This is a genomic window from Streptomyces sp. NPDC090127, from assembly GCF_044746945.1.
GTDB lineage: Bacteria > Actinomycetota > Actinomycetes > Streptomycetales > Streptomycetaceae > Streptomyces.
Genome location: NZ_JBIVDE010000012.1, coordinates 1 through 85,199 on the forward strand (window position 1 = coordinate 1; position 85,199 = coordinate 85,199).

Genomic DNA, 85,199 nt, shown 5'->3' on the forward strand with positions numbered 1-85,199 from the left:
ACCATCACCGCCCTCGACACCACCGACCGAACCGCCCTCACCACCACCCTCAACACCATCCCCACCGACCACCCCCTCACCACCGTCATCCACGCGGCGGGCGTCCTGGACGACGGGCTCGTCTCCTCGCTCACGCCCGAGCGGCTGGCAGCGGTCCTGCGGCCCAAGGTGGACGCGGCCTGGTACCTGCACGAGCTGACCCGGACCATCCCCACCGTCTCCGCGTTCGTCCTGTTCTCCTCCCTCGCCGGAGTCATCGGCGGTCCCGGCCAGTCCAACTACGCGGCGGCCAACGTCTTCCTCGACGCCCTCGCCGAGCACCGCGCCGCCCAGGGCCTGCCCGCGACCTCCGTCGCCTGGGGCCTGTGGGCGCAGGCCACCGGCATGACGGGGCAGCTGGGGGAGGCGGATCTCCAGCGCATGGCCAAGGCCGGTTTCCGGCCCGTCGAGTCCGACCAGGGGCCCGCCCTGCTCGACACCGTGATGCGGCTGGGCCGGGCCACGACGGTGGCGACGCCCCTGGACATCGCCGCCCTGCGTGCCCAGCCGGGCAGGCCGCCCGCGGTGCTCGGTGCCCTGGTGCGTACTCCGTACCGCCGCAAGGCCCGCAACACGAATACCGGTACGGGTTCGGCCTCGGCCGCCGAGTACGTGGCGGGCCTGCCGGCCGACGAACAGCTTCCGTTCGTCCGCGAACGGCTGTTGGCGGAGATGGCGGAGGTGCTCGGCCATCCCGACACCAGCCGTATCGATGCCGACCAGCCGTTCGGCTCCCTCGGATTCGACTCGCTGACCTCGGTGGAACTGCGTAATCAGCTGAGCGAGTTCACCGGGAGCAGGCTCCCGGCGACCCTGGTCTTCGACCACCCGGATCCGGTCTCCCTGGCGGCGTATCTCCACGCGGAGCTACTGGCGCAGCTGACCCCCGGGACGGGGCAGGACGAGCCGGCGACACCCGAGACGCGGAAGGTGGACTTCTCGGCGGAGGTCCGTCTCGACGAGAGCATCCGGCCCTCGGAAGGGTTCAGCCCCGCAGCCGCCGCCCGCACGTCCGAGGATCCTCGGCACGTCCTGTTGACGGGCGCGAGCGGTTTCCTGGGGGCCTTCCTCCTGCGTGACCTGCTGCGTACGACGCGGGCCACGGTCCACTGCCTCGTCCGCGGCGCCGACGGGGCGGAGGCGTGGCAGCGGCTGCGCGACAGCCTCGCCTGGTACCGGGTGTGGGACGAGATGGAGGGCGAGTCCGAGCGGATCAAGGTCCACGTCGGTGACCTGTCGTTGCCGCGTCTCGGCCTCGCCGAGGAGGTGTTCGACGACCTGGCGCGTACCGTCGACGTCGTCTACCACAACGGCGCGACCGTCCACTGGCTGCGACCGTACGCGGACCTGAAGCCGGCCAACGTTGGGGGGACGCAGGAGGTGCTGCGGCTCGCGGCGCTCCACCGCACGGTGCCGGTCCACTATGTGTCGACGGTCGGCGTCTTCGCCGGCGGCGCGGCGCACGGTGGGGCGGCGAAGGTCACCGACCCGACGGGCCCCGGTGAGGCGCTGCCCAGTGGGTACACGCAGAGCAAGTGGGTGGCCGAGCAGGTCATCGGCCTGGCGAGGGACCGGGGTCTGCCCGTGTCCGTCTACCGCGTCGACGTCGTGTCCGGGGACCAGCGCAACGGTGCCTGCCAGACGCGGGACTTCGTCTGGCTGAGCCTCAAGGGGCTGCTCCAGGCCGGGGCTGTTCCCGACGTGGACGGCGGGCGGTTCCACATGCTGCCGGTGGACTACGTCAGTGCGGCCGTCGTCGCGCTGTCCCGGCGCACCGGGTCGGCCGGCCGTACCTTCCACCTCTACAACAGGAGTTCGCTGAGTCTGCGTACGTGCGCGACGTATCTGCGCTCTCTCGGGTACGAGTTGGCGGAGAGCGATCACGCGTCGTGGAGCGCGGCGGTGCGGGCGGACCGGGAGAACGTGATGACGCCGCTGCTCCACGCCTTCGACATCATGGTCTCGGACACGGACGCCTTCTATCCGCCGTTCGACACGAGTGAGACGGACGCGGCGCTCGAGGGAACCGGCATCGAGTGCCCGGAGCTGACGGAGGAACTCTTCAGGAAGTACGTCGCGTTCTTCGTCGAGGTCGGCCACTTCGCGCCCGCGCCCCAGTTGGTCGAGGCGTGACCGTGGGGAGGGGCACAGGCCTGAGTACGAGCGAGGCGCGACGCCTGATGTCCCGTATGGAGGGCGAGGTCGCGCGCGCCATGGCCGAGGGCGACGCGGCCGCCCTGGCAGCGGGCTTCGCGCCCGACGCCCTGCTCTTCGTCGATCGGCACAGCGGGCCGATCGTGGGACGGGAGGCCATCGCCGCCCATCTCGGCGCTCTCCTCGACGAGGTACGGGCCGCGGGCGGCGCGCTCACGTGGCGGGCGCTCGGGGAGCCGCGGGTGGCCGTCCACCACGACCTCATCCTCGACTCCGGGGTCGCGGTCACGACGGTGACGCTGCCCGACGGCTCGGTGCACGAGGAGCGCACGAACGAGCTCGTGGTGTGGCAACTCATCGGGAACGAATGGCTGATCGTCCGGCAGATGAGCAACAGAGCGGACCGGGAGCCCGCTCACTGACCAGAAATTCTCCCTGGGGCACCTGATTACCTCGTGGTGAGCGGCCGCGGGTGCCCTCCCCTTATGTTCGTCTCATGAATCTCCGGAAGGGTTCGGCATGAGCTCTGTGTCCACCGAGGAAACGACCGACCGAATCCCCCTGGGTGAGCCGTCGTCGCTGCGCGAGACGATGTCGCGCTTCGCCACCGGTGTGATCGTCCTGAGCGCCGGCGGCGACCACATCCACGGCATGACGGCCAACGCGTTCAGCTCGGTGTCCCTGGATCCGCCGACGGTCCTGTGCTGTGTGTCGCACAGCGCCGTGATGCACAAGGCGATCCTGGCCGAGCGCCGCTTCGGCGTCTCCGTGCTCGGCGCCGAACAGGAGAAGCTGGCGCGCTACTTCGCCGACAAGAAGCGGCCGCTGGGTCCCGAGCAGTTCGAAGGGGTCGACTGGGAGCCGGGCCGGTACACCCGGGCTCCCCTGTTGCGGGGTGCGCTGGGCTGGCTGGAGTGCGAGCTCACCGAGGTGCACGACTCGGGCGACCATTCCATATTCCTCGGGAATGTGGTCGCCGCCGGAATCGGTTCGGACACGTCCGGTCTGCTCTTCTTCAACGGGGCGTTCCGGCACGTACGTGGTGTATCCGAATAGTGGGAGCAGGGGATGTGGTCGCGCTGTGCGCAAGGGAATCGGCGAGGATGCGCAACGACGATCCGAGGACGGGGTCTGGCCGCAGTTCATCGGCCACAGCTTCGTGGCGGCCCTGAACGAAGGGCTGAGCAGATCGTCCACGCCGCTCGCGCAGTCGACGGCAGGTGGTGGCAGCCCACCGCGCCTCACGCCCGCGCCGGACGGCCGGCCGGCCCGACCCGCCCTGGTTCGACGGGCTGAGCCGGCCACCCGCCCGCCGCTCCCAACAGGCCGTTTCTGCACGGGAGATGACCGAGGGAGACCGGTCACCGGTCAGCCGTACGTGCGTTCTAGACTGCGACCCATGAACAGTGGTCTCCTCCCCGGCAAGGTCGTCCTCGTCACAGGTGCGAGCAGCGGCATCGGCGCGGCAGCAGCGAAGGTGTTCACCCAGGAGGGGGCGACGGTCGTGCTGGCCGCCCGCCGGGAGGAGCGACTGGCGGAGCTGGTCGACACCCTGCGGGACAAGGGGGCCGAGGCCTCCTACGTCGTGACCGACGTGACGGACGCCCAGAGCGTCTCCCGGGCGGTGGAGTTCGCGGTCTCCACGTACGGTCGTCTGGACTCGGCCTTCAACAACGCGGGCATCGGCGGCGACCGCACGCCGCTGCACCTGATGTCGGACGACGTGTACGACACGATCATGGACGCGAATGTCCGCGGGCTGTGGAACTGCCTCCGCCACGAGATCGCCGCGATGCTCGAGAACGGCGGCGGAAGCATCGTGAACAACAGCAGTGTGGGCGGCCTGGTGGCGATCCCCACCGCCGCTCCCTACATCGCCTCCAAGCACGCGGTCGTGGGCTTCACCCGGGCCGCCGCGGACGAGTACGCCCAGCAGGGCATCAGGGTGAACGCGGTGGCTCCCGGTACGACGCGCAGCGAGATCACCGCCGACTGGTTCGGCCGCAACCCCGGCCTCGAGGATCTGGTCAACTCGCTGACCCCGCAGGGCCGGACCGCGGACCCGGAGGAGATCGCGGCCGCGGCGGCGTGGCTGCTGAGCGACCGCTGCCCGTTCCTCACGGGCACGGTGCTGCCGGTGGACGGCGGATTCGTCAACCAGTGACACGCGGGATGCGCACCCCCGGGGTGCGCATCCGGCGTGGTCGCCGTGGGTCGCGCGTCCTGCACGGTCCCTGGGGCGGGCGCGCCCTGCGTGCCTGCCTGGAGTGCGCGGGGCGTCCTCGTGCGAGCGCCCGCCGTCTCCGCTCTAACGGGTGGTGACACCGCTCAGGTCGACCCTGAAGACCCTCCGACCCCCTTGTATCCCGTTGACCCGGACGGTGAGGCGGCCCGAGGCGGGGAAGGGGATCAGTTCGGTCTCGAGCCAGCAGGGCTCGTCGAACTCGACGTACCGCTCGTAGGTGGTGGCGAGATCGACGGGCACGAAGTGCGCGGGTGCGGCCGCGGCATGGGCGGCCTGGTGGGCTGCCTCGATCAGGACGAGGCCGGGGACGTGGTCGACCGCGTGGTCGAAGAGCAGTCTGTTGCCGATGTCGTTGCGCAGCTGCCAGCGACCGGGCCGGTCACCGACCGCGAGGAGGACGTCCGCCGGGTCGGTGCGCCCGACCGTGTGCGGCTCGACGGGCGCCGGCACGGGCCAGCTGCCCCAGTCCACGGTGTGGTGCTCGCCGCGCAGCCGGCGGTAGGCGGCCGGGGAGACCCAGCCGAACTCGCAGTCGGCCCGGGCGACGGTGGCGCCCTCGCGGAGAATGTGGATGTCCATGCGCAGCGCACTGATGACGCGGCCGCTCCGCCGGGTCTCGGTGGTGCGGATCTCGATGTCCAAGTCGGTCGGCTCGGCGGGCGAGACCCGGAAATCCGGGTGGACGGTGTAGTTGAAGTCGTAGAGCAGAGTCTGATGAGAAAGCGGAATGCTGTATTCGGCGTGGGTTATCAAGAGCCCGCTCTGCCGGACGGTCTGAGCGAGAACGCGCGGATCGCAGGGGCCTTCGACCGCCGTCGCCGGCCATTGGGCGGTCAGTGTGAAGAAGGCGTCGTCACAACGGTCCCACCCGGTGATCACGACAGACGACTCGTCGTGAAGGTGGACGAATTCCTTTGGCACCCCCCGTGTGCCTCGCTGCGCATGTGCGTACGTGGTTGCCTCAGGCACGGTTTCCCCCATGGACGTGGCGACAACGGGACAGCTGATCGTCCGCAACTCCTGTTAAGATACCGGCTCTCCGGTCTTTTTCAAGAGATGACAAAATTACTTGACGCGGGTGATGAATTGGCCAGACAGGAACCGAAGCAGGAGCGGGCGATCCGGACGCGCAGGAGCTTCCTGGAGGCCGCCGCGCACGTCTTCAACGAACACGGGTACGACGCCGCGTCCATCGCCGCCATCGTGGAGCGGGCCAACCTGACGCGCGGCGCCCTGTACTTCCACTTCACGTCGAAGGAGGAGCTGGCGCGCGGAGTGCTCGCCGAGGCGGTCACCGCCGACGGCGTCCTGCCGCAGACCTTCAAGCTCCAGGAGTGGGTGGACCTGGGTCTCGTACTCGCCTACCGGCTGCCCAGGGAGCCGCTGCTCAGCGCCTCGGTGCGGCTGTCCGTCGACCCCAAGGCGCGCGGCCTGTTCGGCACCCGCTGGCCGGACTGGATCGAACTCGGCACCTCCATCCTGAGCGAGGCCAAGGAGCGGGGCGAGATGCTGGCCCATGTCGATCCCGGGACGACGGCGCGGCTGGCCGTCGGCGCGTGGACCGGCGTCCAGCTGCTGACGGAATCGGTGCCCGACGGGCTCGACCTGTCGAAGGAGATCGCGAACCTCTTCGACCATCTGCTGCCGAGCATCGCGGTACCGGGCGTCCTGGGCAGACTGGACACCTCTCCCGACCGGGCGGAGCGGCTGCTGAAGCAGGCGAGGGAACAGGCGGGCGAGCAGGCGGGCGAGCAGGCCTGCGAGCCGCTGAAGGAGCCGGTGGAGTCCCGCTGAAACGGGGTCGCGCGCAGGGTCGGCCGCCCGCCCCTGCCCGCTCCCGCTGCTCCCGCGTCGACGAAAACTGGACTGCCGGTATGTTTATGCCCGCCCGTCAGGGCGGGGCCGGCGGGCGATCCGGCGTGGAAATCATCTGCCTGACCTGCGAAATTGGCGATCCATTCGCCATCCGTGGCGCGACCGGGAGAAGCCGGGGCTCCCCCAAAAACCCCTATACAAAGAACCGGATGAATGGTTTCTTTGTATCGAGATACTTGTTCGGTGCCGGGATCGTACGGAGTACGTCCCCGGTCGCCGCTCGTCCGCGCATACAAGGGGGAGCCATGGAATCCGACTCCGGTCAGCAACCTCAGGTCTCGACCGAGGTGACCCGGCCTCCGTCCCGGTGCGCCCCTACCGGAACGTGAGCCTCGCGGGGTCAGCCGTCACGTCGCACGACGCAGCAACCCACTGGCAGTTGGACACCTCCCGGCGGCCCGGGCATGCCGGGGACGGGGATGTCCTCCGATCGAGTCGCGCGCGGACGCGCGGAACAGGAGTGTGTGCAGTGCAGTTCAACCTCATCGGTCCCTTCGGGATCATCACCGATGACGGCAGGGAATACGCACCGAATGCACCGAAGATCTGCCAGATGCTGGCACTGCTGGCGCTCCAGCCCGGCGAGGCGGCCGCCACGGACTCGCTCATCCTGGAGCTGTGGGGCGGAAACCCTCCGCGCAGCGCCCTGCGCACCCTGCAGACCCACGTCTACCACGCGCGCAAGATGCTGGTGGACGCGAACGCCGTCGCCCCGGGCCGCAACCTCCTGGTCACCAAGGCACCGGGGTACGCGATCCAGCTGCGCGAGGACGAGGTCGACGTCAGCGTCTTCGAACGCCATATCCGGGAAGCCCAGGCCGACTTCAGCGAGGGCGCCTTCGAGAGCGCCTCGGTGAAGCTGCAGCGGGCGCTCGCCCTCTGGCGCGGACCGGTGCTCAGCAACGTACCGGTCGGCTGTGTGCTCGCCGGCCGCATCGCGCGCGTGGAGGAGCTCCGCATACGCGCCCTGGAGCTGCGCGTCGAGACCGAGAGCCGTCTCGGCAGACAGCGCGAACTCCTCCCGGACCTGCGGACCCTGGTCAACGAATACCCGCTCCACGAGTGGTTCCACGGCCAGCTCATCGTCACGCTCCACCGGGCGGGCCGCCGGGGCGAAGCCCTCCAGGCCTACCGGAACCTCCATCGCATCCTCCACGACGAACTGGGCCTGGAGCCCTCGGAGGACCTGCAGCGCCTCCAGTCCGAGATCCTCCACGCGCCCGCCGAGGAGGACCCCCTCCCCCTGCGCCGCCGTGACGACAGAATGACGCGCTCCGCCCTCGCCCCCCTCTGGGCCACCGCCGTCGCCAGCTGACGAGCCGGGGCCGAGGCCCCCTCGCGGGGGCGGGCGAGGGCGGAAGCAGGGGCCGGCCGGCTGGGTCCGGAGCCAGGCCTAGGTCCGTTGGCTACTTCTGAGTCACCTCGGTGATCGGGTAGCGTCCGGAGCTGCCGAATCCGCTTCCGTGCTCCCGCCCCGCCCGAGGACCCATGCCTGCCAGTCACGTCACCACCCGTAGCGCCCGTCGGGGCCGCCGCGTCGACACCCCTGCGGCTGCCCTTCGCCCCCTCCCGGACCGGCCGTCTCGAATACCGGGCAGCGGAGCTCTGGTCCCTTGAGATTCCGCATAAGACGCGCGGGCGGCGCGCCCGAGACCCCACAGCCGGAAGAGCAGACCCCCGCCGCGCCCGCCGGGTACACCGTCGAGCCGGAGACCGTCGAAGCGCCGTTGTCGGACCACGAGACAGCGCTCATCCGCGCCTCCGTCGCGGTCGTCGAGCCCCTCGCCGCGGACATGACGGTCTATTTCTACGCGATCCTCTTCGCCCGCTACCCCGAGGTGCGGTCGATGTTCCCGCCGGGGCTGGACGCCCAACGCGACCGCCTGCTGCGCGCGCTGCTGCGCATCGTCGACCTGGTCGACGATCCGGAGAAGCTCGTCCGCTTCTGCGGACACCTCGGGCGTGACCACCGTAAGTTCGGAACTCTCCCGGCACACTTCCCCGCCGTCGGCGAATGCCTCCTCGCCTCACTGGCCCGCTACGCCGGCCCCGCCTGGACCCAGGAGATCGCCGCCGCGTGGACCAAGGCGTACGGAGCGGTCGCCGACGTCATGATCAGCGCCGCGGAGGAGGACGCGACCGTACGGCCCGCGCTCTGGCCCGCCACCATCGTGCACCTCGCCCACCGCGGGCCCGGCATCGCCGAGGTCACCGTGCAGCCCCACATGCCCTACGCGTACGCCGCCGGTCAGTACGCCAGCATCGTCACGCCCTGGCACCCCCGGCAGTGGCGCTACTACTCGCCCGCCAACGCGCCCCGCGAGGACGGCACCCTCACCTTCCACGTACGGGCGGTCCCCGGTGGCACGGTCAGCCAGGCGCTGGTGCACCGGGCCGCGGTGGGCGATGTCGTCCAACTGGGCGCCCCGATGGGCGACATGGTGCTGGACGCGGCCGTCCACGGCGACCTGCTCTGTGTGGCCGGCGGCACCGGCCTCGCCCCCATCCGCGCGCTGGTCGAAGAGGTCGCGCGCCGCGGCGGCCGGCACCAGGTGAGCCTCTTCCTCGGCGCCCGCACCGGTGCCGAGCTGTACGGGGTGGACGACATGCTGCGTATGGCGCAGCGTCATCACTGGCTGACGGTCAGGGCCGCCGTCTCCGACGAGTACATCCCCGGGATCCGGGGGTCGCTGCCCGAGGTCCTGACCGAGTACGGACCCTGGTACCAGCACGACGTCTTCCTCAGCGGTCCGGCCGCGATGGTCACGTCGGCCAGGGAGACGCTCGCGCTCGGCGGTACGTCGGCGGACCGTATCCACTACGACCCGTTCGACACCCCCGTCCTGGCCACCCCCTGAGGGACCACCGGCCGCTCCACCCCCGTTGTCGTACCTCCCCTCCCCTCCCCTTTCCTCCCTGCCAGGAGAAGACCACGTGACTTCGCGCCCGACGCCCTTCGGATCAGCCGGTGAACACCTCCTGCAGCAGCAGCTGGGCACCTCCGAACGCGCCCACCGGTTCTACGACCAGCAGGTACGTCCCTGCCTCACACCGCAGATGCGGGAGTTCATCGGCCGCCAGTCCATGGTCTTCCTGGCCACCTCCGACTCGCGGGGAGAGTGCGACGCGAGTTTCCGGGCGGGGCCGCCGGGGTTCGTCCACGTGATCGACGAACACACCGTGGCCTACCCGGAGTTCCGGGGCAACGGCGTGCTCGCGAGCACCGGCAACATCACGGAGAACCCGCACCTCGGCATGTTGTTCGTGGACTTCACCCACGACCGTGTCGGCCTGCACGTCAACGGCGTGGCGGTCCTGTACACCGACACCGACCTGCGCGCGCTCCACCCGGGCCTGCCGACCGACGTCGCGCCGGGGCGCGGCCCTGAGCTGTGGGTGCGTCTGAGCGTCGAGGAGGCCTACATCCACTGCTCCAAGTACATCCCCCACCTGACGGAGACCCCCGCCCCCGCCGCCCACGACCCGGCCCGCCCCAAGGACGCGCACTACTTCACCGGCCCCCGGCACGCCGCCCACCCCGGCTCCCCCGCGCCCGACGCCGCCCCGGTCTGAGCGCGCCCCGGAGACTCCGTGGGACAGAGAGCCGACCCGAGGAGCGCCACGGTGGCCTCCGCGGTGAGACGGTGCCACCGGCGCGCGTCGCGGATCATGGTGTGGCCGCCTGCGGGCATGGCGATCCCCGACGTGCGGGCGCCCGCTTGCCGGGCGCGGCCGAGGTACGACCAGGTGTCCGCGGCGGAGGTGACGCGGTCGTCCTCGTCGTGGAGGGCGACGACCGTGCGGCCGTCCAGATGGCCGGTGGGTTCGCCGGGCGGGCACCAGGGGGCGAGCGCGACCACCCCGGTGACCTGGGGGTCCGCCGCGGCGCGGAGCGCGGCCCGGCCGCCGAGGGAGTGGCCGACGAGCACGACGGGGACCGGGCCGGTGAGCGCGCGCAGCTCGTCCAGGGCGCGTCGGGCGTCGGCGACCGGATGGGCGTGGGGCCCGTTCCAGCCGCGGTGGAGGTAGCGGACGCGGGCGACCAGGACGGGCTCGTCCCTGACGGCACGGACGACAGCGGCCTCGAAGGGCCGCATGCGCCGCCCCGGCAGGTTCAGCCGGGGCGGCGGCTCCACGCCGTCCGCGCGGCCGCCGTGCAGGAGCAGGACGGCGGCCCGCGCCCCGTGCGGTGGCCGGCCGCCGGGCACGCGGATCAAGGCCGGGGCGCCGGCCGCCGCGCCCTGCTCGTCCGGCGTCGCCGGCATCACGGCCGCCGCCGCGCGGCGCGGTCACGGCCGGGCGGGAGCGGCAGGAAGCCGCTGGTGCGCGCGGCGTACGCGGCGTAGCCGGGTCGGTCGGCCATGTGCTTCTCCAGGAGGCGTTTTCCGCTGCCGACCGTCAGCAGCAGGGTCATGAGGACCGGGGAGACCAGGACGGCGAGGGCCGACTGCCGGCTGGTGCAGGCGAGCAGGTAGAGGCCCCACCAGACGAGGCTGTCCCCGAAGTAGTTGGGATGCCGGGTCCAGGCCCACAGGCCCCGGTCCATGATCCGCCCCCGGTTGGCCGGATCCGCCTTGAAGCGGGCCAGCTGGTGGTCGCCCACGGCCTCGAAGCCGAGCCCGAGCGCCCAGACCGCGATCCCGCAGAAGGCGAGGACGCCGAGGGGTTCGGCGCTGTGGGCTGCGCTCTGGACGGGCAGGGAGATCAGCCAGACCAGGGCGGCCTGGCCGAGGTAGACCGTGCGCAGGGCGTACCAGGTGCGGTTGCCGGGGGCCTTGTCGAGGAGGGCGGTGTAGCGCGGGTCCTCGCCGTGGCCGCGGGAACGGCGGGCGATGTGCGCGGAGAGCCGCAGGCCCCAGACGACGGTCGCGGCGACGACGAGCAGGCGCCGGCCGTCGTCGCCGTCGCCGGCGGACAGCAGCCAGGTGACGAAGGCGACGGCGCTGAAGGCGATGCCCCAGGCGATGTCGACGATGCGGTGCAGCCCGCGGCGTACGGCGACGGCGAAGGTGACGAGCAGGACCGCCGCCGCGGTGGCCGCGGTGACGGCGAGGTGGAGGGCGAGGGTTCCCCCGTCGGTGCCGTTCATGACGGGCGTCCCGGGGCGTACCAGTCGGCGGGGGTGGCCGGCATGGCCGACCCGCCGTCGCGGGTGGCCCGTACGGCGAGGATCTGGTCGACGCCCATGCGGCGTTCGGCGAAGGCGTTCGAGGCTCCCGCGAGGTACAGGCGCCACACCCGGCCGGTGGTCTCTCCGACGAGCTTCTCGACGTCGCCCCACCGGTCTTCGAGGTTGGCGCGCCAGGCGTCGATGGTCGCCGTGTAGTGCTCGCGGAGGGACTCGGTGGAGCGGACCTCGAGACCGGCGTCCTCCAGCAGGTCCACGGTCCGGCCGATGGGACGCATGTGCATGTCGGGGGCGATGTACGTCTCGATGAAGGCGCCTCCGCCGGGCGCGTGGGCGCCCCGGGACATCTGCTGGATCAGGAGCCGGCCCTCGGGGCGCAGCGCGTCGTGCAGCTTCGCGGCGAAGGCGGGGTACTCGGCGTCGCCGACGTGTTCGCCCATCTCGACCGCGGCCGCCGCGTCGTGGCCCCCGCCGTCGATGTGGCGCCAGTGGCACAGCCGGACGTCGACGAGGTCGGCCACTCCCTCGCGTGCGGCGCGCTCGACGACGACGTCGTGCTGGGCGCGGGACAGGGTGACCGCGGTGACGCGCGCCTTGTGTTCCCTGGCGGCGTGCAGAGTGAGGGAGCCCCAGCCGCAGCCGACGTCGAGCAGCCGGTCTCCTGGGCGCAGCCCGAGTTTGCGGCAGATCAGTTCGAGTTTGTCCTGCTGGGCGTCGGCCAGCGTGTACGCGGGGTCGTCGGGCCGCTGCCAGTAGCCGCAGGAGTACGCCATCGTAGGGTCGAGCAGGAGCCGGTAGAACGCGTTGGACAGGTCGTAGTGATGGCTGATCGCGAGCCGGTCCCGCGAGGCGCTGTGCAGGGGCCCGGTCAGGCGCGCGCGCCCGTGGGGGCGCCGGGGAGGCGGTCCGGCCGCGCCCAGCCGTACGGCGAGGGCGGCGGCCGCGGCCAGGGAGGCCGGCCGGGGCCGTCCCGCCGGCCGGTCGCGGACGGCGCGGCCGGCCCGGGACAGGGCGTGGGCGAGGTCGCCGTCGACGTCGAGGTCGCCGGTGACGTACGCCTCGGCGAGGCCGAGCTCGTTCGGCTGCCACAGCACGCGGCGCAGGGCGTCGGGGGCGCGGAGCACGACGAGGGGGGCGTCCGGCGGGCCGGCCTGGCTGCCGTCCCAGGCGCGGACGCGTACGGGCAGGGGGCCGGGGAGGACGTGGCCGAGGAGTTCGGCGAGACGGTCGGCGGCGGACCTCATCGGCGGGTCCCTTCGGTGAGGAGCAGCTGGCGTACGTCGAGGTAGCGGGAGCGGAATCCGGCCTCCGAGTAGGCGAGGTAGAACTCCCACATGCGCTGGAAGACGGTGTCGAAGCCGAGGCCGGTGACGCTCTGCCCCTGGGCGGTGAACCTCTCCCGCCACAGCCGGAGGGTTTCCGCGTAGTGCTCGCCGTAGCCGTGGTCGGCGACGGTCGTGAGCCCTGCGGCGGTGGCGTGCTCGGCGATGGCCCGGCGAGACGGGATGAGGCCGCCGGGGAAGACGTACTTGCTGATCCAGGTGTGGGTGGCGGCCGTGTGGAGCATCTGACGGTGGCCCATGGTGATGGCCTGGAGGGCGATCCTGCCGCCGGGGGCGAGGGCGCGGCGCAGCGCGGCGAAGTACGAGGTCCAGTACGCGGCGCCCACCGCCTCGATCATCTCGACGCTGATCACGGCGTCGTGGCGGCCTTCGGCGTCGCGGTAGTCGCGCAGCTGGACCTCGACCCGGTCGGCCATTCCGGCCGCCGCGATGCGGTCGCGGGCGAGGGCGGCCTGTTCGGCGGAGAGGGTCAGGGTGGTCACCCGGGCGCCGCGGGCGGCGGCGCGCAGGGCGAGTTCGCCCCAGCCGGTGCCGATCTCCAGCAGCCGTGTGCCGTCACCGACCCGGGCGAGGTCGAGGAGCCGGTCGATCTTGCGGTGCTGGGCGGAGGCCAGGGAGTCGAACCGGGCGGGAAAGGCGGCGAACTCGGCGGAGGAGTAGGTGAGGGTGGGGTCGAGGAACGCCGCGAACAGGTCGTTGGACAGGTCGTAGTGGCGCTGGATGTTGGCGCGGGCTCCGGCGCGGGTGTTGCGGTCGCCGACGGGGCGGGCGGACACCCAGAGGCGGCGGAGTCCGCGCAGCGGGGCGGGGACCAGGTCGTCGACGTGCTCGGCGAGGACGGTCAGCACGCCGGGCAAGTCGTCGCTGTCCCATTCCCCGGCCATGTACGACTCGCCGAATCCGATCAGGCCGTGCCGCCCGATGCGCCGGTGGAACGCGTCGGGGTCGTGGACGGTCAGCGCGGGGCCGGGGGTGGCGGGGGTGGCGGAGGCGGGGGTCCCGACGGCTGGGGTTCCGATGGCGGCGGGGGTTGTCGGACCCGTCAGGTCCAGCCGGGTCAGGGCGCGGCCGACCAGGTGCCTGGCCACGGCGGTGCGGACGGGCCCTCCGGACGGTGGTCGGGCCACGTCGGGCCAGCGGTCGGTGTCGACGTCCGTACGACGGACGGTGGGTGTGGCGGGTGCGGCGGGTGCGGAGGGGCCGGGGACGAGGGCCGGCCGCGGCTGCGGGGGGATCCCGACGGCGCGGCCGGTGGGCCGGACACGGCCCTGGGACGTGGTGGCGGGACGGGTCACGGCAGCATGCCTTCCTGCGGGGTGGATCGGGGGCGGGGGTGTACGGGCAGGCCGCGCAGCAGCAGGTGGATGCCGTGGCGGCGGATGCCGGCCCAGACGGCGGCGGTGGACCAGGGCCTGCGGACGGCGGCGGACAGCAGGGCGGCCACGGTGGCGGGCCTGCGGCGGCCGCGGACGACGGCGGTGAACGCCCGGCCCTCCTCGTTCTGGAGGTGGACGGTCAGGTGCAGGCGTTCGCCGGGCAGCGGCAGCCGCATCCGGTAGCGACCCTCGACCGCGAAGAACGGCGAGACGTAGAACTCCTTGTCCACCTCCGCCTCGCCGGAGTCGTCCGTCCGCAGCAGATAGCAGTGGCGCTGCCCGTAGGTGTTGTGCACCTCGGCCACCACGCACACCGGGGCGCCGGAGGAGTCGTGGCACCAGTACACGCTGAGCGGGTTGAAGACGAACCCGAACACCCGGGCGTTGGCCAGCATCACCACGCGCCCGCCGCCCAGGTCGATGCCGTGGTCGGCGAGGAAGGCGTCGAGGCCGGCACGGATGGATCCGGCGCCGCCGGTGAAGTGGTCGCGGGCGTCGAAGCGGGCCAGCGGACGGACCGGCCGGGGCAGCACCGGCAGCCGGTCGAGGTCCACGAACCACAGGTAGGTGCGGTGTCGGAAGGCGTGGCGCAGCGGCGTACGACGGGCATGGGCGACCACGCACTCGTACAGCGCGGCGGGGGGCGCGGCGGGCGTACCGGACAGGGCGGACGGCGCAGCGGATGTGGTCGGCGTACCGGACGGGGCGGGTGTCACGGGTGCGGTGGTCGGTGTACCGGACGCGGTGGTCGGCGTACCGGACGCCCCGGCTGTAACGGACGCGGTGGAGAGGGCGGTTCGTTCGGCGCGGGTCACCAGCGCACCCCCAGGGACCGGGCGGCATCGGCGCCGGAGCGGCAGCCGTCCTCGTGGAAGCCCCAGCCGTGCCAGGCCCCGGCGTAGGCGGTCACGCCGGTGTTGAGACGGGGCAGCTCCCGCTGCGCCGCGACCGAGGCGGGGGTGTACACCGGGTGCGCGTAGACCATCCGCTCGACCACGCGGTCCGCGGCGATGCCGTCCTCGCCGCCCAGGGTGACGACGTAACCGGCGTCGGCGGGCAGGCGCTGGAGGCGCTGCATGTCGTAGCTGACGCGGACGGGTTCGGCCGAGGGGTCGCAGCCGGTCATGCGGTAGTTCCAGGAGGCGCGGGCGCGCGGTGAGCGGGGCAGGATCCGGGCGTCGGTGTGGAGCACGGTGGGGTTGTGCGCGTACGTGAAGGCTCCCAGGAGCCGTCTCTCGTCGTCGGTGGGGTCCGCGAGCAGGCGCAGCGCCTGGTCGGGGTGCGTGGCGATCACGACGGCCCCGTACGCCTCGGTGGCGCCGTCGGGGGTCGTGATCGACGCGCCGCGGTCGGTGCGCCGTACGGCGGCTACCGGGCTGGAGGTACGGACTCGCTGGATGTTCTTGGCGACGGCGCCGACGTAGGCGGCCGAGCCGCCGGTGACGGTCTTCCACTGCGGGGAGCCCGTGACGGAGAGCAGGCCGTGGTGGTCAAGGAAGGTGAACAGGTAGGCGGCCGGATAGGACAGGGCGGTGCGGGCGGGACAGGACCACACCGCCGAGACCAGAGGGAGGGCGAAGTGGCTGACGAAGTAGGGGGAGAACCCGCCCTCGCGCAGGAAGTCGCCGAACGTGACGCCGGTGTGCGCGCCTCGGGCGAGGAGGCGCCGGGCGCCGCGGTGGAAGGCCGGGACCTCGGCCAGCAGCCGCAGGTAGCGGCCGCGCAGGGCGGCTCGGGAGGCGAAGAGCCCCGTCGGGCCGCGGGCGCCCGCGTACTCCAGACCGCAGCCGTCGCACCGCACCGACATGCTCATCTCGGCGTCCTGCGTGCCGATTCCCAGCTCCCGGAACAGCCGGAGCAGGGTGGGGTAGGTGCGGTCGTTGTGCACGATGAACCCCGAGTCCACGGCGACCGACCGACCGTCGGGGCCGGCCAGTTCACGGGTGTGGGCGTGGCCACCGAGCCGGTCGTCCGCCTCGTAGAGGGTGACCTCGTACGAGGCGGACAGGATGTGGGCGGAGGTCAGCCCCGCCACGCCCGAGCCGACCACGGCCACTTTCCGCTGTTCCACCACGGCACTCCCGCCACTCGACACGCCGTCGGTCGGCGGCGCTTCACCCGTACTTCGCAGCCGATACGCGGGCGGATTGGGCGACGTTCGATTTTCGGGGTGCAGGCCGTGGGGCTCGATGTCCGGCCTGGGTGCCTGGTCCTCGAAGCCTGATGGTCGGGGTGGCCGGGGTGGTCCGGGTAATCGGGGTGGTCGGCGTAGCCAGGTGGTCGAGGTGGTCGGGGCGGTCGGGGTGGTCAGGCGGACAGGGTCATCAGAAGGAGGGGGTCGGTGGTGGGCTGGGGCGACCCTCCGGCGGGCTCGAGGGTGAGTCCGACCGCGCCGGCGTCGGCGGGGCTGCCGGTGAGGGCGACGGTGCCGTCGCCGTCGATGAAGCCGGCGGGACGCATGGCGCCGTCGTGCTCGAGCCACAACTGGTAGGTCTTGCCCGCCGCGGGAGCGGGCAGGTCGCTGGCGGTGAAGACCGCCTTGTTCTGCCGCTGGGAGGTGACGACGGTGGTCAGGGCTCCGTTGGCGGACCGTCCGTGGACGGCGCGGGCGTCCGGCGCGGCCAGGACGGTGCTGACGGCGTCCAGTTGCTGCTGGGCCTGGCCGGCCTGCTGTCGCAGCTCCTGTCCGTTCTGCGTCTGCCACACGGCGACCCCGGCGAGTGCGACAGCGGCGACGCTGGCGGCCAGTGCCAGGGACACGGCTCTGCGGCGGAGCAGGCTGCCGGGCGCGTGGGTGGGGGCCAGGACGGGGATGCGCGGCGGCAGTTGGCGTACGCCTTCGATGGCGGCCAGGACCTGTGCCTTGGCTGCCGCGGGCGGCGGCTGGGAGACGGCGGCCGCGAGCCGTGCCGCGGTCGCCTCGAACTCGGCGGCTTCCTGCCGACAGGCCTCGCAGGCCTGCAAGTGGGCGTCGAAGTCCTGGCGTTCGCCGGGTTCGAGTGCGCCCAGGGCGTAGGCTGCGGCAAGGGTGTGGGCGTCGGATGCGTGGTGTTTCATGTGGTCACCCCCATGCAGTCGCGGAGCCGGATCAGCCCGTCGCGCATGCGTGTCTTGATGGTGGGAAGCGGCGTGCGCAGGGCTTCGGCGACTTCACGGTAGGTCAGCCCCTGGTAGTAGGCCAGGGTCACGGCCTGGTGCTGGAGTTCGGTCAGACCGCGCAGGCAGCGGCGGACCTGCTCGGACTCCAGACGGGTCTCGACCTGCTCGGAGACCTCGTCGAACGCGGTCGTGTGCTCGCGGGCGGCCTGGGCCTGCTCGCGGTCGGCGGCCGCCTGGGCCGAGCGCACCCGGTCCACGGCCCGCCGGTGGGCGATCGTGGCCGCCCAGGTCGTGACGGAGCCGGCGTCGGGGCGGTAGCGGGCGGCCTGCCGCCACAGGTCGATCATGACCTCCTGGGCCACCTCCTCGGACTGGGCCCGGTCGCGTACGACCTTGACGACGATCCCGAAGATCATCGGCGCGAGGGCGTCGTAGAGGGCGGAGAAGGCCTGTTTGTCGCCGTGGGCGACGTGCCGCATGACCTCGGCGAGGTCGTCGCGGCCGGGGTCGTCGGAGCGGCCGGTGCCGAAGGGGATCGGTTGGTTCACCGGCGCCGCCCCGGCCGTGGCGAGAAGGCGGAGAGGCGGCCGGAAACGGCCGTCGGGGGGCGGGGCGTCCATCGCATGCCGATCCTTTGTCGTCGCTGACGGGGGCCGGAACGCCCCTGAGGACGGGGCCGGCCACCGAGACCTGTACGTGTGTCGTCTGTTCTTCGTAGCGGGCGGGCCTGCGGATGGGAGGACACTTCGTCAACCGCGCCGCCTGCCGCTACCCCGTTCGAGGGAAACGGGGGACGGCGGCCAAGCCTGCGGAGAGGCGGCGGCGAAGCCAGCACGTGAGGGAGCTGCGCAGGCGTTCCACGGCGGCTGCCTCACCGGCCGCGCGGGCCCTCCGCGCGGGCGCGGCACTCTCGTAGGAGGTAGTTCACATGATTCACGTGCGACGAGGTCTGGCAGTGGCCCTGACGGCGGGCGCGGTGGTGGTCGGCGGAGCTTCGATGGCCGCCGCCGACACGGGCGCGCAGGGCGTGGCCGCGTACTCGCCGGGCGTGGGCTCGGGCAACCTGATCCAGGTGCCGATCCACGTCCCCGTCAACGCCTGCGGCAACACCGTCAGCGTCATCGGGCTGCTGAACCCGGCCTTCGGCAACACCTGCGTCAACGCCTGATCCGGCGCCGCCGCGAAGGCCCCGGTCCGCCGCCGACAAGACGGGGTGGCGCGGACCGGTGACCCGCCGGCCGGAGGACGGGGACGCGCCTTCGGCGCGACCGCGCCGCGGCCGGTGGGCCGGCTGTGGGTGGCTGTCGGCACAGCCACCCACAGCACCTCGCAGGGACCAACCGGCGCACGGACGGAGCGAGGTACTGACGGGCTGACGGACGCCGGGACGACGCGATGGACGGCCAGGAGACCCTCCAGGCAGGGCACTTGACGACCGGGCCGCTCGCCGAGCAGACCCCTCCCGAGTCAGCACTCGCCGGCAGGCCCTTCGCCGAGCAGACCCCTCCCGAGTCAGCCCACGCGCCAGCAGGCCCTTCGCCGAGCGGACCCCTCCCGAGTCAGCACTCGCCGGCAGGCCCTTCGCCGAGCAGACCCCTGCCAAGTCAGCCCACGCGCCAGCAGGCCCTTCGCCGAGCGGACCCCTGCCAAGTCAGCCCACGCGCCAGCAGGCCACTCGCAGCGCAGGGCGCCCGCCGGGTAGGGCAGTCGCCCGAGGCGCCGGGCAGACCACTCGCCCGTCTTCGCCGCGCAGACCCCTCCCGGCCGGCTCACCCACCGACCGGTTCACTCTTTCGGGTGTCCGACCAATCCGCCGGACGGGTGCCGCCGAATCCGGGGTTGTGAGCAGCTTCCGCAGCACCCTCTCCCGCGCCGCTCTGGGCGCGCTGGCCGGACTCCTGGCCGCCTTCACGGCGCTGGCCGTGGCCGAGCTGGTCGCCGGTCTGGTGCGGCCGGCCGCAGGGCCGGTGACCGTGGTGGGCGGCGCGGTGATCGACCGAACTCCCGCGGGGGTGAAGGACTTCGCGATCCGCACGTTCGGGGAGAACGACAAGACGGTCCTGCAACTCGGGATCCTCGCGATCCTCGCGGTCATCGCCGTCGCCCTGGGCATGCTCAGCCTGCGCTACCGGCGTACCGGCTCGGCGGGAGTCCTGCTGTTCGGGATCGTCGGCTCCGCCGCGGCCCTGAGCCGTCCCGACTCCTCCGGTGTCGGTGACGCGCTCCCCTCGATCGCGGGAGCGGTCGCGGGAGGCGTCGTCCTCTACGTCCTGGCCTCCAGGGCGGCCCCCTCGCCCGCCCCGGCCGACGCCGGCGAGAGCCGCGAGGCCGCGGACTGGAACAGGCGGGGTTTCCTCACCGCGGCGGGCGCGACGGCCGTGGTGGCCGCATCGGCCGGCGTGCTGGGGCGGTTCCTGTCCGGCCGGCAGGGACAGGGGGCGGTGGCGTCCCGCGAAGGTCTCGTCCTGCCCCGGCCGGCCTCCCCGGCGCCCGCTGTCCCGGCAGGAGCCCGGCTGAAGGTGGCCGGCATCAGCCCGTTCATCACACCCAACCGCGACTTCTACCGCGTGGACACCGCCCTGAACGTCCCCAAGGTCGATGCCGGGACCTGGCGGCTGCGCATCCACGGCAAGGGCGTCACCCGCCCTCGTACGTACACCCTCGACCAGCTCCTCGCGCGCCCGCTCATCGCCCGGGACATCACCCTGACCTGTGTCTCGAACGAGGTCGGCGGCCCCTACCTCGGCACCGCACGCTGGCTGGGCGTGCCCCTCGCCGAGCTTCTGCGCGAAGCCGGGATCAAGCCCCCGTCAGAGGGCGGGAAGGCCGATCAGCTGGTGGCCCGCTCGGTCGACGGCATGACCCTCGGATCCCCGGTCGAGGACGTCATGGACGGCCGCGACGCGATGCTCGCGGTGGGGATGAACGGCGAACCCCTGCCCTTCGACCACGGTTTCCCCGTCCGCATGCTCGTCCCCGGCCTGTACGGCTACGTGTCGGCCTGCAAGTGGATCACGGACATCGAACTGACCACCTTCGACACCTACGACCCGTACTGGGTGAAGCGGAAGTGGGCGCGTAGGGCGCCGATCAAGACGCAGTCGCGGATCGACACGCCGAAGCCCTTCGCGCGCCCGGCGGCCGGCACGGTCCCCATCGCGGGCGTCGCCTGGGCCCAGCGCCGCGGTATCACGCGCGTCGAGGTCCGTATCGACGACGGCCCCTGGCAGGACGCCGACCTCGCCCGTCAGGCCACCGTCGACACCTGGCGCCCGTGGTCCTACCTCTGGCGAGCCACTCCGGGCGGACACACCATCACCGTCCGCGCCACGGACGGCACCGGCGAGGTCCAGACGGAACAGCGCACCCGCACGGTCCCGGACGGAGCGAGCGGCTGGCACAGCGTCTTCGTCACGGTCCCCTAGACCACCGACCGAACGGAAAGCAGCCCTACCGCCCCCGAACCACAAAACACATATACACACATACACACATACATGCATACACACCCACACGCACGCACACCCCACACAAACCCCACCTGAGGAGCAACTCCCATGAACAGCATGAAGATTCGCCGCACGACGATCGCCGTGGCCGCAGCGGCGCTGCTGCCCTTCTCGCTGGCCGCGTGCTCGGACTCGGGCGGCGACACCAAGGCGGCGCCCAGCGCGGCTGCGGGAGACGAGGGGAAGACCAGCACCGGCACCCCGTCGGAGGACTCGATGGCGGGCGACAAGCCGTTCGGCCCGGCCTGTGCCGGCGTGCCGGCGGAAGGCGCGGGCTCCTTCGACGGCATGGCCAAGGACCCCGTCGCCACCGCCGCCTCCAACAACCCGGCGCTCTCCACCCTGGTCGCCGCGGTCAAGCAGGCCGGCCTGGTCGACACCCTGAACAACGCGGAGGACATCACGGTCTTCGCGCCCACCAACGACGCCTTCGCGAAGATCCCGAAGGCGGACCTCGACAAGGTCCTCGCCGACAAGGCCACCCTGACCAAGATCCTCACGTACCACGTGGTCGGCCAGAAGCTCACCCCGAAGCAGCTGGAGAACGGCAGCTTCGAGACCCTGGAGAAGGGGATGGTGACCACCAAGGGCTCGGGCGAGTCCTACAAGGTCAACGACACGTCCAACGTGGTCTGCGGCAACGTCAAGACGGCCAACGCCAACGTGTACATCGTCGACACGGTGCTCATGCCGAAGTAGCAACGGCTGGTGGCCCTGCTCCCGTTGAGGGGGGCAGGGCCACCGTCGCGACCGTGAGAGGGCAGGAGCGCCCGGGGCGCTACTTCTGGTTGACGGGCAGGGCCAGGTCGGTGACCTGGTACCTGGCGGGGAAGGCGCCCTTGGCGGTGGCCTTGCCGGTCAGTACGTCGACGGCGTACAGCCGGTAGGCGCCGCCGTCGCGGATGGCGGCGAAGCCGTGGTTCATGCCGGTGGCGGGGTGGTGGTAGACGTCGAAGCCGGCGTCGAGGGCGGCGTCGACGCCGAGGCTGCCGGTGGGGGCGAGGGTCCCGGCGTTGGCGGGGGACTGCGGGGAGACCCGGTCGGCCATCGTGTCGAGGTCGAAGAGGGTCGTCGCGGTGGCGGCGTTGAGGTCGTTGTTGGTGTAGGCGGCGCCGGTGACGCCCAGGGCGGTCGACGGCGGCGTGGTCGGGTTGGTGAGGGTTCCGTCGACGGTGGTGGTCCGCGGGGCGGCGGGGTCGTCGATGTTGTGGCGCAGGTTCTGGCCGGTGTTGGAGATGACACGTAGCCGGTTGGCGGCGGGGTTGAAGTCCACGCCGAACGCGGTCCCGGCCAGCGCCACGGTCAGCTGGGACACCTTGACGGCGCGGGCGTTCTCGGTGCTCAGGGCGTAGACGCCACCCTTGTCGCCGACGCCGTACAGCTTCTCGTCCTGGACGCGGAAGTCGATGCCGACGAGCTTGGTGTCTCCCGACAGACCGGAGACCCTGCCCAGCGACCAGGCCCTGGAAGGCTTACGGACGTCGAACTCGACCAGCCGCTGATCCCCGGTCAGCCCCACGGCGCTCAGGCCCTTGTGGGCGTGGGCGGGCAGCGGCTGCGACGGGGCACCGGACGCGGCCAGCGCGGGCGCGGCGCACAGAGCGGCGAGCACGACAGCGGACACGGCGGTCATGGAACGGTGACGCATGAACCCTCCTCGATCACACGCCTCGGCCAGGCCGGCCAAGGCTCAAGCAGGTTTCGAAGCCCCACCCCCACCGGACGGCCCCCACCCCCCAACACCACCCACCCGGCCCAGCCCCAGCCCCCAACTACTCCAACCGACCCCCTACCGCCCCACCGGACCGCCACCCCCAGCTCAAGCGTCCTTCTTCACCGGCTCCAGGATCGCCACGCACTCCACATGATGCGTCATCGGAAAGATGTCACGCGAAACGGCAGTCGGCATAGTCGCAGGTCAGCACCGGTATACGGCTCCTCTGAGCGCCCCTTCGGTCGCTTGGAGCGTCAAATGGGCGTCACGGACAGCCAGTGGGGTGCTCCTGGCGAGCCGCAGCAGCGAGATCTTCCAACAGCACATCGGCTACCAGCTCCTCGACCACGGCGATGTCGTGCTCCGCCATGGCTTCGGCCAACTCGGGATCCCACGGTGCTCCGGTGATGCGCCCCGGTCGAGGACCGTGCGCGTTGCGGACGATCGCGGATCTGTAGTCTGCCGCCGTCATGCGCCAGGGGTGCGCCCCTGTTTTCTCCATGACGTATGCGGCAATGCGGATGCCTTCGCCATCGAAGTCACCGTGGTAACGGAGAGCAGCGCCTTGGCCCGCGAGTAGGCGCAGGAGCTGGATAGCTGCGCTGTTGGGCCAGCCGGACGTGCAGACAAGCGGTGGGCAGTTGGAACCGAAGCGACGGAGGGTTAGAGCCAAGATGCTGGGGTTCTCCACGACGTGGACGATGGGTGGGGCAAGGGCGGCGGGCAGGGTCACCTCGCCCGGGTTCCTGACGTGGGCGAGGGTCAGGCTGGCGGCCTGGCCGGCCTCCGTGCACAGGCGGGCCACACGGGCGAGAAGGCCGTCGCCGCCAGGGCGCAGTCCGCCGGCGATGACGGTGGCGGACAGCTCGTCGTCGGCGACGCCAGCGCGGGACCACAGGGCGCGCCGTTCCGCTGCGGACTGCGGCGGAGCAATGTCGTACAGAGTCGCCAGGGCACGCAGGACGAGGGTGGAGACGGGTGCGCCGTCGTCGAGAGCGTGGGCGTGGCCGTTCAGGACTCGGGCGGCGAAGACGGGCAGGGGTTCGGCCTGGCCCGGTAGGTCGGCGAGCACCTTGAGCGTGTCTGTGAGGAGCGTACGGGTACGTTCCGCCGAGCCGCCGACCAGTCCCGCGGCTCGACAGGACGCAGCCCAGTCGGCGAGCACCGGCTGCGCCCGTACCGTGTCGTGACCAGCCAGCCAGGCCCACAGACCGGCGCGTTCGTCCTCCTGGCGGCGGCGTTCACCGGCTCTGTCACCGAGTGGGCCGATGAGTTCGGCGACGACTTCTCGTATGGTGCGGCCGGAGAGTTCGGTGACGGCCTCCTCCAGGCGGGCCAGGGCGACGGAGGGCCGGGGGTCCGGCAGGCGGTCCAGGCCGAGGAGGTCTGCGAGGGCTTCGCGCTGGGTCTCGTCCAGCAGTCCGAGGCGTACGCGTGTGACGGAGCGGCCGGAGGAGAGACGGTCGTGGACCGTCTGCCAGACGGAATGGAGTTCGGGGCGGCGAAGGGTCGCGTCGCCCGGGGCGAGATGCTCCTGAGAGGTCGTCCCGCCGGACACGGGGTGGTCTCGCAAGGTCATCCTTCCTCCATTCCGGTGCCGTTCCAGACGAAGCGCGCGCTGGTGACGGCGTCGTCTCCGTCGGTCAGGAGTTGGTGGACGGCGATGCCGGGCAGTTCCCTGTAGTTTCCCCACTCGTGGTCGGAGGTGATCATGAGGTCCAGGTCGAGTGCGGTGAGCAGGGCGAAGACCTGTCCGCGGTTGACGGTGTCGACGCCGACGAAGACCTCGTCGAGGAGGATCGGGCGGGGGGCCAGGGGCACGTCCTCGTAGTGGGCGGCGACGGCGGCGAACAGGGGCAGGTGCAGTGCGATGGCTTTCTCCCCGCCGGAGAGCGCGCCGTGCAGCCGCTTGGTCAGGGGCTGCCAGCCGCTCCCGTCCGCCCGGTCGAGGCGGACGGTGAAGGTGTGCCAGGCGGTGTAGTCGAGCACCTCGCCGAGGTGCTCCTCCCAGCTCGCGGCCGTGTCGCTGCCCTTGGCCTCCTCGATGCGGGCACGGAAGAAGGCGTGAAGGGCCTCCCGGTCGGACTCGGTGACCCGACCGGGGTCCTTCAGGAGCAGCTGGCGGGCGGTGCGGGTGCTGTCGGGGAGGTCCGGGCGGACGTCCCAGACGAGCTGGACGGCGACGTTGGAGGCGGTGCGGACCCGTTCCAGGTGCCCGTTCATGTGCGCGACGAGTTCGCCGGCCCGGCGGATACGGGCGGCGAGGTGGCGGCGGATGTCACCGGTGAGGATCTGGTCGAAGAGGCGCCGTTCGGCGGTGCTGATGTCGTCGCGGCTGCGGTCGCGCTCCTGGGTGAGCGCGGCGAGCAGACCGGTCGCCCCGACGCGGACGCCCTCCAGGGTGGCGGTGAAGAGCTGGACGTCGTCGTCGGGCTCCAGCTCCAGGTCGGCGCGGACGCCGAGGTGGCGGCGGGCCTCGTGGACGGCTTCGGAGAGGCGGGTGGCGGCGTCGCCGAGGTGGCGCGGGGCGTGCAAGACCTGGGGCCACCGTGCTGCCATGGCGCGCGCGGCCTCCAGAGTGGCCTTGGTACCGTCCCCGGCGTCGAGTTCGGGTACGACGCCCGCGTCCTCGGCCAGACCCACCAGGCACAGGTGCCGGAACCGCTGCGCCGCGCCGTCGCGTGCCTCGACTGCCTTCTCCTGCCGGTCGGCGTCCTGGCCACTGGTGGCCCTCAGCTCTCCGATGCGGCCTTCCAGGCCCAGGAGGAGCTCGGCTGCCTGGCGGGCTTCCTTGCCGCAGCGGACCCGTTCGGCACGGGTCTCCGCAACGCGCGCGACGATCTGCCGGTAATCCGCGCCGACCGTCTCCTCCACCGCCTTCATACGTGCCGTCATACCAGCCGCCTTCGCTTCCGCAGCGGCCGCGTCGGCGGCCTGCTTCTCGGCGAGAAGGCGTGACCGGTCCGCCCGTGCGGCCGTCTCCCTAGCCCTTTCAGCGGCCGCGATCGCGTCGATGCGGGCGTCCGTCCAGGTATCGGCGAGGTCGCGGAACCTCTCCACGTCGCGGCCGAGTTCGCGCAGCCGGTCGCGGTCCGTGGGCAGTCCGTGTTCGGCGGCCCTGCGGCTCAGCGTGCGCAGGGCGCCGGCCACGTCACCCTCGCGTGCGGCCAGATGCTCGGTCGCGTCGCGCACGGCGTCGTCCCGGGCGGCCACCTTCTCCTCGGCCCGGTCCCAGTCCCGCCGGCAGGCGTCGAGTTCCCGGTGGTCGGGCCGGGCGGTGCGGTCGTCCGCCAGCCGGGCGGCGCGGACGCCGAGTTCCCGCAGCCGGTCGGCGAGGGTGGCCAGGGAGGCGTCCTTCTCGGCGATCAGCTCGGTCAGTTCGGCGATCTCACGCTGCTTGGCCCGCTGCCGGGCGAGGGCGCCGATATGGGCGGGCTCCGGCTTGCTCCAGGAACCCGTGGCCGGCGCGAGGCGCCAGGCGCCGTCGGAGGAGACTGCCGCAGGGTGCCCGCCGGGCAGGGTGGTGCCATACGCGATGCCGGCGAGGATGCGGGTCACGGTGCCGGCCGGTACGGGGATGTCCTCCTCGGGCCTCAGCACGTCCAGCAGGCTGGAGCCGGGGGCGGTCGTGGCGAGGCCAACCTCGACACGGGTGTCGTGCCCAGGGAGGGGGAGCCCTTCGGATGCGCTCACCCATGCGTCCAGGAGACCCGACGCCTCCAGTGCCGCTTCCACCGCAGCCTGTACGGGGAGCGGGACGTCCTCGTGGAAGGCGATCAGCCGCCACAGCGGCGCGCCCGCCGCAGCCGTACGGACGGTGGTGCGAGTGGGTGGGGCGACGGGCTGGAGATCGGTCTCGCCGCTGAGCTTGCGCCTCCGCGCGTCGAGCAGGTCCCGTTCCTGCTCCAACCCCTGTTGTGCGGTGCGGACTCCGGCCCGCTCCGTGGTGATCTCCTGGTCCAGCGGTCGTGCGACCGTTTCGACCAGCTCGCGCACGTCTGCCTCGACGGCCGCCCTGGCGGCCAGTTCATCGAGGTCGGGGATGCGCAGCTCCGTGCAGTCCCGGGCCCAGGCGAGCAGCCGCTCCGCCTGGGCTGCCAGGGCTTCGTCCCAGGCGGCGGCGGTCGCGTCGCGGTGGGTGATCGCGTCCGCGAGCCGGGTTCGGGCCTCGTCCAGCAGGCCCTCGGCGGTACCCCGGTCGCGTACCGCCCGGTCGTGGGCGTCGATCGCGTCGGTGATGTCGGCGACCCGCTCCCGTCGGGCGGTGACCGCGCCCCGGAGCAGTCGGCGGGCGGCGGTGCCAGGAGCATCGGACCGCCTGCTCCCCGTCCTGACCGGGGTGTTCGCCGTCCCGTTGCCGAGGGGCTTCACCTCCCCTTCCGCGTCCAGCATCGTCTTCACCTCGTGGTGAATGGACTCCATGCCTGCGGCCCGGGCCGAGCGGTGTGCCTCGTCCGCGGTCGCGCGGGCGTGCTCGTCGCGCGAGCGGGCGTGTCCCGCGACCTCGTCGGCGTGCTTCCGGTCCTCCTCTGCCTCAGCCTCGGCGGACCGGGCGGCGGTACGCAGCCCCGCGGCCGCCGCGACCTGTTCCTCGGTGCCGCGGCGGAGCCGGTCGAGCTCCTCCCCCTTCTGGTAGGCGTCGCTCTCCCGAAGCCCTTCGACGATCTCGTCCAAGGCGTGCGCCCGCAGTTCCAGCTCCTCTCGCAGGGCCAGGGTGGAGGCGCGCTCCTCGCACGCCTTCTCGTACTCCTCGGCGCTGACGCGGGCGTCCCGGGTGAGGTCGTCCATCTCGGTGGTCGCAGAGATCAGCGCTGCCGCGCCGGCCCGCAGGACCCGACGGGCGTAGGCGCGCTGCCGGGAGGCGACGTTCTCGGCGGCCGTCACCTCGGCGTCGAGGCGGTCGAGGTGGTCCCGCTGCCGGTCCAGGCGCTCGAAGCCCTCGGCGAGCTCGGTGATCTCTCCTTCGCCGAGCGGGGGCAGTGCCCGGGACAGCAGGGTGGACAGGAGGGAGGGGTCGAGCCGTTCGGACAGCTTGGGCTGGCGAAGCTGGAGCAAGGCGGAGAGCAGGGACTCGTACCGCTGCTCACCCATGCCCGCGAAGAGTTCGCGCCGCACAGTGGTGCGGTAGTCGGTGGCTGACGGATGCACCTCGCCGCGGTCACGCAGGGCTTCGGTGAGGGCCGCCTTGGTCAGGGGCTGTCCGGTGTCGTTGACGAGGTGGACCCCGTCGGGGTGGGCGATCCGGGCGGTGGTGGTGAAGTAGTCGGCGTGCGCCGTGGTGGTGTGCACGCTCGCGTGCAGGCGGGCTCCGCAGCCGAACCAGTGCTCAGTGCCGTCGTCTCCGACGCGGCGGAACTCCATCCACACGTACCCCACACGGGTCTTGCCGGACGCTCCCTGGCCGAGCAGGTTCCAGTGCATCGTGCGCTCCGAACCGCCGAACGTGGAGAGGCGGTTGGGGCGGAGGCTGGCATCGAAGAGGAAGGGGAGCAGCAGTTCCAGGGCCTTGGACTTGCCAGTGCCGTTCTGACCGCGCAGCAGCAGGCGACCCTGGTGGAAGGTGAAGGTCTCGTCGTAGTAGCGCCAGACGTTGAGGATGCCCGCGCGATGGGGCTGCCAGCGTCCGCGGCCGGTGTCCGCCTCGTGAACGGGCGACGGCTCGATGGTCTCCTCGGGCCGTCGCTGGAGGGGGAGTTCCGTCACGCTCACTGCTTGTCTCCTTCTCCGGCGCTGCCGGCGGCGGTCACGGCTAGCGGATCGTTCTTCGGGGCTGGGCCGGTGGTCTCCGTCAGGCGGTAGCGGTACGCGGCCGGTCGCGCGACGACGCGGTCTCGGGCCCTGCCTGCCAGGCCGACGTCGAGCAGGATCCGTACGGCGTCGTCGGCAAGGCGGGCCGGGCCTTCCTCCGACTGGTACGCCTTGGCCCAGCCCGGAAAGCGGCGCAGCAGCTCTGCTCCGGCCTCGGCCAGCTGCTCGGGCAGCAGGCCCGCGGGCGTGGCGCAGAGCGGTGAGAGGAGGAGTAGCGCGGCGACTCGGGCTGTGGAGGTGTCGTCGGGGAAGCGGACGTCGGTGGCGATGGCGTCCGGGTCGACGAGTAGGAAGCCCTCCGCCCGTTCCTCCAGGAGGAAGCCGGCCTGTTCGACTGAGCGGCGCAGGATCTGGCGTCCGGTCAAAGAGGTGACGTAAGCGAGCTCGTCATCGGCGAGGTCGGCTCGGTAGAGCACGGGGTCGTCGAAGAGGCGGCGCAGCACCGAATGGCGCAGCCTCAGGTTGCGCTGGGCGTCCGTGGTCGCGGCGGTCTCGGCGTGCGTATCGTCGGCCGTCCCTTCGGCAGAAGCGCCTCCGTAGCGGCGCTCCCTGACCAGACCGGCAAGGAGGTCCTCAAACCGCGCGGGCACCTCCTCCGGGGGCACGGCGAGCCGGGAGGCGCCGACCGGCGCAGCGGCCAGCCGCATGAGCAGCGTGTTGTCCACGCGGTAGAGGACCTTCGCCTCCGCGGAGTCGACGTACGTCTCGGTCGTGCCGTCCACCACACGCAGTACGTCGTACGACTCCAGCAGCTTCAAGACGTCGACGAACGCCATGCGCTCCGGCCGGTGGACCGGATCGAACCCCGCCAGCGCGCGGTCGGCCGCCATGGCCTGGACGACACGGTCGGCGAGCATGCCGATGGTCGCCATCGGCATCGACAGCAGCTCTGCGGCGGTCACGCACAACAGGACGTACCGACGGCGGTCGAACGGGGCCCGGCCGGAGCGCGCCCGGCGAGCGGGACGGGAGCCGTCGGGGTTGGCGCGGACCTTGGTGAGGCGGGCGTAACCCCGGCGGGGCTCCACGACCAAATTCCAGCCGCAGGTGTAGTCGAACCAACGAGCCAGCGGGTCACGGCGGCGGCGCACCAGATCGAAACCGGTCGGGTCGGCTGCCTCGGTGAGCAGCGGGCGAGCCAGAAGGAGGCGGATGGCTCGGGCGACTTCCTCCCGTTCGGCGGAGGCCAGTTGGTTGGCGAGGGTGCTCATCCTGCGGCCTCCTGACCCGTGGCGGCGCGGACTGCCGGGAAGGCGATCGCCCCGCCCACGGCCGTGACGTGGATGACGTAGTCCGGACCTGCCATCGTCCCCTGCACGGTACGCAGTACGGCTGCGCGCCCGTCGGGAGGCGGCGACAGCGCCACCTCCACCCGGCCGTCGCCGGTCGTGGCCCGTCGCCGGCCACCCGCGTCCGGCCGGGCAGCCAGCGCCCGGCCCAGCAGGTCGAGGAGACGGTCGAAGGCCGCGGGGTCGAGGGTGCTGAAGGAGGAGAGCCGTACGGGGCCGTCCGTCTCCAGCGCCTGCCAGGCGCGCGCCAGCTCCGCTCGTTCCGCCCGGGCCCGCTCGGCGCGTTCCGCCCTGACCGCCGCAACGTCCCGCACGGTGGCCGTACGAGTGAAGCGTTCGGTCCGTCCGCTGGTCCTCAGCAGGGCCGACACCTGTACCGGCGGCGCCTCGGACCAGGAGTGGGACGAGGGGATCAGTTCCGGGTCCGGGTGGGCGAGGTGGGCATGGCGGGCCGGGCCGAGGCCGAAGGCGGCCGACCACAGCCGGTGCAGGTCCTCCTCGTCGGGAGCCGCCGCGAACCAACGCGCGAGCTCCCGAAAGTCCTGCACGGCGCTGGAGGGGCGGCGCCGGGACTCGTTGATCCGCTCCAGCACCTGCAGGAGGGAGACGATGGCGCGCCGGGCGATGTCGTGCAGCTGCTCGATCCGGGGGCGCGCCCCGTCATCCGGCAGGAACCAGGCCCTCAGCCCCGCCCAGCGCGCCCGCCGGCTCTCCAGCCAGCCGGCTGCCGGGTCCTCTCCCGGGGCCGGAGGCAGCTCGGCACCGCGCAGGGCCCGCTCACGCAGCACCGCGATGCCCCGCTCCTCCACGCGGGCCACGGCGGCGGCCACCGTCTCGCCGCGCCGGTCGAGATTGACCAGGAACTCCTGGAGATACGCGACGGTGGCGGCCTTCACCTCACGGAACACGTCCAGATCCACTCCTTCGGCGCGAAGGAGCCTCTGCAACTGGCCGTTGAAGGCCTTGGTGTTCTCCACCAGGCCCTCCAGATGGCCCTCCAGCTCCCGCAGGGTGCTGAAGATCCGCCGGTCGGCCGCGGCAGGTTCACCGGACAGCACGGTCAGCTCGTCGAGACGGTCGGCGATCGCCTCCAGCACCGCGGTCTGCAGCGCCCCTGTGGAGGCCAGCACCTCCAGGGCGTGTCGCACCCCGGCGAGCGCGGCCTCGCCCCGACGGGTCAGCGAGTAGTGCAGGTTGCGCCGCTCGTACTCCTCGGCCGTGCGGTAGTTCTGGGCGTGGTTGTGGACCACGTCAAGGAGTTCCCACTTCACCAGCCGTTTCAGCGTCTCGTGCAGTTCCTCGTCCTCGAGGTCCGAGACCCAGCCGACCGCACGCAGCCGCTCCCGTACGCCGTCGAGCCCGAGCGCGGTCTCCAGGTGCTCGCCGGCCACCCCGAAAGCCTCGAGCACGGCCCCGTTCAAGTCGGCCGTCTCCCCCGTAGTGAACCGGAACATCTCCGGCGGAACCCTGCGCATGCTGGTACATCCCCTCCGCCGCCACCCCTGCGGCACTTCGATCTCCACGGTAGGGGGCGGCCCCGGGTCCCGGCCTCGGTTTGCTGTCAACGTTGTGATAGCTGTCATGACGAGGCCTGCTCCGTGCTTTCGAACGGGTAGGCAAGGCTCTGCGCACTTCGGATGCCGGAGGCCAGCACGTTGCCACTTGTCCGGTAGGGCAGGTGCTTCAGTGGCTCCAGGATGATCCGCACGGTGCCCGGCACCGTTCCGGCGAGGAGATCCCTCTCCCTGGTGAGCAGGCGTACTCCGGAATCTCCGAGGTCCTCAGCGTTCTGCACGATCTCAGAGAGGCCTTGGAGCGGATCGCTGGACAGATTGCCGTCGCAGTCCCGGGTCCGGTCGAAGGCGTGACGGATCATCCTGGGCAGGCCCTCGAACAGCCCGCCCAGATGTGCGACGGCCACTGCCGTCGCCGCGCCTCCCTTCGATTCCGGTACGTCGACCGCGTCCCGCATCTCCTCCTGAGCGAGGAGCAGTTCGGCGGTCTGAACGGCCTGTTCCACCGCCTCCGTACTACACGTCGCCATGTGCCTGGTCCTCACTGTCCTCGTCCGTGTCGAAGTCAAAGGTGAGCTGCCCGGACCCGTCTCCGGGGACGGGCACCGCGACCGGCCCCGCCGTCGGGTCCACCGCCTCCTCCTCGTCGTGCGGCAGCGCGTACTCGTCCGCGAGCCGTGCGAGGTGAAGAGCGAGCGGCAGGCCGAGCACGTCCCGGTAGTCGTCCTTGCAGATGCGCTGTTGGTGGACGAACGCGGCCCATGCCTCGGGGTCGTCGCCGGGCTGAAGGCAGGCCAGGGTGAGCTCCAGTAGCTCGGGGTTCCACGCGTTCACCGTCGGCCGGTGGGCGCTCCGGCCGGCAGGGTTGACGTGAGGGGTCAGCTTCGCGTCGTCGTTCGTCAACTTCGTCTGCGTGCTCGCCTTGTCCGCCGTGCTGTAGAAGACACGGCCGGGGGCTCCGGGCTCGTCGGGCACCCACAGTCCCATGCCGAAGCCGCCCCGCTGTTGCCCGGCCAACTCTTCCTCGCGCTCCTCCCGTTCCGCCCACCACTGGGGCGTCTCGTCACGGCCGCTGTCAGCGACCCTGACGACCCGGAGGTGCTTGCCGTAGAGACCGATCCGCTGCGCGGGGCCCCCGTCGAGGCCGATCCGATCCACCTCGAGCCCGCCGTTGGTGAGCCACGGCCAGCGCTTGCGCACGTCTTGTGCGTGGGCCAGGACCAGGGTCGGCGTGCCGCGCAGACTCGCCAGGGTCCTCCTGATGAAGGCCGCCGTGACTGCCGACTGCTGCGCCGAGGTCCTCAGGTCGTTCCCCCGCACTCGTCCGGTCAGGATCCGGAGCAGGTCCGGGTAGGGCATCCACTCGGAGGTGTCCGCGGTCCGTCCGAGAACACACGGTGCATCCGGTCGGAGCAGCACGGCGATCGGGGTGAACTGTGCCCTGCCCGTGGGACCGTCGACCCGGCGCTCGACCAGATGGAAGGCCACCTGGTTCAGTCCGGAAGGGATGCGATCGCCGAGAGTGTGCTGGGGCACCAGGCGCATCCCGGTCTGACGAAGGCCGTCCGCCCAGGCCGCTTCGGCCCGCAGGGCGGCGTCCTTCTCGGCGTCAGCCGTGTCCATCGCGGTGTCCAGGGGGCGGATGAACTGGGTGACCAAGCCTGCGTCCGCGCACCCGAGCCGGATCGCGTACTTGGGGTCGGTACGCCTCGCGGGACCTTGGAACGCTTCGCTTCCTTCCAGCTCGACAAGGGCGATTCGAGCCCCGGGCACCTGCTCCCTCAGGCGGGTCATCGCTTCGGCGACCCGTCCGCGCCGCTCACGGATGGCCTGGTCGTGTTCCTGCCCCGCGCGCGGCGGCCGGTCCTCCGCTCCGAGAGGGGATCCCAGCTCACCCAGCGGGTGGGCGTGGAGCCGCACGGTGAGCTCCTCGGCCTCCCAAACCCACGTCTCCGGTCCTCGTTCACGCCGAAACTGTGTGAGCCCGAGCGCGCTCTCGGCGGTGGCGACGAGCCGGTCTCGCTGGTCGTCGGTCTGGTGAACCAGGAAGCCGACGAGATCGGTGCCGTCCAGCGTCGCGGCGAGCGCCGCACGTCGCACCCGCGCGTTGTCCGCCGCGGTCCGTTCCGTCCGTTCCAGGAGGGCGGCGAGCTCTTCGGTGGTGGCGTTCTTGGGCATGGAGGGCCGCTTCGTGAGCTGCCTGACAGGCGGGCGACCGTACCGGCTGCGCTGGAGCTTCGGGGCGGGGACGAACTCGGGGGCCAGCGCCTGCTCGGCCCACTCGATGAGACGGCGGCGTTCGCTGGGCATCAGTCCGGTCCCGATGGGGTGCCTGCCCATGGCGGCCTGGTGACCGACCGCCAGCCTGATGCCGTCCTTTCCGTCCCCGATCCAGTGGTCGGCCTCCTTGACCAGTCGATCCACCGACGGGAGACCGTCGAGCGCGGCGACGGCGGCGAGCATGCCGCTGGGGCCGCCCTGCCTCCAATCCGTGGTGCCGTTGCGCCACTGCAGCATGGCAACCGAGAGTCGCCGGGACACCGGTGCGTCCGGCACGAGCGAGGTCTCCGGCAGTAGGTAGACCGAGACACCCTTGCGGAAGGGCATCCAGACCTTTCCGGTGACGAACCGGCGGATTCCCGCGCTGAGGTGAATCCGAGGAACCGGTGAGAACGGAACGGTGCGCACGCCGACGCGGAGGGTGGCCGCGTAGTACGACGGCTTGCGCTCGCCGCTCCTACCCGTGGGCCGGTATTCGATCGGCGGCCACGACATCAGTTCCGCGCTGCTGCTCCCGGCGTCGTACCCGCCGCCGGCGCCGGCGACCTGGTGGAAGGTGAGTTGCCGGCCTCCGTGCTCGTAGGCACCCTGACGTGCGATGCGTGCGGCCAGTTCGTCGGGGAGCAGTCGGTACACCAGACGGGTGGGCTTGGCGGTGCCACCGGGAGAAGGCTGTTGTTCGAGCAGGTCGACGGTGTCTGCGCGCCAGGTCAGGCTTTCGGTGTGCAGCTCGCGGAAGCACTCCGCGAGCAGACGCCGTGCGTCCGGATCATCGGGATGGCGGGGGAGATTCCTGAGCCAGGTGGCGGCGTAGAGGTTGGTCACCGGGGTGGGAAACGGCTCGGTGCAGTAGAGCCAGGGGGAGTCCGTTCCGAAGGTGGCGTTGGACGCTACGGTGACGACGTCCGGGGCGGTGGTGCGGATCAGCTGGTTGATCTCCCGGGTGGGGATGCGGCGTGGGCCGTGCCATCGGCCTTCCGGCCGGCCATGGTCACGCAGCTGGCCGAGCGGCTCCTCCCAGTGAGCGGGCAGCGAGAGGGTGTGCCGGAGGACGGGGAAAGGCCCCTGTGCCGGGTCAGGCATGTACGAGGCGGTCCGTACGTGCTGGTACGCCATCTTGTGAGTCTCCTCAGATCGGAGGCAGGTGCGGGGTGCGGGCGGGCAGCCGCGGTCTCAGCCCATGTCGACGAGGGCGCGGTAGAGCGGCTCGTACAGTTCACGGACGAGCGACTTGTCGATCGGAGAGGGTTCCGACGGAGCTTCGGCACCTTGAGCGACGATGTCGGGCTCGTCGAAGTAGGGGGCCAGCACGGCGCGCATGCTCGCCAGCAGGCTGGTGTCCGGGGTGTCGACAGCCTCGAATCCCGCCTCGCGGGGTGAGAAGGCGGCGTCCACGAAGGCCACCCTGGCAGGCACACCACCTCGTACGAGGCGGCCGATCACCTGCCACATCACGACCAGCTGGTCCCAGGTGAAGGCGACCTTCTCGTCGTCCCGGAGGCTGGACCAGGCCATTCGGCGGGTGAGGTACCGGTTCCACTGGCGGCGGGCGCGACTACGGAACCCGATAGCGGCCTGGTGCGGCGTGGCAGCCGCGAGCGTCGCCTGTGTGAAGACCCTCCCGGTGTCCCGGAGCTGGCGTACCGCCCAATCGTTGATCGACTGGATGGCGAGGGCGATGTCATCGGGCCGCGGGTGGGGCCGGGCGAGGAAGTAGACGCTGCCGATCGCCGCCTTGCCCGTGCTCAGCACGATGTTGTGCCCTCGTTCCACCGCGAGCAGCGGCGCGACCAGGAGTTCGCCGCCGATCTTCGCGAAGGAATGCACGTCGCCCCGGGTGAGGGTGCGTACTGCGGGATCCTCCGGCAGCCGGGCCCAGGCGGTGTCGGCGTCCGCGTCGTCCGAGACGAGCTGGACGACACGGCCGTTCCACTCGGGGATCCCGTTGAGGTACTCGGCCGCGCGCCGCGCCTCGTCGTAGCTGCCGACGAGGAGCAGGATGCGGCGCCGATCCTGGTCGGGGATCTCGTTCAGCTCGGTGTCGAGCATGCTCGATGCGCCGGGCAGGCTGCGGTCAGGGACCGCGAGCTGCCGGAGCATCTCGACGAGCGCCTGGGGCCGCTCCTTCGGGGGGCAGCCCGACAGCCGCAGGGGCCGCGGCCCTTCGCTGCCCGGCCAGTGGAGGAACTCCTTGCGGAACTCGGTGCTGAGGACGGCCTCGACCTCCTCGTCCCGCGGGCGAAGCACGGCTCCCACATCGGCGTGCAGGTGGTACCGGCTGGAGGTGCCGGCCCAGCTGGTCGCGGACATGAGCAGAACGTGGGGGGCGGGTCGGCTGTCCACCCGACACAGGTCGCCCATTCGCATGAGGAGTTCGCGCCCCACACCGTTGCAGTGGAAGAAGCGCAGCTCACCGCTGCGGTCGCCGTCGCGCTCCGAGTCCGTGAGACGAAACTGGAAGCCGAGGACGTTGCCCATCGGTGATTCGGGGATGACCGCCTCGTAGTCCTTCGGAGGTCTGCGGGAGAGGACGTTCGACGCGTTCTCCAGGTGGAGTGCGGCCTCGACGCGCGGCCACAGGATGGTCATGAAGTCGAGTCTGCTGTGGAGCGCGGCGAGGAGCAGGGTGAACTCGAAGCGTCGGGCCTGTACGTCGATCCGGTCGAGGACTCCGGAGTCGTGGCCCACGACAGCAGTGAGGGTGGAGCGGAGCCGTTCCCGGGTGCGGGCGCCCTGGGGGGCGTGGAGCAGCTCAAGGGCCAGGTGGACGAAGGCGTTGACCAGGGGGGTCACCTGGTCGCCGTCACCAGTGCTCTCGTGCTCGTGCAGGGGGTCGTCCCGGAAACGCAGCAACGCCTCGTCCAGCAGCCGTGCCGCGGGCGGTGGTTGGTCGCCCGCGTCCCGCCCGGGGAACCAGCTGTCGATCAGCAGGTTGTGCAGGGTGAACGCGCTGAAGTAGTCGACGCTGATCCACTGCCGCAGCTCCCCGTCCTTGACCAGGAGCGAATAGAGCCGGTCGGTGGCGGCACTCACGGTGTTGACGGCGTTCGTCCAGTCGTCGACGTCGCGTTCGGACAGCCGGAGTCGCCCGTCTCGGGCCATCTGCTGGAACTTGTGGACGGCGACCTCGTCGAACCATGAGTTCGGGTAGGTGCCGACGAGGGTGCTGGCCGGGGCGAACACGGTGTCGAGCTGCATCTGCACGCGGTCCGCCTCATCGACGATGATCAGGTCGCTAAGTCGGCAGGCGAGTTCCAGGTAACGGATCTGCTCGTCGTGCTGGTGCTGTGGCACGGAGCTGTGAACCAGCCCGGCGGGGGTCGCAACCCAGACGCGGGCATCGACGAGGTCCCGGGCGCCGCGATGTCTCGGACAGCGGTTCCACAACGGGCACAGCTTCCGCTGAGGCTTGGGGCGCGGTCTTCGGCCGGCCGGGTTCTCCGCTTCGACCAGTGGATCGTCTGGGGTCTCTTCCTGGTCCACAGCCGGGTACAGCCCGAGGCACGGGGCTTCCCTGATGCCGAGGGGCCTGCGTGCCTCCATGCCGCGCAGCACGTCCACGGGGCAGGCACTGCTCAGGTACGCGAAGCCGGGGTGGTCGTGTCCCAGCATGGTGTCGGCGCCCGCCACCGCGGTGCGGCGGTGCAGACGTCCGATGTTCCGCTCTCGCGTGGAGTGGCCGAGGATGGGTGCCGCCGCTACCCCGAGCCGCTTGAACAGCTCGACGACGGCCAGGGTTTCGGCGACGTCGCCGACGACCAGGGTGACACGGCGCGACGTCCGGGTGACCAGGTGGTAGGTAAGGATGTCGCGGAGGGTCGACTTGCCCGCACCGACCATGCCGACCATGTGGAGCAGCTGGTCGATCCTGAGGCGCTCGCCACGCGTGAACCGGCCGAGGGCCTCGTCCCGGACGAGTAACCGGACACGGCTCAGTCGACCGCGCCATCCGCTTCGGGAGCCGCCGATGACCTCCTCCTTCGCGTCCATGGCTGCGGCCGCCGACTCGAGTTCTTCCCAGGTCACGTCTACGGGTTCCCCGCGCCCGGCGGGTGCCGCGTCGAGGGCGTGCGACCTGGGGAGGGCGCCGAGCAGCAGGTCGTCGGTGATCTCGACCGAGTGGAGCCGGTCCTGGGCCCGGAAGGTGTGCTCGCCCGATCCAGCGAGCGGAACACGGCGGGTCGCGAACTCGGGTCCTGTGGTGAGCAGCTCTTCGAACACCTCGAAACGACGCGCTGCCCGGGCGGGTACGCGTCGACGCGGGACCGCGTCGACGCTTTCGAGGTCGTATCCGCGCAGCTGCTGCGGCACGCGTAGGTACGCCTCCAGCGCCTCAGACCAAGCGTGTCCGCGTCTGAGGACCCACAGGTGGTGGCGGGCGCGCAGGATGCGCAGCCGCTGTTCGTCGGAGCGGACGTCTCCGAGCGCTTCGCTGTGGGGGTATCCGCCGAGGAGGGGCCACACGTCGAGCGCGGCGCGCGTGGGCGCCACGCTCTGCAGCAGGTAGAGGCCCAGTTCGACGTCGAGGAGATCGGCGACCCGGAACGCACCGAGGTCATCCGGCCATACATCGGTGAGCTGGCGGGAGCAACGACGGTGCCAGCTGCTGCGATCACGCATGGTGGTCTCCTTGGCGGCGAGGGGATCCGGCGGCTTCCGTCCGGTCGGCGATCTGTTCGGCCACGAGACGCAGGAAGGTCCGGTCGTCGAGCAGGGTGATGTTCCCTGCCAGATCTTCGGGAAGATTTCGGCGGAACTGTCGTCCGTACGCCTCGTTCTCGCGGAATCGATAGCGGGGCACGACCAGGAAGGCCCGGTCGAAGGGCGGATCGGCCCGGAAGCGGGTGAGTGTGCGTGCGAGCAAAACCGGGTTCACCCGGTCCTTGACGTCCACGGCCCAGTACCGGCCTCCGGGCAGCGGGACGCGCAAGTCGTACGCGTCGAACTGGGGCCACATCTCGGCGTCGATGCCGAAGCGTCTCTTGAGGGTTACCCCGATGTCGTTCTCTGCCAGGCCCGGACTGGTGACGAACATCCGCAGGGGGCGGCTGAGCTGGTGGAGCCCGCTACGGTCGGGACGTACCGGAACGGGGACAGCGGCAGTGGCGTCACGGCGGCACCGGTCCAGCTCGCAGCGGTGACCTCCGCCGGGCAGTGGCACCATCAGGCAGCGGCAGCGTCCGCACTGCTGGTACCCGCCGTCACGTCGATAGGTCGCAGGGACGGGTTCGTAGCACTGTCTGATGACGTGGTGGAGCAGGAGTCCGCACTCCGGGTCCCCACCGAGCAGGGCGAGCTCCGCGCCAGTGAGTACGGGCCGGGTGGTCAGCAGGGACCGGAAGGCGGTGTACGCCGCAGGATCGCCTGCTGCCCGGCATACGGTGAGTGCCTCCAGCATGCGCTGGTTCTCGAAGATCTCTGCGGCGGGGTCCGCCGCATCCACCTCCCACTCGAGGCAGAGCTGGTGCGGCAGTCTCGTCTGGGGATCCACGAGCGTGCCGGCGGCCCCACGGGCTTCGGGAGGCAGGTCCAGCGGCCAGCACGTCAGCGGTCGTTCGCAGGCCCAGCGCACCATCTCGGGAATGCTGCCCGGCGGTTCGACTCCGCGTCGCAGGCAGTGCAGGACGAGTCGGTTGTAGGCGTTCTGGACCTGGGCCGGATAGATCGGGTGGGGCACGCCGCGCTGCCGGGACAGACGGACCAGCGCACTGGCGATCTCCCGGAGCAGGGGTTCGTCCGAGCCCGCGGACGGTCGGGAGACCAGGCCGGATCGGGCTGCCCCGGAGTTCGGTGGGGTCTGGGTGATCATGCCTTCTCCTCCGCGTCGGCAGGGGCTTGGGCGCTCGGGCACCACCGCGAGACCGGGCACTGGTGGCAGTGCCCGCCCGGCCGTGCCTCCCACGCACGGTCCTCGCGCCAGGGGCCGGCGTACCGTCGGAGCACCGCTCGCGCCTTGGCCAGGCGCTCCGCGTCCATCGGGTCGATAACGTGGGGGTCGGATCCATCGGGACGGAGGACCTCCAGTTCCACCCTCGATCCGGAGGGGTCACCGCCCAGCTCCCCCTGGGCAAGCAGGACGACGGCCAGGGCGAGCTGCGGATACGCGTCCAACGGATCCTTGCCGATGCGGGCAGGAGTGCGGGTGGTCTTGAGCTCCCGCCATACCCAGGAACCGTCCTCCCTGTAGAGCAGGTCGGGTTTGGCCACGACCAGCGCCTGGGCCGCCGTGTCGTGAAACACCCGGGTCGGTTCGCACTCGACCCGCTCGATGGCCTCGGGAAGCTGGAAGGGGCACGAGTCCACATGCTGCAGGAGCATGGCGCGGCCCGTCTCCGCCTCCTCGTCCGGGACCCTCCACCGGCCGGCGGTCCAGTTCTCCCCCGGCGGGGGCATGTCGCCGCGCGTGCAGGGAATGGGGCCGGTGCGGCGGTGGAGCGCCTCGATCCAACCGTGCACGGCCTGGCCAAGCTTGGCCGCGTCGCTGTACTCGCCGGTTTTCGGCAGGTGCAGAGAGCGCAGCAGGGACTGCGCCGGGCAGGCGGCGTGGTACCTGAGGTCACTGATGGACACCTTCCGCAGCGGTAACCGGCGGGAGGGCAGTGCCAGTACCCCCGGAGACCGGGACACCGCCTCACACCCGGTGAACTGCTTGCAGTCGAAGCAGGCCGCCCCGGGGCGCTCCGGACCGCCCCTGACCACATTCCTCACGTGGGGGCCGCCGTGCGCCTCGTAGTACGCCTTGGCCTCCTCCGCAGTTCCGTCGAACTGAACGGTCCGCGATCCGTCGCCCAGGCCGATCTCGATGATCCTGACCCTCGCGACGGGCACGGGAGAGCCGTGGATCGCGAACTCCTGGTTCCAGCGGCGCGGCCACACCGCGTCGGCTCCGAACGCCGCGGTGTACGCGGCGACCGCGATCTCACCCCGGCTCGACGCACGGGCGTCCCCGTGTCTCAGCCGCCGGTACTCGCGCACCTTGCCGTCGGCCGACTGGTAGCGGCGCCACCATGCGTAGAGCTCCCAGCGCCGGCCATTGTCCTTGCGCACCGCCCAGTACGGCTGGACGGGCACGAAGGCGTCCGGCCCCTGGCTCGTGTACTGCCGCACCGCGTGCTCCACGTAGGTCCGGTGCCCCTCGTGCAGAGCAGGCCGGTGGCCGGACAGGGCTCCGAGCGCCTCGTCCACCGTGGCGCCGCCGAACTCGATCTGGTCCAGCGCTGCGCACACGGGACCGAGCGTGAAGGTCTCGTGCTCTTCCCTGGGAAGCTGCGACGGCACCCGCGCCCGAAGTCCTGGCCGGGCCTTCGCCGCGTCGCGGGCCGGGCAGACGTGCGGCTCGTCCCCTCCCCCTCCTGTGCCCGGCCCGATCCGGACCGGCCCCTCGTCCCCCATCATCCACTGCGGCACACGCCACGGCACGTCGTACGTCATGTCGTTCCCCCTCCCGGCCGAAGCACGGAGTCAGGCCGGCCGTCGTGAACCCCGAGGCCGTGCCGCCGAGCGTAGCGCACAACTTTGGAACTCTTTGGAGAACCTTGGAAATCAAAGGGATCGACGGTACAGTGCGCCCATGACCGCATCGCTGGAGGAGCTCGAGGAACGCCTGTCGCGCCTGCGCGCCCTCCTGCGAGAGGCTCGACGCGCCCGCGACGACGCGGCCACCGCCCGCATCCGCGCCGAACTGCGCGAGGCGGAGGCCGCGTGGGAGCGAGCCCTCGACGCCGAGGAGGCAGAGGGGACCGCGCCACCTGCCGCGGCCCCTTCCTCACCCGCCGCAACCCCGGCACCTGCCACCACCGCCGGGACCGCATCCTCGTTCCGGCTCCAGGCCCACGGGAAGCAGTCCACCCACGGCGCCGTCCCGGTCCGCGAGCAGGTGCACCAGGCGCTCACCCTGCTCGGCGCTCCCGCGTCGCCCAAGCTGATCTCATCCGTATACCAGACCTTCTTCACCGAGCCGCTGGTCGCGACGAAACTCGCCTCCCTCCGCCGCGACGAGGAAAGGTCCTTCACCGCACAGGGCTACGCCCGCCCCTACTACATCTGTGCCGCCCTTACCCACGACCGGCTCACACCCGCCCGCGGTCTCCTCGCCGTATCCGTCTGGCCCTTGGAGCAGCGCATCGTCGGCCCGCTGAGCCCGCGTGCCGACTTCCTTGTCCACGCCATCGGCACCGCCGAGCAGATCCTGCGACTCGACGTCGCCGGACACGCACCCTCCGGCGCGGCCCGCCAACTGCTGCGCCGTTTCGCGCTCAACATCCCCGGCGCGTACGACGACGAGGAAATCGACCCCGAACGCGTGATCTCCGCAGCACGCACGGAGGCCGCAGTGCACCAGGAGGCGGACGACTCCCTGCGTCGCACGACCGCCGACCGCGCGCGCGGCCAACTCACAGACGTACAGCAGCTCTTTGGGGCCCCGCCCCTGCGCGATGCCCTGCGTGGTTCAGCCGGCTTCACCACCTGACCGACTACCGGATTCCTCCGGTGCCGCCACAGAATTCCGCGTAAGAAGAGAAGATGCCTCCGCAGCACCCCTCTGCCCCCTCTCCGGGAAGGCTCGCCGTCCTGCGCGGACCGCGGCCCCCGCAGGAGTACACGGCACGCAAGATCACCGCCCTCACGGCCAACCCGGCCTGCTCCCGCCGCGCCGTACTTGACGCAGCGGGCGTGGACAAGGCATTGCTCGCCCAACGCCTGGGCCATGAGCCGCGTTTCGGCCAGTCCCCCTTCGCGATCCGGCGCGAGCAGAGCTTCGAGGCCCTGGTCAAATGGGGCGGCTACGCGGAGCTCATCCGCCTGCTCCGGGAGCAACTCGACGTCCCCGTCGAGGAAGCCGCGGTAGCCGATCTGACCGAGGTGGGCGGCAACGCTTCGCTCGCGGTGCGGGCGGGCGAGAGTCGGCGGCTTCTGACTCGCCTGGCGGCCGGCGCCGACGAGCGGCTGATCCTGGACCGCCCCGTCCTGACCCTGGAGGTCGCCGGTCAGACCGCCCACGTGATACCGCAAGCCCTCAGCCACCGCACCGGTGGACAGTTCTACGTGGTGGAGATCCGCTCCTTCCCGGCCATCGACGGCCAGGCGAACCCCTCGGCGGTCGCCCAGACCACGAAACAGGCCGCGGTCAGCGTCCTCGCCCTGCGGCAGACGTTCGCCGAACTCGGCCTCGATCCCAAGGCGATCGCCCACAGGTTCCTTCTCATCTGCCCGAAGGACTTCTCCAACCGGCCCTACGGAAAGCTGATCGACCTCCGCCAGGAACTCGACGCCCTGCGGTTCCAGTTATCGCGTCTGCGCCGGGCCGAAGACCTGGCCCACGCCCTCTCTCCCGACGCGACGCTCGACACCGAACGGCCGAAGGCCGAGATCGACGCCACGATGCGGGAGCTGGACGCCAGCTTCACCCCCGACTGCCTCTCGTTCTGCGAGATGTCCCGCTACTGCCGGGACGAGGCCACTGACTGCGCCTCCCCGGCCCGGCTGGGTGGAGTGGTACGCAACAGTCTTCCCGGCATCGACTCCACCCGGACCGCCCTCCGCCACCTCGACGGCACCAGCGCCCCGGGCCCCGCCGAGGAGGCGGTCATCATCCGGCTGCGGGCCGCCGAACGACTCCGTCGACTGCGTGGAGGTGCGACCGCGTGAGCGTCATCGCCACGGTGGCCGCCCTGCGGGCATCCACGTCGGGATACGCCGAGCGGCTGACGACCGTGCGCCACGAGCATGTGGACGAAACCCCGTTCGTCCTCATCCCGCTCGCCCTCGCCGGCGAGGCCTGCGCGCCACTCGCCGCTCTCGCCGGGACTGATCCCGACCACCCGGCGCTTCTGACGGTTCGCCGCCCCCACGACCGAACCGAGCGCTTCGGCTTCGTCGAGAGCCTCGCGGACCTCCTCCTGCCCTACTTCGAGGAATGCCGCGCTTCGCCGAAGGAGTCGTACACGGTCGGGCGCGGCAAGGACAAGGAGGAGCGGGAGCGGCCCCTGCGCGCACCCCAGCTCCTCGTCCCGAACGCTGGGGGGATCACGTACGTCCGGCTGCTGGGCCGTCTGACTCGGTTGCGCGCGACGGATGGTCCGCATGCCGTCTCTCCGTCCGTACCCCTGCTCGGAAAGTGGCTGACCTGGTTCGCCGACCGGGCCGAGTTCCCGGATTCCGCCCTGCTCCAGGCCATGACTCGGTCCCTCTCTGCCCACTGGGCCACCGGGCAGAGCCCCACCGAGAACGCGAACCTGGCGTCCTTGCTCGGCTGGATCGATCCCCCCGCCGGGCGCACCGGGGCCGAGACCGCCTGGGAGCGCGAAGACCCCGCGGCGTGGCCGCCCGCCGGGCCGGCGACCGACCCGGTCTTCGACCGCACGCTCGACGAACTGATCACGAAGTACGACGGCGCAACCGGAGAGCGGGCGCGGGACGCCGCCGCTCGCACCATCGACCGCGAGCTGCGCGCCCAGATGCTGCCGACCTGGCAGCTGATGTGGCACGGCGTCCGCCTGTTGCGCGAGCTTCCCGCAGGGGACCACGTCGCCGGACGGCGGGCATACGACCGACGTCTGTTCGGCGAGTACGCGACCTATCTGGACGACGACGGGCGCCCTCAGGCCCGCCGCGATCACGCGGTGGGGGCAGCCCGCCGCCTCGCCCGTATGGAGGAGGCCCAGGAGCGGTACGACGCCGAGCGCGCGTATGACGATCCGCTGGTGATGGCGGAGTACGAACTGACGGGCGAGGCGTTCACGGGCGTGGTCACGGCCCGGGAGGAAGAGCGCACCATCCCTGGGGCGCGGCCCGGATCCCCGCTGTGGCGCCCGACGATCACCGTGCACTGCGAAATTCCCGTGTCCATGGCGGCCGGGACGGCGGTCAAGTCCCCGGCAAGACCGGGGCAGAAGGCCGAGATCCTAGACGTCGTTCCCGACGGAGCCGGGTCCGCCATGCTGATCCAGCTGAACGGCGGCTTCGGCAACAAGCGCAAGCCGCCCGCGCCTGAGGGGACCATGGCCGACCTCGGCGAGACGATCACCTTCACGTCGATCGATCCCAAGAACATGCCGTCCTCGCTCCCTGCTGAGGAGGACACCCCCTGGACCCACGGCGGTCCGCCACAGCCGTACGAACCCACCGACGAGGACGCGGAAGAGGTCTGGGAATGACAGCCACTCCGGAACCCGACAGCGGCACGTCACCCGGTGCTCTCGCCGACCGGGCGGTCGCCGACGTACTGTCCGGCCTGGACTCGGCCACCGGACGCGGCATCGTGGTGGACTCTCCACCGGGCGCGGGAAAGTCCACGCTGGTCAAGCGCGCCACCGGCCACCTGACATCGGCCGGCCATCAGGTGATGATCGTCGCGCAGACCAATGAACAGGTCGACGACCTGGTCGACAACATCGCTCGGGAGTACCCTGCTCTTCCCCTCGGGCGCCTGCACGCGAACGGCTTCCGTCTTCCCGAGCGCGTGAGCCGACATGCGAATGTGCGGGGCAGTAACGAGGCAGACGCCCTCCGCGAGCTGGCGGTCGTGGTCTCCACCGCCAAAAAGTGGTCGTACGTCAAACCTGAGAAGTGTGCTCCATGGCGCTGGGCCATCGTGGACGAGGCCTACCAGATGCGGTCGGACGCGCTGCTGGCGACGGCGCCGCTGTTCTCCGAGAAGGACTCACAAGTCCTCTTCGTCGGCGATCCCGGGCAGCTGGACCCCTTCGCCACAGTGGACACCGACCGCTGGCAGGGACTGACCTGGGACCCGCTGCGCAACGCCGTCGACGTGGCGCTGGCGCACAACTCCGACCTGCCGCGACACGAGCTCCCGGTCTCCTGGCGGCTGCCAGAGATGGCAGCCCCTCTCGTTCAGAGGGCGTTCTATCCCTTCTACTCCTTCATCTCCGGTACCAAGGCGGCTGACCGCGTCCTCACCTACGGCACCGCACCTCACCGTGCAACACCGTCGGACGCCGTCCTCGCCTGCGCGGCCGGGTCGGGCTGGGGTCTGCTGGAGCTTCCGGCTCGGCACACCCTCGACGATGACCCCGAGGTGGCCGAAGCCCTGGCAGAAACGGCGGCCCGGTTGCTGGAGCGAGGGGCGCTGGTGAACGGAGAGCCGCTCACCGAGTCCCGCATCGCGATCGGCGCCGCCCGCACGATCCAGGCGGACACGGTACGGTCGCGACTGGAGAAGCGGGGTCTCACGGGCATCACCGTGGACACCGCCAACCGTCTCCAGGGCCGCGAGTTCGACGTCACACTGGTCTGGCACCCGCTCTCCGGCCGTCAGGATGCCTCCGCCTTCCATCTGGAGACCGGTCGCCTGTGCGTCCTACTTTCCCGCCACCGCTTCGCCTGCATCGTCGTGGCCCGCGCCGGCATCACCGACCTCCTGGACCGGCATCCCCGCAGCAGCCCGGTCTACCTCGACGTACCACCGAAGTTCCCGGACGGGTGGCGGGCGCACCAAGTGGTCATGGACTACCTGGAGAACCAGGCTCGTCCATAGCTGTAGGCCGCCCTTCATCTCGCCCTGTATGCAGAGCGCATCCGACGCACGCCAGTGGACGGGGGGAGTTGTCTACGCTGCGAAGGCCAGCGGGACCTCCAAACGCTCCCAAGCTGCCAGCACTGCCTTGTGGGCGTCCGGCTGCAGGTGGGCGTAGCGCTGGGTGGTCTGGAAGCTCTCGTGGCCGAGGAGGTGCTGGACCTCGTAGAGCGAGACTCCCTTCTGGACGAGCCACGAAGCGCAGGTGTGGCGCATGGAGTGGGGCGGATAGTGCGGAACGGGGAGCTGCTCCCCGTCGGTGCCGAAGTAGTGGGCATTCTCAATGGCAGGCCACCAGGTCTGGCGGCGCCAGTTGCCGTCGTCGAGGCGACGGCCAGCGCGGCCCTTGGTGACGGTGGTGAAGACCAGGGCGTCACGGTCGAGCGAGTGGATGTGCCGGTCGAGCGCGTCCAGGACGTGCAGCGGAAGCGGGACCTCCCGGCGGCTCCTCGAACTCTTGGGGTACTCCTTGATGCCGCTCTTGGTGTTGACCTCCACCACGAACAAGCGGGAACGGCGCTGGTCGATCCGATGGCGATGCAGGCCGGTGAGTTCGCCCCAGCGCAGACCCGTGTAGAAGCCGAGCAGGCACATGGTGCGCCATGGGGCCGGGAGCTCGTCGACGATGCTCTGCGCCTGATCGAGGGTGAACCATTGCGGAGGCCTGATCGCGATCTGCGGCAGGTCGATGTTCCGGCAGGGGCTGACCGCGATGACATCGTCGTCGACGGCCGCACGCATGATGGACGACAGCAGGTTGTACGCCCTCTTGATCGCCGAGGCACCGACCCCCTTCTCGACCAATCCGCGGATCCAGCTCTGGACGTCCATACGGGTGATGGCCCGCATCTCCCAGTCGGCCCAGTGGGGCAGCACGTGGTTCTTGATGCTGGAGGCGTCCCCGCGCAGCGTATGGAGCTCGACGACGCGGGCCTGCCACCAGCGGGCGTGCCACTCGTGAAACGCCATCTCGCCCGCCCGGGGGTCCCGCATGCTTCCGCGGGCGAACTGCGTCTCCATATCGGTACCCCAGGCGCGGGCCTGCGCCTTGAGGGGAAACGACTCGCTGAACCGGTCTCCAACCCGGTTGCGGACGGTTGCCTGCCATTTGCCGGACTTCAGCTTCCGGAGGTACGTGGTTCCGGTCCTTCCTGTTTCGCGTACGGAGGTACTTGGTCCTGGTCAGCGGCGGCGCGCGGGCGCGGAAACCGCCCGGCTGTTGATGAAGTCGTCCAGGCTCGCGGCCGGGACGCGAACGCGAGAGCGAGCCGGTCCTGTGCGCAGGTCGACAACGGGCAGCTCGCCGGCGGCAATGAAGCGGTAGACCGTTCGGCGGTCGACGTCCAAGGCTGCGGCAACGGCAGGTATGGACAGCAGGCGCGGGGCCATAGGCGGTTCCTTTACGGAAGAAAGAGCGACGAAAATTGAGAGATCTACCTGGGCCGGGAAGCAATAAGCCCAGCCGATGCTGCGAGGTCGCCGAATAGGACTTCTACGTACGGCCGGAATCTCCGAGCGGAGCAGAAGAGGAAACGAGCGGGTACGTGTGCGCGGCGGGGAATCTGAAATCGGCGCGTAGGCGGATCAGGCAAGGCGTCCTCTGGGGATGTGGGCAGACTTCTGACAGGAACCGGCACGGCGGGCGTTCCGGGACGCACAATGATCCGGAGAATCCCCGGTTAGGGAAACCGGGGATCGTCGGCTACATTTCGCCCAGCCCGGCCGCCCCGGGGAGTGTGAGGGGGCTGGCGAGGAGGGTCTGCGGGGCGATTCCGAGGGCTGTGGCGATGGCGACGAGGTCGTCGATGTCGCAGCGGCGGACGGTGCGTTCGATGCGGGAGAGCGCGGTGAAGGTCATGGGCCGGCCGAGTGCGGTGACGCGGACGGCGAGCTGGCGCTGGGAGTAGCCGCGGGCGGTGCGGGCGCGTTCGATGGCGTGGGCGGCGGCGTGGGCGGCGGGTCCGATGGCGAGGGGTCGTGGCGGCATGGGTGGTGTTGTAGCTTGCGTGCCGGCCGGTCCGGAAGGGCATTCCTGTCTGCCGTGAGCGATGCGGACCGCATAGCAATTTCCGGCGGCGATTTCGGTGACCGGGAATTCGGCCCTACAGTTGCGGGACTCGCCGACGCGGCATGCCGACGGGCTGTACGGAATTCCAGTGCAAAGTCTGGACTTCTGCGCACCAGGTGTGGCTGTGTTGGCCATGCACCCCGGCGACACCGGATTCCCCTGCCCCCTCCTGAAAGGTGGTCGATCGCCATCGCCCGTATCCGCACCATCAAGCCCGAGGCGTTCTCGTCCGAGTCCCTCGCGGCGGTGACGCTGTCCGCCGAGCGGACCTTCTTCGGGCTGCTCACCCAGGCCGACGACCAGGGCCGGTTCCGCGACCAGGCTGCCGTCATCGCCGGCCAGCTGTGGTCGCTGCGCCGCGAGCACGGGCCGGAGGCGGTCGAGGACGACCTCATCCAGCTCGACAATGCCGGGCTGATCTGCCGTTACGAGGGCGAGGACGGCAAGCGGTACCTGCACATCGTCACCTTCGCCAAGCACCAGAAGATCAACCGGCCCAGCGGCGTCCGTACTCCCCCGTGCCCGCACCACGATCTCGGGATTCCGCGCGAGCCCTCACCACAGATGCGGGGAGCCCTCGCGGAGACTTCCGCGAGTCGTCCAGGAAGACTCACTGAGCCTTCCGTGACACGACCGGGAGGAGTGACCGAGCTCTGCGTGAACGGCGAATCCGCAGGTCAGAGCCTGTTCCGTGAGAGCTCACCGCAGTCTCAGGGAGGACTCCCCGAGCCCTCCGTGAGCCCTCACCGTCCGGATCTAGGACCTAGGAACAGGGATCTAGGATCTACCCCGTTGGGGGGCGCAAGCGCCCCCGCGCCCGACTCGGTCTCGGCGAAGGACCTGATCGGCGAGTACGCCGCCGGATGCCCCCACCGCCCGCCGCAGGACGTGCTCGGCCACCTCGGCCGCGAGGTGAAGAAGCTCCTCGCCGAGGGCATCGCCCCGGACCACATCCGCGCCGGCCTCAACCTCCACCGCGCCAAGGGCCTGCACCCGTGCACCCTGCCTAGCCTGGTGCACGAGGCCATGAACGCCACCCCCGCCACCACTGCCTACCGGCCGTGGACCAACCCTGACGACACCGTCGCTGCCTACGGAGGCGACCTCTGACCACCACCGCCCTCACCCGCGATCCGCAGCAGCCCGCCCGGATCACCGGTCGGCTCGGCGACATCCTGGCCCGGCGCGGCATCGCCCCCGACGCTGCCGCCCAGGAGCCAGTACCTGAGCCGATCACCGCACTGGAACTGGCCGAGGCCCGTATCCCCGCCCGCTATCGCCACGCCCTCGCCGACCACCCCCAGGTCACCGCCTGGGCGGACGAGGTCGCCCGCGCCGGACGCCCCGGCCCTGCCGGCGCCCCAGGCATCGCGGAGGGCCCCTCGCTGCGCATCGTCGGCCCGACCGGCACCGGCAAGACCCACCAGGCGTACGGCGCCATCCGCAGCCTGCTCGCCGCCGGGGTCCGCCTGCGCTGGGAAGCCGTCACCGCCGCCGACCTCTACGCCCGCCTGCGCCCACGCCCCGGCTTCGACAGCGAACGCGACCTGCAGAACCTGATGCGCTGCCCGCTGCTGCTCCTGGACGACCTCGGCGCGGCGAAGACCAGCGAGTGGACCGAGGAACTCACCTACCGGCTGATCAACCACCGGTACGAGCACCTGCGCCCCACCCTGATCACCAGCAACCTCACCACCGACACCCTGCGGGCAGCCCTCGGCGACCGCGTCGCCTCCCGCCTGGCCCAGATGACCGAGCGCGTCACCCTCGACGGCCCCGACCGCCGCCGCACCAGACCTGTGGGCTGACCGCCGCCACTCGCCCCACATCTCGTACAACCTCCGGAGCCCGTGCCCTTGCCCTCCCCTGCCCTGATACGCCCCGCCTCCGAACGATGGGGCCGCCCCCTCCTCATAGGGATCACCCTGATCGCCGCCGTCGGCTTCGTCCTCTCGTACGACGCCCTGCGGCAGATGGCCGTCGCCGCCCACATCAGCGGACCGCTGACCTACCTCTTCCCCCTCGTCATCGACGGCTTCATCGCCCTCGGCGTCACCGCCCTGCTCATCCTGCGCACCGCCCCGCTCCGCGCCCGCCTGTACGTGTGGACGCTCGTCACCCTGGCGACCGGCACGAGCATCTGGGCCAACGCCCTGCACGCCATCCGCCTCAACGAACAGGCCCGCCTCCACCTCAACAACGCCACCGTCGGCGCCCTGTCCGCCGCCGCACCGCTCGCCCTCGCCGGCGCCGTCCACCTCTACCTCGTCATCAACCGCCACCTCACCGCCAACAAGCCGGCGGCCACCGAACCGCCAACCGCCACGGCGCCCAGCAGCGAACCGCCACCGCCGACCGCCAAGCACGCCGCCAACGCCAAGCTCGCCGGCCATGCCGAGTCCGCCACCACCACAACCGCCAAGCCCGCGCCGAAACCGCCAACTCCGCCAGCGGCGGCCACACAGGCCGTGCCCACCACACCCATCACCCCTGCCACACGCGCCGCACCCGCCAAGGCGCCTCTTCCCACCACCGCGCAGCCGAGGAAGGCGGCGCCGAGCTCCGGCGGTCGCAAGCCGAAGGCCACGGAGGCGTACCTCCTGGAGCTCGCGCGCCAGATCCGCAGCGAGACCGGCCACGTCTCCCGCACTCCCGTGGAGAACGCAGCCCGCGCGCAGGGCTACACCGTCGACAGGACCCGAGCCAAGAAGGCCGTCGACGCGGTCCTGGAGGAGGAGGCGGCCGTCACCACGGACCTGGCATCCACGGCCTGACGCACCCGCCGCTCCTCACCCGCCAGAACGCCCGCACCCAGCACTCACTCCGAAGGAACCCCTGATGCGCGACAGCCACGCCGAAGCTCTCACCATCCAGCCGCAGGTGGAGACGGACCCTGCCCCGGGCGGAGCAAGTTGGGGCGGAAGCAGTGCTTCCGCCGTACCCGCCCCCGAAGGGGCGGGAGAGGACCTGCGCCAGGGGGCGCAGGTCCTGGAGGCTTCGACCGGGGGCGGATCGAAGCCGGGGAAGGAGGAGAAGCCGAAGTCCCGCCATCGCGAGCGCCGTGCCCGTCAGCGTCCGCGTCAGCCGCCCGCGAAGAAGCGTCATCACCAGCACTCGACCCGTTTCAACGACGACGAGTACGCGCTCGTCGCCACCGCCGCCGCCCAGTGCCATCTGACCGTCGCCGGCTTCCTCGCCCGTGCAGCCCTCGCCGCAGCCCGCGACCTCGGCCGCACCAGCGCTGAGATCGCCACCGAGCGCGACATGCTCACCGCGCTGTTCGACAGCCGGCGCAAGCTCGGCTGGGCCGGCAGCAACCTCAATCAGGCTGTGAAGGCCCTCAACTCAGGCGCGGACACACTTCAGATGGAGGCCGCCACCGCAGCGGTCCGGCGAGCCGCCGACGCCGTGCACGCCGCCGCGACCAGCATCCTCGAACGACGGCAGGCGGCGTGATCCCCAGCATCAACCCGCCCGGCGACCGGACCATCGGCCTGCTCGCCTACCTCTACGGCCCCGGCAAACGCGAGGAGCACGTCGACCCGCACCTCGTCGCCTCGTTCGACGGCATGGCATCCGACCCCGGCCGCGACCCGAACACCACACTGAAGGCCCTCCAGCGGCTCCTGGACCAGCCAGTCCAGGCGCTGCCGGAGCAAGCCCGTCCCGCCAAGCATGTCTGGCACACCTCCGTCCGCACCGCGCCCGGTGACCGGATGCTGTCCGACGAGGAGTGGGCCGAGGTGGCCCGCCGGATCGTCGCCGCCACCGGCATCGACCCGGGCGAGGGGCAGCCCGGCTGCCGCTGGGCCGCCGTACGGCACGCGGACGACCACATCCACATCGTCGCCACCCTCGCGTGCGAGGACGGCACCCGGCCCGACGACTTCCGCTCCGGCAAACGTGCCCAGGCCGAGGCCCGGTTCATCGAGAAGGAATTCAGCCTGCACCAGGTCGCGCCCGGCGACGGCACCGCCGCCCAGCGGCCCACCAGCGCCGAACGGCACAAGGCCGAACGGCAGGGACGCGAGCGCACCGCCCGCGAGGAACTCCGCGAGACCGTACGACGGGCCGTGGCAGGCGCGACCGGCGACGAGGAGTTCTTCGACCGCCTGGCCGCCGCCGGCCTCCTGGTCAAGAAGCGCGTCGCTCCCTCCGGCGACCTGCTCGGCTACAAGGTCGCCTTGCCCGACGACCGCAACAAGGACGGCGAGCCCGTCTACTACCCCGGAGCCCGCCTCGCCCCCGACCTCTCCCTGCCCCGGATCCGCGAACGCTGGTCCATGGACCAGCCCGAGTCTCCACCGCCTCCCGGCCCGATGGCACCGTCCGCCGCACGTCGGCATGCAGCAGCTGCGCTCTCAGATGCGGTCCTCGTCGTCCACAACGGCGAGGACGCCGTCGCCGCCGCGCACATAAGCGCCGCCGGAGAAGTCCTCGACGCGCTCGCCAAGACCTCCGCCGCCCACACCCGCCACCAACTACGAGAGGCTGCCGAGGCATTCGAGCGTGCCTCCCGCTCCCACATCCGCGCCGCACGCGGACACGACCAGGCATTGCGGCAGGCCGCCCGCGAACTCGTCCGCGGCGGGCCGGCACTCGGCCGCGGCGAGGACGGCGCCGCCACGGCCATGGCGATCGACATGCTGCTCTTCCTGATCACCGCCGTCGCGCACTGGCATGCCAGGAAGGGCCACGCCCAACAGGCCGAAGCGGCCCTCCGGGCCGCCGAGCACCTACGAGGCGCCTACCGGGTCGCCGCCGAGCAGCCGCTCGCCGTCCTCCACCAGCGCGGTCGGAACCTCGCCCGCCCACTGCTGGAAAGACAGGCCGACGCCGTGCGGGCGGCGATGCCGGAGCTGGCTGAGCAGGTACTGGCTGAGCCCGGCTGGCCGTCCCTCGCCGCCACACTCGCTGACGCCGAGGCCGTCGGCCACATCTCCACCGACCTTCTTGCCCGCGTGGCAGGACGCCGCGAGCTGGGCACCGCAGAGTCAGTCAGCGACGTACTGGTGTGGCGCGTACGGAGGATGGCCAATCTGCCCGCCGACTCATATCCCGAGTACGTGGCCGCTGCCAGCCTCCAGCGTGATTCTGCCGTGCCAGGGACAGTCGATGCGCTGGGAGCCAGCACCACAAACGGCCCCGTCCGACGACGCTAAGCCGCAGGTCGAACGGCGCAACATAGCCGCGAATCCCCGGTTAGCGTAACCGGGGATTCTCCGCACCATGGACCTATCAGCACCCACCCCACCACGTGAGGAGAACACCCTTGCCCGAAACCGATTCCTACCTCCGCGCCGACGTCTTCACCCTGCTCGTCGACACCGACTTCGGGATCCATCCCGACACCGGCACCTTCTCCCACTACGACGGCCGCCCCTTCACCGACGAGGAACAGGCCACCGTCCTCCTGGCCAACCGGGACGAGCTCGAAGCAACCCTCGAGGTCCGTCTCCTCATCGACACCGAGATCCAGAAGAAGGTGGGAACCGCCGGACTGAACATCGTCCTGGCCCCGTACGACGACCAGCCCAACGAGGACTTCACGCTCGGAGACGTGATCACCCACCGGCCCCAGGATGGCCCCTCCGACATCGAGCGCCTCGCCTACGTGATGAACGGGTTCGTCCCCGACGAGCAGTAACACCAGCCCCAGGCACCTGAGCCCGTAGCACCGGTCGACCCGACAGCAGGCTGGCCTGGGAACCTCGCACAACACGAACCGCAGCCGGGATCATCCGCGGCTGCCGTTCGTGTCAGAGGCACCCGCCCAGGGCACCGATCAGCTGGTGGGTGTCGCCCGTAATGCCAGTGAGGCGGACGTGCGGGAAGGCATCTCCGGCTGGTCCTTCAGGGCCTGTCTGCCCTGTCGGCGGCCAGGAGGCTCGCAGCCTCTTCGGCGCAGCCCCACGAGAGCGTGACGCCGGCGCCTCCGTGCCCGTAGTTGTGCACCACCACGGTGCCGTCCTCCGCCCGCTCCGCCTCCACGCGCACCATGGCCCGGGTCGGCCGGGCGCCGAGCCGGTGCTCCAGGACACGGGCCTTGGCGAGACGGGGTTCGACCTCGACACAGCGAGCGAGGATTCCGGCTGCAGCCTTCTCGTCGAGGGCAAGGCTGCCTTCGCCGTCGATAGCGGTGCCGCCCAGGAGAGTGGTGTCGCCGTGGGGGTAGAAGCACAGCAGGTCTTGTGAGAGGCCGGTGTCCTCGGAGAAGAACTCGGTCAGCCCCGGGTTGGTGACGACGACGTGCTGGCCGCGGATGGGCCAGAGGTCATGGTCCGGGACCAGTTCCTGGGCACCCAGGCCCGTGCAGTTGACGATCAAGGTAGCGGGGCCGGCGTCCGCGAGCGAGGCCAGGCGCCGCCGCTCGACCGTTCCTCCAGCGGCGTCGAGCCGGCGCAGGAGGTAGGCGAGGTAGGTGGGCATGTCGATCAGCGGCACCGTGAACCGGTAGCCGGCCGAAAACCCGGCCGGCACTTCGGCCGGTTCGCACGGCCGGAAGCCGGGCAGGGTGGTGGCCCACTCCGGTGGTGCCTCGGCCGTGCGGGACGCCTCTATGCCGCTGGTGAGCCGGACGCCCGTGGATGGAACCTCCGCCAATCTGCGGAAGATCTCCAGGGACCGCTGCCCCCACTGGTCGACCTTGTCCTTCGGCTCGACCAGGTACGGCCCCCACATCGCCCCGGCCGCCAGCGAGGTGACGCCCGGCACCTGCTCGGCAATCACGTGCACCAAGGCTCCGGCCTCGGCCAGGACGACAGCGGTGGTGAGCCCTGCCACTCCAGCCCCGACAACGACAACGCGCACCTCACGCTTCAAGGACGCAACGGAGTTCACGAGAGCAGAGCCTCATCGAGGTAGTTCTGCACCGGCCCGAACAACCCGTACGGCACGTACTGCGGGATCTCGCCATGCGTGGCCCAGGCCAGGCCGGCCACCTCATCAGCACTCGCCACGACCGCCTGGCCGCCGACGGGGCGGCATGCGATGTAGTGGATCTCCCGGCCTGTCATGGGGTGCACCCGTTGTCCCAGCACACTCTGGGGCACCACCAGGAGCCCGGTCTCTTCCTCGGTCTCACGTGCTGCGGCTTCCCCGGGAGTCTCCTCGGATTCGATCTTCCCTGCCGGGAACTGCCACGAGAGCGCCCCTTCCGCCACACGTCGCCGCACGAGCAGGACTCGCTCGCCCCGAACGACGACAGCAGCGGCGACTGCTCTCTGGGCCTCGGTGGTCACAGAGATCCCCTACCGTCGCACCTGGATCAGCGCGTGCGTTCCAGTCGTACGCCAGGCAGCCCCGGACCGTTCGAGCCCGTCCAGCACTTTCTGCTCCAAACCGACGATGACGTCGGACTTCAGGGTCCGGAGCGCTGCGACGGCCCCCGGGAAGTACGCGGTGAGATCGGCGAAGGACGCCTTGGCGTCCCACAGATGGTCGCCCACCAGGCGCCGGTAGTTGAGGTCGCCCTTCAAGATGGTGAGCGTGGCGCTCTCGAACTCGCCGCGGAGGTCCTCGGGCATGTCCTCGTACGGCAGCGGAGCACAGAAGAACGGGTGGGTGCGGACCTCCAGGCTCCCTGCTGCCATGGCCTTCCACAGCCGGCCTCCGATCACACTGGCTTCGCCGGGTGCCTCGGTGAGGCGACGGAGGCAGTCGACGACGTCGGCCGTCATCGCGTCGGAGACGTAGTAGGGGTACGGCTTGAGGTGCAGCACGACCTGTTCGGCATGCCGCTGTTTGAGGAGGTGGTCGATGAGGATCAGGTCCGGAATCAGCTCGCGTCCTGCGTTGTCCGCCACCACAGCGACGGTCGAGGAACCCCCGACGGGCAGCAGCTGCCAAAGCAAGGCGCTATCGTCGGCCACCAGCGCGGAGGCATCGGCGTCACCGGCCGCCGGCTCCCCCGCCGAGACACGGAAGCCGAGGTCCGCCCGGTTGCCCCAGAGTGACGCGTGGAGCAGGGCCGCAGCCCGCTCGTCCGCCGGAACACTCGAGAGCGCGTCCAGTGCCCGCAGTTCCTCCTCCACGGCCTCACCGCGCAGCTCGGCCTGCTTGAACGGCGCGAACGGATCGACTCCCTGCCACGGCCCGGTGCCGAAGTACCCGACCGCGCCGAGGAGCCTGCGGTAGAAGTAGCTCTCCGCCCACAGGAACGGGGCGTCGTACCAGGAGCGCCCGAAGTGCTCCTGCCCCCAGTCCGCCCAGCGCTCACGGTCGGGCTCCCCAGGCGCGAGCAGCTCGATGACGCCATTGGTGATCTCGTCCAGCAGGACGTCGAGGGCCTCGTGCTGCCGACGGCCGTACGGGAAGGCGTCCCGTACCTGCTGGATGAGGGCGGGATGGCGCTTGGCCAGCACGCCCCAGGCGAACGAGCCGGGCTCGCTGCTCAGGATGACCGGCGCTCCAGCCGCATCGCCCGAGACGTGGGAGGTCTTCTCTGTCATCGTGTTCAAAGCCCTTCGCATGTCGCTCACGTGTCCATGATCCCCAGAGCCAAGACGCCAGCCGCACTCCCGACCAGCACCTCACCCGTCGCCGGCTCGAAAGCCGCGCAATGCAGTGAAGCGTCCACCCGGACCTCGGCGATCTGCCGCTGTTCACCGAGCGACCACACGCGCACCGTCCCGTCCGCCGCAGCCGACACGAGGCGGTCCTCGTCGCCCATGAAGCCCAGCATGAGGATGCGGCCCGTGTGACCGGAGAGGTGGGAGGTGAACCGGTCCGTCCCCAGATGCCGTACCGCGATGTCTCCGGTTCCCGACCCGACTGCCACGCGGTCGCCCGGACCGTCCACGGTGACGGCGCGAGCCCATCCGCTGGGGCTGCTGAACCGGCTTCTGAAATCCCCGGTGGAGGCGTGCCACACGCGCACCGAGCCGTCACCACCGCAGGCAACCAGGACGTCTCCGCTGTCGTCGAACGAGAGCGACCGCAGCCGACCGGCGTGCACGTCCTGAGTCCACAACAGCGTCCCGGTGGGGAGATCCCAGCACCGGATGTGTCCGTCACCCGTGCTCGCAGCGATACGAGGCGTCGAACGGGCCATCGCCACAGCCCACGTTCGCGGAGTGTCCTGGTTCAAGGTGAGCGACCAGGCCGGGTCAGGCAGCGACCAGACCCTGACCGCCCCGTCGCCGCAAGCCGCGGCGACGTGCTCCTCGCCGCAGGCCAGGGACCAGACGCGTCCATGGGCGGCGGGCAGCCTCCGGCCGACCGCCGCCGTCGCTGTGTCGACGACGGCGACGCCGCCGTCCCCGTCGCCGACCACAGCGGTACGTCCGCCGGCCGCGAACTGCGTGGACCACACGGTGTTCGAGCCGCCGACCAGGGTCCTGAGCCTGCCCTTCCCCACGGCCCAGACACGGACAGCGCCGTCCTCGCACCCGGCGACCACGGTGCCGTCACCCGTTCTGGCGAGTGAGCGCACCCAGTCGACGCCCCGCGGGAGCTGTGTCTCACCTACGGGCGTCTCCGCCGAGAACGCCTGGATCCTCGGCTCCTCGGTGGCGGCGACGAGGACGTCGTCATGCGGGGACAAGGCGACGGCGCGCACGCGCGCCTTGAGGCCGGTGATCCGGCGGACGAGCGCGAGTTTTCCGTCGGCCGTGTCCCACAAAGCTGCGGAACGGTCACCAGACCCCGAGGCCAAGAGGGAGGAGCCGGGGGCGAAGGACACGGAGCGGACCCAATCTTGGTGTTCCGCACGTTCGTCGAGGAGGCGGCCGGTGCGCAGGTCGAAGAGTCGGACGAACTCGTCCTCGCCAGCCACGGCCACGAGCGAGTCGGAGTCCCCGCCGATCGCCACGGACCAGACGGGGGTGCCGGCGGCCCGCATCGTACGCAGGAGCACCAGCCGCTCCAGGTCCCACGCGCATACGGCTCCGTCCTCGGCACCGGAGACGAGGACCGGGTCGGCTGAGGAGAAGGCGAGGCTGCGGATGCGGCGGTTGTGCCCGGGCAGCACCCCGACAGGTTCGCCGGTGTCCGTGCGCCACAGTCGGATCGCTCCGTCGTCCCCCGCTGAGGCGAGAACCATCCCGTCCACGGAGAGCGCAGTTGCGAACACCCATCCGGTATGGGCTTCGTGGGCTCGGAGGAGCCTGCCCGTGTTCAGGTTCCACAGCCTGACCACCCCGTCCTCGCCGCCTGATGCCACGAGGTCGCGGACGGCGGACACGCTGACGACCGCACCGATGTGACCGCGCTCCGTCACCGCCTCGGAGCTCACCTCAGGGGGAGGCAACAGCCACCGCGGGGCGAGCACCGTTCCCTCCCCCGCAGCGCCTTCCAAGGTTCGGGTGGCCTCGGGTGTGGATGCCCGCCGCAGCACGATCGAGAGGGTCGAGGCGATGTCGGCCGGGCTCTCCAGCCCGTTCAGCAGATACCCGGCACCGGTCAGGGCCCGGGCGGTAGCCCACACCTGATGCTGCGGGTGGCCGGCATCGTGGCGCTCGGGCATAGCGTCGAGCACGGCGGCGTCCGCGGTCAGCGACTGGTGCCCGACCAGTGCGACCTTGCGCATGACGTACGTCGGCGAGGCCAGCAGGCTGACGAGCTCGGCGTCGAGGCCCGCCTCACGCAGGTGGTAGGGGAGGTGACGCCACAGGTATCCCTCGCTATCAGCGAGCGTTTCCCAGGCACCGTCCCTGCTCTGCCGGTACGCCTCGGTCAGGGACCGGTGAAGGGCCGCCCACTGGTCGCCGATCAGATGGCGCAGATAGGACCGGAACACGTCGTGCAGCACGATGGCGTTCCGGTCGGCGAGGTAGGCGCCGATCAGGGACCGGTCGGACAGCACCCGGCAGAACTGGCGCACCACGTGAGGGGCCCACCCGTTCGCGGTGCCCCACCAGTGGGTGAGGACCGACATGGGGATCGGCACCGACGGAGGGAACACCGCCAGGGACAGGTACCGGTCTCGCAGGTCAGTGCGGCCGGCGATCGAGACGCTCTCCGCGAGACTGCGGAGGCTGGATTCGAGCGCCTGCCCGATGGCGTTCTTGCGCTGGTCGGAGTCCCAGACGTCGAAAGCCTGAGGGCCGTACGCGCGGATCGCCGCGTTCGTCTCCGTGACGGCGCGGTCGGCCGGGGCGCCGAAACCGACCTCCTGAGAGACGTTCGCGCCGACGATCGACGCGAGGAGCGGCCAGCCCCCGCATACGCCTGCGAGGCGCGCGGCCTCGGCATCGCCGAGGGCACCGACGTTGCGGACGAGCAACTCGCGGATCTCCCCCGGCGCCATGGGCCCCAGGCGCACGACTCGGGCGGAGCTGGGGCACACGCGCACGTTCCTCGTGGTCACGAGCCGTACGCAGTCCTCGCCGCCGAGCAGGAAGGGGCCGAGGTCGGTGGCGGACCAGACGTTGTCGACGACCAGGAGCGCGCGGCGCCCCTGGAGCAGACGGGCGAGGTGGAAGCCGGCCTGCTCCGGATCGGCAAGTGATGGACGGTTGCCGTCGAGGTGGACGCACAGGTCGGAGATCAGCTCGACGACCCTGGCGGCCGTGCATCCCTCGCCGGTCTCCACCCAGAGGATCTCCGAGAAGGAGTCCCGTACGCGGGGGTCGTGGCACACCTGCGTGGCCAGCGTCGTCTTGCCGAACCCGCCGGGGCCGCACAGGGCAACCGTGGCGACGGTGTCGTCCTGCGCCGCCTCATGGAGTACGGAGACGAGCCCTTCGAGATCTTCGGACCTGTGCACCAAGCCGGGCTCCGGAACGGGTATGGGGCGGTATTCGTCCGGCGCCGGCGCGGGCTCGGGCGTCGGAACACCGACGGAGTCCCAGAAGCGCTGCCGCACCTCCGCGTCGCTCCGTTCCAACGCCGTGTCGAGTAACGCCTGGGAGTCCGGTGCGACGACGATCTCCTCGCCCCGGGCCTCCCAGTTGGACACCGTCCGGTCGCTGACGCCGAGGTAGGACGCGAAGCCACGCACGCTCCGTCGCGTCGCGAGCCGCAGAGCACGCGCCTCCCGTCCGGTCCAGCGCTGCACCGTGGCCACCTGAGCTCCTTCGACCGACACCGACGACGGTAACAGGGTAGGGCGGTCTGACCAGCGGCGTAGGGCCTTCGCTGCGACGGGAGTTCAGCACGGATGCAGCACCCGGACCATTCCAGCCAGGTCCGAGCGAGGCACACCCGTCGCCTCGGACAGCGGCGGCGCTGCACCGCGGGTGCGACACCACGACAGCCCGCTGACCAGCGCCGCTCGGCAGTCTTCTCGGCACGGAGCACCACGGCTCCGTGGGCAGTCGAGAGGGGTGGTCATAGCGTGACCGGAACGGAAGAACGACAGGGCGATCCGGGCGACTGGTCCGGAGGGCAGATCGCCTACTACGGGGCGCGAGCCGACGAGTACGACGCCACCTACGGCACCCGCATGGACATGCCGCGGCTCGCGAAGGCCCTGGACTCGCTGCCGGTCGGCGGTGACGTCCTGGAGATCGCCTGCGGCACGGGCCAGTGGACCCGGCTGCTCTCTCGTCGGGCCCGCAGCCTGACCGCGCTGGACGCAGCGCCGGAGATGCTCCGCCGGGCTCGCGACCGTATGCGAGGAACCGAGACCCGCTTCATCGAAGCCGACGTCTTCGGCTGGGAGCCGGACCGCCAGTACGACACGGTGTTCTTCGCGTTCTGGCTCAGCCACGTGCCGCCGGTGGAGATGGAAGCGTTCTGGAACCTGCTCAGGTGGGCTTTGGTGCCCGGCGGTCGCGTGGTGTTCCTCGACGACTCGCCGGCGAAGGCTGAGATCGAGGACCAGGCAGGAGCGGCGTCCGTGCCGACCGTCCATCGCACCCTCTCTGACGGCTCCCGTCACATGGCCGTGAAGGTGCTCCGAGACTCCACCGAGCTCACCTCCCACCTGAGCGGTCTGGGTTGGGACGCCCGCGTCGAGGCAATCGACCCGTTCCACCTCGTCGGCGTGGCCCGTGCCAAGGAGGGCTCGTGACCACCGTCAACGGCTACGCGGCCCGGCCCAGCGTCCGAGCCGGCGAGGTTGTGCGCCTGCACATCGCCACCACCGCGCCCCGCTTCCACGTCGACTTCTACCGCTGGGGAGCCGAACCGCAGCACGCGGGGCACGTCGAGTGGCCCGGCCGTGCCGCGTCTCCCGGAAACTTCGACGCGGACTGGCAGTGGCCCGCGTACGAGTTCCTCGTGCCCCCGGAGTGGCGGTCCGGTGTCTACATCGCGGTGCTGGGCACGGAGCGCGGCTTCGGCATACCGCCGTTGGATGCCCGGGAGGCGCGCATCCTCCTGGTCGTCACCCCCTCCGCGCCCTCCGGCCGCAGGATCCTGTACAAGATCCCGACGTTCACTTACCAGGCGTACAACACGGCGGGCGGCGGCAGCCTCTACAGCGCCGCCCACGTCACGACGCGCCGTCCCGGGGGCGGTGTCGGCGGGCCCGTGAAGGGCCTGCCGGACGCGTACGACACGTCATCGCCCCGGCAGACGTTCGCCCACTGGGACGCCCCCTTCATCGCCTGGATGGAGCGGAACCGGATCGAGGCCGACTACTGCACCGACCTGGACCTCCACGAGGGGCTGTTCCTGCGCGACGGATACCGCCTCCTGGTCGCCGCCGGTCACGACGAGTACTGGAGCACCGACCTCCGGCGCCACGTGACCGCCTTTCGGGACGCCGGCGGCCACATCGCCAACTTCGGGGCCAACACCTGCTGGTGGCGAGTCGGCGTCACCCCGGACGGGACAGGGCTGTCCTGCGACAAGTTCCCGCCCGGAGCCCCCGCCGGCACCGACCCGGACAGCTCGTACGGGTGCCCGGACCACTGGTGGGAGTCGGAGCCGGAGAACACCCTCTTGGGCGTGAGCTACCGCAACGGCGGTGGCCACTGGGAAGGCACCCGCGCTTCCCAGGGCTTCGTCGTCACCGACGCCGGCCACTGGGCCTTCGCCGGCACAGAGCTCAGGACCGGAGACAGCCTGGGACACGGCGGGGCGCTTATCGGCTACGAGTGCGACGGCGCGGCGTTCAAGTACGACGCCGTCGGCCGCCCGCGCCCCACCGGCCAGGACGGAACGCCGAAGGACTTCGAGATCCTCGGCATCGCAGAGCTCCCCCCTGCCTGGAACTTCGCCGCCCGGGAGCCGATGCCTGGCCCCCGGGCCGCCACGCTCGGCGTCTTCACCGCCAGCGGCACGGTCTTCACGGCCGCCACCACCGACTGGGCGCGCCTCCTGGCGACCGATCCCCAGGTCGCCGCGGTCACCCGCAACGTCATCACCCGGCTCTCCTGACCGAAGGGATGGGATCGTCGTGCCCGCAAACGGAACCAGTAACGTACGACCGCTCGACGTCATTATCGGTGTCAACGGCATCGGTATGGGACACACCGTCCGGCAGAGCGTGATCGCCCAGTACCTCCGCGACCGCGGACATCGGGTCCGGATCGTCACCAACGGCCAGGGCAAGGTCGAGTACTTTCGGGACCTCGGCTTCCCCGCCTGGGACGCCTGGATGCCGACGCTGCTCGCGCGCGGCGACCGGATGCACGCCCGCGACGCCCTACGCGCGAACATCCGGCAGGCGCCCGGAGGTCTCCTCCGCCACCTCCGGCTGCGCCGGGCTGTCCGGAACAGTGGCGTCCCGGACGTGTTCGTCACCGACTACGAGCCCAACACCCCACGCCTCGGCTACCACTTCGGTCGACCGCTCGTCTCCATCGACCAGCAGAGCAAGTACCGACACTTGGACCTCCCCACCGTCGGCCGGTACGCCCGTACGGCCGACGAGCAACGACTGCGGTACTTCGCGCCCCGCGTGGACCGGTCCTTCATCTGCTCCTACGTCCCGCTGGGTGCCGAGGACCAGAGGGTGGAGTTCATCTCCCCGGTCGTCCCCGACCTCGTCAGGTCGGCGCCGGTCACCACCGAGCCCCTCGCCACGGCCTACTTCTCCCGCTACTTCGACCACGGCCCGGAGGAGTCCGTCCGCGAACTGGCCTCGATCTTCCGCCAGTCCGTACCGGACCGCACGCTGCGGATCTATGCACAGCCGACGGAGCTGAGGTCCCTGCGTGGGTACGCCGACACCCAGATCGAGATACGCGCCTTCGACCGCGAGGCGTTCATCGCGGACATGGCCCGTTCCGAGGCCGTCTTCTCCAACGCGGGCTTCAACCTGATCAGCGAGGCCCTCGTCCTCGGCAAACCGGTCCACCTCGTCCCGTTGCCGACCTACGACCAGCACTGGTGCGCCAAGGTCGTCGACGAGGCCGGGCTGGGCACTGCCGCCCCGCGCGTCGAGCGGCGATCCGTCCTCGATTTCCTCGCGCGGGGGCAGGCGCTCAGCGGCAACGTCGTACGCCACCGCGACCTGTACCTCGCAGCCGATCCCCGGGAACGGATCGCCTCGTACCTGGAGAGCCTGCCGGCCGTCGACCGGCCGATGCCCGCGCCGATCGCGAGGTAGCCGACATGCCGACTCCCCCGGTTCCTTCCTACGTGGTGACCGCGGCGGTCGTGGCTGCTGTGGTGGCCTGCTACCGATTCGGGGTCTCCCCTGCGGTACGGACTCTCGCCCGGCGCCCCACGCCACTGGCCATGGGTGCGGCCGTCGCGGTCATCGCCCCCTTGGCCCTCCGTCCGTCGCCTCTCCCCGAACAGCTGCGCTGGTTCGTCGTCTCCGTGATCGCCCTCCTCACCTGGCGAGGCGCCACGAGCGACTACGACGTCACGCTGCCCATCGGTCCCCAGCGTAGGGACAAGCTGCTCCTCCTGTTCCTCGCCGTCGCGTCCTGCCTCTGGGCTCCCGCCCTGCTGGCATGGATCGCCGTGTTCTGCGGCAGGCTGCGTGGCTGGCAGCACCACGCGATGATGCCGGTGAGACTGCTGAAGGGGTACCTCGCCTGGTTCCTCGTGACCGCGGTCCTCGCCCCGCCCCCGTCCGACTCCACGGCGGGTCTGGTGCTGGTGCTCGGCTGTGTTTCGCTGTCGCACTACGTCAAGCCAGCCTGGAGCAAAGCACGTCTGGGGCCGCGTCCCTGGTCCTGGGCCTGGCACAACCGCACGCACTACCTCATGGCCGCGGCGTACTCCTGGGGCTGGGCGCGCTTCCTCCCGTCCGGCAAGGTGTCCCAGCTTCTGCGCCGGGCGGGCCTCGTCGACCGCCCCGTCAACCTCCTCACGATGGCCGTGGAGGCCGTCGGGCTGATCGCCTTCCTCGACCGCCGGCTGCTGATCGCGATCCTGGCGGTGACTGCACTTTTCAACCTCGCCGTCGTCCTCGCCTCCGGCATCTTCTTCTGGGAGAACATCGCCACCAGCATCGGACTCGCGACGACCGTCGGGCTGCTGCCCGAAACGGAGCACGACACGTCCTTCGGGTGGCCCGCCGCCCTGGTCGCACTCATCGTGATCCTGCTCAGCACCGCCGACCTGCTGTGGCAGCCCTGGCATCTGGGATGGTGGGACGCACCCTTCACCGCCCGCGTCCACTGGCAGGTGGAGACCGTCTCCGGCGCGACGCGGGGTCTCTACAACGACTACATGTGCCCGTACGAGCGCGAGTTCGGCCGCGTCGAAGGCTACTTCCTGGCGGACGAGCCCGTCCTCCACGGCCACCTAGGAATCGTCTGGGACCGGCAGCTCCGGGATCTCCTCGTCCAGGCCCGCGGTGACCCGGACCGGCTGCACCAGCTCAAGCAGACCTATGGCCAGACACACAGGAACGAGGAACGGTCGGCCGAGCACGTCGCCTTCCTGACCGCCATGTTCACCCGGCTCAACGCCGGTACTCGGAAGAGCCCCCTGCCCCGGTGGTTACGTCGCCTCAAGGCGCCCGGGGGCCAGCTCTACCGATGCCAACCTCGGAATCGTGCTGAAGCGCTTCATGCGCGAGCTCCCGGACCACGACTTCTACGCCTTCGAGCCCAACGCGACCCTGCTCCCCTCCATCACGGCGAACGTGGAGCAGGCCCGGCACGCCGGCCTGGTCGAGGTCTCCCCCAGTGCGGTGTGGACGGAGGACGGCACGATCGACCTCTTCCTCGGCCACCACGAGAGCTCCACCGTAATGCCCGGCAAGCGGGTACCGCCCGTGTACGACCAGCAGATCGACTACAGCTCCCCCGTCGCCGTGCCGGCGGCGGACTTCAGCACCTGGCTCCGACGGACCGCCACGCCGGAGGACCACGTCGTCGTGAAGATGGACATCGAGGGCGCCGAGTACCCCGTGCTCAGGAAGCTGCTCGCCGACGGGACGATCGACCTCGTCTCCGTCCTCTACGTCGAGTGGCACCACGACCGCTTCCCCGCCATGAGCCGGGCCGAGCACGACGAGGTCGCCGCCGCCGTCTCCGCACGCGTCGACGTCCGCCACTGGGACTGACCGGAGTGAGAGGACACGACGCCATGGAAACCCAGCGCATCTACCTGGTCAAGCACGGCGAGACGGAGGAGAACCTCCAGGGCATCCACCAGGGCCGCGCGGTCGGCGGCCGGCTCAGCGAGCGCGGACGCGCCGACATCGGGCGGGTCGGCGCCTGCCTCGCGGCGTCCGGGGTCGCCGTGGACCAGATGCTCGTCAGTCCGATGTCCCGTTGCCGGGAGTCGGCCGGGATTCTCACCGCCGCGCTCGCCCCGGCCGACGTCCGCGTCGACGAGCGTCTGGCCGCCAAGAACAGCGGTCACCTCGGGGGCCGGCCCAGGGAACTCGCCGCCTCCGAGGCCGCTCGCCACGGTGTGCCGATCCACCGGCTCCGCACGCCGGGCGGCGAGTCGTCGGAAGACGTCCAGGCCCGCTACGTGGGCCTCTGGGACGAGGTCTGCTCCGGGGGACGACGAACCACCGTCCTTGTCGGGCACGGTGGGGGCATCGCCTGCCTGTTGCTGTGGCTCACCGGGAACGGCTTCGACCGGTACCTCCAGCACGTGCCCGGGTCCGCCGGGGTCACGTGCGTGGAGATCGGCGGTCCGGCTCCGCGCGTGCAGCTCATGAACGTCTCGCCCGCGGACCTGCCCGTCCTCCTCCACTCCCGTACCGCCCGATGAGAGCCGGGGCGGTACGGGTGCGGGGATGCCTGTCAGGCCTCCGGGGCGCCGCCGAAGCGCTCACGGTAGGACTCCAGGTCCTCCTCCGTGATCTTCGCGAAGAGCACCGGCGGCACCGTGAACGCGGTGCCAGCCGGGACGGTGTCCAGGGACTTGGCCTGGTCGGCGGTCACCCAGGTTGCGGTGTCGTTCTCCAGAGCGAAGGCCCCGCGCATGGCGGCGGTCGACGTCGGGATGAACGGCTCGGAGACAACCGCGTACAGGTGGATCAGGTTCATCGCGGTACGGAGCGTCAGCGCGGCGCCGTCGGCGTCGGTCTTGATCTCCAGCCAGGGGGCCTTCTCCTCCAGGTAGGAGTTGCCCGCGGACCACAGCGAACGCAGGGCAGCGGCGGCCTTGCGGAACTGGAGGGCCTCCATCTGCTCCTCGTACTCGCCGAGCAGCCGTGCGATCTCCTCGCCCAGCTTCGCCTCCGCCTCGCCGGCGGCGTGCCCGGCCGGGACCTCGTCGCCGAACCGCTTGCGGGAGAACGACAGCACGCGGTTGACGAAGTTGCCGAGGGTGTCCGCCAGGTCCTTGTTCACCGTGGCGGTGAAGTGCTCCCACGTGAAGGAGGAGTCGTCCGACTCGGGGGCGTTGGCGATCAGGAAGTAGCGCCAGTAGTCGCCGGGCAGGATCTCCAGGGCCGCGTCGGTGAAGACACCGCGCTTCTGGGAGGTGGAGAACTTGCCGCCGTAGAACGTGAGCCAGTTGAAGCCCTTGACGACGTCGACCTTCTTCCAGGGCTCGCGCACGCCGAGCTCGGTGGCCGGGAACATCACGGTGTGGAAGGGGACGTTGTCCTTGGCCATGAACTGCGTGTACCGGACGGTGTCGTCGGCCTCGTACCACCACGACTTCCAGTCACGGGTCTCGCCGTCGGAGGAGGCGTCCGCCCACTCCTTCGTCGCGCCGATGTACTCGATCGGAGCGTCGAACCAGACGTAGAAGACCTTGCCCTCGGCCGCGAGCTCCGGCCAGGTGTCGGCCGGGACGGGCACACCCCAGTCCAGGTCGCGGGTGATCGCGCGGTCGTTCAGGCCCTCGGTCAGCCACTTGCGGGCGATGGACGTGGACAGGTGCGGCCACTCCGCGCTGACGGTGGCGATCCACTCCTCGACCTCGGGCTGGAGCTTGGACTGCAGCAGGAAGAGGTGCTTGGTCTCGCGGACCTCCAGGTCCGTGGAACCGCTGATCGCCGAGCGCGGGTCGATCAGGTCGGTCGGGTCGAGGACGCGGGTGCAGTTCTCGCACTGGTCACCGCGGGCCTTGTCGTACCCGCAGTGCGGGCAGGTGCCCTCGACGTACCGGTCCGGAAGGAAACGGCCGTCGACCGGCGAGTACACCTGACGGATCGCACGCTCCTCGATGAAGCCGTTCTCGTTCAGCTTGCGCGCGAAGTGCTGGGTGATCTCGACGTTCTGCTGCGAGGAGCTGCGCCCGAAGTAGTCGAAGGCGAGGTCGAAACCGTCGTACACGGCCTTCTGCGCGTCGTGCGCCTGCGCGCAGAACTCGGCGACGGAGAGGCCGGCCTCCTTGGCGGCGAGCTCGGCCGGCGTGCCGTGCTCGTCGGTGGCGCAGATGTAGAGGACGTCGTGGCCGCGCTGGCGGAGGTACCGGGAGTACACGTCCGCCGGAAGCATCGACCCGACCATGTTGCCCAGGTGCTTGATCCCGTTGATGTAGGGAAGCGCGCTGGTTACCAGGTGTCGAGCCATCCTTGGATGCTCCATTTCGTACGTACGGCGCCGGTGGCGCTGCCACGGCGGGCCCAGGTCGGGAGGCCGCAGCCGACGCGATCACTCCGATCGCACGTCGACGTCACTCATGGTGACGGAACGGGACTGCAGGCCACCGTCATCGTATCGAACCGGGGGTGGGGCCAGCCCGCGGGTTTTCGCGTCTCTCCTTGGCTGCACCCGAAAAGCACTCGGCCGTCCGAGACAGGCGGCCAAGCGAGTCCCGGACGGCCGAGGCGTTCCCCATCTTACGGCCACCACCCACGGCGGATCTCGCCGCGAGTACGCCCCACCACCCGATTCCCAACCCCGAACTGCAGCAAGGTGGACCACGTGACCAGGAACCACGAGCCCCGTCGACTCCGTGTCGTCGTCGTGGGGCAGGGGTACGTCGGGCTCCCGCTCGCGGTGCGAGCCGCCGAGATGGGGCACCGCACCGTCGGCCTCGACGTTGACGCCGGACGGATCAAGCGGCTCGTGGTTGGCGAATCGTACGTCGAGGACGTCTCGGACAGACGGCTGGCACCGCTCCTCGCCACTGGCGCCTACCGGCCGACCATCGACCCGTCCGACTGCGCCGGGTTCGACGTGGCGGTCGTCACCGTCCCGACACCGCTGCGCGACGGCGCGCCGGACCTGTCGCATGTCGAGGACGCGGCGCGGACACTCGGCCGCCACCTCACGCGCGGAGCAACCGTCGTTCTGGAGTCGACCACATACCCCGGGACGACCGAGGAGGTGTTCCGCCCGCTCCTCGAACGCGGTTCCGGGCTGGCCGCCGGCCGGGACTTCCACCTCGGGTATAGCCCGGAGCGCATCGACCCCGGGAATCCCACTTGGAAGCTGGAGAACACGCCCAAGGTCGTCTCCGGCATCGACCCGTCCTCCAGGGAGGCGGTCCGCGCCTTCTACGCGTCGCTCGTCGACACGGTCGTGCCCGTGGCCAGTTGCAAGGAGGCGGAGCTGACCAAGCTCCTTGAGAACACCTTCCGGCATGTGAACATCGCCCTCGCCAACGAGCTGGCGATCTTCGCCCACGACCTGGGCATCGATGTCTGGGCGGCCATCGACGCAGCGTCGACCAAACCCTTCGGGTTCATGCCCTTCACCCCCGGCCCCGGGGTCGGAGGTCACTGCCTGCCCGTCGACCCCTCGTACCTGTCGTGGCGGGTCGAGCGGACCCTGGGGCAGAACTTCCGCTTCGTCGAGCTGGCGAACGACGTCAACAACCACATGCCCGACTACGTGGTGCGGCGCCTCGTGGCGGGCCTCAACGAACGCGGAAAGCCGCTCAAGGGCTCTCGGATCCTGCTGCTCGGTGTGGCGTACAAGGCCAACACCGGGGACGCCCGTGAGACGCCGGCGGCCCGCATCGCCGAACTCCTCACGGGCATGGGCGCCGAAGTCCAGGCCGCCGACCCCCATGTCCTGGACGACGCCCACCCCCGCGCCGCCGGCCTGGAGGGCCTCCAGCGGGTCGAGGTGACCCCCGGCCTGCTCGCGACGGCCGACGCCGTAGTCCTCCTCGCGGACCACGACGCCTTCGACTACCCCCTGATCAGCGCGCACTCCCCATACATCCTCGACTGCCGTCGCCGGCTCACCGGCGCCCACGTCGACTCTCTCTGAAGGGAACCACCGTGAAGATCGTGATCACCGGCGGCGCCGGATTCATCGGCAGCAACCTCGTCCGCGCACTGACCGAGCAGCCCCAGGTCACCCGACTCCGGGTCGTCGACAACCTTTCCACCGGGGACAAGACGAACCTCGCCGGCCTCGACGTGGACTTCTTCGAGGGAGACGTCCAGGACGCCGCCCTCCTCGACCGGGCGTTCCGCGGCGCCGACGCCGTCGTCCACCTGGCCGCGCTCCCCTCCGTACCCCGGTCCCTACAGGACCCGCTGGCGAGTCACCACGCCAACGCGACCGGCACCCTCCAGGTCCTCGAAGCCGCCCGCCGCGCCGGCGGCCCGCACGTGATCGCCGCCTCCTCGTCCTCCGTCTACGGCGCGAACCCGCTCCTGCCGAAGCACGAAGACCTCGCCACGGCCCCCATGAGCCCGTACGCGGTCACCAAGCTCGCGACGGAGGCGTACCTGAGCGCCTACCACCACAGCTTCGACCTGCCGGTCCTCCCCTTTCGCTTCTTCAATGTCTACGGCCCCGGCCAGCGCGCCGACCACGCCTACGCCGCCGTCATCCCGAAGTGGATCAGCGCCACCCTCGCCGGCGAGCCGGTGACCATCCACGGCGACGGCACCCAGACACGCGACTTCACCTACGTAGGCACCGTCTGCCACGTCCTCACCGATGCCCTACTCCGCCGCGTCGTCCACCCCTACCCGGTGAACCTGGCCTTCGGGACCCGTACCTCGCTCCTGGACCTGGTCCAGGAGATCGAATCCGCGACTGGGCAGCTCGTTGGCCGGGAGTACAAGGCTCTGCGCACCGGTGACGTCCCCCACTCGCAGGCGGACGATGCGCGCCTGCGAGCGCTGTTCCCCACGGTGACACCACTGCCGATCCAGGAGGGAATCGGAACGACAGTGGGCTGGTTCCGTTCCGCATTCGGGGTAGCGGCCTCGATCTGAGCAAGATGACCGCCTCACCGCAGGCGGGACGGCATGCGATGTAGTGATTCTCTCGCCTCGTCACGCCGTTGACCTCCTCGGCCAGGCACGCGTTGCAGCTTAACTTGGCGAATGCTCAGGCATGAGGTCTCCGATGCTGCCGATGATGCCCTGCTCCAGGTGCTCGCCCAGAACGACAAGCCCCTTATTCATCAGGGTCTCGATAGCCCTGTAGGGCTCCGACGACGCTTCATCTGGGTAGAAGATCGATACAGCTTCCGCCATGCTTCCACCGACATCGATACCGGCGGAGTTGTAATTACTCCCCCCTCGGTTTCCGAAATGCCCATCCCGTTCCAGGCTCATACCTTCTCGCACCGCATAGGCGAATCCGAGTCGCGCAAAATCCATGCGATCCGTGGCGGGAAAACCCCGAGCGAGTTCTACGGCTACCCGTTCGGCCTCGATCGTCAACGCAATATTCTTCAGATCGGCCACTACACTGCACCCCTCAGCTTCAGCTTTGTATGGCGCGTCGAGATGCGCTCCAACTCAAATTCAGCAACAAGGTCGCTACCAAGGGAGCGTAGGGCCGTTTCCCGATCGAACTCTCCATCGAAGGCGAAGAGAACGACCTGATCAGCCATTCGAGGCAACGCGGCTACAACATTTCTGGTGTGATCTCGATCAAGTCGACCAAAGGGCGAGTCCATGAGTACAGGCCCCCGTACAGCAGCGCTGTGCTGAAGTGCAGCGATCAACGAAAGTGCCACGAGGTGCTCATAGCCAGCAGATCTGCCGGTCACAACCTCATTCTCTCTGTCGATGATTTCGAGTCCGTAGCGATCGGTGATGCGAAGCCCCGCGTAATCCTCCTCAGAGGCGATCCTCGCAAAGTTTTGGGAGGCCGAGCCTTCAACGCGGTCCTTCAGCTGCCGGCGGTAGGCCTCGATGGACTGACTGAAAAGCCCAACGAGATCCTCAGTTACACGCTGCTTCAAACCGACAGTGGCGTCAGGAGTGAAATGCTGCTTCGCGAGATAGCTGTTGAGTTCTTCGATGCTCGCGTCCTGATTCTGGATATCCTTTGCAGCTTTTTCAAGGCGCTCCCGATGACGCGAAAGTTCGATTTTCCGTTCATCGCGTTCCTTGGATAGAGATCGGATCGCGTCTTCGTCAACCTCGCCAAGCTGGCTCTCGATGAGGCCCAGATCCTCTATCGCGCCGCTCAAACCCAACTTGACCTGCCGCAATGCACGGTCCCGTTCGCGAACCAACCTGCCGTCATAGGCGGCGATGTCAGCTAGCACCTCCAAATGCCCCCGAGCCCGCGTCATTTCCGCGTCGAGTTCAGCCCTTCGCTCAAAGGATGCCCGCCGGGTAACACCTTGGAGAATCACATCTCGTTCGTCCGATGAAAGGTCTCGTTCGCACACGGGACAGTTCTCATGCGCTTCCAGGTGATCGCGATCCCGCAAAGCTGCTGATGCGAGGCGCAGCTCCCCATCGATACGATCGACCTGTGCGCGGATCTGCGCAACTCGGATACGGGCAGGCTCAGAAAGCACCGCCTTCCATAGTTCGCCCGAAAGCTCGGCAAGCTCTCTCTCAGCGACCTCCTTCTGTGTTCTCAGCTCCGAAGCACGCTGCCGCATTTGGTCTAGCTGGCCGAGCAGTCTTTCCGCACGAGGCTGTTCACGCAGCGATTGTTCGATTTCAGCGATTCGGGATTCGGTGTTGTCGACGGCCTCCTTTATCGCCCTGCGGTCACGCACTAGCTCCGCTCGGACGTCTTCGGCTTCCGCCAGTGCAGCCCCCAGCTGCTGAGTCTGAGCATTAGCGCTTGCTTGCTCAGCGAGCCGGCGCCGAGCCTTTGTCCGGAGCTCCTCTGCATCGCTGAGAGCATTGGCCACGATCGGGATGCCGAGCACCTTCTCGATGGCCTCTTCCAAATGCTTGCCCTGGTCACTGTCTTTATCCAGCAAACTCTCGTATTGGCGCAGCAACTCGCCGTCAAAAAGGAAGAACTGACTGACAGACGAAGGAGCGATCTGCTGAAGCAGCTTCTCAGTGTCAACCTGAGACAATGGGACATTGTCCTTCTCAAGCAAGGCAGACACGTTCGACTGTTCCCGCTCGTCGTAGCGCCGGGTCAGGCGGTATTCGACACCATCATTCGAGAACTCGAGAATGGTCGTGAAAGAACCATAGCCAGCTGCGCGTCGAGCCTCAGAGTTCACAAGCTCTGCCGCACTCTGAGCGCCTCGACGGCCAAGAATCTCACCGTAGAGCGCCCACCGGAATGCGTTCTGCAGCTTGGTCTTTCCCCGCCCGTTGGGTCCGTAAACGATGTAAATTCCGTGCGCACGCGGAAATTCCATCACCTGACGACCTCGATAGGGCCCGAAGTCCTCTATCATCAAGCGTCGAAATGACAACATCAGCCACGCCTCCCCGGCTGCACGTTCGCGGCGACCCATCGATTTATGATCTGTTCTGTCGCCTTCCGCGCCTCTGCACGATCCTCGACGTAAAGGCGGTGTGTGTCCAAGATTTCTTCGACGAGACCCTTATCGAGGTCAGGGAAGCCTGCACCTCTGATCTCTTCAACGGTTGACAAAAGGTCGGCGGCCTCATTGCCTGAGCTGCCTCGAAGATCACCCATCTATATCCTCATCTTCGTTAGTAACCTCGACACCGCTGAGGCGGATTTCGTCAAGCTGATCGAGTGGCAGCCCGAGATCGACCCATTTCCTCTCAAGCTGCGCCACCGCACTCTGACCAATACTCCACTCCGCAAATTGGCGAGCACGCGCCAGCTCACCATAAGTCAGAGACAGTGTAGGGTCAGAAGGGTCAACAGATTCAGGCAACACCAGAACGTCCATAAGTGTTGCGATGGTCTTTCCAGTCGAGCGCCGGAGAATGCGCCCCCTGCGTTGAATAAACTCGCGTGGGTTCCGAGATGAAGACAGAATTAGCGCGTGTGAGGCTGAGGGAATATCTACGCCCTCATCCAGGCACTTAATCGAAACAACGATTCCACCATTGGTGTCGAAGAGCCTGAGTGTCGCCTCTGGATCACCAGCCATCTGCCGGTGGTACTCCCACGAAGCGATGCCACGATCTCGCAACGCGTCCCGCACCGCCCGCAGCTGCACTTGGTTATCACAGTAGATGAGCCACTTTTGCCCCGGTCGATATTGGGCAGAAACGATCTCCGCGGCCTTCGGGATCTTGGCTGCAGCACCCTTTGCAATTCGGGAGCGCTCGATGAGCTTCATTCGTAGACTGCCGAGCGCATCTTCCCGGGATCCCGCTCCCTGGGTCATGGCATACATGCGCCGGATTTTTGCTGTAATTTCATCCCACTGCTCTTGTTCGGACTGACTCAAGCTCACCCAATCCGGCCGATACAGGTAGGGGGCCAGGACCTTGTCGTCAAGCGCGTCTGCCAACGTATAGCGGTCGATAATTCCGCCGAAGTAGTCAAAGAGCGCCTGAGTTCCCACCGAGTCATTTGCGCGCTCAGGCGTAGCGCTTAGGCCCAGCCGAGCAGAAGGCTCAAGCCAACCCATGATCGCCCGAGATTCCGGGCTGCCGATCCTGTGCACTTCATCGACGATCAAGCCGACTCGATTGGCGACAGGCCGGACCTGGGACCGGAAGGCTGGCGAGATAGCGCTATTAAGGACAGCAACGATTGCGTGAGGCGTTGTGGAAGCTCGCTGCTCCAAAGCGGCCCGAACGAGACCGTCTTTGGCCCACCGCGTATTACCTCCACCGCATAGAATGACACGACAGCCGAGCAGTTCCCTGATCTGGCGCGCCCACTGTTCCAGCAGGAGGGTCGACGGAACGAGGAAAACCGGGACGAGTCCTCGTGCAATTAGCAGTTGGGCGCAGTACAGGCCCGTTATGGTCTTTCCGGAACCGGTCGCGTGGCTGAGTAGGCCACACAAATCACGTCGTTGCCAGTCGGCCACCGCTCGACGTTGATGATGGCGAAGTTCCACTCCACCGACGGCTGGATGTTGGGCTGCAGGAGTCTCCTCACCCGACGAGAGCGCAGCTTGCTTCAAAAGCGCATCGAGGTCGACATCTTCGGCAATCCGCTCCAACTCATTTTGGATTTCAGCCGGCAGGGCTAGGACATCCACTCCTCGAATATCTCCCGACCAGACTCGGTCGAAGCGCGCTGTCGCGTTAGCGACGCGTTCGGCGTCCCGACCGCCCTCCCATGAGGGCCAGACGTCAATGGACTCAATGTTCCCGAAGGTCGAGAGCCCCAAGAAGCTCTCGTTCATTGATCCGCGAAAGCCAACGACATGACCTTCTCGGTCAACAAACAGACCGACTTTATCGTGGAACATTCGCTTGGTCTGTGCGGAAGCGAGTTCAGCAACCCGTGCGATACGTACGTCGAGTCGGCCACAGGCGACCAGGGCCGCCAGGAGGCGAGCCGTATCGGCACGATCGGAGCTGAGCATCTCCTGAAGTTCCCGGTGAAGATCCTCAGTGAGGGCTGCATCATCACGCGCTTGATAGCCGTACAACAGCCCATCTGCGTCGCGCTGGGAAAGTCGCGGAGAGCATAGCAACCGCATGCGCCCGCTATTTTCAGTCACAAACGTTGCCAACGAGCGCCACGTGAGATGAAAGATCGTGGAGCTGAAGAAGCCCGTTACACGGTCATATCGAATCGCCTCACGCAGGCAAGGGTTGTAAAAGTCGGCCGCGATATCGTTCACGTCGCTGGCGTATTCGGTCCTTAGAGTGCCGAGATCTTTCAGCATCCCGGAAGTACCTCACCAGAAATCGAATGGAGACTCAGCGAAACTCGCCGTTCAATGGCCTCGGCCAAATGGCCTGAACGGGCGGCGATGATTGTCTCCACCCGATTTGGCCTCCTCAGCTGACGGACTTCCTCGGCAATGCCTCGAGCCACCGCACCAAATACCACGCTTGGCGGCGCCTGGACACCCTTCGACCAAGGATAGCCACCTCCGGCGTCTTGCATGTCCGCATCCCACAAGATGAACGTCCTTAGTTCCGCGTGGTAGCCGGCAAGTAGGCAGCGGACGTTGTCGCTACGGTCGAACCTGAAGCGGCGCCGCTCAGAGTGTGGGACTGGTTCCCCCACTGTCAGTTGGATGCGAAAGGTTCCAGCCTGCCGCTCAGAAGCGTGCTGTGTCGCCCTGAACAGGTACAACCTGACTCGCAAGGGCAGTGGGGGCCGTAGGCGCAGGAGGATCGGTTTGCCACGCAGGCTCTCCTCCCCAGGCACGACCGCCAGGTGCTCCCGCAGAGCCCGCGCCAGCACTTGCCCGAGGTAGGGGCCGCTTTGGGCAGACGCCCCCCTCGGCATCGCCTCGAACGCCTCGTCGTCCATCGTCAACCACGTCGGATGTTCCATGAAGGTCCCTCCCCAGGCGCAGAGAGGCCCGATGTCTCCGCGTAGTGTCAGCATCGCATGCAGTGCTGACAGCTTGAGTGTCGATCACGCCAGCAGCCGACCTCAAGCGTTCCTGCCCTGCAGGCTTCGGTATGACCTGTGCGCCAGGAGGTAAGGTTGCCCTGCGCGATGAACATGGAGAGGACGTGACCTCGCAGATGCACGAGCTGTTGAGCTCTGGACGGCTCTGCTATGCAACGGCCCTAGGCGAGCAGGTGTGCGGGGATAGCTTGGAGCTCCTCGCCCAGCTACCTGCCGACAGTGTCGATCTCTTCGTGACAAGCCCTCCATTTCCGTTGCTGCGCAAGAAGGCGTATGGCAACGAGGATCAAGAGCTTTACGTTGCATGGTTGGCTCAGTTCGCGAAATTGGCTCGAGATGCGCTCAAGCCCACCGGTAGCCTGGTCATCGACATCGGCGGCGCCTACCAGAGCGGTCGACCCGTACGATCTTTGCATCAATTCCGGGCGCTGCTCACTTTCGTCGACGATCTCGAATATCGGCTGGCCGAAGAATTCTACTGGTACAATCCGGCGAAGCTTCCTTCACCCATTGAATGGGTCAACAAAAGGAAGATTCGCGCCAAGGATGCAGTGAACACCGTCTGGTGGCTTTCGAAGACCGATGACCCGAAAGCGCACGTAGGGCGCGTCCGCGTTCCATATTCGGAATCCATGAAGCGCCTCTTGAAGAACCCCGAGAAGTACTATAAGCCGAAGCGTCGACACTCAGAGCATGAAATCGGCGAGGCGTTCGGGAAGGACAATGGGGGCGCCCTCCCTTCGAATCTCTTGTCAATCCCCAACTCGCAGTCGAATGATAATTACCTTCGCACCCTCAAGCTCTTGAAGCGCCCGGGGCATCCTGCTCGCTTCCCAATGAAGCTGCCGTCCTTCTTCATCGAGATGTTGACTGACCCAGGGGACCTGGTTGTCGACTTCTTTAGCGGCTCCAATACCACTGGCAGGGCGGCGGAGACGCTGGGGCGTAAGTGGCTTTCTATCGAGCGTGACGAGACGTACTGCGCACTCTCCGCAATTCGTTTCTTGGCTGATCGCCCCGCTGATGAGATTGAGGAAGGTATACACAGAATCGAGCAGGGGGGATCGCTGATTCTGTGACCCTTCTCGCCTGCGGTCGATCTAAGCGCAGACTAGATTCCGTTATCACTCCCCTTTGGCGGGGGAGAGATCGGATGCCGTTCGAGCACCTTGGCTAGGCGTTCTTCGAAGGTTCCTCCTTCAACTCGACGCTTCTGAGGACCGACGTACTGCCTCCAGCGCGAAGGGTGCCGCGGCGTTCCGGCAACCATCCATACTTCACGGGTGCCTGAATGTCGGAGGTGCTGTCGTAGCCAGGTGACCTGGTCACGCAATATGGCACCCGTCGCACCAGTAACTCGACTAGTGCCCCACGCAAAGAGAACTTCATCAGAGCCCTCCAGCGCCTGCGAGAGAAGTGATCGCGATCTCGCAATATCAGTGCGGTGCACCGGTAGGTGGGCCAACTCGATCGAATCCCTAGATGGAACGTCCAAGAGATTGGTAAGTCGCACCTCGGTACAGTGGAGCAGTTGGAGAGCTGTGGCGAGGTTGCGGAACGAGATGGTCGTCTCTGCGGGGCGTAGGGGTGGATTGAGTAGAACCGCGCAAAGCGTCCTTCCTTGGGGGGCTTCCAGCAACAGAAGATCTTCCCTCTCTTCACGATTGTTACGTGAGCCCCGCTGACTGAGGCTGTAGGCGACTCCGAGAGCCGATTCCGAAGTTTACGCCTGAGCGACGGTCTTCTGGGGCTACCCCGTATCCGCTGGTCACGGGTGAGAGATCTTGCCTTGGCCAGTGTGATCACGGGGTCTGAGCCGTGCTGGATTCCCTCCTTCACCAGGCTGAGCCCGCAGCAGTTCGTCAAGTTGGTCACCGCTTCGCGGCGCCAGGGGGCAGACCCAGCGCGCAAGGACCAGCCGGGAGCCTGTCGCTGGAGCACCGGCTCCTGGCCGCCGTGCGCTGTCGCACGAACCTCACCCTGCGTCAGCTGGCACCGTGGTTCGCGGTGTCGAAGTCGGCCACAAACCATCAGCACTGCATCAATTCACCAGCTCGTCGCTGCTGGCGACCAGCCGGGCGTCAGGCCACCGCAACGACTGCAAAGCATGGGAGCTGTCCGGTGCCAAAGGCGCCGGCGGCAAGGCCACCATGATCGCGGGCGGCGACTAACGAGACACTGGCTGGTCATCCCGCAACGCCAAGAGCGCGTTCGGGAGGGGCCGCAACGCCTCCTGCAGCAAGGCCCGCACCCCTCGAGCATGGCTTCGCCCGTACTAGGACCCGGAAGATCCTGCGCGACCGCCGCCTCGGGCGACGGCGTCCACCGCGCCGTGCTCGGTATCGCCCGCCTCAGGGCGAGTTCTCTTGACGACGCTGTACCCAGCCGGGATCCCGAACCGGCATCGCAGGTCGCTCAGACTCTGTTAGCTCGGCGTCAGAGAGACTCATGACTTTATCGAAGAGCCAGATCAGGCGGGCGAATCTCAGTGCCGCAAAGATCATCGCGTACTCGAAAATGAAGCGGGCTGACAGCGGGTCCGTCTCGCGATCGAGCGACAGAGCGGTGAGCAGTAGGAGGCAGCACAAGGCTGTCGCTTGCAGTAGGCTGCGCCAGCTTCGCCTGAGCTCGGCATGGTGCTGCAGGCGTACCGCGCGCAGTCGCTCACCGTTCGCAGCGGTATAGAGGGAGATGGCAATGGCGCTGAGGCCACCGATTGCCGAAACCGTGCCAGCCGCGGCAGCGTACAGATCGGTGCGCTGTGATGACTCGATCCAACTCAGCCAGTCCCCCGACCCCAGGCTTCGAACGATGAGGATGTGGGAACCCAACGCTGCCCCGGCAACGAGGTAGTCAAGCTGTAGGTGGCCGGCCCAGATGTCCTCAACTGTGGTGCGTACGCCCACGTGCCCCCCTCTGGTCAATGCGGCAGGTCACGCGTCCCCTGCGTCCACCGCCAGCCGCAGGGCATCCTCGTGTTCAGCCGCTGCGCCCAGAATGGCATCCACCGCTGACACGATCCGGATCGAGTTACCTTCTTGATCCGTGGCCGGTACGCGCCTTTTGGCCGTAATGCTGTGCTCGACCAGCTCTACCAGGTGAGTACGCTCTGGCCCGGTAGGGTCGCTGTAGATCAGCGAAGCGCGTGCTCGCTCCGCACCAGTGACCACATCTGAGATCTCATCCAGGTCCGCCAGGAGCATCTCTCGATGTTCCTTGAGCTCCTTACCCCGGGGTACGGAGATGATCACTGTCACGCTGATCTCACCATAGGACTCACCAGCAACCCGGAACGTGCGGGCGAGGCCGCCCTTTCGTTCCCTGAGCGCGCCCATCTTGTTGGCCATGAGCTTGACCTCGACACGGCTGGCGCCGCTGGCAGTCTTAAGCCGCTCGACTTCGGCATGAGCGACGACTGGCCGCACCTCGAACTGAGTACCGGGGAAGAGACTGATCCCGTTCAGCCACGCCTCCAGGGCGCGATGACTGGGCGCAGACTGGCTGCCACGCATGATTCCGATGACGTTCCCGAAGGGGAGGAAGCAGATGACGGAGGTGTCCAGGTACCCCTCATGCGCATTCTGCTCTAGCTCGCGCAGGCTGCCGGTGTCCCAGTTCATCACCGACAGCCATTCACCAGCGTCCTTGACTCGGTGCAGCAGCAGATGGTCCTGCTCGTGATACGTGGTGATCGTTCCCACTAGCTGCGAGTCGCTCTCGAAGGTACGACCCGAGACCGGGACCTGCGATAGATCAGCCAGGACGGCATCCCAGTCCATTGGCTCAGGCATGCGCTGGCCCTCGCCATTTCTCACAGTCACCACCTCGTAGAAGTGGATCGTGCGCTCCTTCATGTGGCCCAGAGTGGCCAAGGCTTACTCCCTCATGCCGCGAATTGCATCTGGCTGTCAGCCTGATGCGGATCGCCCGACGCGCCCCCAGCGGAGCAATGATCGTAGAGGCAATCCTGCCTGTCCATGCCATTCGGGCATGCCGCGTGATCAAGGTTCCATCGAGGCCCCACTGGGACCTGCGAACCGAACCCAGATGCCGGCCAGCGGCGGATCCTGGCTCAGTAGGCGATTCCGCCGTGGTGCGAACAGGTTCCACGACCCCTTGTGCTGGACGTCCAGCCGTCCACACAGAGGGTTCCGCCGTGCACCGGTCGGGTTGCGGAGGGCGCAGGAACAGGCCGTTCGCGTGGTCTGACCAAGCAATTGGACTGTGCCCCGATCCACCAAGCCTGAGGAGCCCCGGCCGGACACGTTCCGTACGGCGTGTGGGCAGGTACCAGCCCCTCCCGCACGAAGGCCCGCATCGCTGCTTCCAGAGCAGCTGGGGACGACGGGGTCGCATTCTCGTCGGGCGACGTGCTGCTTGAAAGCATCAGCCGGCGATCGACCTTCGTAACCTGTATGGCTATGCCTTCCCCGGCCAATGGCCGAGCAACATTCACAACAGAGGCTGCGCGTCCTCCAGCATCAGCCTTCTCCAAGCGGGCACTCTCCGTGGCGAAGACATGGCCGTCGTTCGTCGTGAACTGGAGCGTGACTTCGTACCATGCAGCTTGTTCTGGGTGGCTGTTGGTGACGTTGACCTCGACCGAGGACATGCCCGTTTCTTGATCGGCACACTGCAGGGTGCCCAGCGTGACGTCTTCTGACAGCGGCACGCTCTTCAGAGGCTTGGTTGGTTGCCTCTCGCCCTGTTGCGGGCAGAGTGCCTGCTCAGCGCGAGGGGGTGATTGCGTACAGCCCGATCCCAGAATCGCGGCAGCTACGACGACCACCAATACACCCGTCCGCACCTTGCCTCCCCCAACCGCTCGGTCAACCACCCTGGAATCCGTGCCTCGATCCTCATCAGTTGTTAGAGGTAGCGTATCGAGTAGGGGTTCATGGCGGTTCTCGTGTGAATCGATCACCAGCGTCTGCCTACTTTGGTGGTGGCAGGCGATGTCCACGCCGGGAAGGCTCGCCGCGTACGTGACGCCATAAGGCGGGTACGTCGCCTCCCCGGGACCTCGCCCTCCAGCCTCCTCCCGAACCAGGAGGACCACGAGCAACGCCGCCGCTCCTTCGGGTTTCGGCTCGTCGGCTCCTTCAACGCCGAGGCCATATCCGCGTCCATGTAGGCCACTAGTACCGTCTTCACTCCCATGCCCACACTAGTGCCGACCGCTGGCAGCCCGGTCGTCCCGAAAACGCCCGACGTTTTGGTCGATGGCCAGCGATCAAGCGCGTATTAGCAGGTCAGAGGCACCCCGCTCCCCCATCCACCAAGTGCCTTCTAAGCACTTGACGGGAAGAGCGCGGGCGGCAATCAACACGGGACCGTACTTGGAACCGCTTCCCCCGGCGCAAGGCTGGAGGGACACGTGCACCGGGGGTGGGCAGGCTCATGCCCGCGTTCGGCGCCTGACAGGCCACAGACGTGCCTCGCTCGGCCGGCTATCACCCAGCGCAGTGGTGATGCCCGGAGAGGAGGTCAGCTCGCACAGCTTCCGGCCGTGCCCCAGCGAAGGAAGTCCGTGGTTCCAGCACCGTCGAGGACCGCCACCGCGTAGTGGGCATAGCCCCATCCCTGCCCCGCGCGGGATTCCGCGAGAACCGCCCGGCAGGCCACGCCGGCGGCGGCCTCTGCCCATTCCTCTCGTGTGCTCTGGTCCCACTCGGGCTTCGTGGCCCACACGTACATCACGCCTTCGTGCGGAGCGAAGCCGATGCTGGTGTTCTCGTCGCTGATGTAGCGGGGGTCCTCGAACAGCCGGGAGTTGGCGTTCCAGTCGACAAAGAGCTGATGGACCGCCTCGGTGGCCACCCTGATTTCACGCTTGTCGACGCTGGGGATCTGGGCCGCGGCCAGCCCTTGTTCAGTGGGGTGCCAGCTCGGGGCCTGCCCGGTGTCGATGGCGGTGCGGTCGATGGTCTGTGTGATGCAGCTGGTGTTGGCGCGGAAGTCGTCCTCCCACACAATCGCCGGCGCCGAGGGAGTGGTGTTGTCGACCAGGACGTACTCGTCGTACGGAAGGGACTTGTAGATGTCCACCATCATGCGCAGGGTAAGGCAGGCGTTCTTGCCCACCCCTTGCACGACGCGTGACTCAACGGCCGGGCCGCTGATGGCTATGTAGAGCTCTCTCCGAGACGGAGCGTAGCCCACGTCGTACTGACCGCTGTAGTTGTACTCCTCGCCCATGCCGAGGCCAAGGTCGTGTCCGAGTGCGGCCTCGGTCTCGATCTCCGACTCTCCCTTGGCGCGGCGAGCCGCACGCCACGTGTCGAGCGTCGCCTCGTCCACGTCCGTAGAAGGAAGGGGTGACGCGGCGCCCACAGCAGCTTGGGAGCTTGCTGCGGGTGAAGCGGAAGCCGGCATGGTGGCAGTCTTGCTGGGGGATGCGCTGGCGGGAGGACGGGAACTCGTCGAAGCCGTCTCCATCTTGTCGGGCTGCAGGGCCAGCGCTCCACCCGCCAGGCCGCCTATGACAGTGCCCACCACCGCCGCGATGCCGACGAGTCGTCTGCTGGAACGGGCAGGATGTCTCCAGTTCGGGTCGTCCAGAGTGGGGACGGCCCACTGGGCAGCGACGAGATCGCCCACCAGTGTCGGTTCCGCACCCGTCGGCGCGACCTGTGTGGCCTGTGCTGCGAGGAGGACGGCACATGTCTCGGCAGCGTCCCGCGCGGTGGCTCGGTCCCGCGGCACCTTGGCGAGAGCCCTGCTCACGATGGCGTGGAGTTCGCCAGGAAGCCCACGCAGATCAGGATCCTCGGACATGACCCGGTAGGCGACCGCGTCGGGGGCTCCCCCGCCGAAGGGCGCGCGACCGGTGGCCGCGAAGGCTACGAGGGCGCCCCAGACAAACATGTCGCCCTCGGGACCCGTGGTACCGGTGCGGTAGTGCTCAGGGCTGATCCATCCTGGGGTGCCGGTCAGAATGCCGGTGCGCGTCACGGATGTGCCGTCGGCGGCATGAGCGATGCCGAAGTCCAGGACTCGGGGACCGACCGGGGTCAGAATGACGTTCTGCGGCTTGACGTCCCTGTGGACGACACCCGCGGCGTGAATGGCCGCGAGGGCCTGGGCTGTGCCCGTAGCAAAGGCGTAGAGGGTTCCACCGGCCAGCGGCCCGTGCGCGGCGATGTACCGATCGAGGGTGAGCCCTGGGGCATAGGCAGTGGCCAGCCACGGTGACGGTGCTTCGGCGTCAGCCGCGATCAGGGGTATGAGGCAGGGGCCCTGGACACGGGCGGAGAGCTGGACTTCTCGGCGGAAGCGCGCCCGGAACTCCGCGTCGTCCGCCTGGGCAGGGTGGACGACCTTGACCGCGACCCGCAGACCGGCGGCGTCGAGACCGGCGAACACCGTGCCCATGCCCCCTGAGCCGAGGCGCCCGATAATCCGGTAGGGGCCGACGCGCTTGGGGTCACCGGGGTGGGCAGCCAGCACCCGCCCACCAGAACGAGCACTGCTCACCGGGCTTCCGATCTCCTTCAGACGTGCAGCAGGCCAAAGGCCGGACGCATGCCGGTACCTGAGAGCTGGATATTAGCCGCGCGTCGAGGCGATAGGCACTGCCTTCTGGGCAATGGTCGGCAACGCTTCCTCATCGACCGCACAAGAGCGAAACGGAGCCGACGAGCTTCGCTCGCCGTGCTCCGTCGCTTTCGCCGCAGAGCGTCTGTTCATCGGTGCGCGCCGCGGCCTGGGCCTCCCCGACAATCGACTGACACCCCATCAGAAGGAGCGTCAAGTGAGCGTCACGAGCGTCATTTCAGCGTCAAGATATCGCCCGTAACGCCCACACCGCACATACCGCGCACCCGCAAAACCCCAGGTCAGGCGTCCTTCTTCACCGGCTCCAGGATCGCCACGCACTCCACGTGGTGCGTCATCGGGAACAAGTCGAACGCCCGCAGCGTCCGGACCCGGTAGCCGCCCTCCGCGAAGTAGGCGATGTCGCGGGCCAGGGCCGCCGGGTCGCAGGCCACGTACGCGATGCGGCGGGCGCCCAGGCCCGCGAGGTGTTTGACCGTCTGCTTGCCGGCGCCCGCGCGGGGCGGGTCCAGGACGATGAGGTCGACCTCGGTGATCCTGGTGCGCGGGAGGACCGTGTCGACCTTGCCCTGTTCGATGCGGACGCGGTCGTACGCCTCCAGGTTGTGGCGGGCGTCCTCCACCGCGCGCTTGCCCGACTCGATGCCCAGGACCGCGCCCTGGTCGCCGACGCGGTCCGCGATCGCGCCCGCGAAGAGGCCGACGCCGCAGTAGAGGTCCAGGGCCGTGTCGCCCTTGCGGGGCATCAGGCCCTGCATCACCGCGAGGACCAGGGTCTGGGCGGCCTTCGGGTGGACCTGCCAGAAGCCGCCGTTGCCGACGCGGTACGTACGGTCGTCGGCGCGCTCGCGGACGAAGGGGCGGCCGTGCACCCGGTGGATGCCGCCGTCGTGCTCGTCGACGCGGAGCACCGAGACCGGCTTGTCCAGCTCGACGAGCGGGAGGCGGGCGCCGGGCCGGGGAGCGAGGATGACCTGGCGGTCGCCGGAGCCGGAGGCCGCGATGGCCTCGACCGAGGCCATGCCCTCCCAGTCGCGCTTCTCGATGCCCAGCTCGGAGACGCCCTCGGCGGCGATCATGCAGTGGTCGATCACCTCGACCTCGTGCGAGCGGTGCCGCCGCAGACCCGCGTGGCCCTCGGTGTCGACCGCGTACTGGACGCGGGTGCGCCACTGCGGGACCTCGCCCGCCGGGAGCTTGTCGCCCTCGGCCGGCATCACCGTGCCGTCCCAGCCGGCCTCCTCCGGGGTGAGTCCGGCCAGCCGCTGGAGCTGTTCGGCGATGACCTCGCCCTTGAGCCTGCGCTGCGCGCCCGGCTTCGCGTGCTGCCAGTCGCAGCCGCCGCACCTGCCCGGGCCCGCGAACGGACACGGAGCCTCCACCCGGTCCTTGGAGGCCTCCAGGATCTCGACGGCGTCCGCGCGCAGGTAGCGGGACGTCTCGTCGCCCTCGGTCACCTTCGCGACCACCCGCTCGCCCGGGAGGGCGTGCCGCACGAAGAGGACGCGGCCCGCCTCCGTACGCGCGATGCAGTGGCCGCCGTGCGCCACTGGGCCGACCTCGACCTCGTACTCTTCCCCGACCAACGAAGAAACAGGTGCGTTCTGCATGACGGGGTGACTCCAGAGAAAGAGAGCGGTGGGGGGGGGGGGGGGGGCGGCCCCCCCCCCCCCCCCCCCCCCCCCCCCGGGGGGGGGGCCCCCGGCCCCCCCCCCCCCCCCCCCCCCCCCCCCCCCCCCCCCCCCCCCGCGCCCCGCCCCCCCCCCCCCCCCCCCCCCCCCCCCGCGCGCGCCCCCCCCC

66 protein-coding genes and 1 pseudogene are annotated in these 85,199 nt (G+C 69.6%); 30 read left to right on the forward strand and 37 right to left on the reverse strand.

The window, feature by feature from the left end; genetic code table 11:
- From ACIPPS_RS31565 to ACIPPS_RS31580, 4 genes are all read left to right on the forward strand, one after another.
- Positions 1 to 2,172: thioester reductase domain-containing protein (locus tag ACIPPS_RS31565; protein ID WP_401439277.1), on the forward strand; the 2,172-nt coding region annotated here is incomplete at its 5' end.
- Between the two features lie 47 nt (positions 2,173 to 2,219).
- Positions 2,220 to 2,615, forward strand: a complete 396-nt coding sequence (locus ACIPPS_RS31570; RefSeq protein WP_401439280.1) for a DUF4440 domain-containing protein — start codon at positions 2,220 to 2,222, stop codon at positions 2,613 to 2,615.
- A 97-nt stretch (positions 2,616 to 2,712) separates the two neighbouring features.
- Positions 2,713 to 3,249 carry a flavin reductase family protein gene (locus ACIPPS_RS31575; RefSeq protein WP_401439283.1) on the forward strand — a complete coding sequence of 179 codons (537 nt, stop codon included), beginning with the start codon at positions 2,713 to 2,715 and terminating at the stop codon, positions 3,247 to 3,249.
- A gap of 343 nt (positions 3,250 to 3,592) precedes the next feature.
- The gene (locus ACIPPS_RS31580; RefSeq protein ID WP_401439286.1) at positions 3,593 to 4,357 is read left to right on the forward strand and encodes an SDR family NAD(P)-dependent oxidoreductase; all 765 of its coding nucleotides are present in this window, start codon (positions 3,593 to 3,595) and stop codon (positions 4,355 to 4,357) included.
- Positions 4,358 to 4,501: 144 nt separating this feature from the next.
- Here the strand turns inward: ACIPPS_RS31580 and ACIPPS_RS31585 are convergent, their stop codons facing one another.
- Complete coding sequence (locus ACIPPS_RS31585) at positions 4,502 to 5,419, reverse strand: ScbA/BarX family gamma-butyrolactone biosynthesis protein (protein WP_401439289.1); 918 nt, start codon at positions 5,417 to 5,419, stop codon at positions 4,502 to 4,504.
- 105 nt (positions 5,420 to 5,524) lie between these two features.
- On the opposite strand from ACIPPS_RS31585, the gene ACIPPS_RS31590 reads away from it, so the two are divergent.
- The 4 genes from ACIPPS_RS31590 (at position 5,525) to ACIPPS_RS31605 (ending at position 9,886) form a co-directional block, all read left to right on the forward strand.
- On the forward strand, positions 5,525 to 6,232 hold the full coding sequence (locus ACIPPS_RS31590; RefSeq protein WP_401439291.1) for a ScbR family autoregulator-binding transcription factor: 708 nt from the start codon (positions 5,525 to 5,527) through the stop codon (positions 6,230 to 6,232).
- 550 nt (positions 6,233 to 6,782) lie between these two features.
- Positions 6,783 to 7,628, forward strand: coding sequence for a BTAD domain-containing putative transcriptional regulator (locus ACIPPS_RS31595; protein WP_401439293.1), 846 nt, complete (start codon positions 6,783 to 6,785; stop codon positions 7,626 to 7,628).
- A gap of 298 nt (positions 7,629 to 7,926) precedes the next feature.
- Positions 7,927 to 9,171, forward strand: coding sequence for a globin domain-containing protein (locus ACIPPS_RS31600; RefSeq protein ID WP_401439295.1), 1,245 nt, complete (start codon positions 7,927 to 7,929; stop codon positions 9,169 to 9,171).
- Positions 9,172 to 9,247: 76 nt separating this feature from the next.
- Positions 9,248 to 9,886, forward strand: a complete 639-nt coding sequence (locus ACIPPS_RS31605; RefSeq protein ID WP_401439298.1) for a pyridoxamine 5'-phosphate oxidase family protein — start codon at positions 9,248 to 9,250, stop codon at positions 9,884 to 9,886.
- On the opposite strand, the gene ACIPPS_RS31610 is transcribed toward ACIPPS_RS31605, so the two are convergent.
- The 8 genes from ACIPPS_RS31610 to sigK form a co-directional block, all read right to left on the reverse strand.
- Positions 9,820 to 10,578 (reverse strand): alpha/beta fold hydrolase, encoded by a 759-nt coding sequence (locus ACIPPS_RS31610; protein WP_401439301.1) that lies wholly within the window; start codon positions 10,576 to 10,578, stop codon positions 9,820 to 9,822. The genes ACIPPS_RS31605 and ACIPPS_RS31610 overlap by 67 nt on opposite strands.
- Complete coding sequence (locus ACIPPS_RS31615) at positions 10,578 to 11,402, reverse strand: DUF1295 domain-containing protein (protein ID WP_401439303.1); 825 nt, start codon at positions 11,400 to 11,402, stop codon at positions 10,578 to 10,580. Before ACIPPS_RS31615 ends, ACIPPS_RS31610 begins: the two co-directional genes overlap by 1 nt.
- Positions 11,399 to 12,685, reverse strand: coding sequence for a class I SAM-dependent methyltransferase (locus ACIPPS_RS31620; protein ID WP_401439306.1), 1,287 nt, complete (start codon positions 12,683 to 12,685; stop codon positions 11,399 to 11,401). Before ACIPPS_RS31620 ends, ACIPPS_RS31615 begins: the two co-directional genes overlap by 4 nt.
- Complete coding sequence (locus ACIPPS_RS31625; protein ID WP_401439309.1) at positions 12,682 to 14,079, reverse strand: class I SAM-dependent methyltransferase; 1,398 nt, start codon at positions 14,077 to 14,079, stop codon at positions 12,682 to 12,684. Before ACIPPS_RS31625 ends, ACIPPS_RS31620 begins: the two co-directional genes overlap by 4 nt.
- On the reverse strand, positions 14,076 to 14,825 hold the full coding sequence (locus ACIPPS_RS31630) for a DUF1365 domain-containing protein (RefSeq protein WP_401439447.1): 750 nt from the start codon (positions 14,823 to 14,825) through the stop codon (positions 14,076 to 14,078). The genes ACIPPS_RS31625 and ACIPPS_RS31630 overlap by 4 nt, the downstream gene beginning before the upstream one ends.
- Before the next feature lie 146 nt (positions 14,826 to 14,971).
- Positions 14,972 to 16,231, reverse strand: a complete 1,260-nt coding sequence (locus ACIPPS_RS31635) for an NAD(P)/FAD-dependent oxidoreductase (RefSeq protein ID WP_401439311.1) — start codon at positions 16,229 to 16,231, stop codon at positions 14,972 to 14,974.
- Between the two features lie 236 nt (positions 16,232 to 16,467).
- Positions 16,468 to 17,217: an anti-sigma factor gene (locus tag ACIPPS_RS31640; protein WP_401439314.1), complete on the reverse strand. Its 750-nt coding sequence runs from the start codon at positions 17,215 to 17,217 to the stop codon at positions 16,468 to 16,470.
- A complete protein-coding gene (gene sigK, locus ACIPPS_RS31645) occupies positions 17,214 to 17,807 on the reverse strand; it encodes an ECF RNA polymerase sigma factor SigK (protein ID WP_401439318.1) in 594 nt (197 codons plus the stop codon). The genes ACIPPS_RS31640 and sigK overlap by 4 nt, the downstream gene beginning before the upstream one ends.
- Positions 17,808 to 18,187: 380 nt before the next feature.
- On the opposite strand from sigK, the gene ACIPPS_RS31650 reads away from it, so the two are divergent.
- From ACIPPS_RS31650 to ACIPPS_RS31660, 3 genes are all read left to right on the forward strand, one after another.
- The gene (locus ACIPPS_RS31650) at positions 18,188 to 18,427 is read left to right on the forward strand and encodes a chaplin (RefSeq protein WP_401439321.1); all 240 of its coding nucleotides are present in this window, start codon (positions 18,188 to 18,190) and stop codon (positions 18,425 to 18,427) included.
- Between the two features lie 673 nt (positions 18,428 to 19,100).
- Positions 19,101 to 20,684 (forward strand): molybdopterin-dependent oxidoreductase, encoded by a 1,584-nt coding sequence (locus tag ACIPPS_RS31655; RefSeq protein WP_401439324.1) that lies wholly within the window; start codon positions 19,101 to 19,103, stop codon positions 20,682 to 20,684.
- Between the two features lie 132 nt (positions 20,685 to 20,816).
- Positions 20,817 to 21,467, forward strand: a complete 651-nt coding sequence (locus ACIPPS_RS31660) for a fasciclin domain-containing protein (protein ID WP_401439327.1) — start codon at positions 20,817 to 20,819, stop codon at positions 21,465 to 21,467.
- A 79-nt stretch (positions 21,468 to 21,546) separates the two neighbouring features.
- On the opposite strand, the gene ACIPPS_RS31665 is transcribed toward ACIPPS_RS31660, so the two are convergent.
- The 10 genes from ACIPPS_RS31665 to ACIPPS_RS31710 all read right to left on the reverse strand — a co-directional run bounded on the left by ACIPPS_RS31665 (position 21,547) and on the right by ACIPPS_RS31710 (position 40,804).
- Entirely contained in the window at positions 21,547 to 22,416 is an 870-nt protein-coding gene (locus tag ACIPPS_RS31665; protein ID WP_401439330.1) for a DUF4394 domain-containing protein, read from the reverse strand.
- Between the two features lie 331 nt (positions 22,417 to 22,747).
- Positions 22,748 to 24,061: a TIGR02679 family protein gene (locus ACIPPS_RS31670; RefSeq protein WP_401439333.1), complete on the reverse strand. Its 1,314-nt coding sequence runs from the start codon at positions 24,059 to 24,061 to the stop codon at positions 22,748 to 22,750.
- Complete coding sequence (locus ACIPPS_RS31675) at positions 24,058 to 28,191, reverse strand: TIGR02680 family protein (protein ID WP_401439336.1); 4,134 nt, start codon at positions 28,189 to 28,191, stop codon at positions 24,058 to 24,060. The genes ACIPPS_RS31670 and ACIPPS_RS31675 overlap by 4 nt, the downstream gene beginning before the upstream one ends.
- Positions 28,188 to 29,501, reverse strand: coding sequence for a TIGR02678 family protein (locus ACIPPS_RS31680; protein ID WP_401439339.1), 1,314 nt, complete (start codon positions 29,499 to 29,501; stop codon positions 28,188 to 28,190). The genes ACIPPS_RS31675 and ACIPPS_RS31680 overlap by 4 nt, the downstream gene beginning before the upstream one ends.
- The gene (locus ACIPPS_RS31685; RefSeq protein WP_401439342.1) at positions 29,498 to 31,054 is read right to left on the reverse strand and encodes a TIGR02677 family protein; all 1,557 of its coding nucleotides are present in this window, start codon (positions 31,052 to 31,054) and stop codon (positions 29,498 to 29,500) included. Before ACIPPS_RS31685 ends, ACIPPS_RS31680 begins: the two co-directional genes overlap by 4 nt.
- Positions 31,055 to 31,158: 104 nt before the next feature.
- Positions 31,159 to 31,599 carry a hypothetical protein gene (locus ACIPPS_RS31690; protein WP_401439345.1) on the reverse strand — a complete coding sequence of 147 codons (441 nt, stop codon included), beginning with the start codon at positions 31,597 to 31,599 and terminating at the stop codon, positions 31,159 to 31,161.
- Positions 31,600 to 31,609: 10 nt separating this feature from the next.
- Positions 31,610 to 34,489, reverse strand: coding sequence for a pPIWI_RE module domain-containing protein (locus ACIPPS_RS31695; RefSeq protein WP_401439348.1), 2,880 nt, complete (start codon positions 34,487 to 34,489; stop codon positions 31,610 to 31,612).
- 57 nt (positions 34,490 to 34,546) lie between these two features.
- Positions 34,547 to 37,993 carry a signal recognition particle gene (locus ACIPPS_RS31700; protein ID WP_401439351.1) on the reverse strand — a complete coding sequence of 1,149 codons (3,447 nt, stop codon included), beginning with the start codon at positions 37,991 to 37,993 and terminating at the stop codon, positions 34,547 to 34,549.
- Positions 37,986 to 39,182 carry a hypothetical protein gene (locus tag ACIPPS_RS31705; RefSeq protein ID WP_401439354.1) on the reverse strand — a complete coding sequence of 399 codons (1,197 nt, stop codon included), beginning with the start codon at positions 39,180 to 39,182 and terminating at the stop codon, positions 37,986 to 37,988. The genes ACIPPS_RS31700 and ACIPPS_RS31705 overlap by 8 nt, the downstream gene beginning before the upstream one ends.
- The gene (locus ACIPPS_RS31710) at positions 39,179 to 40,804 is read right to left on the reverse strand and encodes a PD-(D/E)XK nuclease family protein (RefSeq protein WP_401439357.1); all 1,626 of its coding nucleotides are present in this window, start codon (positions 40,802 to 40,804) and stop codon (positions 39,179 to 39,181) included. The genes ACIPPS_RS31705 and ACIPPS_RS31710 overlap by 4 nt, the downstream gene beginning before the upstream one ends.
- A gap of 139 nt (positions 40,805 to 40,943) precedes the next feature.
- Between ACIPPS_RS31710 and ACIPPS_RS31715 the strand changes: the two genes are divergently transcribed.
- Genes ACIPPS_RS31715 through ACIPPS_RS31730 form a run of 4 tightly spaced genes read left to right on the forward strand, consistent with a single transcriptional unit; the run spans position 40,944 to position 45,869 of the window.
- Positions 40,944 to 41,843: a hypothetical protein gene (locus ACIPPS_RS31715; protein ID WP_401439360.1), complete on the forward strand. Its 900-nt coding sequence runs from the start codon at positions 40,944 to 40,946 to the stop codon at positions 41,841 to 41,843.
- 53 nt (positions 41,844 to 41,896) lie between these two features.
- Complete coding sequence (locus ACIPPS_RS31720) at positions 41,897 to 43,021, forward strand: hypothetical protein (protein WP_401439363.1); 1,125 nt, start codon at positions 41,897 to 41,899, stop codon at positions 43,019 to 43,021.
- The gene (locus ACIPPS_RS31725) at positions 43,018 to 44,529 is read left to right on the forward strand and encodes a hypothetical protein (protein WP_401439366.1); all 1,512 of its coding nucleotides are present in this window, start codon (positions 43,018 to 43,020) and stop codon (positions 44,527 to 44,529) included. Before ACIPPS_RS31720 ends, ACIPPS_RS31725 begins: the two co-directional genes overlap by 4 nt.
- Positions 44,526 to 45,869, forward strand: coding sequence for an AAA family ATPase (locus tag ACIPPS_RS31730; RefSeq protein ID WP_401439369.1), 1,344 nt, complete (start codon positions 44,526 to 44,528; stop codon positions 45,867 to 45,869). Before ACIPPS_RS31725 ends, ACIPPS_RS31730 begins: the two co-directional genes overlap by 4 nt.
- A gap of 72 nt (positions 45,870 to 45,941) precedes the next feature.
- On the opposite strand, the gene ACIPPS_RS31735 is transcribed toward ACIPPS_RS31730, so the two are convergent.
- The 3 genes from ACIPPS_RS31735 to ACIPPS_RS31745 all read right to left on the reverse strand — a co-directional run bounded on the left by ACIPPS_RS31735 (position 45,942) and on the right by ACIPPS_RS31745 (position 47,895).
- Positions 45,942 to 46,928 carry a tyrosine-type recombinase/integrase gene (locus tag ACIPPS_RS31735; protein WP_401439372.1) on the reverse strand — a complete coding sequence of 329 codons (987 nt, stop codon included), beginning with the start codon at positions 46,926 to 46,928 and terminating at the stop codon, positions 45,942 to 45,944.
- 162 nt (positions 46,929 to 47,090) lie between these two features.
- Positions 47,091 to 47,297, reverse strand: a complete 207-nt coding sequence (locus ACIPPS_RS31740; RefSeq protein ID WP_121827678.1) for a helix-turn-helix domain-containing protein — start codon at positions 47,295 to 47,297, stop codon at positions 47,091 to 47,093.
- Between the two features lie 313 nt (positions 47,298 to 47,610).
- A complete protein-coding gene (locus ACIPPS_RS31745) occupies positions 47,611 to 47,895 on the reverse strand; it encodes a helix-turn-helix domain-containing protein (protein WP_401439377.1) in 285 nt (94 codons plus the stop codon).
- Positions 47,896 to 48,165: 270 nt separating this feature from the next.
- Between ACIPPS_RS31745 and ACIPPS_RS31750 the strand changes: the two genes are divergently transcribed.
- From ACIPPS_RS31750 to ACIPPS_RS31775, 6 genes are all read left to right on the forward strand, one after another.
- Positions 48,166 to 49,086, forward strand: a complete 921-nt coding sequence (locus tag ACIPPS_RS31750; protein ID WP_401439449.1) for a hypothetical protein — start codon at positions 48,166 to 48,168, stop codon at positions 49,084 to 49,086.
- On the forward strand, positions 49,083 to 49,784 hold the full coding sequence (locus ACIPPS_RS31755) for an ATP-binding protein (RefSeq protein ID WP_401439451.1): 702 nt from the start codon (positions 49,083 to 49,085) through the stop codon (positions 49,782 to 49,784). The genes ACIPPS_RS31750 and ACIPPS_RS31755 overlap by 4 nt, the downstream gene beginning before the upstream one ends.
- Before the next feature lie 42 nt (positions 49,785 to 49,826).
- Positions 49,827 to 50,750 (forward strand): DUF2637 domain-containing protein, encoded by a 924-nt coding sequence (locus tag ACIPPS_RS31760; RefSeq protein ID WP_401439380.1) that lies wholly within the window; start codon positions 49,827 to 49,829, stop codon positions 50,748 to 50,750.
- A gap of 64 nt (positions 50,751 to 50,814) precedes the next feature.
- Entirely contained in the window at positions 50,815 to 51,432 is a 618-nt protein-coding gene (locus ACIPPS_RS31765) for a hypothetical protein (protein ID WP_401439383.1), read from the forward strand.
- On the forward strand, positions 51,429 to 53,138 hold the full coding sequence (locus tag ACIPPS_RS31770) for a mobilization protein (RefSeq protein WP_401439386.1): 1,710 nt from the start codon (positions 51,429 to 51,431) through the stop codon (positions 53,136 to 53,138). The genes ACIPPS_RS31765 and ACIPPS_RS31770 overlap by 4 nt, the downstream gene beginning before the upstream one ends.
- A 110-nt stretch (positions 53,139 to 53,248) precedes the next feature.
- Positions 53,249 to 53,623 carry a hypothetical protein gene (locus tag ACIPPS_RS31775; protein WP_401439389.1) on the forward strand — a complete coding sequence of 125 codons (375 nt, stop codon included), beginning with the start codon at positions 53,249 to 53,251 and terminating at the stop codon, positions 53,621 to 53,623.
- A 206-nt stretch (positions 53,624 to 53,829) separates the two neighbouring features.
- On the opposite strand, the gene ACIPPS_RS31780 is transcribed toward ACIPPS_RS31775, so the two are convergent.
- The 4 genes from ACIPPS_RS31780 to ACIPPS_RS31795 are packed head-to-tail and all read right to left on the reverse strand — an operon-like array spanning position 53,830 to position 59,983.
- The gene (locus ACIPPS_RS31780; protein WP_401439392.1) at positions 53,830 to 54,786 is read right to left on the reverse strand and encodes an FAD-dependent oxidoreductase; all 957 of its coding nucleotides are present in this window, start codon (positions 54,784 to 54,786) and stop codon (positions 53,830 to 53,832) included.
- A 26-nt stretch (positions 54,787 to 54,812) separates the two neighbouring features.
- A complete protein-coding gene (locus tag ACIPPS_RS31785) occupies positions 54,813 to 55,223 on the reverse strand; it encodes an NUDIX domain-containing protein (RefSeq protein ID WP_401439453.1) in 411 nt (136 codons plus the stop codon).
- Positions 55,224 to 55,226: 3 nt separating this feature from the next.
- On the reverse strand, positions 55,227 to 56,426 hold the full coding sequence (locus ACIPPS_RS31790; protein ID WP_401439395.1) for a damage-control phosphatase ARMT1 family protein: 1,200 nt from the start codon (positions 56,424 to 56,426) through the stop codon (positions 55,227 to 55,229).
- A 26-nt stretch (positions 56,427 to 56,452) separates the two neighbouring features.
- Positions 56,453 to 59,983: an NB-ARC domain-containing protein gene (locus ACIPPS_RS31795; protein ID WP_401439398.1), complete on the reverse strand. Its 3,531-nt coding sequence runs from the start codon at positions 59,981 to 59,983 to the stop codon at positions 56,453 to 56,455.
- Positions 59,984 to 60,253: 270 nt separating this feature from the next.
- Here ACIPPS_RS31795 and ACIPPS_RS31800 point away from each other — a divergent pair, with 270 nt between their 5' ends.
- Genes ACIPPS_RS31800 through ACIPPS_RS31810 form a run of 3 tightly spaced genes read left to right on the forward strand, consistent with a single transcriptional unit; the run spans position 60,254 to position 63,418 of the window.
- Positions 60,254 to 60,931, forward strand: coding sequence for a class I SAM-dependent methyltransferase (locus tag ACIPPS_RS31800; protein ID WP_401439401.1), 678 nt, complete (start codon positions 60,254 to 60,256; stop codon positions 60,929 to 60,931).
- Positions 60,928 to 62,244: a N,N-dimethylformamidase beta subunit family domain-containing protein gene (locus ACIPPS_RS31805; protein WP_401439403.1), complete on the forward strand. Its 1,317-nt coding sequence runs from the start codon at positions 60,928 to 60,930 to the stop codon at positions 62,242 to 62,244. The genes ACIPPS_RS31800 and ACIPPS_RS31805 overlap by 4 nt, the downstream gene beginning before the upstream one ends.
- 19 nt (positions 62,245 to 62,263) lie before the next feature.
- A complete protein-coding gene (locus tag ACIPPS_RS31810; RefSeq protein ID WP_401439406.1) occupies positions 62,264 to 63,418 on the forward strand; it encodes a glycosyltransferase family protein in 1,155 nt (384 codons plus the stop codon).
- A 601-nt stretch (positions 63,419 to 64,019) separates the two neighbouring features.
- Here the strand turns inward: ACIPPS_RS31810 and ACIPPS_RS31815 are convergent.
- On the reverse strand, positions 64,020 to 64,376 hold the full coding sequence (locus ACIPPS_RS31815) for a hypothetical protein (RefSeq protein WP_401439410.1): 357 nt from the start codon (positions 64,374 to 64,376) through the stop codon (positions 64,020 to 64,022).
- A gap of 193 nt (positions 64,377 to 64,569) precedes the next feature.
- On the reverse strand, positions 64,570 to 64,698 hold the full coding sequence (locus ACIPPS_RS31820; RefSeq protein WP_401439413.1) for a hypothetical protein: 129 nt from the start codon (positions 64,696 to 64,698) through the stop codon (positions 64,570 to 64,572).
- A gap of 121 nt (positions 64,699 to 64,819) precedes the next feature.
- Between ACIPPS_RS31820 and ACIPPS_RS31825 the strand changes: the two genes are divergently transcribed.
- Positions 64,820 to 65,335 (forward strand): FkbM family methyltransferase, encoded by a 516-nt coding sequence (locus ACIPPS_RS31825; RefSeq protein WP_401439455.1) that lies wholly within the window; start codon positions 64,820 to 64,822, stop codon positions 65,333 to 65,335.
- 23 nt (positions 65,336 to 65,358) lie between these two features.
- Complete coding sequence (locus ACIPPS_RS31830) at positions 65,359 to 65,997, forward strand: histidine phosphatase family protein (RefSeq protein ID WP_401439415.1); 639 nt, start codon at positions 65,359 to 65,361, stop codon at positions 65,995 to 65,997.
- A gap of 32 nt (positions 65,998 to 66,029) precedes the next feature.
- On the opposite strand, the gene metG is transcribed toward ACIPPS_RS31830, so the two are convergent.
- Positions 66,030 to 67,754 (reverse strand): methionine--tRNA ligase, encoded by a 1,725-nt coding sequence (gene metG, locus ACIPPS_RS31835; RefSeq protein WP_401439418.1) that lies wholly within the window; start codon positions 67,752 to 67,754, stop codon positions 66,030 to 66,032.
- Between the two features lie 354 nt (positions 67,755 to 68,108).
- Here metG and ACIPPS_RS31840 point away from each other — a divergent pair, with 354 nt between their 5' ends.
- Complete coding sequence (locus tag ACIPPS_RS31840) at positions 68,109 to 69,404, forward strand: nucleotide sugar dehydrogenase (RefSeq protein WP_401439420.1); 1,296 nt, start codon at positions 68,109 to 68,111, stop codon at positions 69,402 to 69,404.
- An 11-nt stretch (positions 69,405 to 69,415) separates the two neighbouring features.
- Positions 69,416 to 70,366, forward strand: coding sequence for an NAD-dependent epimerase/dehydratase family protein (locus ACIPPS_RS31845; RefSeq protein WP_401439423.1), 951 nt, complete (start codon positions 69,416 to 69,418; stop codon positions 70,364 to 70,366).
- 99 nt (positions 70,367 to 70,465) lie between these two features.
- Here ACIPPS_RS31845 and ACIPPS_RS31850 read toward each other — a convergent pair whose 3' ends face one another.
- The 4 genes from ACIPPS_RS31850 to ACIPPS_RS31865 all read right to left on the reverse strand — a co-directional run bounded on the left by ACIPPS_RS31850 (position 70,466) and on the right by ACIPPS_RS31865 (position 75,815).
- Complete coding sequence (locus ACIPPS_RS31850; protein WP_401439425.1) at positions 70,466 to 70,843, reverse strand: hypothetical protein; 378 nt, start codon at positions 70,841 to 70,843, stop codon at positions 70,466 to 70,468.
- Positions 70,843 to 72,825, reverse strand: a complete 1,983-nt coding sequence (locus tag ACIPPS_RS31855; RefSeq protein WP_401439428.1) for an AAA family ATPase — start codon at positions 72,823 to 72,825, stop codon at positions 70,843 to 70,845. Before ACIPPS_RS31855 ends, ACIPPS_RS31850 begins: the two co-directional genes overlap by 1 nt.
- A gap of 177 nt (positions 72,826 to 73,002) precedes the next feature.
- Positions 73,003 to 75,141 (reverse strand): DEAD/DEAH box helicase family protein, encoded by a 2,139-nt coding sequence (locus ACIPPS_RS31860; RefSeq protein ID WP_401439430.1) that lies wholly within the window; start codon positions 75,139 to 75,141, stop codon positions 73,003 to 73,005.
- The gene (locus tag ACIPPS_RS31865; protein ID WP_401439433.1) at positions 75,135 to 75,815 is read right to left on the reverse strand and encodes a hypothetical protein; all 681 of its coding nucleotides are present in this window, start codon (positions 75,813 to 75,815) and stop codon (positions 75,135 to 75,137) included. The genes ACIPPS_RS31860 and ACIPPS_RS31865 overlap by 7 nt, the downstream gene beginning before the upstream one ends.
- A gap of 131 nt (positions 75,816 to 75,946) precedes the next feature.
- Here ACIPPS_RS31865 and ACIPPS_RS31870 point away from each other — a divergent pair, with 131 nt between their 5' ends.
- The gene (locus tag ACIPPS_RS31870; RefSeq protein WP_384145492.1) at positions 75,947 to 76,921 is read left to right on the forward strand and encodes a DNA-methyltransferase; all 975 of its coding nucleotides are present in this window, start codon (positions 75,947 to 75,949) and stop codon (positions 76,919 to 76,921) included.
- Positions 76,922 to 77,631: 710 nt separating this feature from the next.
- Positions 77,632 to 78,210, forward strand: a pseudogene (locus ACIPPS_RS31875) (IS5/IS1182 family transposase); the annotation flags it as partial.
- Here ACIPPS_RS31875 and ACIPPS_RS31880 read toward each other — a convergent pair.
- The 4 genes from ACIPPS_RS31880 to ACIPPS_RS31895 form a co-directional block, all read right to left on the reverse strand.
- Positions 78,194 to 78,748, reverse strand: a complete 555-nt coding sequence (locus ACIPPS_RS31880; RefSeq protein WP_401439437.1) for a hypothetical protein — start codon at positions 78,746 to 78,748, stop codon at positions 78,194 to 78,196. The pseudogene ACIPPS_RS31875 and the gene ACIPPS_RS31880 sit on opposite strands and share 17 nt — an antisense overlap.
- Before the next feature lie 27 nt (positions 78,749 to 78,775).
- A complete protein-coding gene (locus ACIPPS_RS31885; RefSeq protein ID WP_401439439.1) occupies positions 78,776 to 79,696 on the reverse strand; it encodes a hypothetical protein in 921 nt (306 codons plus the stop codon).
- A 1,633-nt stretch (positions 79,697 to 81,329) separates the two neighbouring features.
- Positions 81,330 to 83,318, reverse strand: a complete 1,989-nt coding sequence (locus tag ACIPPS_RS31890; protein ID WP_401439441.1) for a serine/threonine-protein kinase — start codon at positions 83,316 to 83,318, stop codon at positions 81,330 to 81,332.
- Positions 83,319 to 83,680: 362 nt separating this feature from the next.
- Positions 83,681 to 85,009, reverse strand: coding sequence for a class I SAM-dependent RNA methyltransferase (locus tag ACIPPS_RS31895; protein ID WP_401439444.1), 1,329 nt, complete (start codon positions 85,007 to 85,009; stop codon positions 83,681 to 83,683).
- Positions 85,010 to 85,199: the final 190 nt, after the last annotated feature.

Bases quoted from the DNA above. Each gene is read 5' to 3' on its own strand.
- ACIPPS_RS31745 (WP_401439377.1), bottom strand. From the start codon at position 47,895: ATGCCGCCACGACCCCTCGCCATCGGACCCGCCGCCCACGCCGCCGCC.
- ACIPPS_RS31575 (WP_401439283.1), top strand. From the start codon at position 2,713: ATGAGCTCTGTGTCCACCGAGGAAACGACCGACCGAATCCCCCTGGGT.
- ACIPPS_RS31705 (WP_401439354.1), bottom strand. From the start codon at position 39,182: ATGATCACCCAGACCCCACCGAACTCCGGGGCAGCCCGATCCGGCCTG.
- ACIPPS_RS31585 (WP_401439289.1), bottom strand. From the start codon at position 5,419: ATGGGGGAAACCGTGCCTGAGGCAACCACGTACGCACATGCGCAGCGA.
- ACIPPS_RS31570 (WP_401439280.1), top strand. From the start codon at position 2,220: ATGTCCCGTATGGAGGGCGAGGTCGCGCGCGCCATGGCCGAGGGCGAC.
- ACIPPS_RS31665 (WP_401439330.1), bottom strand. From the start codon at position 22,416: ATGCGTCACCGTTCCATGACCGCCGTGTCCGCTGTCGTGCTCGCCGCT.
- ACIPPS_RS31670 (WP_401439333.1), bottom strand. From the start codon at position 24,061: ATGACCTTGCGAGACCACCCCGTGTCCGGCGGGACGACCTCTCAGGAG.
- ACIPPS_RS31895 (WP_401439444.1), bottom strand. From the start codon at position 85,009: ATGCAGAACGCACCTGTTTCTTCGTTGGTCGGGGAAGAGTACGAGGTC.
- ACIPPS_RS31660 (WP_401439327.1), top strand. From the start codon at position 20,817: ATGAACAGCATGAAGATTCGCCGCACGACGATCGCCGTGGCCGCAGCG.
- ACIPPS_RS31715 (WP_401439360.1), top strand. From the start codon at position 40,944: ATGACCGCATCGCTGGAGGAGCTCGAGGAACGCCTGTCGCGCCTGCGC.
- ACIPPS_RS31695 (WP_401439348.1), bottom strand. From the start codon at position 34,489: ATGGCGTACCAGCACGTACGGACCGCCTCGTACATGCCTGACCCGGCA.
- ACIPPS_RS31620 (WP_401439306.1), bottom strand. From the start codon at position 12,685: ATGAGGTCCGCCGCCGACCGTCTCGCCGAACTCCTCGGCCACGTCCTC.
- ACIPPS_RS31740 (WP_121827678.1), bottom strand. From the start codon at position 47,297: ATGGCCCCGCGCCTGCTGTCCATACCTGCCGTTGCCGCAGCCTTGGAC.
- ACIPPS_RS31730 (WP_401439369.1), top strand. From the start codon at position 44,526: ATGACAGCCACTCCGGAACCCGACAGCGGCACGTCACCCGGTGCTCTC.
- ACIPPS_RS31610 (WP_401439301.1), bottom strand. From the start codon at position 10,578: ATGCCGGCGACGCCGGACGAGCAGGGCGCGGCGGCCGGCGCCCCGGCC.
- ACIPPS_RS31790 (WP_401439395.1), bottom strand. From the start codon at position 56,426: ATGACAGAGAAGACCTCCCACGTCTCGGGCGATGCGGCTGGAGCGCCG.
- ACIPPS_RS31765 (WP_401439383.1), top strand. From the start codon at position 50,815: ATGCGCGACAGCCACGCCGAAGCTCTCACCATCCAGCCGCAGGTGGAG.
- ACIPPS_RS31855 (WP_401439428.1), bottom strand. From the start codon at position 72,825: ATGGGTCGCCGCGAACGTGCAGCCGGGGAGGCGTGGCTGATGTTGTCA.
- ACIPPS_RS31865 (WP_401439433.1), bottom strand. From the start codon at position 75,815: ATGCTGACACTACGCGGAGACATCGGGCCTCTCTGCGCCTGGGGAGGG.
- ACIPPS_RS31680 (WP_401439339.1), bottom strand. From the start codon at position 29,501: ATGAGCACCCTCGCCAACCAACTGGCCTCCGCCGAACGGGAGGAAGTC.
- ACIPPS_RS31640 (WP_401439314.1), bottom strand. From the start codon at position 17,217: ATGAAACACCACGCATCCGACGCCCACACCCTTGCCGCAGCCTACGCC.
- ACIPPS_RS31650 (WP_401439321.1), top strand. From the start codon at position 18,188: ATGATTCACGTGCGACGAGGTCTGGCAGTGGCCCTGACGGCGGGCGCG.
- ACIPPS_RS31615 (WP_401439303.1), bottom strand. From the start codon at position 11,402: ATGAACGGCACCGACGGGGGAACCCTCGCCCTCCACCTCGCCGTCACC.
- ACIPPS_RS31710 (WP_401439357.1), bottom strand. From the start codon at position 40,804: ATGACGTACGACGTGCCGTGGCGTGTGCCGCAGTGGATGATGGGGGAC.
- ACIPPS_RS31685 (WP_401439342.1), bottom strand. From the start codon at position 31,054: ATGCGCAGGGTTCCGCCGGAGATGTTCCGGTTCACTACGGGGGAGACG.
- ACIPPS_RS31830 (WP_401439415.1), top strand. From the start codon at position 65,359: ATGGAAACCCAGCGCATCTACCTGGTCAAGCACGGCGAGACGGAGGAG.
- ACIPPS_RS31700 (WP_401439351.1), bottom strand. From the start codon at position 37,993: ATGCGTGATCGCAGCAGCTGGCACCGTCGTTGCTCCCGCCAGCTCACC.
- metG (WP_401439418.1), bottom strand. From the start codon at position 67,754: ATGGCTCGACACCTGGTAACCAGCGCGCTTCCCTACATCAACGGGATC.
- ACIPPS_RS31580 (WP_401439286.1), top strand. From the start codon at position 3,593: ATGAACAGTGGTCTCCTCCCCGGCAAGGTCGTCCTCGTCACAGGTGCG.
- ACIPPS_RS31885 (WP_401439439.1), bottom strand. From the start codon at position 79,696: ATGAAGGAGCGCACGATCCACTTCTACGAGGTGGTGACTGTGAGAAAT.
- ACIPPS_RS31720 (WP_401439363.1), top strand. From the start codon at position 41,897: ATGCCTCCGCAGCACCCCTCTGCCCCCTCTCCGGGAAGGCTCGCCGTC.
- ACIPPS_RS31735 (WP_401439372.1), bottom strand. From the start codon at position 46,928: ATGGAGACGCAGTTCGCCCGCGGAAGCATGCGGGACCCCCGGGCGGGC.
- ACIPPS_RS31860 (WP_401439430.1), bottom strand. From the start codon at position 75,141: ATGCTGAAAGATCTCGGCACTCTAAGGACCGAATACGCCAGCGACGTG.